This is a genomic window from Caballeronia sp. LZ003 (assembly GCF_031451465.1).
Classification (GTDB): domain Bacteria; phylum Pseudomonadota; class Gammaproteobacteria; order Burkholderiales; family Burkholderiaceae; genus Caballeronia.
Genome location: NZ_JARUXJ010000004.1, coordinates 238,225 through 353,567, shown reverse-complemented (window position 1 = coordinate 353,567; position 115,343 = coordinate 238,225). Strand labels below are relative to the sequence as shown.

Annotated in this window: 95 protein-coding genes, 1 pseudogene and 1 CRISPR repeat array (1 of these 97 running past the window's edge); of the genes and pseudogenes, 42 read left to right on the top strand and 54 right to left on the bottom strand. The window is 61.9% G+C overall.

The window, feature by feature from the left end; translation table 11 throughout:
* Positions 1-700 carry the start of an MFS transporter gene (locus QCE79_RS25725; RefSeq protein WP_244829331.1) on the bottom strand. The gene continues 752 nt to the left of window position 1, outside the view, so only the first 700 of its 1,452 coding nucleotides appear in the window; it begins with the start codon at positions 698-700; its stop codon lies off the left edge, out of view.
* Between the two features lie 110 nt (positions 701-810).
* On the bottom strand, positions 811-1,473 hold the full coding sequence (locus tag QCE79_RS25720) for a TetR/AcrR family transcriptional regulator (protein ID WP_309848636.1): 663 nt from the start codon (positions 1,471-1,473) through the stop codon (positions 811-813).
* Positions 1,474-1,646: 173 nt separating this feature from the next.
* On the opposite strand from QCE79_RS25720, the gene QCE79_RS25715 reads away from it, so the two are divergent.
* From QCE79_RS25715 to QCE79_RS25705, 3 genes are all read left to right on the top strand, one after another.
* Positions 1,647-3,155 (top strand): MDR family MFS transporter, encoded by a 1,509-nt coding sequence (locus QCE79_RS25715; protein ID WP_309848634.1) that lies wholly within the window; start codon positions 1,647-1,649, stop codon positions 3,153-3,155.
* Positions 3,156-3,406: 251 nt separating this feature from the next.
* Positions 3,407-4,198, top strand: coding sequence for an ABC transporter substrate-binding protein (locus QCE79_RS25710; RefSeq protein ID WP_250467382.1), 792 nt, complete (start codon positions 3,407-3,409; stop codon positions 4,196-4,198).
* Between the two features lie 421 nt (positions 4,199-4,619).
* Positions 4,620-5,735, top strand: a complete 1,116-nt coding sequence (locus QCE79_RS25705) for a succinylglutamate desuccinylase/aspartoacylase family protein (protein WP_250510217.1) — start codon at positions 4,620-4,622, stop codon at positions 5,733-5,735.
* A gap of 10 nt (positions 5,736-5,745) precedes the next feature.
* Here the strand turns inward: QCE79_RS25705 and QCE79_RS25700 are convergent, their stop codons facing one another.
* A complete protein-coding gene (locus QCE79_RS25700) occupies positions 5,746-6,114 on the bottom strand; it encodes a nuclear transport factor 2 family protein (RefSeq protein WP_309848630.1) in 369 nt (122 codons plus the stop codon).
* 265 nt (positions 6,115-6,379) lie between these two features.
* Between QCE79_RS25700 and QCE79_RS25695 the strand changes: the two genes are divergently transcribed.
* A complete protein-coding gene (locus QCE79_RS25695; protein ID WP_309848628.1) occupies positions 6,380-7,549 on the top strand; it encodes a porin in 1,170 nt (389 codons plus the stop codon).
* Positions 7,550-7,630: 81 nt separating this feature from the next.
* On the opposite strand, the gene QCE79_RS25690 is transcribed toward QCE79_RS25695, so the two are convergent.
* The 4 genes from QCE79_RS25690 to QCE79_RS25675 all read right to left on the bottom strand — a co-directional run bounded on the left by QCE79_RS25690 (position 7,631) and on the right by QCE79_RS25675 (position 12,887).
* Positions 7,631-9,271: a bifunctional aspartate transaminase/aspartate 4-decarboxylase gene (locus QCE79_RS25690; protein WP_244829324.1), complete on the bottom strand. Its 1,641-nt coding sequence runs from the start codon at positions 9,269-9,271 to the stop codon at positions 7,631-7,633.
* Between the two features lie 63 nt (positions 9,272-9,334).
* Positions 9,335-11,026, bottom strand: coding sequence for an aspartate-alanine antiporter (gene aspT / locus QCE79_RS25685; protein ID WP_250493598.1), 1,692 nt, complete (start codon positions 11,024-11,026; stop codon positions 9,335-9,337).
* 446 nt (positions 11,027-11,472) lie between these two features.
* Positions 11,473-12,534, bottom strand: coding sequence for an alkene reductase (locus tag QCE79_RS25680; RefSeq protein WP_244829322.1), 1,062 nt, complete (start codon positions 12,532-12,534; stop codon positions 11,473-11,475).
* 59 nt (positions 12,535-12,593) lie between these two features.
* Positions 12,594-12,887: a helix-turn-helix transcriptional regulator gene (locus QCE79_RS25675; RefSeq protein WP_244829321.1), complete on the bottom strand. Its 294-nt coding sequence runs from the start codon at positions 12,885-12,887 to the stop codon at positions 12,594-12,596.
* Positions 12,888-13,069: 182 nt separating this feature from the next.
* Between QCE79_RS25675 and QCE79_RS25670 the strand changes: the two genes are divergently transcribed.
* Positions 13,070-13,474, top strand: coding sequence for a DUF6232 family protein (locus tag QCE79_RS25670; protein WP_244829320.1), 405 nt, complete (start codon positions 13,070-13,072; stop codon positions 13,472-13,474).
* A 66-nt stretch (positions 13,475-13,540) separates the two neighbouring features.
* On the opposite strand, the gene QCE79_RS25665 is transcribed toward QCE79_RS25670, so the two are convergent.
* From QCE79_RS25665 to phnS, 5 genes are all read right to left on the bottom strand, one after another.
* A complete protein-coding gene (locus QCE79_RS25665; RefSeq protein WP_244829319.1) occupies positions 13,541-15,994 on the bottom strand; it encodes a glycogen/starch/alpha-glucan phosphorylase in 2,454 nt (817 codons plus the stop codon).
* A 599-nt stretch (positions 15,995-16,593) separates the two neighbouring features.
* Positions 16,594-17,373 carry a 2-aminoethylphosphonate ABC transport system, membrane component PhnV gene (gene phnV, locus QCE79_RS25660; RefSeq protein ID WP_309850583.1) on the bottom strand — a complete coding sequence of 260 codons (780 nt, stop codon included), beginning with the start codon at positions 17,371-17,373 and terminating at the stop codon, positions 16,594-16,596.
* 46 nt (positions 17,374-17,419) lie between these two features.
* The gene (gene phnU / locus QCE79_RS25655; protein ID WP_250526870.1) at positions 17,420-18,304 is read right to left on the bottom strand and encodes a 2-aminoethylphosphonate ABC transporter permease subunit; all 885 of its coding nucleotides are present in this window, start codon (positions 18,302-18,304) and stop codon (positions 17,420-17,422) included.
* Positions 18,282-19,346, bottom strand: a complete 1,065-nt coding sequence (gene phnT, locus QCE79_RS25650) for a 2-aminoethylphosphonate ABC transport system ATP-binding subunit PhnT (RefSeq protein WP_250510300.1) — start codon at positions 19,344-19,346, stop codon at positions 18,282-18,284. The genes phnU and phnT overlap by 23 nt, the downstream gene beginning before the upstream one ends.
* 16 nt (positions 19,347-19,362) lie before the next feature.
* Positions 19,363-20,433: a 2-aminoethylphosphonate ABC transporter substrate-binding protein gene (gene phnS / locus QCE79_RS25645; protein WP_250526871.1), complete on the bottom strand. Its 1,071-nt coding sequence runs from the start codon at positions 20,431-20,433 to the stop codon at positions 19,363-19,365.
* Between the two features lie 173 nt (positions 20,434-20,606).
* Between phnS and QCE79_RS25640 the strand changes: the two genes are divergently transcribed.
* Positions 20,607-21,482 carry a DMT family transporter gene (locus tag QCE79_RS25640; protein WP_309850580.1) on the top strand — a complete coding sequence of 292 codons (876 nt, stop codon included), beginning with the start codon at positions 20,607-20,609 and terminating at the stop codon, positions 21,480-21,482.
* A gap of 3 nt (positions 21,483-21,485) precedes the next feature.
* On the opposite strand, the gene QCE79_RS25635 is transcribed toward QCE79_RS25640, so the two are convergent.
* The 7 genes from QCE79_RS25635 to QCE79_RS25605 all read right to left on the bottom strand — a co-directional run bounded on the left by QCE79_RS25635 (position 21,486) and on the right by QCE79_RS25605 (position 33,273).
* On the bottom strand, positions 21,486-22,484 hold the full coding sequence (locus QCE79_RS25635) for a L,D-transpeptidase (protein WP_309848619.1): 999 nt from the start codon (positions 22,482-22,484) through the stop codon (positions 21,486-21,488).
* 383 nt (positions 22,485-22,867) lie between these two features.
* Positions 22,868-23,440, bottom strand: a complete 573-nt coding sequence (locus QCE79_RS25630; protein WP_309848617.1) for a hypothetical protein — start codon at positions 23,438-23,440, stop codon at positions 22,868-22,870.
* Positions 23,441-23,544: 104 nt separating this feature from the next.
* Positions 23,545-26,763, bottom strand: a complete 3,219-nt coding sequence (locus QCE79_RS25625; RefSeq protein WP_309848615.1) for an ATP-binding protein — start codon at positions 26,761-26,763, stop codon at positions 23,545-23,547.
* 196 nt (positions 26,764-26,959) lie between these two features.
* Positions 26,960-29,116 carry a catalase HPII gene (gene katE / locus QCE79_RS25620; RefSeq protein WP_309850576.1) on the bottom strand — a complete coding sequence of 719 codons (2,157 nt, stop codon included), beginning with the start codon at positions 29,114-29,116 and terminating at the stop codon, positions 26,960-26,962.
* A 111-nt stretch (positions 29,117-29,227) separates the two neighbouring features.
* Positions 29,228-30,919 (bottom strand): S10 family serine carboxypeptidase-like protein, encoded by a 1,692-nt coding sequence (locus tag QCE79_RS25615; protein ID WP_309848613.1) that lies wholly within the window; start codon positions 30,917-30,919, stop codon positions 29,228-29,230.
* 53 nt (positions 30,920-30,972) lie between these two features.
* On the bottom strand, positions 30,973-32,556 hold the full coding sequence (locus QCE79_RS25610; RefSeq protein WP_250467393.1) for a protease pro-enzyme activation domain-containing protein: 1,584 nt from the start codon (positions 32,554-32,556) through the stop codon (positions 30,973-30,975).
* Positions 32,557-32,850: 294 nt separating this feature from the next.
* A complete protein-coding gene (locus tag QCE79_RS25605; RefSeq protein ID WP_250467394.1) occupies positions 32,851-33,273 on the bottom strand; it encodes a GFA family protein in 423 nt (140 codons plus the stop codon).
* 188 nt (positions 33,274-33,461) lie between these two features.
* On the opposite strand from QCE79_RS25605, the gene QCE79_RS25600 reads away from it, so the two are divergent.
* From QCE79_RS25600 to QCE79_RS25590, 3 genes are all read left to right on the top strand, one after another.
* The gene (locus tag QCE79_RS25600; protein WP_244829303.1) at positions 33,462-34,736 is read left to right on the top strand and encodes an inositol monophosphatase; all 1,275 of its coding nucleotides are present in this window, start codon (positions 33,462-33,464) and stop codon (positions 34,734-34,736) included.
* Between the two features lie 120 nt (positions 34,737-34,856).
* Positions 34,857-35,642 carry a transporter substrate-binding domain-containing protein gene (locus QCE79_RS25595; RefSeq protein WP_309848609.1) on the top strand — a complete coding sequence of 262 codons (786 nt, stop codon included), beginning with the start codon at positions 34,857-34,859 and terminating at the stop codon, positions 35,640-35,642.
* A 208-nt stretch (positions 35,643-35,850) separates the two neighbouring features.
* Positions 35,851-36,123 carry a DUF4148 domain-containing protein gene (locus tag QCE79_RS25590; protein ID WP_250493607.1) on the top strand — a complete coding sequence of 91 codons (273 nt, stop codon included), beginning with the start codon at positions 35,851-35,853 and terminating at the stop codon, positions 36,121-36,123.
* On the opposite strand, the gene QCE79_RS25585 is transcribed toward QCE79_RS25590, so the two are convergent.
* Positions 36,108-38,156, bottom strand: a complete 2,049-nt coding sequence (locus QCE79_RS25585) for a tetratricopeptide repeat protein (RefSeq protein WP_309848607.1) — start codon at positions 38,154-38,156, stop codon at positions 36,108-36,110. The genes QCE79_RS25590 and QCE79_RS25585 overlap by 16 nt on opposite strands.
* 410 nt (positions 38,157-38,566) lie before the next feature.
* Here QCE79_RS25585 and QCE79_RS25580 point away from each other — a divergent pair, with 410 nt between their 5' ends.
* The 4 genes from QCE79_RS25580 (at position 38,567) to QCE79_RS25565 (ending at position 43,219) form a co-directional block, all read left to right on the top strand.
* A complete protein-coding gene (locus tag QCE79_RS25580; RefSeq protein ID WP_250510233.1) occupies positions 38,567-39,283 on the top strand; it encodes a 2Fe-2S iron-sulfur cluster-binding protein in 717 nt (238 codons plus the stop codon).
* A gap of 10 nt (positions 39,284-39,293) precedes the next feature.
* The gene (locus QCE79_RS25575; RefSeq protein WP_309848605.1) at positions 39,294-40,283 is read left to right on the top strand and encodes a xanthine dehydrogenase family protein subunit M; all 990 of its coding nucleotides are present in this window, start codon (positions 39,294-39,296) and stop codon (positions 40,281-40,283) included.
* Positions 40,280-42,502: a xanthine dehydrogenase family protein molybdopterin-binding subunit gene (locus QCE79_RS25570; RefSeq protein ID WP_309848601.1), complete on the top strand. Its 2,223-nt coding sequence runs from the start codon at positions 40,280-40,282 to the stop codon at positions 42,500-42,502. The genes QCE79_RS25575 and QCE79_RS25570 overlap by 4 nt, the downstream gene beginning before the upstream one ends.
* Positions 42,503-42,631: 129 nt before the next feature.
* A complete protein-coding gene (locus QCE79_RS25565) occupies positions 42,632-43,219 on the top strand; it encodes an NTP transferase domain-containing protein (protein WP_244829295.1) in 588 nt (195 codons plus the stop codon).
* Positions 43,220-43,376: 157 nt separating this feature from the next.
* Here QCE79_RS25565 and QCE79_RS25560 read toward each other — a convergent pair whose 3' ends face one another.
* Positions 43,377-44,099 carry a glycosyltransferase gene (locus tag QCE79_RS25560; protein ID WP_309848596.1) on the bottom strand — a complete coding sequence of 241 codons (723 nt, stop codon included), beginning with the start codon at positions 44,097-44,099 and terminating at the stop codon, positions 43,377-43,379.
* A 214-nt stretch (positions 44,100-44,313) separates the two neighbouring features.
* Between QCE79_RS25560 and QCE79_RS25555 the strand changes: the two genes are divergently transcribed.
* From QCE79_RS25555 to QCE79_RS25530, 6 genes are all read left to right on the top strand, one after another.
* A complete protein-coding gene (locus QCE79_RS25555) occupies positions 44,314-45,813 on the top strand; it encodes a UdgX family uracil-DNA binding protein (protein WP_250467401.1) in 1,500 nt (499 codons plus the stop codon).
* 164 nt (positions 45,814-45,977) lie between these two features.
* Positions 45,978-46,472, top strand: coding sequence for a hypothetical protein (locus tag QCE79_RS25550; protein WP_250467402.1), 495 nt, complete (start codon positions 45,978-45,980; stop codon positions 46,470-46,472).
* Positions 46,473-46,633: 161 nt separating this feature from the next.
* Entirely contained in the window at positions 46,634-48,922 is a 2,289-nt protein-coding gene (locus QCE79_RS25545) for an FdhF/YdeP family oxidoreductase (protein ID WP_309848589.1), read from the top strand.
* 94 nt (positions 48,923-49,016) lie between these two features.
* Positions 49,017-49,592: a glycosyltransferase family 9 protein gene (locus tag QCE79_RS25540; RefSeq protein ID WP_244829288.1), complete on the top strand. Its 576-nt coding sequence runs from the start codon at positions 49,017-49,019 to the stop codon at positions 49,590-49,592.
* Positions 49,593-49,610: 18 nt separating this feature from the next.
* Positions 49,611-49,772: a hypothetical protein gene (locus tag QCE79_RS25535; RefSeq protein ID WP_244829287.1), complete on the top strand. Its 162-nt coding sequence runs from the start codon at positions 49,611-49,613 to the stop codon at positions 49,770-49,772.
* A 125-nt stretch (positions 49,773-49,897) separates the two neighbouring features.
* The gene (locus QCE79_RS25530) at positions 49,898-51,439 is read left to right on the top strand and encodes a methyl-accepting chemotaxis protein (protein ID WP_250467404.1); all 1,542 of its coding nucleotides are present in this window, start codon (positions 49,898-49,900) and stop codon (positions 51,437-51,439) included.
* Positions 51,440-51,656: 217 nt separating this feature from the next.
* On the opposite strand, the gene QCE79_RS25525 is transcribed toward QCE79_RS25530, so the two are convergent.
* Entirely contained in the window at positions 51,657-52,841 is a 1,185-nt protein-coding gene (locus tag QCE79_RS25525; protein WP_250467405.1) for a M20 aminoacylase family protein, read from the bottom strand.
* Positions 52,842-53,094: 253 nt separating this feature from the next.
* Between QCE79_RS25525 and gabT the strand changes: the two genes are divergently transcribed.
* The gene (gene gabT, locus QCE79_RS25520; RefSeq protein WP_404989417.1) at positions 53,095-54,420 is read left to right on the top strand and encodes a 4-aminobutyrate--2-oxoglutarate transaminase; all 1,326 of its coding nucleotides are present in this window, start codon (positions 53,095-53,097) and stop codon (positions 54,418-54,420) included.
* Between the two features lie 61 nt (positions 54,421-54,481).
* Positions 54,482-55,942 (top strand): NAD-dependent succinate-semialdehyde dehydrogenase, encoded by a 1,461-nt coding sequence (locus tag QCE79_RS25515; protein ID WP_250510242.1) that lies wholly within the window; start codon positions 54,482-54,484, stop codon positions 55,940-55,942.
* Between the two features lie 55 nt (positions 55,943-55,997).
* On the opposite strand, the gene QCE79_RS25510 is transcribed toward QCE79_RS25515, so the two are convergent.
* Positions 55,998-56,606, bottom strand: a complete 609-nt coding sequence (locus QCE79_RS25510; protein ID WP_309848582.1) for a hypothetical protein — start codon at positions 56,604-56,606, stop codon at positions 55,998-56,000.
* Positions 56,607-56,820: 214 nt separating this feature from the next.
* On the opposite strand from QCE79_RS25510, the gene QCE79_RS25505 reads away from it, so the two are divergent.
* Entirely contained in the window at positions 56,821-57,984 is a 1,164-nt protein-coding gene (locus QCE79_RS25505; RefSeq protein ID WP_250526885.1) for a metallophosphoesterase, read from the top strand.
* A 22-nt stretch (positions 57,985-58,006) separates the two neighbouring features.
* Here the strand turns inward: QCE79_RS25505 and QCE79_RS25500 are convergent, their stop codons facing one another.
* The 4 genes from QCE79_RS25500 to QCE79_RS25485 form a co-directional block, all read right to left on the bottom strand.
* Positions 58,007-58,531 (bottom strand): hypothetical protein, encoded by a 525-nt coding sequence (locus tag QCE79_RS25500; RefSeq protein ID WP_309848579.1) that lies wholly within the window; start codon positions 58,529-58,531, stop codon positions 58,007-58,009.
* 230 nt (positions 58,532-58,761) lie between these two features.
* Positions 58,762-59,262 (bottom strand): peptide-methionine (R)-S-oxide reductase MsrB, encoded by a 501-nt coding sequence (msrB, locus tag QCE79_RS25495; RefSeq protein WP_250493619.1) that lies wholly within the window; start codon positions 59,260-59,262, stop codon positions 58,762-58,764.
* Between the two features lie 46 nt (positions 59,263-59,308).
* On the bottom strand, positions 59,309-60,070 hold the full coding sequence (locus QCE79_RS25490) for an ABC transporter permease (protein WP_244829275.1): 762 nt from the start codon (positions 60,068-60,070) through the stop codon (positions 59,309-59,311).
* Positions 60,071-60,115: 45 nt separating this feature from the next.
* Entirely contained in the window at positions 60,116-61,036 is a 921-nt protein-coding gene (locus tag QCE79_RS25485; protein WP_244829274.1) for an ABC transporter ATP-binding protein, read from the bottom strand.
* 127 nt (positions 61,037-61,163) lie between these two features.
* Here QCE79_RS25485 and QCE79_RS25480 point away from each other — a divergent pair, with 127 nt between their 5' ends.
* Together QCE79_RS25480 and QCE79_RS25475 are read left to right on the top strand one after the other, a co-directional pair.
* Positions 61,164-61,643, top strand: a complete 480-nt coding sequence (locus QCE79_RS25480) for a 2,4'-dihydroxyacetophenone dioxygenase family protein (protein WP_250510247.1) — start codon at positions 61,164-61,166, stop codon at positions 61,641-61,643.
* Between the two features lie 51 nt (positions 61,644-61,694).
* Positions 61,695-62,546: a 3-hydroxybutyryl-CoA dehydrogenase gene (locus QCE79_RS25475; protein ID WP_309848573.1), complete on the top strand. Its 852-nt coding sequence runs from the start codon at positions 61,695-61,697 to the stop codon at positions 62,544-62,546.
* 8 nt (positions 62,547-62,554) lie between these two features.
* Here QCE79_RS25475 and QCE79_RS25470 read toward each other — a convergent pair whose 3' ends face one another.
* Positions 62,555-63,544, bottom strand: a complete 990-nt coding sequence (locus QCE79_RS25470; RefSeq protein ID WP_309848571.1) for a glutathione S-transferase family protein — start codon at positions 63,542-63,544, stop codon at positions 62,555-62,557.
* 104 nt (positions 63,545-63,648) lie between these two features.
* Here QCE79_RS25470 and QCE79_RS25465 point away from each other — a divergent pair, with 104 nt between their 5' ends.
* The 3 genes from QCE79_RS25465 to QCE79_RS25455 all read left to right on the top strand — a co-directional run bounded on the left by QCE79_RS25465 (position 63,649) and on the right by QCE79_RS25455 (position 66,856).
* Positions 63,649-64,566, top strand: coding sequence for a LysR substrate-binding domain-containing protein (locus QCE79_RS25465; protein WP_309848568.1), 918 nt, complete (start codon positions 63,649-63,651; stop codon positions 64,564-64,566).
* A gap of 314 nt (positions 64,567-64,880) precedes the next feature.
* Positions 64,881-66,038 carry an AI-2E family transporter YdiK gene (gene ydiK / locus QCE79_RS25460; protein ID WP_244829269.1) on the top strand — a complete coding sequence of 386 codons (1,158 nt, stop codon included), beginning with the start codon at positions 64,881-64,883 and terminating at the stop codon, positions 66,036-66,038.
* Between the two features lie 188 nt (positions 66,039-66,226).
* The gene (locus QCE79_RS25455) at positions 66,227-66,856 is read left to right on the top strand and encodes a DUF6572 domain-containing protein (protein WP_309848564.1); all 630 of its coding nucleotides are present in this window, start codon (positions 66,227-66,229) and stop codon (positions 66,854-66,856) included.
* Between the two features lie 152 nt (positions 66,857-67,008).
* On the opposite strand, the gene QCE79_RS25450 is transcribed toward QCE79_RS25455, so the two are convergent.
* The 3 genes from QCE79_RS25450 to QCE79_RS25440 all read right to left on the bottom strand — a co-directional run bounded on the left by QCE79_RS25450 (position 67,009) and on the right by QCE79_RS25440 (position 70,722).
* Complete coding sequence (locus tag QCE79_RS25450) at positions 67,009-67,728, bottom strand: hypothetical protein (protein WP_404989416.1); 720 nt, start codon at positions 67,726-67,728, stop codon at positions 67,009-67,011.
* Between the two features lie 107 nt (positions 67,729-67,835).
* Positions 67,836-69,533: an AMP-binding protein gene (locus tag QCE79_RS25445; RefSeq protein WP_309848561.1), complete on the bottom strand. Its 1,698-nt coding sequence runs from the start codon at positions 69,531-69,533 to the stop codon at positions 67,836-67,838.
* A gap of 55 nt (positions 69,534-69,588) precedes the next feature.
* Positions 69,589-70,722: an acyl-CoA dehydrogenase family protein gene (locus tag QCE79_RS25440; RefSeq protein ID WP_309850568.1), complete on the bottom strand. Its 1,134-nt coding sequence runs from the start codon at positions 70,720-70,722 to the stop codon at positions 69,589-69,591.
* A gap of 157 nt (positions 70,723-70,879) precedes the next feature.
* On the opposite strand from QCE79_RS25440, the gene QCE79_RS25435 reads away from it, so the two are divergent.
* A complete protein-coding gene (locus tag QCE79_RS25435) occupies positions 70,880-71,953 on the top strand; it encodes an AraC family transcriptional regulator (protein ID WP_404989415.1) in 1,074 nt (357 codons plus the stop codon).
* 61 nt (positions 71,954-72,014) lie between these two features.
* Complete coding sequence (locus tag QCE79_RS25430; RefSeq protein ID WP_244829264.1) at positions 72,015-72,164, top strand: hypothetical protein; 150 nt, start codon at positions 72,015-72,017, stop codon at positions 72,162-72,164.
* 3 nt (positions 72,165-72,167) lie between these two features.
* On the opposite strand, the gene QCE79_RS25425 is transcribed toward QCE79_RS25430, so the two are convergent.
* Together QCE79_RS25425 and QCE79_RS25420 are read right to left on the bottom strand one after the other, a co-directional pair.
* The gene (locus QCE79_RS25425; protein ID WP_250467421.1) at positions 72,168-72,845 is read right to left on the bottom strand and encodes a hypothetical protein; all 678 of its coding nucleotides are present in this window, start codon (positions 72,843-72,845) and stop codon (positions 72,168-72,170) included.
* A 269-nt stretch (positions 72,846-73,114) separates the two neighbouring features.
* The gene (locus QCE79_RS25420; RefSeq protein WP_309848554.1) at positions 73,115-74,410 is read right to left on the bottom strand and encodes an MFS family transporter; all 1,296 of its coding nucleotides are present in this window, start codon (positions 74,408-74,410) and stop codon (positions 73,115-73,117) included.
* Between QCE79_RS25420 and QCE79_RS25415 the strand changes: the two genes are divergently transcribed.
* Positions 74,409-74,738, top strand: coding sequence for a hypothetical protein (locus QCE79_RS25415; RefSeq protein WP_250493626.1), 330 nt, complete (start codon positions 74,409-74,411; stop codon positions 74,736-74,738). The genes QCE79_RS25420 and QCE79_RS25415 overlap by 2 nt on opposite strands.
* A 2-nt stretch (positions 74,739-74,740) precedes the next feature.
* Complete coding sequence (locus QCE79_RS25410; protein WP_404989437.1) at positions 74,741-75,757, top strand: DUF2891 domain-containing protein; 1,017 nt, start codon at positions 74,741-74,743, stop codon at positions 75,755-75,757.
* 21 nt (positions 75,758-75,778) lie between these two features.
* Here QCE79_RS25410 and QCE79_RS25405 read toward each other — a convergent pair whose 3' ends face one another.
* Positions 75,779-76,099, bottom strand: coding sequence for a YnfA family protein (locus QCE79_RS25405; RefSeq protein WP_250510256.1), 321 nt, complete (start codon positions 76,097-76,099; stop codon positions 75,779-75,781).
* A gap of 72 nt (positions 76,100-76,171) precedes the next feature.
* On the opposite strand from QCE79_RS25405, the gene QCE79_RS25400 reads away from it, so the two are divergent.
* On the top strand, positions 76,172-77,551 hold the full coding sequence (locus tag QCE79_RS25400) for an MATE family efflux transporter (protein WP_309848549.1): 1,380 nt from the start codon (positions 76,172-76,174) through the stop codon (positions 77,549-77,551).
* Positions 77,552-77,571: 20 nt separating this feature from the next.
* Here the strand turns inward: QCE79_RS25400 and QCE79_RS25395 are convergent, their stop codons facing one another.
* Complete coding sequence (locus QCE79_RS25395; RefSeq protein WP_404989414.1) at positions 77,572-78,639, bottom strand: alpha/beta fold hydrolase; 1,068 nt, start codon at positions 78,637-78,639, stop codon at positions 77,572-77,574.
* A gap of 201 nt (positions 78,640-78,840) precedes the next feature.
* Between QCE79_RS25395 and QCE79_RS25390 the strand changes: the two genes are divergently transcribed.
* From QCE79_RS25390 to QCE79_RS25380, 3 genes are read left to right on the top strand one after another with little or no spacing between them, the layout of a single operon-like run.
* Complete coding sequence (locus QCE79_RS25390; protein ID WP_250493629.1) at positions 78,841-79,599, top strand: DNA/RNA non-specific endonuclease; 759 nt, start codon at positions 78,841-78,843, stop codon at positions 79,597-79,599.
* Positions 79,592-79,852: a hypothetical protein gene (locus QCE79_RS25385; RefSeq protein ID WP_309848546.1), complete on the top strand. Its 261-nt coding sequence runs from the start codon at positions 79,592-79,594 to the stop codon at positions 79,850-79,852. Before QCE79_RS25390 ends, QCE79_RS25385 begins: the two co-directional genes overlap by 8 nt.
* 23 nt (positions 79,853-79,875) lie before the next feature.
* Entirely contained in the window at positions 79,876-80,388 is a 513-nt protein-coding gene (locus QCE79_RS25380; protein ID WP_309848544.1) for a methylated-DNA--[protein]-cysteine S-methyltransferase, read from the top strand.
* 76 nt (positions 80,389-80,464) lie between these two features.
* On the opposite strand, the gene QCE79_RS25375 is transcribed toward QCE79_RS25380, so the two are convergent.
* Together QCE79_RS25375 and QCE79_RS25370 are read right to left on the bottom strand one after the other, a co-directional pair.
* Positions 80,465-81,196 (bottom strand): OmpA family protein, encoded by a 732-nt coding sequence (locus tag QCE79_RS25375; RefSeq protein ID WP_309848540.1) that lies wholly within the window; start codon positions 81,194-81,196, stop codon positions 80,465-80,467.
* Between the two features lie 395 nt (positions 81,197-81,591).
* Entirely contained in the window at positions 81,592-81,870 is a 279-nt protein-coding gene (locus tag QCE79_RS25370) for a hypothetical protein (protein WP_309848536.1), read from the bottom strand.
* A 382-nt stretch (positions 81,871-82,252) separates the two neighbouring features.
* Here QCE79_RS25370 and QCE79_RS25365 point away from each other — a divergent pair, with 382 nt between their 5' ends.
* From QCE79_RS25365 to QCE79_RS25355, 3 genes are all read left to right on the top strand, one after another.
* Entirely contained in the window at positions 82,253-83,764 is a 1,512-nt protein-coding gene (locus tag QCE79_RS25365) for an ATPase domain-containing protein (protein WP_309848533.1), read from the top strand.
* On the top strand, positions 83,761-84,117 hold the full coding sequence (locus QCE79_RS25360) for a response regulator (RefSeq protein ID WP_244829252.1): 357 nt from the start codon (positions 83,761-83,763) through the stop codon (positions 84,115-84,117). The genes QCE79_RS25365 and QCE79_RS25360 overlap by 4 nt, the downstream gene beginning before the upstream one ends.
* A gap of 109 nt (positions 84,118-84,226) precedes the next feature.
* Entirely contained in the window at positions 84,227-84,481 is a 255-nt protein-coding gene (locus QCE79_RS25355) for a CsbD family protein (RefSeq protein ID WP_244829251.1), read from the top strand.
* A 112-nt stretch (positions 84,482-84,593) separates the two neighbouring features.
* On the opposite strand, the pseudogene QCE79_RS25350 reads toward QCE79_RS25355, so the two are convergent.
* The 4 genes and pseudogenes from QCE79_RS25350 to QCE79_RS25335 form a co-directional block, all read right to left on the bottom strand.
* Positions 84,594-85,381: pseudogene (locus QCE79_RS25350) on the bottom strand (fumarylacetoacetate hydrolase family protein).
* 59 nt (positions 85,382-85,440) lie between these two features.
* Positions 85,441-87,639: an acetate--CoA ligase family protein gene (locus QCE79_RS25345; protein WP_309848530.1), complete on the bottom strand. Its 2,199-nt coding sequence runs from the start codon at positions 87,637-87,639 to the stop codon at positions 85,441-85,443.
* 81 nt (positions 87,640-87,720) lie between these two features.
* Complete coding sequence (gene frc, locus QCE79_RS25340; protein ID WP_244829248.1) at positions 87,721-88,977, bottom strand: formyl-CoA transferase; 1,257 nt, start codon at positions 88,975-88,977, stop codon at positions 87,721-87,723.
* Positions 88,978-89,015: 38 nt separating this feature from the next.
* Positions 89,016-90,782, bottom strand: a complete 1,767-nt coding sequence (locus tag QCE79_RS25335) for a thiamine pyrophosphate-binding protein (RefSeq protein WP_309848525.1) — start codon at positions 90,780-90,782, stop codon at positions 89,016-89,018.
* 310 nt (positions 90,783-91,092) lie between these two features.
* Here QCE79_RS25335 and sucC point away from each other — a divergent pair, with 310 nt between their 5' ends.
* Positions 91,093-92,292, top strand: a complete 1,200-nt coding sequence (gene sucC / locus QCE79_RS25330) for an ADP-forming succinate--CoA ligase subunit beta (RefSeq protein WP_309848522.1) — start codon at positions 91,093-91,095, stop codon at positions 92,290-92,292.
* Positions 92,293-92,306: 14 nt separating this feature from the next.
* Positions 92,307-93,179: a succinate--CoA ligase subunit alpha gene (sucD, locus tag QCE79_RS25325; protein ID WP_309848519.1), complete on the top strand. Its 873-nt coding sequence runs from the start codon at positions 92,307-92,309 to the stop codon at positions 93,177-93,179.
* Between the two features lie 203 nt (positions 93,180-93,382).
* On the opposite strand, the gene QCE79_RS25320 is transcribed toward sucD, so the two are convergent.
* The 5 genes from QCE79_RS25320 to oxlT form a co-directional block, all read right to left on the bottom strand.
* Positions 93,383-94,114 carry a GntR family transcriptional regulator gene (locus QCE79_RS25320; protein ID WP_244829245.1) on the bottom strand — a complete coding sequence of 244 codons (732 nt, stop codon included), beginning with the start codon at positions 94,112-94,114 and terminating at the stop codon, positions 93,383-93,385.
* On the bottom strand, positions 94,104-94,325 hold the full coding sequence (locus QCE79_RS25315; RefSeq protein WP_244829244.1) for a hypothetical protein: 222 nt from the start codon (positions 94,323-94,325) through the stop codon (positions 94,104-94,106). The genes QCE79_RS25320 and QCE79_RS25315 overlap by 11 nt, the downstream gene beginning before the upstream one ends.
* 111 nt (positions 94,326-94,436) lie before the next feature.
* Positions 94,437-95,450, bottom strand: coding sequence for a 2-dehydropantoate 2-reductase (locus QCE79_RS25310; protein ID WP_309848514.1), 1,014 nt, complete (start codon positions 95,448-95,450; stop codon positions 94,437-94,439).
* A gap of 291 nt (positions 95,451-95,741) precedes the next feature.
* On the bottom strand, positions 95,742-96,683 hold the full coding sequence (locus tag QCE79_RS25305) for a LysR substrate-binding domain-containing protein (RefSeq protein WP_309848511.1): 942 nt from the start codon (positions 96,681-96,683) through the stop codon (positions 95,742-95,744).
* Positions 96,684-96,692: 9 nt separating this feature from the next.
* A complete protein-coding gene (gene oxlT, locus QCE79_RS25300; RefSeq protein WP_244829241.1) occupies positions 96,693-98,045 on the bottom strand; it encodes an oxalate/formate MFS antiporter in 1,353 nt (450 codons plus the stop codon).
* A 437-nt stretch (positions 98,046-98,482) separates the two neighbouring features.
* Here oxlT and QCE79_RS25295 point away from each other — a divergent pair, with 437 nt between their 5' ends.
* Together QCE79_RS25295 and QCE79_RS25290 are read left to right on the top strand one after the other, a co-directional pair.
* Entirely contained in the window at positions 98,483-99,427 is a 945-nt protein-coding gene (locus QCE79_RS25295) for a LysR family transcriptional regulator (protein ID WP_309850562.1), read from the top strand.
* Positions 99,428-99,524: 97 nt separating this feature from the next.
* On the top strand, positions 99,525-99,869 hold the full coding sequence (locus tag QCE79_RS25290; protein WP_250510265.1) for a hypothetical protein: 345 nt from the start codon (positions 99,525-99,527) through the stop codon (positions 99,867-99,869).
* A 199-nt stretch (positions 99,870-100,068) separates the two neighbouring features.
* Here the strand turns inward: QCE79_RS25290 and QCE79_RS25285 are convergent, their stop codons facing one another.
* The 8 genes from QCE79_RS25285 to cas1f form a co-directional block, all read right to left on the bottom strand.
* Positions 100,069-101,520, bottom strand: a complete 1,452-nt coding sequence (locus QCE79_RS25285; protein WP_309848503.1) for an aldehyde dehydrogenase family protein — start codon at positions 101,518-101,520, stop codon at positions 100,069-100,071.
* Positions 101,521-101,754: 234 nt separating this feature from the next.
* A CRISPR array of direct repeats spans positions 101,755-105,460; the repeat unit is 28 nt; unit sequence TTTCTCAGCTGCCTACGCGGCAGCAAAC.
* Positions 105,461-105,591: 131 nt separating this feature from the next.
* Positions 105,592-106,158, bottom strand: a complete 567-nt coding sequence (gene cas6f, locus QCE79_RS25280; protein WP_244829238.1) for a type I-F CRISPR-associated endoribonuclease Cas6/Csy4 — start codon at positions 106,156-106,158, stop codon at positions 105,592-105,594.
* A 5-nt stretch (positions 106,159-106,163) separates the two neighbouring features.
* Complete coding sequence (csy3, locus tag QCE79_RS25275) at positions 106,164-107,180, bottom strand: type I-F CRISPR-associated protein Csy3 (protein ID WP_309848499.1); 1,017 nt, start codon at positions 107,178-107,180, stop codon at positions 106,164-106,166.
* A gap of 67 nt (positions 107,181-107,247) precedes the next feature.
* Positions 107,248-108,315, bottom strand: coding sequence for a type I-F CRISPR-associated protein Csy2 (csy2, locus tag QCE79_RS25270; protein WP_309848497.1), 1,068 nt, complete (start codon positions 108,313-108,315; stop codon positions 107,248-107,250).
* Complete coding sequence (csy1, locus tag QCE79_RS25265; protein WP_309848494.1) at positions 108,312-109,712, bottom strand: type I-F CRISPR-associated protein Csy1; 1,401 nt, start codon at positions 109,710-109,712, stop codon at positions 108,312-108,314. The genes csy2 and csy1 overlap by 4 nt, the downstream gene beginning before the upstream one ends.
* Before the next feature lie 146 nt (positions 109,713-109,858).
* Positions 109,859-110,056: a transposase gene (locus tag QCE79_RS25260; RefSeq protein WP_309848492.1), complete on the bottom strand. Its 198-nt coding sequence runs from the start codon at positions 110,054-110,056 to the stop codon at positions 109,859-109,861.
* A 427-nt stretch (positions 110,057-110,483) separates the two neighbouring features.
* Positions 110,484-113,990 (bottom strand): type I-F CRISPR-associated helicase Cas3f, encoded by a 3,507-nt coding sequence (gene cas3f / locus QCE79_RS25255; RefSeq protein WP_309848490.1) that lies wholly within the window; start codon positions 113,988-113,990, stop codon positions 110,484-110,486.
* Positions 113,987-114,979 carry a type I-F CRISPR-associated endonuclease Cas1f gene (cas1f, locus tag QCE79_RS25250; protein ID WP_309848487.1) on the bottom strand — a complete coding sequence of 331 codons (993 nt, stop codon included), beginning with the start codon at positions 114,977-114,979 and terminating at the stop codon, positions 113,987-113,989. Before cas1f ends, cas3f begins: the two co-directional genes overlap by 4 nt.
* Positions 114,980-115,343: the final 364 nt, after the last annotated feature.

The window sequence follows — 115,343 nt, the reverse complement described above, 5'->3', positions numbered from 1 at the left end:
TTTCGGGCAGCGTGCGGCGAATCCACCAGACGAAGAGCGCGCCATGCGCACCGATCACGACGACCCAGCGCCATCCGTCGAAGCCGAACGGCGCGCGCGGCACCAGCAGATAAGCGAGGAACGCGACCACCGGCACCGCCATGAAACCGACTGCCTGCTCGCAGGCAAAAGCGCGTCCACGGATGTGCTTCGGCGCGAGTTCGGAGATATACGTGCCGATCGTCACCAGTTCCACGCCGATTCCCACGCCGGCGATGAAGCGCCAGAAGTTGAGGCCGGTCGCGGTGTCCTGAAACGCCATGATGAGATTCGCGACGGTGTACCAGAGCAGCGAATACGTGAAGATCGCGCGGCGGCCGAAACGGTCGGCGAGAAAACCGCACGCCACCGTGCCGATGAACAGCCCCGCGAACAGCGACGCAATAAAGCTCGCCACGCCTGTGAAACCGAAGAAACTCGCTGTTGTTGGCGTGAGGATGCCGCTCTTTACCAGCCCTGGCGCGACGTAACCGGAGTACAGCAAGTCGTAGAGCTCGAAGAAGAAGCCGAGACTCAGGAGCGCGATGAAAGTCCAGATGGTGCGCGTGGCCGGCAGCCGGTCGAGACGCGCGGAAATGAGCCCGGCGGTGATTTCGGGTGGCGCGGACGCGGACGCAGCGGCCGATGCGCGCTGTGCGCCCGCCGCGGGGGAAGTTGCCATTGATATGTCTCCTGTCGACCGGACGGTTCTTTTGCGGATGTGGCGTCCCGAGCGAAGGGGTGGTCTTCGGCGCGCGGGACGAGGGCCGCATTTTAGCTGCGAGGGGCGGATCAGTCAGCCCGAATCCCATCCATCAACAACGCCACAGCATGCCGCGCAATCTGCTCCTTGCTGATCGCGCCTGCGCCCTGGCCGCGCCAGCGTGATGTCGCAAGCGGAAACACCGCGAGTCCGAACAACGATACAAACACGAGCGATGGCTCCAGCGCCGGATTTACCTTGCCCGCTTTCTGCCATCCGGCGATGCGCTCGATCGCCAAATCCTTGCGCTCGTCGCCGAAGCGTTCTGCCATGCGCTGACGCAGCACGCCACCTTCGCTGATGACTTCGCGTACCCACAGCGCCGCGAACCACGGATGCTTGTCCACCGTCGCGACCAGCGCCTCCACGAAGGCGCGCAAGGTGTCGGCGGGCTCGGCCAAGGGATCGTTGAATACGCGCCCCAGTTCCGAGCGCAACGGCGCGAAGCGTTCGTCGATCAACACATCGAGTAGCTGCTCGCGCGTCTTGAAATAGTAATGGACCATTGCGGGCGTTACGCCGGCCTCGCGGGCAATCGCCCCGAGCGTCGTTTCGCCGATGCCCTGCCGCGCAAACAACATCAGCGCCGTATCCAGCAAGTGCGCCCGCGCCTCGGCGCTGTGACCGCCGCTCGGACGGCCCGGCCGCCGCCCCGCTTTCTTCAGTTGAACTTCGCCTGATTCGCCGGGCAACTCGGCTCCGATTACATCGTTTGACATAGAGATGGTTTGACGAGCCTTCGATGATCGTTTATATTAACTTTCATGTTAATTAAATTCAATCCGTTTTCGGCGGGCAGCGCTGAGAACCGGATTGAAGCGCTTTTCACGACGCCAAAGGCGTCCCTACGCAAGTACAGGTCGATATGACATCTTTACACCGAACCGCCCCTGCAGGCGTCGACGAAGCCGCAAAACCGCCGCTCGGCCTGCTCTTCACGGCGCTTTTGCTCGTCATGCTGCTCGGCGCGCTCGATCAAACCATCGTGTCGACAGCGCTCCCGACCATCGTCGGCGAACTCGGTGGACTCGAAAACTTATCGTGGGTCGTCACGTCCTATCTGCTCAGTTCGACCATCGTCGTGCCGCTTTACGGCAAATTCGGCGATCAGTTCGGACGCAAGGTCGTGCTTCAGGCATCCATCCTGATATTCCTTGCCGGGTCTATCCTCTGCGGCGTCGCGCAGAACATGACGCAATTGATCGCGCTGCGCGCGTTGCAGGGGCTCGGCGGCGGCGGGCTGATGGTGGTCACCATGGCCGCCATCGCCGATGTCATCCCACCCGCCGAACGCGGTCGCTTCCAGGGGCTTTTCGGCGGTGTGTATGGCCTTGCCACGGTCGTCGGGCCGCTGCTTGGCGGCTTTCTGGTCGAGCATCTGTCGTGGCGCTGGATTTTCTACATCAACGTGCCGCTCGGCGTGATCGCGCTCGCCGTCATCCAGACCGTATTCAAGCCGCATACGGCGCACGTGAACCATCGCGTGGACTATATGGGCGCGGGCTTTCTAGCCGCCGCGCTCACCTGCATCATCCTGTTCACCAGCGAAGGCGGCGCGCTCTTGCCGTGGAGTTCACCGCAACTGTGGTGCACGCTCGCGCTCGGGCTGATCTGCATCGGCGGATTCGTCTACGAGGAACGGCTCGCCGCCGAGCCCATCATGCCGCTCTCGCTCTTCAAGGAACCCACCTTCGTGCTGGCCGGGCTGATCGGTTTCATTGTCGGCTGCGCGCTGTTCGGCGCGGTCACGTTCCTGCCGCTCTATTTGCAAGTGGTAAAGGGCTCCACGCCGTCGCAGGCCGGTCTGCAGATCACGCCGATGATGGCCGGCGTGCTGCTTTCTTCCATCGTGAGCGGCCGGGTCATCAGCAAGATCGGGAAGTACCGGTTTTTCCCGATCGCGGGCACGGGGCTCGTCACGCTCGCCATGGTGCTGCTGTCCACGCTGCGCCTCGACACGCCGCTGCCGGTCATGTACGGCTACATGCTGCTGCTCGGCCTCGGGCTCGGCATGGTGATGCAGGTGCTCGTGCTGGCGGTGCAGAACGTGGTCGAATTCCGGATGATCGGCGTGGCGACCTCCAGCGCGACGCTCTTTCGCTCGATCGGCGGCTCGGTCGGCGTGGCGGCGTTCGGCGCGATTTTCTCGGGAAGCCTGCGCGGCCGGCTCGAAACGCTGATTCCGGCCGGCACGGAGATGCCGCGTTCGCTCGGGCCGCTCGCGGTGGCGAATCTGCCGGCCGCGTTGCATGACGATTATCTGAGCGCGTTCGCCGGCTCCATGCACACGGTTTATTTGGTCGCGGCTTGTATTGCGTGCTTCGCTTTTGCGCTGTCGTGGTTTCTCAAGGACCATCCGCTTCGCAAGCATTGAGAAAGAAATCGGCAAGGAAGTCGGTAGAATTCAGACAAAACCACTTGCGAAATCATGTGAAGGAAAGTTCTAAATCGCCGCTATCGGTGCTTTCACTAGATGCCTGACAATTTTGGCTTGGTACCCTTCTGCCGATTCTGCCCGGACACGATCCGCGGAAGACCCAAAGGTCCGGCGTCGCCAATTACGGCGCCGGATGCCCGGATACGAGACCTGCCGGGATGAACCGACCACCATCTGGAGTAATAACAGTGAAGAAACTGATCGCGGCCCTGACGATGTCCCTCCTTGCCGCCACGTCGCTCACCGCCGTCACCGCGCACGCCAAGGACTATTCGACGATTCGCTTTGGCGTCGACGCAAGCTATCCCCCGTTCGAATCCAAGGGTTCGGATGGCAAGCTGACCGGTTTCGATATCGATCTCGGCAACGAGATCTGCGCGCGCCTGAAGGCCAAGTGCGTATGGGTGGAGAACGATTTCGACGGCATGATCCCCGCCCTCAAGGCGAAGAAGTTCGACGGCGTGCTCTCGTCGATGTCCATGACGCCGCAACGCGCCGAGCAGATCGCCTTTTCGAGCAAGCTGTTCAACACGCCGACGCGTCTCGTCGCGAAGAAGGGCAGCAACATCCTGCCGACGGCCGAAAGCCTGAAGGGCAAGACCGTGGGTGTGGAACAAGGCACGATCCAGGAAACCTACGCCAAGACCTACTGGGCGCCGAAGGGCGTGACGGTGACGCCGTACCAGAACCAGGATCAGGTCTACGCCGATCTGACTTCGGGCCGTCTGGACGCCGCCCTGCAAGACGCCGTGCAGGCGGAAATCGGCTTCCTGAAGACGCCGCGCGGTGCTGGCTATGACTTCGCGGGCAAGGATATCGTCGACAAGAAGGTGCTGGGCGAAGGCGCGGGCATCGGCATGCGCAAGGAAGACACCGACCTCAAGACGCAAGTCGACAAGGCAATTGCCGACATCATCAAGGACGGCACGTACAAGAAGATCGAGAAGAAGTACTTCGACTTCGACGTGTACGGCAGCTAAGTCATGCCTTCGGGCGAAGCGCCGGTCACACCGGCCTTCGCTCGAGTGGGCTACGAAGCGGGCTCCGCGTTTTTTTGCGGAGCCCGCTTTGTTTTTGGCGCCTGGCAGGGGTCGCTTTTGCTGAGTCTGCTTTGTCGCAGCAACGGTGCGCTCTTCAGTGCCCGCCTTGGCCTTCCGCGCAACTCCGCAAACGTCCCGACGCGCCGCCGCGCGGATTTCGGCTAAGATCGAACGTCCGAGGCAAAGCCGACGGCAGCAATCTCGCATGGAACCGGAACCGGGCGCGGCAAGCACCATCAGCGCTCATTCCGGTCGACAGGAGACGCCATCGCCATGGCACGCGGCAATCTCGCCCGTGCACGCTGGCCCGCCATAAACATCATTCGAGACAAGACCGCGCACTCGCATGCGCGCGCACATCATGCAAACCAAGACTCATCAACTCATTTCGCCGACGCTCGGCACTTCCCGCACCATCACGAGTTATCACTACGGCTCGGGCGGCGGTCAGAAAATCTACATTCAGTCCTCGCTGCACGCGGACGAATTGCCCGGCATGCTCGCCGCGTGGAAATTGCGCCGCCTGCTCGCCGCTTTCGAAGCCGACGGCAAGCTCGAAGGCGAAGTGGTGATCGTGCCGGTGCCGAATCCCATCGGGCTGAATCAGATCTTGCACGGCCAACTGCTCGGCCGTTTCGAAGCCAATAGCGGCCACAACTTCAACCGCAATTTTCACGATCTGGCCGCGTTGATCGCGCCGCGCATCGAAGCGCGCCTTTCCGGCGACAGTCAGGCGAACCTGCTCGCCGTGCGCGCCGCGATGAAGGAAGCGCTCGACGAGCAAACGGCGCACACCGAACTCGAATCGCAACGTCTAGCGCTGCAAAAGCTCTCGTACGACGCCGATGTCGTGCTCGACCTGCACTGCGATCTCGACGCCGCGCTGCATCTCTACACGAACCCGGATATCTGGGCCGATGTCGAACCGCTCGCGCGCTATCTCGATGCAAAGGCGTCCCTGCTCGCGCTGAATTCGGTCGGCAACCCGTTCGACGAAATCCACAGCTTCTGCTGGTCCGACTTGCGTACGCGTTTCGGCGAGCGTTTCCCTATTCCGAACGGCGGCATCTCGGTGACGGTCGAGTTGCGCAGCCAGCACGACGTCTCACATGAACTCGGCGATAAGGACGCGCAGGGCATCGTTAATTATCTGATTCATCGCGGCGTGATCGATGCGCCGCAAGTGCCGCTGCCGCCGCTCGCGTATCCGGCCACGCCGCTCGCGGGCGCGGAGCCGATCGTCGCGCCTGCGAGCGGCATTCTCGTGTTCCGTGCGCAAGTGGGCGCGTTCATCGAGGCGGGCTCGGCCATCGCCGATGTGATCGACCCGCTCGCCGATACCATCACCACGCTCAAGTGCACGACCTCCGGCGTTTTGTACGCGCGGCATATCACGCGCTTTGCGACCGCCGGGCTGGAAGTGGCACGCATCGCGGGAGCGAAGGCTTATCGCACGGGGTCGCTGTTGTCCGCCTGAGTCTTGAACGTCAGAACGGAATGAGCCCGCACTGCGCCGCGACGATGCGCCAACCGTTCGCGGTCTCGCCCCACATTCGCGTGTAGCGCAAGCTGCCCGCGAACGGCGCGCCGCCGAATGTCCCGGCAAGCGCGACGCGCGTGACGGTCACGGCAAACGCGCCGTACACGCGCACGCTCTGCTCCACCACCTCCAGCTTGTCGATGCGCTGCATGCCATGCCGATGCCCGTTCAGGTCATCGGCCTTGCTCCATATCTTTCCGGTGGCATCGACGAAAGTCAGGTCGTCGGCCAGAAGCGCGTCAAGCGCAGTCACGTCCGACGCCATCATCGCCTGCTTCAGGCGTTCTTCCAGTTCGCGGATTCCGTGTTCGTCCATTTGTTTCTCGCTTGTCCGTCATGGGGCGGAGTCGTGAGGATACCGCGCGTCTCGCGCAAGCGGACGCACGCATGAAACGCCGTCGCCGCGCTAGCGCTGTTGCAGCCGCGACACACCGCAAGCCATCCGAAAGCGCTGTCATATTTCTTTAGTCAGCGGCCGCTACATTTGCGCCCGTTGCACCGAGCGTCAGCAGAACGCAGCGCGACATCGACGAACACGCACGATCACACACCACACCCGCGAACTCATCCCGGAGCACGTTTTGAAGAAGAACCTTCTGGCAACCGCCGCCCTCGCCGCCTTCGCCTTCGCCACTTCCGCTCATGCGCAGAGCAGCGTCACGCTGTACGGCATCATCGACGCAGGCGTCAGCTACGTGAACCACAGCGCCGTCACTGGCGGCAGCGATCACAACTTCAAGTACGACGACGGCGTGGCCCAGGGCAGCCGATGGGGCCTGAAAGGCGCCGAAGACCTCGGCGGCGGCCTGAAGGCCATCTTCACGTTGGAAAACGGCTTCAACAGCGGCACCGGCGCGCTCGGCCAGGGCGGCGCGGAATTCGGCCGCCAGGCGTATGTCGGTCTCGCGAAGAACGACATTGGCTCGGTCACGCTCGGCCGTCAGTACACGTTCTCGACCGATTACCTCGGCTCGGCCTACTCCATCGGCGGCCAGACCGTCGCGGGCAACTATGGCTATCACATCAACGACGTCGATCAACTCACGTCGAGCCGCATCAACAACTCGGTTAAGTTCAGCAGCGCGAGCTTTTATGGCGTGACGTTCGGCGCGATGTACGGCTTCTCGAATCAGGCAGGCGCCTTTGCGGGCACACCGACGACGACCGCGGGCGGCGTGACCACCGCCGGTTCGTCGCGTGCCTACAGCTTCGGTGTGAATTACAAGGCCGGTCCAGTCGGCGTGGGCGCGGCTTATACCGACATCCACTATCCGGGCGCGGCGACGCCCGCGTTCAGCACGGCGCTCGCGAACCTCGCGACTGGCGGCACGAAGGACCTGCGCACGTTCGGCATCGGCGCGAACTATGCATTCGGCGCCGCGACCGTGTTCGGCCTCTGGACCAACACGCGCTTCGAACCGATCACCGGCGCGAGTTCGAAGCTCAATGCGTTCGACTTCGGCGGCAAGTACGCCTTCACGTCCGCGATCACGGCGGCGCTCGGCTACACCTACATGGACGTGACCGATGGCGTGGAAGGTCACTGGCATCAGATCGATGCGAGCTTCGACTACGCGTTGAGCAAGCGCACGGACGTGTACGCGCTCGGCATCTATCAGCGTGCTTCGGGTTCGAATCGCGGCGTCGAGAATCAGGCGCAGATCGGTTCGTCGACGAGCTACTTCGGTACGTCGGGCACGGGTTCGAACAACCAGCTCGCGTTCCGCCTGGGCGTGCGTCACAAGTTCTAAGCGCTGCCCGTTACGGTAAAACAAGGCGCAAAAAAGGGCCGCTCGGTCGAACGAGCGGCCCTTGTCGCATCATGCGTGCGCCTACTTGCTCTTCTTGCCCGTCTCCTTGTTGAAGCGCTCGACATACGAGTCCATCAGCTTGCGGATGGCGCGGCCAATCTGCATGTAGTCGCTCTCGTTGAGATTCGCAAGCGACACGCGTCCCGAAGGATGCTGCGTGCCGAAGCCGCGTCCTGGCAGCAACACGACGCGCGCTTCCCTCGCCAGCTGGAAGAGCAAGTCCGAAGGCTTGGTGTTCTTGAGCACCCAATCGACGAACTCGCGGCCGTGCGACTTCTCGCCCATGTATTCGAGGTCGAGGATCGCGTAGTAATCGACCTGATTTTCGTCCTCGTCTTCGAGCGCGATGCCGATTTCCCGATACAACGCGCGTTTGCGATTGCGAATCAACCGTTTGAGCGCGCTCTTGTAGGCGTCGGGCGTGTCCATCAGCGAGAAGAGCGAGAACAGCACCATCTGCACTTGCTGCGGCGTGGATAGCCCCGCCGTGTGATTCAGCGCGACCGTGCGGCTGTCGGCCACCAGCCGGTCGATGAACTTCAGCTTGTCCGGCTCCGTCGTGATGGATTCGTAGCGTTCATGCAGGATGGCTCGCTGGTCTTTCGGCAGCGCGGCGAGCTGATCGTCGAAAATATTATGCCGATGCGTCGCGATGGTCCCGAGCCGCCAACCCGTCGCGCCAAAATATTTCGAATAGGAATATACGAGGATCGTGTTTTTCGGACACAGCGCAAAGAGGGAGACGAAGTCGTCCGCAAAGGTGCCGTAGACATCGTCGGTCAGGAGAATCAGGTCTGGCCGTTCCTTAACGATCTCCGCGATATATTCGAGACTCTCGGCATCCATCTTTACCGATGGCGGATTGCTCGGGTTGACGAGGAAGAACGCCTTCACCTTCGGGTCGCGCAGCTTGTCGAGTTCCTGCTTCGAGTATTGCCAGCCGTTTTCAACCGTGGCCTCGAGATTCACGACGTTGAGCTTGTAATCGTTCAGGCGCGGGATCTCGATGTACGGCGTGAAGATCGGCGTGCCGAGCGCGATCGTGTCGCCTTCCTTGATCAGGAAGTTCTCGCGCATCGTGTTGAAGATATAGGTCATCGCCGCCGTGCCGCCTTCGACCGCGAAGATGTCGAAGTCGCCGACGAACGGGTGCTTGCCGATCATCTCGCGCCGCAGATACTGCCCGACGATGACCTCCGACAGTTTCAGCATGCGGTCGGGCACGGGATAGTTCGAAGCGAGAATGCCTTCGCACATCTCGTAGAGAAAGTCGGCTGCGTTCAGTCCGAGCTGGTCGCGCACGTAAGACACCGCGCCCACCAGAAAGCTGATGCCGGGCGTTCCCTTGTGGTCGCGCGCGAAGATCTCGAAGCGTTCTTCAAGGCCTTCGTGCTTCGGAAAGCCACCCACGCCTTCGGGCATATAGGCGAACGAGCGCTCGGATTCGCGCATGGCGAAGAGGCCCAGTTGCCAGAAACCGTGACGCGGAATCGTCGCGAGAAAGTTCGGATTGCCGCGACCCGCGTTGAGCATCGACAAATTGGCGGGACGCTCGACCGCGCCGCCGCCGGCCGCCTTGATGAGTTCGTCCTTTAGTTCGAACGGACTGAGCGCCGCCATTGCGGCCTGATCGTCGGAACCCGACTTAGAGGATTTGGACATCCGACACCCCCACTGGCAAAAGATACGTAGAGTTGAACAACGGAAGCACGAAAGGCTCGGGCATCATGTCAGCAACATCACGATCACCATGCCCCAGATCGTGAGCAGCGTATTGCCGACGGCATAAGTCACCGTATAACCAAGACCCGGCACCTGGCTCTTCGCGGCATCGCAAAGCATGCCGAGCGCCGCCGTGGTCGTGCGCGCGCCCGCGCAGATGCCGAGCAACAGCGCCGGGTGAAACTTGAACACGTACTTGGCGATATACATGCCGATGATGAGCGGCACCGACGACGCGAAGATGCCCCACAGAAAGAGGCTCACGCCGAGCTTCTGCAGACCCGCGACGAAGCCCGGTCCCGCCGAGATGCCGACCACCGCGATGAACACATTCAGCCCGACCGAATTCATGAACCAGATGGTGGGCCCCGGAATGCGGCCGAAGGTCGGATGGATCGCGCGCAGCCAGCCGAACACGATGCCCGCGATCAGCGCGCCGCCCGCCGTGGACAACGTGATGGGAATCGCGCCGAAGCGGATCACGACTGCGCCGATCAGCGCGCCCAGCGTGATCGCGAGCCCGACGAAGGCCATGTCGGCGGCATCGGTCGGACGGTCGATCACGCCGACCGCTTTCGCCACGGCCGACGTATCCTGCGTGCGGCCGACGAGCGTGATGGTGTCGCCGCGATGCAGCTTGGTGCTCGGCAACACGGGGATGGCCGTTTCGGTCGCGCCGCGCTTGATCTTGCGCAGGAACACGCCGCGCGCGCCGGGCAGCTGCGAGAGTTCCTCCAGCGTCTTGCCGTCGACGGCCTTGCTCGTTACGTAGACATCGACGCCTTCCACCGGCACGGCGAGCAGTTCGGCATCGTCCACTTCGGTCGCCACGCCGCCCAGCAGATTCACGAGATGCTCGCGTCGTCCGACGACGGCGACGACATCGCCCGCTAGCAGGACGTCGTCGACCTTGGCTTCTTGAATCGTCCCGCCACGCCGGATTCGTTCGATGAAAAGCCGCACGCCTGCAGGTTCGAGCGCCTCCGCTTCGCCGACCTTCATGCCGACCACACGCCCCTCTTCGCCAATGCGATACGCGCGAAGCGCGAACTGATGCCAGCCGCTGCCCGCGCCGCCCAATTCGCCGCTGCCGCCCATCTCTTTCTCGTACTGCTGGCAGGCTGCCACGAGGTCGATGTTGAGCAGCTTCGGCCCGAGCAGCGCAAGGATCATCGCCGAACCGATCGTGCCGTAGATGTACGTGACGGCGTAGGCGGTCGGCATCGCGTCGAGCAACACCTTGGCGTCGTTCGGCGCCAAGCCGAGCCGGTTGATGGCGTCGGTAGCGAGGCCCATCGAAGCGGAGATGGTCTGCGATCCCGCGAAAAGTCCCGCCGCCGAACCGACGTCGTATCCGGCCAGTTTCGCCGCAAGATACGGAAAGGCGAGGCACAGCACGGACTGAATGACGGAGAAGATGGCCTGCGGCAAGCCGTCCTTGGCGATGCCGCGCACGAACTGCGGACCCACGCCGTAACCGACCGCGAACAGGAACATCAGGAAGAAGACGGATTTGACGTTCGGCGAAATGGTGATGCCGAGCTGCCCGATCGCGATGGCGGCCAGCAAGGTAGACGTTACCGCGCCGAGGCTGAAGCCCTTGAAGCTCTTGCCGCCGAACCAATAACCGATACCCAGCGAAAGAAAGATGGCTATCTCGGGATAGCTGTGCAGCGTTGCTGTGAACCAGGACATGTGCACTCCTCTCGGGGATCAGCCCCGCGACCGTTACATGCTTCTTGGGCAAGGAAGGAATGAAGGAAAACGAATGACCTGCAACGATGCGCTCCCCGTTGCCGCAATACGGGCGAGTGCTTGCGAGAGAAAATCGAGTTGCATCGAACGGTTCATGGGCACGAATCGCGATCTGCAAACGGATGACGCACAGAGAATTGGCGCATGCGTCACGGCGAAAAAAGAGGCTTCAACACGGCTGTCTGATGCCTAGCAATGCACTATTTTCGCCACGCAGTTGAACTAAAAAACGATAGTTTCGGAGGCCCCTCCTGCTCGTTGCGGCCGTTGCACGAGTCGATTCGAACCGTCCCCGGCCGATCGTGCGGACGAAAAAAAACAGCGGCCGAAGCCGCTGTTTTCATGGAACCGAAATGCTTGCTGCGTTCTGTCCGACGCGTTGCAACTTACTCGGTGGTTTCGAGCAACGGATAATCCGTATAGCCCGTCGCGCCTGCCGAATAGAACGTCGAGGTGTCCGGCGCGTTGAGCGGCGCGTCGAGTTCGAAGCGTCGCACGAGATCCGCATTCGCGATGAACGGCTTGCCCCACGCGACCGCATCGGCGTCGCCGCGCTCGATTGCCGCTTCCGCGCTTTGCTTGGTGAAGCCTTCGTTGGCGATATACACGCCGCCGAACGCCTTCTTCAGTTGCGGCCCGAGACTGTCGGCGCCTTCCGACTCGCGCGCGGCGATGAACGCCACGTTGCGCTTGCCGAGTTCGCGCGCGACGTAACCGAAAGTCGCGGCGCGGTCGCTGTCGCCCATGCTGTGCGAATCGGCGCGCGGCGCCAGATGCACGCCCACGCGATCCGCGCCCCATACGTCGATACATTGATCGACCACTTCGAGCATGAGACGCGCGCGGTTTTCGATTGCGCCGCCGTATTCGTCGGTACGCTTGTTGGTGCTGTCCTGCAGGAACTGGTCGAGCAGGTAGCCGTTCGCGCCATGCACTTCCACGCCGTCGAAGCCCGCGCGCTTCGCGTTTTCCGCGCCCTTGCGATAAGCCGCGACCACGCCTTCGATTTCATCGAGTTCCAGTGCGCGCGGCGTCACGAACGGACGCTGCGGGCGCACGAGGCTCACGTGTCCGCTTGCTGCAATCGCGCTCGGCGCAACCGGCAGTTCGCCGTTCAGGAAGATAGGGTCCGAAATACGGCCGACGTGCCACAGTTGCAGGAAGATCTTGCCGCCCGCTTCGTGCACGGCGTGCGTCACGAGCTTCCAGCCTTCGACTTGTTCGTCCGACCAGATGCCGGGGGTATCCGCGTAGCCCAAGCCTTGCGGCGTGACCGAGGTGGCTTCGCTCAAGATGAGACCAGCCGATGCGCGGTCGGCGTAATACTGCGCCATCAACGCGTTAGGCACGCGTTCCACGCCTGCACGTTGCCGCGTGAGCGGCGCCATGATGATGCGGTTCTTGAGCGTCAACGCGCCTACTTTGAGCGGATCGAAAAGAGTCGGCATAGATGTAAGGTATCCTGAATAAATGTAAAGAAGGTTCGCCGTGGAAAGGGCTGCCGCGCTCAGAGATTCCCGATGGAATCGCGAAACGCCTGTATGACCGTTTCGTCGCGCTTGAAGAACACCCATTGCCCCACGCGCTTCGTGGTGACGAGCCCGGCTTTTTGCAAGGTCGAGAGATGCGCCGAAACGGTGGACTGCGACATGCCGCAGCGCCCATCGATTTGCCCCGCGCACACGCCATGCAGGTGCGGCAATTCCTGTTCGGGAAAGTGCAGCTCCGGCGTCTTCAGCCACTCGAGAATCTCGCGGCGAAGCGGGTTGGCAAGGGCCTTGTGAATTGCGTCGATGTCCATTTCGTTGCTCGTTCGTCCGACGGCGGAAGCTTCGCCGCATCGTCTTAAAACGAATCATATATCGGAAATGTCCGATACGCAAGCGTCCACATGCGTTTCGTCAATGCGATGCGTGTCATCGCGGCGCGCGGTCTGGTAATCTGCCCGGTTTAGCTGCCGTCAATTTTCGATCTCAATTGCATATGGATACACCGTTCAACGAACGCGGCGTCACGCTCTCGCGCGTCGGCCTGTCGGCCTCGGGCCAGTTGATTCCGCTGCGCGATCTGCGCGCCGCGCGGGTCGTGAAGATATCGCGCAAGAAGCCGCTGCCGATCATCCTTGCGCTGATCGGGCTCGCGGGAATCGGCGTGGGCATCGCAACGGGTTCGGGGCCGGCGCTCGTACTCGGCATCATGGTGGCCGTGGTCGGCTATCTGTCGTGGATCACGCAGGACGTGATCTATCAATTGATGGTCGCAACGCCCGAAGGCGAGCGCGAAGTCATCATCACGAAAGACGAGGAATTTGCGGATCGCGTGGCCGCGCTGGTCGGCGACGCGGTCGCGAAACATGCGCAGACAGCGGCCGCAAAGCCGCAAGCCTGACGCCGCTACTAAAGAACACGCGCGGGACGTACCCGCGCGCGGCACTTACTTCAGTTCAAGCCATCGTCAAGTCAGATTCAGCGGCTCGACGTGCCAGATATCGCGGGCATATTCCGCGATGGTCCGGTCTGATGAAAATATCCCCATTCCGGCGACGTTCTCGATCGCGCTCTTCGTCCACGCTTCCTTGTCTCGGTACTTGAGATCGACCTCGGTTTGCGTCTTGTCGAAGCTGTCGAAGTCCGCGAGCACCATGTAGTGATCGCCCCAATCCACGAGCGTATGAAAGATGTCGTAGAAACGGTGCGGCTCTTCCGGCGAGAAGTGTCCGAGGCGAATCTGGTCCAGCGCCACCTTGAGCTCCGGATTGTCCTCGTAGATTTGCCGTGGCCTGTAGCCCGCCGCCCGCAGCGTTTCGATCTCGTCGGTCGTGTTGCCGAAGATGAAGATGTTTTCGCGGCCCACCGCGTCGCAAATTTCGATGTTCGCACCATCCAGCGTGCCGATGGTCAGCGCGCCGTTCAACGCAAGCTTCATGTTGCCGGTGCCCGATGCCTCGGTGCCAGCCATCGAAATCTGCTGCGATAAGTTCGCGGCGGGAATGATGAGCTCCGCCACGCTCACGCCGTAGTTCGGGACGAAGCCTACCTTGAGCCTGTCGCCGACGAGCGGGTCCGCGTTGATCTTCTTCGCGACATCGTTGATGAGCTTGATGATGCTCTTCGCCATCTTGTAGGCCGAAGCCGCCTTGCCCGCGAACATGACCACACGCGGCGTCCAGTCCTGCTCGGGATTCTCGCGAATACGGTTGTAGCGCACGATCGTATACAAGATGTTGAGCAACTGCCGCTTGTATTCGTGGATGCGCTTCACCTGCAAGTCGAACAGCGCTTCGGGATTGATGATCGCGTTGGCTTCGCGTTTGGCGCGCTCGACGAGGCGCAGCTTGTTGGCGAACTTCGCGTCCTGAAACGCCTTCTGGAACTCGGGGTCGTCGCGCCATTCGCGCAGCCGGCCGAGTTCGAACAAGTCGCTGCGCCAGCGCGGTCCAAGCCGCTTGTCGATGAGCGATGACAGCGACGGACTCGCTTGCGCGAGCCAGCGACGCGGCGTAATGCCGTTCGTCACATTGGTGAAGCGCTCCGGGTACATGCGCGCGAAGTCGGCGAAAATGTTCTGCGTCATCAGTTGCGAGTGCAGCTTCGAGACGCCATTCACCTTGTGACTCGCGACGATCGCCAGATGCGCCATCCGCACGCGCCGCTGGCCGTATTCATCGACGAGCGAAATGCGGCGGATCAGTTCCACGTCGCGGCCGAACTTCTCGGTCACTTGCTTCAGAAACTGCGCGTTGATCTCGAAGATGATCTCCAGATGCCGCGGCAACAGACGCGACAACATTTCGACATCCCACGTTTCGAGCGCTTCGGGCATCAACGTGTGATTCGTGTAGGAGAACATCTGCTGAATCAGCTTCCACGCCTTGTCCCACGGCACGCCGTGACGGTCCACGAGCAGGCGCATGAGTTCGGGGATGGCGAGCACGGGGTGCGTGTCGTTCAGATGCACCGCGACCTTTTCCGCGAGACGCCCGAAATGCGTATGCGTGCGCTGATAGCGGCGGATCAGATCCTGCATCGTCGCGGAGACGAAGAAATATTCCTGACGCAGACGCAATTCGCGGCCGGCTTGCGTCGAGTCATCCGGATACAGCAAGCGCGAGACGTGCTCCGACGTGTTCTTCGCTTCGACCGCGCGCCGATAGTCGCCCTGATTGAACGCGGAGAGATCGAACTCGTCGGTGGCGCGCGCCGACCACAGGCGCAGCGTATTCGTCGCGGTGGTGGCGTAGCCGGGAATGACCGTGTCGTAGGCCATCGCGTTGACGTGCTCGGTATCGATCCAGTCGGTACGATCGTCGTGCTGCACCGTGCGCCCGCCGAAGTGCACCGTGTACGTCACCTCGGGGCGCGGAAACTCCCACGGGTTGCCCGCGCGCAGCCAGTAATCGGGCATTTCGACCTGATTGCCATCGACGATGGTCTGCCGGAACATCCCGTACTCGTAGCGAATGCCGTAGCCGAAACCGGGCACGCCGACCGTCGCCATCGAATCGAGGAAACAGGCTGCGAGCCGGCCAAGGCCGCCGTTGCCAAGCGCGGCATCCGGTTCGAGGTCTTCGAGCGAGGCGAGATCGATGCCGAGGCCCGATAACGCTTCGCGGACTTCGTCATGAATGCCGAGGGCAAGCAGCGCGTTGGTGAAGGTTCTGCCGATGAGAAATTCCATCGACAAGTAATAGACGCGCTTCACGTCCTGTTCGTATTGTTGCCGTGTGGTGCGCATCCAGCGTGCGACGAGGCGGTCGCGCACGGCGAGCTCCACGGCATTGAGCCAGTCGCGCGGCTGCGCGGTAACCGCGTCCTTGCCGACGCCGTACATCAGGCGATTCGAGATGGAGCGCCGTAGCGCATCGACACTGCTGTTGAGCTGGTCGAATTCCAGATCGACGGATGTCATCGAAACCTCCGGTATTTGCAACATATGCAACGACAGCGAAAGCGTGGTGGGAGTTCAGTGCTTTTTGGCCTGCGGCTTGCCTGGCTCCCTGTTCGCGCGGGTTGCGGTCGTGGCCTGAAGGTGCAGGTTACGCCAGTTTTATTTTTTTTGGTATGACATGCGGTGGGTCGCTGACGCCTGATTTTCCGTGGGCGGTTGATCTTGCCGGTTCGGGGAATTTTGCTTTCTTGGCTTGCGGTTTCCATCAGTCGCCGCCGTCCCTGCGACGGGGAATTTGCTATCTCCTCTTGCAGTCTGGTTCAGTAGCCGCCTCCCCGGCGGGGGTGTAGCTTCCTCTATTGCTGCAATGAAAGTCACCGAGGAAAGCAGCCTTCATCCTGCCCGCTGATCGGGCGCGTGGTCAGGACTGAGTTCTACGCCGGCACGCGCCTAAGTGTCGGCCTTGCTCAATCGCCGTTCCTGGCGCTCATGGGACTCGCTGGTCTCGCAGATTGTCTGACTGGTGTAACGCTTGGTGCTTCCGGCTTAGTGCGACGCGCGGCCGTTGGATGCGCTCGGCAAGTTCTTCATTGGGCTTTGCTTCGGCTTCCGTAGCGTTTTCATTTATCAATTCGTCTTGGTGCGCGGACCGCTATCAACAACAGCGCCGCCAGCGACGCCGCCAGCAATATCAGCGATAGCGCCGATGCCGGCAAGTAATACCCTCGATTCACTTGCCCCACCACGACTATCGGCACGGTCGCGAAGCCCGGCGGATACACCGTCAATGTCGCGCCCAATTCGCCGAGCGATAGCGCGAATCCCAACGCCAGGCTCGCTCTTATCGCCGGGACGAGTTGCGGTAACACCACGCGCCACAACACCATGCGCGGCGGCGCGCCAAGGCTCGCGGCGGCCTCGCGCAAGGTCGTCAATTCCGGTCGCAATGCAGCCGCCGCGCAGCGGTAACAAAATGGCAAGACCAGCGCGAGTTGCACCATGACGACGATCGCCGCCGAGCCGGACAGGTCCAGCGGACGCTTGTGATACGCAATCAGTACCGCAAGGCCCAATACCACGCTCGGTACGCCGTTCGGCATCATTGCAATGGCATCGACGAATGCGCCCAGGCCGCGCCGGTCACGGCCCTCCAGCGCCAACGCAAGCCACAATCCCAGCGCGGTGCCGAGGATCGCGACGCCGAAGCCGACACAAAGGCTTGTCGTCAGCGCGTCGAAATCGCTGGAGCCGAGGCGCCCGAACCAGCGCGTGCTGAAGCCATCGGGGAAGATCGTGCCCGACCAGTGCGACGCGACGCTCGACAACGCCACCACGACCACCGGCAACACGAAGAGCCAGAAGCACACGAGCGCCGCCAGGAACGCAACGAGCGCGCGCATCAGCGAGACTGGCTTTCCAGGTTTGAACGAGGTCGAAAGTTGCATGTCAGCGTCTTTGCAAGCGTCGATAAAGCGCATAGAGCGAGAGCGACATCAGCAACATCACGACCGATCCCGCCGCTGCGGTCGGCAAGTCGAGATCGACGGTCGCCGCGCTGTAAATGGCAATTGGCAAGGTGATGAGATGTGCGCTGCCCAAAACGAGCAGAATGCCGAACTCGTTGAGCGTCAGGAGGAAGCACAAGATAGTGCCCGCCGCGATTCCCGGCCACGCAAGCGGCAACACGACCTTGGTCGCGACCATCCAGCCGCCCGCGCCGAGACTTTTCGCGGCCTCGACGAGACGCATGTCGAGCATGGCGTATGAAGCGAGCGTCGGGCGCACCACGAACGGCGCATAGAACACGACCTCCGCGAGAATTACGCCGCCGATGCCGAAGAGGAAATCGAGCGGCGGGGTATCGAGCGAAAAAAGCCGTTGCAAGCCGATGCTCACCGACCCCTGCGAGCCATAAAGAAAAATCAGCGTGAATGCCACGAGGAACGAAGGGAACGCCACGAACAACTCGAGGAAACGCGTGACGAGCTTCGCGCCGGGAAACGGCCGGAAGAACAGCATCGACGCGAGCGCGACGCCAAGCAATGACGCGAGACTTGCGCTTGCGAAGAGGATGCCGAGCGTCGTGCCGATCACGCCGCGCGTCTCCGGATTGCCGAAGAACGCGGTGTAGGCGTGTAGCGTGAAGCCGTGCGGCCCGGTCACGCTCAACATGGCAAGGCGCGAGAGCGGATAGACGACGAGCGGCCCCAGCACGAACACGAGGATGAACCACAACTGCCATTGCCCCTTCTTGCCGCGCCGCGCGGCGATTGTCGCCTGGCCGTCCTGCGCTCGCCCGGCGGCCTCTTCAGGGATGGACAAGGACGACATCGTCAGCCTCGAAGGTCAGGGAAACGCGCGCGCCCTTTTCCGGCATGCGCGTGTGGCCGCGCTGCGTCGAAACCAGTACGGGCTCGTTGGGCCACGCATCGAGCGCGACGGAAATCGAGAGCGACGCGCCATACCATTCGACCGATGCAATCGTGCCGTGCAACGGCCCATCGCCGAGCGGCACGATGGAGAAGCGCTCCGGCCGAATGCACGCAAGCCGCTCGCGTTCGTCGTGGCGCGCGTCGCCGACGGGATACACCACGCGCGGCGGCAGCAGATTCGCGGCACCGAGATAGCGCGCGACGAAGCCGTCGTTCGGCGCGTCGTACAACTCGCGCGGCGAACCGAGTTGCGCGATACGGCCATCGCGCATAAGAAGCGTGCGGTCGGACAGCACGAGCGCATCGTCCTGATCGTGCGTCACACAAACGATAGTCAGATTCGGCAAGCGCTCGTGCAACGCCTTCAGCTCGCTGCGCACGGACGCGCGGAGGTTGGCATCGAGCGCCGAAAGCGGTTCGTCGAGCAAGAGCACATCCGGCTCGATGACGAGCGCGCGGGCAAGCGCCACACGCTGCTGCATACCGCCCGAGAGTTGCGCGGGCATGACGTGGCCGGCATCGGCGAGTTGCACGAGTTTGAGCGCATCGGCGACGCGGCGCGCGATTTCGCCCGTCTTCAGCTTGCGCGCGCGCAGGCCGAAGGCGACGTTATCGAATACGGAAAGATGCGGAAAGAGCGCATAGCTCTGGAATAGCAAGCCGAGATTACGTTGATGCGGCGGCACGTGCGTGAGTTCGCGGCCCGCGATAAAAAGCGCGCCCGCGAAGGCATCGGGCTGAATGAATCCGGCGATGAAGCGCAACAGCGTGGTCTTGCCGCAGCCGCTTCTGCCGAGTACCGTCAGGAACTCGCCACGTTCGATGTGCAGCGATAGTTGATCGAGCACGGTGCGCGCGCCGAAGCGCACCGTGAGTCCTTCGATATGCACGCCGGATCGCGCTTCGTGTTCATGAGCGAGCGCATTTCCGGACGAGCTCAGAGCAAACGTATTCACGTCAGGACTTCGGCTTCACGACCTCGGTCTCCTTGCCCGACTGGCCGATCACTTCATTCTTCCAGCGCTCGGTCCAGCCAGCCTTCTTCTGCATGACTTCGTTCCAGTCCACCGGAATCAGCTTCACGCCGGCAATTGCCTGCTTCACCGCTTCGCCGTTCTTGCCGCCGAGCGCGACATCGGTGCGCGCCGGAATGCCGTAGATGTCCGGCACTTTCGACTGCACTTCCGCGGACATCAGATAGTCGATCAGCTTCTTGCCCGCTGCCTGATTCGGCCCGCTCTTGATGAGACCGATTGCGTAGGGCAACTGGAACGTGGTGGGCGCGTCGCCGTTCTGATGCGACAGGAAAAGCGGCTTGATGGACAGACCGCCGTTCGCGGCATCGTCGAGATCCATTTGCAGGTCGCCATTGGCGAAGGCGATCTCGTTACGCGAGAGCAGCACATCGAGATAACCCGTGCCCTTGGTATGGAACTTCGCGCTTCGTTCGAGCGACTTCAGATAATCGAACGCTTTGTCTTCGCCCATCAGGGCCGACGTCAGGATGATGACCGCCATGCCGTCGCCCGCCGTCGCCGGATTCGAATATGCGATCCTGCCCGAGTAGTTCGGATGCAAGAGATCGGCGAAGGTCTTCGGCGCGCTCTTCGTGACTTCCGGATTGATGGCGAAAGAAAAGTAGTTGTTGACGAAGGTGGCCCACGCGCCGTCGTTCGCCTTGGCGATAGCCGGCACGTTCTTGTAGTTCACACTCTGGTACGGCTGCAGCAGGCCGCTCTGCGATGCTTGCTGGATGAACGGCGGCAAGGTCACGAGCACGTCCGCCTTGGGCGAATCTTTCTCGACGCTCGCGCGGTTCACCACTTCGCCACTGCCCGCCGTGACGATATTGACCTTGACGCCTTCCTTCTTCTCGAAAGCCGGGAGCACGTCCTTGTAGAGATTTTCGAGGCCGTCCGCCGTGTAGAGGACGACGGCATCGGCTGCGTGTGCCGGCGAGGTTGCAAACGCCATCAAGGCGGCGATGGCCGGCAGCATCGTGCGTGCGAGGCGAAGGTCGCGAGTCATTTCGTGATTGATCCGGTGAGATAAGGTGACGCGGCTCGGGTGCTGCGCTGGTGTCGAAGCATTGCAGAGCCGTGTGACAGACACGTGAATGCCGTAAGCGGTGCAGGATTGGACAAGACGCGGTGCATGCACATCCGCATACTTCGGCCTTTCCGCCAAACGCCTGATTGACGATGCTCTCCTTGCTGGCCGCACCGGTCTTCGTCCTACTCTGGTCGACAGGCTTTATCGTCGCGCGCGCGATTACCCCTTACGTCGATCCGAACGTGTACCTGTTCGCGCGCTTCTGCGGCACGGCGTTGCTGTTTGTCGTCGTGGCGCTCGCAAGCCGGGCAAGCTGGCCGAAAGGCGCCGATGTTCTACGGCATCTGCTTGCAGGCGCGCTGCTGCAAGGCGTTTATCTGGGCGCGGGTTATTGGGCCGTCGCACAGGGGCTGACTGCGGGCATCATGGCGCTGCTCGGCGCGTTGCAACCGCTTCTGACCGCTGCGTTTGCCGCGCGCTTCTTCGGCGAACGTCTGTCGCCGCGTGCATGGAGCGGGCTCGTGCTGGGGCTCACTGGCGTGGCGCTCGTGCTTGCGCCGAAGGTGATGACGGGTCATGCGTCATCGACACACGGAGCCGCGCCTTCATGGCTCGTCGTCATGGCGGCGCTGCTCGCCGTCCTGGCGATTACCGCGGGCACGCTGTATCAGAAGAGCTCGCTGGCACGCGCCGATATCCGCAGCGCGAGCGCGCTGCAGAATGCGGGCGCCGCGCTCGTCGCGTTACTGCTGATTTTCGCGCTCGGGGAACATCGCTTCATTGCTTCGGCGACGACTTGGGTTTCGCTTGGATGGGGCATCGTGATGCTCTCGGGTGCCGCGACCACGCTTTTCGTGTGGATGGTCCGCCGTGGCGATGCCTCGCGTGCCACCGCGCTGCTGTTTCTCGCACCGCCGCTTGCCGCGATCGAAGGCTATCTGGCGTTTGGCGAAACGCTCGGGCCGGCGCAGATCGCGGGGTTCGGGGCGGCGCTCGTGGGCGTGTTGCTGGCGCGGGCGAAATAGCCGTCAATCGGCCGTATCGGCGCCCGCCGGGATATTCGCACGCACCGCCTTCCCCGGACCCGGCGACCATGCCGGACGCGCCTTTCTCGCCGTATCGACGACGACCAGAAAGTGACCCGCCCAGGACGTCGCGTTACGCGTGGACTTGAGTATCCACATCGACTGACCTTCGGCGGCACGGGCTTCATATTGCGCGTCGAGGATGCCGCGATGATCGAAGAAAGTATTGAGCGTCGACGGTATGCGCACGCAGCCTTTCGAATGGCGCATGCCGAGAAGCGGTTCGAGTTTCTGCGGATCGGTGGCGTGCATCTGGAAGCGCATCGGCGAGATGCCGCCCTTGCCCCAGCCGCGCTCGCCATCGGCCCAGCCGAAGTCGTAGATGCGCATGTCGCGCGCGCCGTATCCTCGAATCTTGAACTCGTTGAGCGTGCCTTCCGCGCGAAAATCCATGTTGCCCGGCACGTGCTGAAACACGCCGAGCGGCGTGACGAAGTGATCGTAAGTGCCCGGCCGTCCCGTCGATACCGGCGATGCGCCGATCAGCGACCAGGCATCGGCCGGCTTCGCGCGGAAGAAAAGCATGAGCGCCTGCACGTTCGCGCTGCGATCGACCAGCACGACGAACTCATTGGCGAGATCGCCATGTCCGCTTTCATCGAGCGCATGCTGCAACACGCGACCGTAGGCCTGCTGATCCGCTTGGGAAACGCTGAGACGCCGGTCCACCTCTTTCGCGAAAGTCTGTCGCATGGCGAAGGCTCCGGCGGGCGGCAGGCCATGGCGTTGCGCCAAGTTGGGCTCGGGCGGTTCGGCCGGCAGCGGGACTTCGGGCGCCTCGGCCTCCGATGCGGCACTCGCGGCCGATGCCGGTTCCACGGTCGATGCAGCCGATGCAGCAGAGGCCGTCGACGCCTCCGAAGCTCCCGAAGCAACTTGCGGCTTCATCGGCACCGGCATGCCGGGCAATGCGCGTTCGGGCGCGCTTGTACTCAATGGCACGCTTGCGCCTGGAATCAACGGCGGCGATGCGGGCGTCGACGTAACGTGCCCCTGGAGCACGTTCGCAGGCGATGTGCTTCGCTGCAAACCCGACGGCGCACTTCCATTCGAAGAAGATGCCGAAGCGGACTCTGGCGCAAGGCGCGCCTGCTGCGCACCGACCGCCCCCGCATACGCCACAAGCGCGGCAGCCACTCCAACGACGATTGCTCTCGCGCCAAATGCTGTTTCTCTTTTCCCTGCCAGATGCATTGATTAATCCGCCTTGCCTGACCAGACTCAAGCCTGGCGATCCATATCGATCGCCCAGCCCCGAACATTCAAGAACCGATGCACGCAAAGACGCGCACCGGCTTCGTTCGTTGCATCTGGCGCAGCAAAGTTCATTCCGTCGATGGGCCCGAGAACGCGCCGCACGTCATGCTGGACAAATTCGGATAGCGGTTCGGCCAGTCGCCGGACATGGTCGACTGCGCATCCTTCAGCGTCATGTCGCCGGTGCAGACACAGCGTTTGAGATAGACCGCGAGCCGCTCCTTGCGGCGCTGTCCGGCACGGCCTTCCCAGCGGCGCAGATCGAGATTCGCGGGCGCATTGGGCAAGCCGCCGAGCAATACGGGCATGCGATGATCCAGCGCATATTCGGATGCGAACGAAGCATCGATGCCACGTTGCTTGAGCAGTTTTTCTTTCTGGCGCATCTGCGTCTCGAACGACGGCAGCACGCGATCGACATAACCCGGCACGCAGATCGTCTCGACGATGGTCGACTGCGTGACATGCGGATCGAGCCAATCGGGACGCTGCGCCCGCGAGCCTGCAGGCCACACCATGAGCGCGCCATTGAGCGTGATCAGGAGCGCGCCAAACGCCGCGCGCGCGGGACGAGCGGCAGCGGTCGCATAAGCGTGACGCGCGAAGCGTCGCTTGAAGATGGGTATATCCCTTCGATCCATGCCTCGGAAGTGCAATTCATCATGCGGCCAATGCGACGCCGCTTATTTTTGAGATATTGAACAATCGCATTAGAACACACCAGAGGCGTGCATCGCGCTGTGGCTCAAAAGTCCGCGCGCCGATCCGTGGATGCGTGCGGCAAGGTCTGCGCCGCACTCGCCGCACTCGAAGACGCAAGCGCGGCGTCGAGCGCGCGGCCGAGCGCAAGCGCCTCGGCATGAAAGGAGCCGTAAGCGACCGCGATGCTGGCGTCGTCCTCGCCGTTGCGGTCTTCGTCGATGGCGCGATCGCATACGTGCTGCAAGGCGACGCATGCATCGGTGAAGCGCACGGCGCCGACCAGCGACGCCGCCCCTTTCATGCGATGCGCGATGTCGCGCAAGAACGCGTGGTCGCAAGCATCGAACGCGGTTTCTGCGTCGATGAGGTCTTGCGCATGCGCGGATTTGAGGGTGCCGGCGAGCGTCGCGGCCTGATCGCCGTAACTCGCGACAAGCGCGCTGTCGAAGACTTCTGCCGCTTTCTCCCGCACCGGCCCGCTTCGCCGCGCTACACCTTCGGTCGCCGCGACGAGCGCATCGCGCAGGCCGTCGAGCGAGATGGGCTTCACGAGGCACATCGTCATGCCTGCCGCGACCGCGCGTTGCGCCGCCTCCGGTTGCGCGTTCGCCGTGAGGCCGACGACAGGCAACGGCCGCGCCTTTTGCACGCGCGCGCCTTCGTCCCCGCGGATTGCCTGCGCGAGTTCCTCGCCGCTCATTTCGGGCATCGAGCAATCGGTGAGGATCACATCGAACGCGGATGGATCGCCGCGATAGCGGACGAGCGCGCTGCGGCCATCGACGGCCAATTGCGGCGCGCCGCCGAGCAGCCTGATCTGCCCTTCGAGCACGATCCGGTTCGCCGGATGATCGTCGACGACGAGTACCCGCAAGCCCGCGAGCGTCGCACCGGTCGGAGCCACCGATGCGTGCTCCGGCGCGCGTCCCGCTTCGGACGCCGACGCCTCCGGCAAGCTCACGCAGACCGTAAAGCGTGTGCCGCGTCCCGGCTCGCTTTCGAGCGTGATCTCGCCGCCCATCATCGTGACGAGCCGCTTGCAGATGGTGAGGCCAAGGCCCGTGCCCGAATAGCGGCGCGCGCCGCCATCGTGTGCCTGCACGAACGGCGTGAAAAGCGCGCCTTGCCGCTCGGGCGCGATGCCCACGCCCGTGTCCGCGACCGCGAATGTCAGCGCCCGCGTGCCGGCCTGTGGCGCGTCTACACGGTAGTCGAGCGTCACCGCCCCGATATCCGTGAACTTGATCGCGTTCGATAGCAGATTGCCGACGACTTGCCGCAAACGCTGCCCGTCGGCAAGCAACCAGACTTCGCCCGAATCCGCGCGGCGCACGATCAACGCGATGCCCTTGGCGCGCGCGGCGGGCTCGTATATCGCGGCCACGCTCGTCATCCACGTTTCGAGTTCGAGCGGCGCGGGCGTGAGGACCAGCCGCTCGGCTTCGATTTTCGCGACGTCGAGCAGATCGTCGATCATGCCGAGCAAATCCGCCGCCGCGCGATGCGCCGTGCCGAGCGCGCGTTCGGTCGCGGCGCGCTCGCCGGGCGCGCGCAGTTCCAGTTCGATGAGGCCGAGTACCGCGTTCATCGGCGTGCGGATTTCGTGGCTCATGGTGGCGAGGAACGTCGACTTGGCGCGGTTCGCCGTTTCGGCTTCCTCCTTCGCCGCGCGCATTGCCTGTTCGGCGGCAATCCGGCGCACGATCTGTGTGCGCAGTGACACCGCCCAGCCGATCAGCGCGAAAACAAGCGCACCGCCAAGCAGCGCGCCTACCTCGACTTGCGGACGGCGGCGCTCCCATAACGTCTCAGGATGATCGCCAAGCCGCCAGCGCCCGCGCAGCGCTTCGAGTTGATAAGCGCGAAGATGGCCAATCGCGTCGTTGATGATGCCGAGCAAGATCGGCTCATTGCGCAAGACGAAAAAGCCTTGCTCGAGCGGTTTGCCGGAAAGCACGCCGCTCACCACGAGCTTGCCGCGGTAAGGATTGGCGACCGCGTAATTGGCGAGCGTCAGATCGACCAAAGCCGCGTCGGCATCGCCGTTCACGACCGCGCTGAACTGCGCGTCGAATGACGGCATCTCGACGATGCGCAGATGCCGCACGAATTCACGCTTCAACGCCAGGGCCGAAATCCCGGCCGGGAGCGCCACCCGCTTGTTCGCGAGCGCGGTCTCATCGCGCAGGGGCGCCTGACCCGCACGCGTGACGATGCCGACCAGGCTCTCGCCGAACGGCACGGACGCCGTGAGCGGCACCGGTTGCCATGCGGGGGAAACGCCGTAGGGCGTGAACATGGACTTGCCGCTCGTCAGGTCCGCGGCAATCTGAGACAAAGAACCGCGCATACGCGCCTCGAAGCGCAAGCCCGTTCCCCGCGAGATTACATCGAGCAGGTCGGCGGCGAGACCCGCAGGTTCGCCGTGCGAATTGCGGAACATGAGCGGCGGAATTTGCGAAAGCATCGAGTAATGCACGACTGGATGCGCCTTGATCCACGCGCGCTGCTCGGGTGTCAAGTCGAGCGGACGATCCAGCGTCACCGCGGTCATCGAAACGTACCAGCGCGCGTTCATCGTCAGCAGGAAATTCGGCGGCAACTGCGCCAGCGCGGCATCGACACGCTCACGCAATGCGCGCGCGGCCGGCCGGTTGGCTGCGAAAGCAAAGCGATAGCCGTCTGCATCGAACGGAGTGAAACCGCGCGCGCCGATGTTCGGCAAGTCCAGATGACTGATGACATACACGGCGGTCGTCACGTCGCCGACGAAGCCGTCGGCACGGCCGAGCGAGACGGCCAGCGCGGCGGCGAGCACATCCGGATACGCCTCCGGCTGCAAGGACGGATACGCCGCATGCAACCGCGCGGGGTCCATCTGCGTGTCGACATAAGCGAGCCGATGCGTCGGCGTATGTGCCGCGAGCGGCGCGAAATACACCGGCTTCACGGGAAAATACGAATGGCTCAGTTCGAGCGGCGCACCGGCATCGAAGCCCGCCGAACTCGTCGCCATGTCGATCTCGCCGCGTTCGAGCGCGGCCAGCATCGCGGGACGATCCGGATACAGGCGCCATTGCGGCGTCATCCCGAGCGGCTCGGAAATGGCGTTCAGAACATCGACCGAAATGCCGCGCAACGCCGACGAATCGGATGGCGCGCCAGACACGGCCAGTTCGAGCGGCGGAACCATGCCCGGCACCGCGCCGACGATCAGTGGCGGCGCCGCGAAGGCATTGCCGAGCCAACAGCCGAGCAGCACACAAAGCGTCCACAGCAAACGGCGCGAACGCTGTCGCCGTGTTCCGTCAGCTCGACGAATCGCAGAATGAAACAAGCCGCACCCCCGAAATCGAGCGGTGCGGCCAGTGTCTCAAAAACGCGCCGGCGCGCCTATCGCCGGCGCGCCCACGCACGCGCCCTGCGTTGCACGGCGCGAAACGCGTGCTGCCGGGCGATTATGCGGGCACCGACTCCGCCTTCTGCGCGCGCGACCACACGCGATGCTTGCCCAGTGCTTCGATGAAGGTCTTGAGGACGGTCTTCGCGTCGCTGCCGACGACCACGCCTTCATCGCCGCCAGGCAGATGCGATGCGGCAAGCACATCCTCGCCGTCGCCAATCGCGCCGATCGCCTTCAGATGCTTGAACGATTCGAGCACGAAGTGACGCGCGTCGCCGGATTCGGACAGCGTCTTCGCGCTTGCCTTGCCGTCCGCGATGATCATTCCGTCGAACATGATGGACGGCATGCCGAGGATGGTGGCGTCCGCTTCGATACCTTCGGCAGGGAACCCGAGCGTCGGCGAGATCACGAGCGCTTGCGCGCCGCCCGCCGCAAGCGCTTCCTTGACGGCCTTGATGCTCGCGGCATCCGCGCCCTTCGCGGCAAGAATCGCGACCTTGCGCGTCTTGATCGACGGCACGGCCTTGGCGATGATCGACAGCGCCGGCGATTCCGTCACCGACGACTTGCCGAGTTGCTCCGGGCTCGCGTTTTTCTTGGGCGCGGGCATGCCGAGATTTTCCGCGACGCGCGCGGCCAATACCTCGTCGATGTTCGCAAGCAGAGCAAGTTCGCGTTCGCGAATGAACTTGCGCTCTACCTTGCTCAACTCGAATGAATACGCGCCGACGATGTGATCCTTCTCTGGCTGCGTCTGGCTGTTCCAGAAGAGCGTTGCTTGCGAGAAATGGTCGGCAAACGACGGGCTGCGCACGCGAATCTTCTCGCCGTCCACGCGTTCCGTGTAGGTTTCGAAGCCGCCGCCCGATGCTGCCGGCGCCGTTTCCTTCGGCCAGCCGCCATCGATGGAATTCGGCTCGTAGGAAGCCTGACCCTTGTCGATGGTCTGGCGATGCATCGCGTCGCGTTGACCGTTATGCAGCGGCGCGATCGGGCGGTTGATCGGCAACTCGTGGAAGTTCGGGCCGCCCAGACGGCTGATCTGCGTATCGGTGTAGGAGAAAAGACGTCCTTGCAGGAGCGGGTCGTTCGTGAAGTCGATGCCCGGCACGATATGTCCCGGACAGAACGCGACCTGCTCGGTTTCCGCGAAGAAGTTGTCGGGATTGCGGTTGAGCGTCATCTTGCCGATCATCTTGAGCGGCACGAGTTCCTCGGGAATGATCTTGGTCGGATCGAGCAGATCGAAGTCGAACTTGTGCTCGTCCTCTTCCTCGACAATCTGCACGCCCAGTTCCCACTCGGGATAGTTGCCCTTGTCGATGGCTTCCCACAAATCGCGGCGATGGTAATCGGCATCCTTACCCGCGATCTTCTGCGCCTCGTCCCACAGGAGCGAAGCCGAACCGATGGTCGGCCGCCAGTGGAACTTGACGAAGCGCCCCTTGCCTTCCGCGTTCACGAAACGGAACGTGTGAATGCCGAAGCCTTCCATGGTGCGCAGACTCTTGGGAATGGCGCGGTCGGACATCGCCCACATCACCATATGCGCCGACTCGGGCACGAGCGAGACGAAATCCCAGAAGGTGTCATGCGCCGACGCGCCTTGCGGAATCTCGTTATGCGGCTCCGGTTTGACGGCGTGCACGAAGTCGGGAAACTTGATCGCGTCCTGGATGAAGAACACGGGCATGTTGTTGCCGACCATATCGAAGTTGCCTTCGTCGGTGTAGAACTTGACCGCGAAGCCGCGCACGTCGCGCACGGTATCGGCGGAACCGCGCGAGCCTTGCACGGTGGAGAAGCGCACGTAGACCGGCGTCTCTTTCGACGGGTTTTGCAGGAAACCGGCCTTGGTCAATTCGGCTTGCGACTCGTAGACCTTGAACACGCCATGCGCCGCCGAACCGCGCGCATGAACAATGCGCTCCGGAATACGCTCGTGGTCGAAGTGCGTGATTTTTTCACGCATGATGAAGTCTTCGAGCAGCGACGGACCGCGCGCTCCAACGCGCAGCGTGTTCTGGTTATCGGAGACTTTTACACCCTGGTTCGTGGTCAGGGCTTGATTCGTTGCATCGCTGCGGAAGGCTTCGAGCGATTCGATCTTCTTGTTGGTCGCGGCGTTCGGGCTCTGCGAAGGCGGACGCGCGGTGCTATTCGTGGGTTGCTTCTTTGTTGCCATTTGAGGGGACTCCTTGGGGAAGATTGCTTTTAGCCTTTCGGGCCATTCGCAAGCCTTGTTCCCGAAGGAGATAGGGTTTCCGCTTGCATCGGGACGCCCGGCGGGCGAAGCCGCAGCCTCGCCCGCTCGTGACCATCAGACACCGGTATTCGCTGGCGACAATGCCTTCTCCGCCGTTACCTTCTGCAAGGAGATGATGCGCGTCATGGCCGCATGGTTCGACGTGGCCTCGTTGTACATCTTCGCGAGATCCGCCTTCAGTTGTGTGCGCGATGCTCCGTCGAGATAAACCATATGTCCCGATGGATAAAACGCCGCGGAAAGATTCTGCCTGACGACGCTGTTGATCAACGGCATCTGCTGAAGGTCGATGATGGTCTGATAAAACGGCGTCACGAAGTCATATAGGCCGTTCGCGGACAAGACCTTGAGATCCACGTTGAGCGCCATCACGGCGGCCAGATCGCCCGCTGTATAGAGCACGACGTTGCCTTTCGAATCCAGTCCCTTCTGTTCGCCGGTCGGGTCCGTATGCTTGAAGTCCCAGTTTAGGAAAGCCTGGTCGTTAAGGTCCGTGAATGACGAAGTGGACGTGAATTTCAACTGCTCGTTGAGATAGCTGTTCCACATGGTCGTGTAGACGCCGCTCACCGCTGTCATGGTCGGATCGTTGCCGCCCGAGTTCGGATCGATCTTGCCCGCGATGCCCGTCGAAATAGCCGTCACGCGCCCGTCGTACGAGCCGAGCGATTCGCCCTTCGACTTCAGGAGCGTCGTCAGAAAGAGCGAATTGCCACGGCTGTCGTAAGCCGCGATATCCAGACTCCACGCAAGCAGCGTCACCTTGTCGATGCCCGTGTATTCGGAGAGCTTCTCGACCACTTCATCGTCGGTCTGCGGAAACTTGCGCAACGCGTTGAGATAGTCCGAGCGCGAAAACTCCGCGACTTCCTCGGCAAAGTTCAAGAGGTTGGTCGGCGTGGGATGCACGCCGAGCTTCTTGTGATACCACGCATCCGCCGCGGCGGTAGGCAGCGCGCCGACGGGGTTGCCCGCCTGGCGATAATCGAGAATCGACGATTGCAGGGTGATGCCGTTCAGATCGACGCCATCTTCATGCAGCCGGTACGCCAGGACGCAGCTGCGCGCCGTGCCATACGATTCGCCAAACAAGAACTTGGGCGAGTTCCAGCGGTTGTTCTTCGTCAGATAGCGCTTGATGAACTGCTTGATCGAATCCGCATCCTGATCCACGCCCCAGAAGTCGCGGTTCTTGTTCGGCGAGATGGCGGCGGAATAGCCCGTTCCCACGGGATTGATGAAAATCAGATCGCTCTTGTCGATAAGACTGTCCGCGTTGTCCTCCATCTCGTAGGGCGCGGGCGGCGTGAAGCTCGGCATGGCGGTCTTGATGCGGCGCGGCGCGAACGAACCGAGCAGCACGAACACCGAAGACGAGCCCGGCCCGCCGTTATAAAAGAACGTGAGCGGCCGTTGTTCTTCCTTTGCGCCGTCCTTCGTGAAGGCGACATAGAACATCTTCGCATCCGGCTTGCTGCTGCTCGGGTCCACTGTCACGAGGTGGCCGACCGTAGCCGTGTAAGCGATCTTCTCGCCGCCCACGGTCACGCTATGGTGCGTGATCGCGGCGTTTTCGTCGGCTTCGGTCGCCTCGACGGAATCGTCGGGACCGTTGCCGTAGGCGACGGGATCGAAGTACGGCTGATCCTTGCTCTTCGGCGTTTTCTTCGCCGCTGCGTGCGCGTTGCCGTGCGCCGGTTCTTCGGGTTTGTCTGCGCCTGCTGCTGCCAGTGGATCGGAGTTCATCTTGAACGCTCCAGAATCGTCATCGTGGTTGTTGTTCACTGTCACTGCCCGTCTCAACTCGTGCTCTTCGCGGGTTTGAGCGCCGCCGCGATCTTCGCGCCGTCCGGGCTGCCAAGCCCCGTGCAGGCATCCCATCCCGCCGCTGCCGCGAAACTGCCGTTATCGCCTTGCGTGATGTCGTGGAACGCGCCCTTCGCCTTGTACAGCTTCGGATTGATGAAGCCCGCGGGGGAACCGTTGATCGCGTTGATGCGAGCGATCAGCGCGGCCCACAAAGGCGCGACCGCGCTCGTGCCGCCGACGACCGTCTGCTCGCCGTCGATCAGCACTTCGTAGCCGCTTTGCGGCGAGGCGTCGCCCGATACATCCGGCACGCCGCGCTTGGCGAGCGCCGTCGTCTTGCCGCCGGCATGCGCGACGCTCAGCCCTTTCTGCCACGAAGGCAGCGCGAACACGCCGCTCACACCGCCGCCACCCGATCCGCCCTGATCGCCGTCGTTCCACACGACTTCCTTCGTGATCTTCTGCGCGGATGCCGCGACGCTCGTGCCGCCGCAGCCGAGCACGTAGGGACTGGACGCCGGGAAATCGACGTGATCCGCGCCGTCGCCGACGCCGTCGGTCGAACCGCTGTCGCCCGATGCCACGCATACCGTGACGCCGAGCGCCGCCGCGCTTTGCAGCACGTCGTTGAACGCGCCGATGGATTGCGCCGACCAGTTGGATTCCGGTCCGCCCCAACTGATGGACACCACGGACGGCTGGTTGGTGTCGTCGTGAATGGCGCGATTGACGGCATCGACGAAGCCTGCGTCGCTATTCGGCGCGAAATACACCGCGATGCGCGCGCCCGGCGCGACCGCTCCGGCGATTTCGATGTCGAGCGTCACTTCGCCGTCCGGACCATTCGGATTGCCCGTGGGCGCGTTCTTCGCGTCGTCCACGCCGACGGACACCACTTTCGGCGGTTTCACGCCGAGCTTCGAGAAGTACGCCGTCAGGTCGCTGGTCTTGTAACCGCCGCCGAGCTCGATGATCGCGATGCATTGCCCCGCGCCGTCGCCTTCCGGGAAGTCATAGAGTTGCGCGAGATCGAGCGGCGAAAACGACGATGCCGTAAGGCCGCGCGCCGGTTTGAACGGCGGCCGGAAACGGAAATGCGGACGCGCTTGCGGCTTGCTGTCGAGGCCGAGCACGGCGGTGACGGCGTCGTGCACTTCGTCGGGAACATGAACGGGTCCCGCCTGGCCGCGATACTCGCCCATGTTGTGATGCTGGAAACGTTCGAGCTTCACGTCGAACGCCTTCTGAAACTGCTCGATGGTGCCCTTGAGCACGACGCTGCGCGTTTCCGCTTCGGCGCGCACCACCGTGAGGCCGTATTGCTCGGCGAACTTCTTGACCTTGTCGACGTCTTCCTGCGACGCGCCGAAGCGCTTTCCGAAGTCCGCGCGGGTCACGGACTGCGCCGGGGCGTCGCCGGCTTCGATGTGCTTCATCATCTGATCAAACGCTGCTTCGTCCTTGCGGCGCAGCATGACGATGACTTCTATCTGCTCGCCAGGATCGCACGCGCCGACGCACTTTGCGTCTTCGGGGTTGCTCTTGCCGCTGCCGCTTACCGGTTGCTTTGCCATGGTGTCGATGCTCCTCGTTGGCAATTCGTTTTAGGCCCGATCCTGCTGCTTGGCGCATCCGGCGCATGTCGTTTCTTTCGATGCTTTCGCTCTGAAAAACGTGCGCGCCGCATATCGTCTTATTTTCCGCAATCGATTGCAATTGCTCGGACCGTTGATTGAAGGATGCAGTTCCGGCAGGACAAAGCGTGTCTCGATATCGAAGTTAGTTATTTGCCTTCGGGCTGTTTTTTGTCTCGGTCGGCAACGATGATGCCGCGCGCGCCGACCCGCAAGAATGGGTCGCGGCAACGGCTAACCCGTTCGCTCTTGCGCGTACTCCTTGCGCACGCCTTGAGGCAGCCAGGGCTCGCGATGCTCGCACCAGAGTTCGTAGGCCGGCTCGAAAACGCCGGTCAGATCGAACGCGCCGAGCGGCACATCGACTTCGTCACGCGTCACGTACTCCATGTACGCCACGGAGCCGCATTCGGGACAGAAATGACGCCTGCCTTCGTCGGAGCTGCGCCACGTCGATGTGCGGCCGGAAAACTCCACGTTGCCGCGGTGATAGATGACGTAGGAGCCGAACGCCGAGCCGTGCACGCGCCGGCACGTCATGCAATGGCACATGCCGACGCGCAACGGCCGGCCCATCGCGCGGAACCGGAATGCGCCGCACGCGCAGCCGCCTTCGTGCGTCACGGTTTCATCGATTGCTTCAGTTTGCTGATTCATCGAGCGACTCCTTGAATGTTCCGTTTTGCCGCACTGCACCGCCGGCACCGATCCGCCCCCGTGTTTGTTACGATAGCCCTTCGCGACTGCGACCTGCGACCTGCGGCAATCGACAGCGACCGACAGCAACCCACAGCAACCATCAGGCACGGGCGGCACCCATGAGCACATCGAGCACGACTCCCACCTTGTCACTCCTTAAGCTACTGCCCGGCGTGGCATCCGAATCCGGCCCAGCCGCGTCCGATCTCGTCGCGCATGTGCTCTCGCACGATCGCTTCAACTCGGCAGCCAACGCGCCCGCCCTGCGCGAAACCTTTCGCGACGTGACGGTCGAGGAAGCGATGTCCGACGAGTACGTCTTCCCGCTCGGCCAGACCGGTCAGTCGATCGTGCTGACAGGCTATCGTATCGCGGCGGGTCATATCGCCGAACGCGCCGCCGACGAATGGCTCGAACTGGCGCATCGGGACCGCATCGCGCGCGGCTTGCCGGCCATGCCGCAGGCGCACGAACCGGCCCTCGCGCCCGATCCCGCCGAGGCCGATCAACTCCTCGACCGCGCGGTGGAATGCGCGCAACGCATTCTCGACCCGGTGGCGAGCGAACAGATTCTCTCTCTCTTCGAGACGCACTATCGCGGCAGCCGCGAATTTTTGCGGCTCAACTGGGAAGGCTTGCCAGAAGATCTCGTGCCGGAATCGCGCCGACCGCTCGCCGTGCTCGCCTCGGCGGAACGGCGTGAAAAGCGCGATTACGATCCCTACGGCCTCGAAGGCGCCGCCGATTACGACGTCGACCGGCCGCTCGCGTATCGCGAGAAGATCGGGCCGTTTCTCTTCACGATGACGTATCGCCACGAGTATCCGCAAGTCGACGACGAACGGCTTGGCACCGCCTTTGCCGTGTTCCACGAGGCGGGCAGCGATATCGTCGCGGCCGCGGTCAAGCTTCAACTCGTCAAGGTGCCGCCGCTTCACAGCAGCGCCGATCTCGTCTATACGCTCGACACCTATTCCGGCGAAATGCTGTCGCTCGCGCTCGCGGCCACCGAGGCGCTCGGTCCCGAACGGCTGTGCGAAGTGTTCAATGCGCATCGCGTGATCTATATCAGCCTGTGGGAAGTGCGCAAGCCGTGGCGCGGCGAGGGTCTCGGCGTCGCGCTGTTGCACGAGGCGCTGGAACGCCTGCCCGCCGATGTCGATGGCCGCCCGAACGCGTTATGCGTCGCGCCCGAGCCGTATCAGACCGACATGCGTCACTTCGACAAGCTGCCCGCCGTGCTGCGCGAGGAACTGAAGACGCCGGCGCGCAGGCTCGCGACTCATCTGAGCAACTGGCTGTCGCGCTCGAAGCTGCCTATCGCCACGCATTTCTTCGTGCCAATGGCGCGGCACGCGGGCATCGGTTCGGCGGGAGAGAACGCGCGGCTGATCGACCGGATCATGGAAAGCGAAGCCTGAGGAAGTTGCTCTACAAGCCAGCCATGCGCACGCGACATGGCTGGCATGCGCAGATTTCGATTGTGAGGGGATTTTGGCGTGCCTAGAGTGCGTCGATCCCCTCACCTTTCGATCCCCACCATGACGCTTCGCCTCTCGCGGTTTCTGCGCGGCCTGCTCGCCGCTTCGTTCGCCCTCGCCGTCTCGTTCGCCCATGCGGACACGCTCGACACCATCCAGAAAAACGGCGTGGTGCGCATCGGCGTATTCATGGACTATCCGCCGTTCGGCTCTATCGGCCCGGACATGAAGCCGCAAGGCTACGACATCGAGATGGGCGAATACCTGGCGCGCGCGCTCAAGGCGAAAGTCGAGTTCGTGCCGATCACCGGCGAAAACCGCATGGCTTATCTCGCCACGCACAAGGCCGACTTGCTGCTCTCGGTCGGTCAGACGCCCGAGCGCGAAAAGGTGATCGATTTCTCGCGGCCTTATGCACCGTACTATCTGGCGGTGTTCGGACCGAAGTCGCTGGCGGTGAAGACGACCGCCGATCTCGCGGGCAAGTCGGTAGCGGTGGCGCGCGGCACGCTCGAAGACTTGAGCGTGAGCAAGGTCGCACCTCCCACGGCCAATATCAAGCGTTTCGAAGACCCGAACGGCGCGATCTCCGCGTTTCTGGCCGGACAAGCGCAATTGCTGGTAGTCGGCAACGATGTTGGCGCAACGATCATCGCGCGTAATCCGCCCGTGCAGCCCGAGCAGAAGTTTCAGTTGTTCAGTTCGCCGGATCATGTCGGATTGAACAAGGACGAGCCCCGACTTTTGAAGGAAGTCGATGCGGCGATCGTTCAAGCGAAAAAAGACGGCACGCTCAACACGCTTTCGACGAAGTGGCTGAAGGCGCCGTATCCGGCGGATCTTTGAGCATTTGCCAACGGCATGGCTTGCAAGGGAAGCCGGCGCTGCCGGCTTTTTCTTTTGCGCCCTTGCAACGAAAAGCCCGTCTTGCAGGCGCTAGCACGAAAGACGGTTAGTTGCCGTCGCGCTTATTCATCCATATTCATCCGTTTGTCGCCGAAGCGCGTATAGATAGGCATTCGCTCACCGCTTCGCACCGCTCAGGAGAACGACGATGAAACCAGCGATCCGCTTGGCCGCCCTTGCAGCATTCGCCATGAGCGCTGCGGCATCGGCGCAAACAATGGATTCGGCCGCCGCACCGCAAGCCATGCCGATGCCTACGCCCATGACGATGGCCGCCAACACGCCGCTTTCGCGCGCCGAAGTCCGCGCGGACCTTGCACGCGCTCGCGCCGATGGCACCATCCCGCGCTACGGCAATCCCGATCCATACGGGCCGGCGCGTTCGGCGCGCGGCGCACCGGGCAGTTATCCGCGTAGCTGAGTGTCGCGTTGCCAGACGGTCAGCGCATCGGCGACACGCTCGATCACATCGTCCCAATCTCCGGGCGCTTGCTGTCTGAAAAGCCGCGCGGTCGGATACCACGGGGAGTCGTCGCGTCCGGCGAGCCAGCGCCAGCAAGCGTTCGAGCACAGCGGCATCCACAGCGGCTTGCCAAGCGCGCCCGCGAGATGCGCCACGGATGTATCCACGCTGATGACGAGATCCAGCGATTCGATGAGCGCGGCGGTATCGGCGAAATCGGCGACTTCGTTCATCGGGTCGGACAAACGCCAGGCGTCGGGCAGCGCGGCACATTCCGCGCGCGCCGTCGCGCCCTTCTGAAGACTGACGAAGTGCACGCCGGGCAAGGTCAGCAAGCGCTCGCATTGACGCGCGGCGAGCCAGCGCCGGCTAAAAGCGGCAAAGGCGTCGCGCAGTCCCGGACGCGGCTCGCCTGTCCAGGCAATGCCTGCTTTCAACGTGCCCGCGGGCAACCGAGCCCGCCAGAACTCGACCTTTTCGCGCGGTGCTCGCAGATAAGGAACGGTCGATGGAATAGTCGCGAGGGTCGTCCCCATGAGGAAAGGCAGGCTCATCAGGAAGCAACTGTAGTCGTGGGCCGGTAGCGCGTGCAGATCGGCCGGCGCGATGCATGCGTCCACGCAATCCATCGCGCCGATCAACGCGACCAAGGCCGGCGGGCAGACCACCGTCAGACGATCTAGCCCACGCACCTTGAGTTCAGGAAGGTAACGGCTGAACTGAATGGTGTCGCCGAAGCCTTGCTCGGCCATCACGATGAGTGTCTTGCCCGTCAACGCTTCGCCCTGCCAGCGCGGACCCGGCAACGCTGGCGGAAGCGCGCCGCGCTGCGCGAAGCGCTCGTCGCAGCGAGCCTCGAAGAGCGGCCATCCTTGTTCATAACGGCCCGTGCCGAGCAGCAAGGTGGCCAGATTCATCTGCGCATCGACGCACTCCGGATCGATCGACAGCACGTGCCGGAAGGTTGCTTCCGCTTCGGCGAGACGTGTTTCGTCCTCACGATACACGTTGCCCAGATGCAAATGCGCCGCGATGAAATCCGGCCGTATGGCCAAGGCTTTTTCATACGCGGCTTGCGCTTCGTGCAGGCGGTCGAAACGGCCGTGAGCGCTTATGTCGTAGATCGCATCGGCGAGATTGAAATGCGCATCGGCGTCTCGCGGCGCAAGGTGGACGACATGGCGATACGCGACTTCCGCCTCGGCGAGCCGCCCTTGTTCCCCAAGCACGATGCCCAAATTGGTGTACGCCGCCGCGTAGTCCGGCCGCAAGCCGACAGCCCGCCGATACGCATGCTCGGCATCGACAACGAACCCGGCATCTTTCAAGACGTTGCCGAAGTTCAGATGCGCGTCCGCCCAGTCGGGCCGTGCGGCAAGCACGTGCTCGAACTGCGCGCGCGCCTCGCCGAGCTTACCCAAGGTCCGAAGCACGTTGCCAAGGTTATTTCGTGCTTCGGCAAAGGCAGGCTGTGCATCGATCGCGTGGCGATACTCAGCCTCGGCCTCCGGCAACCGGTTCGTGCGCGCGAGCAACGCGGCAAGATTCGCATGAGCCTCGGCGAAATCGGGTTTGAGCGCGAGCGCGCGACGATAACCCTCCTCGGCTTCATCCGCGCGCCCTTGCCGATCAAGCACGTTCGCGAGGTTGTAATGCGCGACCGGATAGTCCGGAAGAAGTGCGAGCGCGTTCCGATAAAGCGTTTCCGCTTCACGATAACGCTGCAACTCGTTGAACAGATTCGCCAGGTTGTTGCGCATCCCGGCGTCGTCGGGACGCGCATCGATTGCGCGCAGCCAGTAGCGCTCCGCTTCGTCGTGACGTTCGAGTCGATAGGCGCAGACAGCGGCGAGATTGAGCGCGTCGGCGTCGAGGACCAAGGGCGCGAGCGTCTCCAGCGCTTCGGCGTAGCGTCCGTTCGAATAGAACGCAGCCGCTTCGTGATAGCGATTCGTATCGGATGGCATGGGTTGGATAGGTGTTTCAAACATGTCGAGCCACGGCGAATGGCGGCTGACGTCGAGCGAATATTTTGAGGCGCACTCGATGATCGAAGCGTCACAAAGTGCGCCATATGGCGCTCGCCGGGCGAAACGGCCATGTTCGCGTCATCTTTGCCGACACGTTTTCGCAGCTTATTTACGCAGCCATGCAGTATTTACTTGCATGGTCCGTGTTCAGACGAGCGAGTAGTCGGGCGCACCAGCGTCTGCCGGCGATGGCATTGGACTTGCTGTCACTCTTGGCTTGCGCGAATGGTCGAACGTTCGGTCGTCTTACAGCGATCGAACGAAGGCGGCTCGCGTATCACGCGCCATCCTCAAGACCTCAGGGACGTGGTTCATCGAGACCTGCACGGCGTGGCGCGCCCAACCGAACGAGCGAGGAGCATTCAATCGCCATGTCCCCAGTCAAAACGCCTTCACCCCTTTCACCCGATACACGCGATACCGACGACGCGGCCCAGAAGCCGTCGCGTCGGCGCTTCCTGCAATCGGCGGCAGCGAGCGCGGCCGTAGCCGCCGCGCCGCTTGCGTCGACCGCGCGCGCGCAACAGCAAGCTGCAACGCCCGCCGTCGCGCCACCCGTCACCTCCGCGCCGACGATGCCGGTCAAGCTGACCATCAACGGTCATCCGTACGAGCTTCAGGTCGAAGCGCGCACGACCTTGCTCGACGCCCTGCGCGAATACGCCGACCTCACCGGCACGAAAAAAGGCTGCGACCGTGGCCAGTGCGGCGCGTGCACGGTAATCGCGGGCGGGCGACGCATCAACTCGTGTTTGACGCTTGCCGTGATGCACGAAGGCGAGAGCATCACGACCGTCGAAGGCTTGGCTCCCGGCGGCGATGCGCTCAGTCCATTGCAACGCGCGTTCATAGAAAAGGATGCGTTTCAGTGCGGCTACTGTACGCCCGGGCAGTTATGCTCGGCGACCGCGCTCATCGACGAATACCGTGCAGGCGATGCCAGCGCCGCCACCGCCGACGTGCGCTTCCGACCCGCGCAACTCTCCGACGATGAAATCCGCGAGCGTATGAGCGGCAACATCTGTCGCTGCGGCGCGTATCCGAATATCGTGGCGGCGGTGAAGTTCGTCGCTTCGTCGCAAGGTTAAGGGAGAGCACATGGACGCGATCTCTTATCAGCGCGCCGCCGATATCGGTGCGGCGCTGCAGGCGGCCAGCCAGCCCGGCACGATGTTCATCGGCGGCGGCACGAATCTGCTCGATCTCATGAAAGGCGGCGTGGCGCGGCCCACTCGTCTCGTCGATATCACCCACATCGACGCCCTGAACGGCGTCACGACCTTGCCCGATGGCGGGCTGCGCATCGGCGCGCTGGTGCGTAATAGCGACGCCGCGAATCACGCGTGGGTGCGCGAGCGCTATCCGCTCTTGTCGCAGGCATTGCTTGCGGGCGCATCGGCGCAATTGCGCAACATGGCGACCGTCGGCGGCAACCTGATGCAGCGCACGCGCTGCTATTACTTCTACGACACGGGCTTTCCTCAATGCAACAAGCGCGCGCCCGGCAGCGGTTGCGCCGCGCTCGAAGGCAACAACCGCATTCACGCGATACTCGGCGCGAGCAGTCAATGTGTCGCGACCAATCCCTCCGATATGAGCGTCGCGCTCGCCGCACTCGACGCCGTCGTGCGCGTGACCGGCCCGCAAGGCGAGCGGACCATTCCGTTCGCGGAGTTCCATCGGCTGCCGGGTGACCGGCCCGATCTCGATACCACGCTCAAGCCCGGCGAACTCATCACGGCGGTCGATCTGCCGCCGCCGCTTTTCGCGGGACATTCGAAGTATCTGAAAGTGCGCGACCGCGCGAGCTATGCGTTCGCGCTCGTCTCCGTTGCCGCCGCCTTGCAGATGGACGGCAACACCGTGAAGGCCGCGCGCATCGCGTTGGGCGGCGTCGCGCACAAACCGTGGCGCGCGAATGCGACGGAAAGCGCGCTCATCGGCAAACCGCTCGATCGCGCGTCGCTGCAAAACGCGGCCGCGCTCGCCGTGCGCGATGCCAAGCCGCTGCGCGAGAACGGCTTCAAGGTGGCGCTCGCCCAGCGGGCGATCGTTCGGGCAGTGGAACAAGCGGGAGGCACGGCATGAGCATCATCGGCAAACCATTCGATCGCACCGACGGCGTGCTCAAGGTCACGGGCCAGGCGCGCTATTCGGCCGACAACACCGACGCCAAGCTCGCGCATGCGGTGCTGATCACGAGCACGATCGCCAAGGGCCGCATCGCCTCTATCGATACCAGCGGCGCCGACACGATGCCCGGCGTGCTGCTCGTCCTGACGCACAAGAACGCAATGCGTCTGCCCAACGGCGGCGTGCCCGACGCGCAACCGCCCGCCGTGCGCAAGCTCACGCTCCTGCAAACCGACGAAGTGCGCTACAGCAACGAGCCGGTGGCGGTGGTCGTCGCGGACACGCTGGAACATGCGCAAGGCGCGGCGCGCCATGTGATCGTCCGCTACGAGGGCGCCATGCCAAACGCGGAATACGTGCGTGCGCGCGGCACGGCGTATCAACCCGAAAAGATGATGGGCCGCCCGATCACCACGAGCCGCGGCGACGTCGATGCCGGTCTGCGCCAAGGTCAGACGCGCCTCGACGCCGTCTATACGACGCCCTACGAGCATCACAATCCGATGGAGCCGCACGCGACGCTCGCGCGCTGGGACGGCCCCAATCTCACGCTCTACGATGCGACGCAAGGTGTTTCCGGCGCGCGCGGCGCGGTGTCGAAATTTTTCGGCATTCCGGAAACGAATGTGCGTGTGATCTGCCCGTTTGTCGGCGGCGGCTTCGGGTGCAAGGGCTCGGTGTGGTCGCATGTCGTGCTGGCGGCAATGGCGTCGAAACAGACCGGACGTCCCGTGAAGCTCGTGCTCGAACGTCCGCAGATGTTCGGCATGGTCGGCAACCGGCCGTTCACCGAACAACGCATTCAGGTGAGCGCGCACGGCGACGGCACGATGACCGGCATGAAGCACGACGTCATCTCGACCACCTCGACCTTCGAGGACTGGACCGAGAGTTCGGCCATTCTCACGCGCATGTTGTACGCGGTGCCGAATCAATCGACCTCGCACAAGCTCGTGAAGCTCGACATCGGCACGCCGACATTCATGCGTGCGCCCGGCGAGACGAGCGGTTCGTTCGCGCTCGAAACCGCGATGGACGAACTCGCGTATCAGTTGCACATGGACCCACTCGCGCTGCGCATGAAAAACCACGCGAACATGGAGCCGCAAGAGAAAAAGCCGTGGTCCAGCAAGTCGCTGATGGAGTGCTATCAGCGCGGCGCGGAAAAGTTCGGCTGGGCGCGCCGCAACCCGGCGCCGCGTTCGATGCGCGACGGCAACACGCTGATCGGCTGGGGCATGGCGACGGCGACGTATCCGGCGAACCGCAGCGAGGCATCGGCGATCGCGCGCATTCTGCCCGACGGCACGGCGATGGTCGCTTCCGGCACGCAGGATCTCGGCACCGGCACCTACACCGTGATGACGCAGGTCGCCGCCGACGCGCTCGGTTTTCCGCCCGACTTCGTGCGCTTCGCGCTTGGCGATTCATCCTTGCCGAAGGCGCCGGTATCGGGCGGCTCGCAGTCGGCGGCGAGCGTGTCGCCAGCGGTGCGTGCGGCGGCTGCGCAGGCGCGCGATCAGTTGATCGCGATGGCGCTCGCGGATCGCGGATCGCCCGTCGCCGGTTTGTCGCGCGAGGACGTCACGGTGAGCAATGGCTGGGTCGTGAGCGTTTCGACGCCGGACAAGCGCGATCCCGCGGCGGCGATCATCGCGCGAAACGGCGGCAAGGCTATCGAAGCGACGGCCACGGTGCGCCCCGGCGACGAGAAAAAGCAGTACTCGTTTCACTCGTTCGGCGCGGTATTCGTGGAAGTGCATGTCGATGCGGACCTGGGCATCGTCCGCGTGCCGCGTGTCGTCGGGGTCTATGACGTCGGCACCTTGCTCAACGAGAAGACGGCGCACAGTCAGTTGATGGGCGGCATCGTTTGGGGCGTGGGCTCGGCGCTTTTCGAGAAGGGCGAACTCGACGGCCGCTACGGCCGCTACACCAACGCCAATCTCGCGGAGTATCACGTGCCGGTGAACGCGGATATCGGCTTGCTGGATATTTCCTTTGTCGGTCAGCCCGATCCGCATATCAATCCGGACGGCGCGCGCGGCATCGGGGAAATCGGCATTACGGGCGTGGCGGGCGCGCTCGGCAGCGCGGTGTATCACGCGACCGGCGTGCGCGTGCGCGACTTGCCGATCACGCTCGATAAAGTCATGCCGAAGACGATGGTGTAGTGCGGAAGGAACGGTACGCGCGGCGCTCAATGGCACGAATGCACATTGCGCCGCGCGGATTTTTTTGACGCTTGCGGCGACTATCGACGCGCTGCACAATCGATCCTCTTCCCCACGCGAGCCGCACCGATGACCTACTCGTCAAGCGCGACCGGCATCCTGCTGGCCGCAGGGCTCGGCACCCGCTTCGATCCTTCCGGCCTTCACAACAAGCTGCTGGCGCCTTTGCCGAACGGCACGCCGGTCGTGTTTCAGTCGGCGCGCAGGCTGCTTTCGGTTGCTTCGAGCGTGATCGCGGTGGTTCGGCCGGGCGCGGAAAAGTTGGCGGAAGTGCTGAACGAAGCCGGCTGCAAGGTCATTTTCAGCATCGATGCCGAGCGCGGCATGGGCGCGACGCTCGCCGTGGCCGTACGCGCCACCGCCGACGCGGAAGGCTGGCTTGTCGCGCTCGGCGATATGCCGTGGATCGAGCCCGCGACCATCGAAGCCGTCGCGCGTCCGCTCGACGCAGGCGCGCGGCTCGTCGCGCCGTTTTATCGCGGCACGCGGGGACATCCGGTGGGGTTTGGCATCGAGTACGGTGCGGCGCTCGCCACGCTCGATGGCGACGCAGGCGCGCGCGGCATCTTTGCCATGGAAAAGCCGACGGTCATCGAAGTGAATGACCGGAACGTGCTGCGTGACGTGGACTTGCCTGGCGATTTATCGGACGGTTGACGCAGTCGCTTTGTTACGTGGAGTCATGCACAACGAGCGCGGGCATGGACATGCCTCGGCCGTCGTCGATATTTCTGCGGCAATCGCCGTTATGCTCTCCAATGCACCGCATCCGAACGACGGCGCTTGCCCCGCGCCGTCGACCTCGCAATAACGCCTACGCGGCGATCGCCGTCACATCCGCCGGGCCTGCCACGTCCGCGTTGGCATTGACGTTCGCGCTCAGATAACGCCGGCTCACTTCCACCAGCGTCGCGCCGAAGCCCTTCTTCGCCTTGAAATCGGTACGCGCGCTCGTCACCACGCGCGGCGCCGCGCTCCACTCGATGTGCGCGCCCGTTTCGATCAACGCTTCGACGAGCGCGACATCCTCGCTGGATTCGAGCGGCGGAAAACCGCCTGCCTGCAAATAAGCCCGTGCCGAGACGCCGAGATTCGCGCCGTGGATATGGCGATGCCCGTCCGCATCCGTATAAGTGCGGCCGAAATGCTCCTGCACCGCGCCGAGATGCGGCGACCAGTCATGCACGCCGATCACGCCGCACACCGCATCCGCGCAGCAGTCGAGCTGGCGCGAGAGCCAGTCGTCGGCGACGGTCGTGTCGGCGTCGGTGAAGGCGAGCCAGCGCGCGCCGAGCGCAAGCGCCCGCTCCGCGCCATGCGCCCGCGCGATGCCGACGTTGCGCGCATCGATACTCGTGACGTGCGCGCCGAGTGCGGAGGCGATGTCGCCCGTCTCGTCGCTGCAACTGTCGAGCACGACGATCACGCGCACTTCTTCTCCCAGCAATTGATGATGGTCCGCCGCGCGCCGGGCGGCAGTCACGCACGCGCCGATATGCGCGGCTTCGTTATGAGCAGGGATGACTATGGCAAGCATGTCGACTCCGTTTTGATTTTGTGGTTCATCGGCAGTCAAAGCCGCGATTGTTTCGAGGTACAGCAATGGGTGTACCCATGCGCACGCGGCAAGGGTCGCAACCGCTCTTAAGGGCACGACCATCCCAAAAAAGTTGCCCCAAAAGCCGAAGCGCCGATAGAATTCACTGTATGGATATACAGTACTTTTCGTTCCTTCCGGCTTCCTCTCTGCGATGAAAAGCGTCGTCTTCGATCCGTCCTTCGCCGCCTGGCGCTCCGCCGCGCGCACGCTCCTCATGGAAGGCGCGCGGCCGGAAGACGTCGTATGGCTGGAATCGGATTCCTCGGCAACCGTGTTCGGCAGCATCGACGGACCGCCGCCCGGCCCCGAGAACCCCGACGCGCCCAAGCCCGTGAAGATCGCCCGCGAATTCCTCGCGATGCTGGCAACGGCCGCCTGCTATCGCACGCCGGCCCGCTGGATGTTTCTCTACAAGGTGTTGTGGCGCTGGACCCAGGGCGATCGCGCGGTCGTATCGCCGGACGATCCCGACGGGCAGCGCCTGCAACACATGATCGAAGCCGTGGAGGCCGAGGAAAACGAGATGCGTCGCGTGCTGCGCTTCAGGCATCGCGATTCGTCGCTCGGACCGCCCGAGTTCATCAGCTGGTGCGAGCCCGTGCACGACCTGTTGGAGCACGCCGCCATGCACTTCGCCACACGCATGGGCAGCGCCACGTGGATGATCGCGACGCCGCACGGCGCGGCCTTCTGGGACGGCGCGCTGCTGCGGGTGGACCGCACGAGCGACCCGGAAGAAAAGCCAATGGATTTCGGCGATACCGCGATGAGCGGCGAGGCCGTGAGCGGAGACGCCATCGAAGCGCTGTGGCTCGCTTATTACGAAAGCACCTTTACGTCGGCGGTGGAAAATGCCGCCGAAGTGGCATCGCACATGCCGGTGCGCTACTGGAAGAGTCCGGAAAACCAGCGCGCCGATCCCACGCTGATCTCGCGCGCCGATCCTTATTCGCGGCGCGACCGGCATCCGCGCAACGTTCCCGCGGACATGGAAGTGGCCCTCAACACGGATCTGGAGCCGCTTCAGGGCACGTCGCTGAAGGAGCCGCCCTCGCTCGACGCCTGCAAACGCTGTTCGCTCTGGCGCAACGCGACGCAGGCCGTGCCCGGAATCGGTCCGGCGAACGCGCGCGTCATGCTGGTCGGCGAGCAGCCTGGCGATAACGAAGACCGCGAAGGCAAGCCGTTCGTCGGTCCGGCGGGCAAGCTGCTGGACGAGGCCATCGGCGAGGCGCAACTCGCGCGCGAAACGCTTTATCTGACCAACGCGGTGAAGCACTTCAAATTCGACCCGCATGGCGATGAGCGGCAGCACGTTGCGCCCGGACAGCGCGAACGCGAGGCCTGCCGGTTCTGGCTGGAGGAGGAACTGACGCGGATCGCGCCGAAAGTGGTCGTGGCGCTTGGCGCCACCGCGCTCAAGGCGCTGACGGGGCATCGCACGGCGCTGTCCGAGTATCTCGGCAAGACCATCGAGCACAAGGGGCGCATCGTGGTGCCGACCTATCATCCGTCGTATTTGCTGCGGCTGACCGACGAAAAGATTCGCGGCGAAGTGTTCGGCACCATCGTCGAGGCGCTCGTGTTCGCGCGGCAGATCGCCGAAGGCACCGCGACCATCCGCACGCCGGTGAAGGATCGGACGCGCTAGCATCGGTGCAAGCCGCGTATCACAAACCCCAATTGCAACGAGAAGAAACAGGACGCAACAAGACGAAAGCGCCGTCAACCTTCCTGTAAGCCATGCGTTATACCCGTGTCGCGCCGCTCTTTGCCTGTTGGCGCTCACTCACGAATCGTTCCGACGACACATCCATGGCCGCTCTTCCCCTCGAAGCACTCCGCCAACAACAATCCATCACCGCGCTCGTGCCGAAATCGGCCGGGCAGTTGCAAACCGAGCGCGAGCGCGTCATTGCCCGCGCCGGCATGTTCCTGAACGCGACCATCGTGCTGGCGCTGCTGGGCTTGTTGGTCGTCGCGTGGCTGCCGTTTTCGTCGGTGCAGCAGGAATTCCGCTTTGGCGTGCAGGAAGTGATCGCGGTCGGCGTTTTTGCCTCGTGCCTCTTTCTGCTGCACGAGCGCGCCGAACTCATGCTCGGGCTTTACAGCTTCGAGCCGGTCGAACAAACCACGCAGGGCGAATTGCGCGCGCTTTTGCATCGCGTGCCGGAAGGCGCGCAGTATCAGCAAGCGCTCGCCGCCGACAACCGCACTTTCGTGACCGGCGAGGTGGACGACATTCGCCGCCGCGCCGAAGCCTTCATTCCGAAGACGCTACCGGCAGAAGACGGTAATCCGGAAACCTGACCGGAAGATAAGTCCGGCACCCGTGCCAGGACAAAAAGTGAACCGAAAAGCCGCCGCCTTGCCCATGCAGGGCGGCGGCTTTCTTTTCATTGAAAGCGCGCCGCTGTGCCTGTTTCTTGCTGAATGTGAAGCGAACGGACCATTCACGGGAGAGGCCAAGCATGAGCAAACTGCCGCATATCGAAAAGTACGATCACCCGGCGGGCGGCTGGGGATCGGTCAAGGCAGTTACCTCGGCACTCGTCAACGAACACGTCGCGCTCAACGGCGCGCGCATTCTTCTGCATCAGAACAAGCCGGACGGCTTTGCGTGCGTGAGCTGTTCGTGGGCGAAGCCGGCCGATCCGCATCTCTTTGAATTTTGCGAGAACGGCGCGCGGGCAACCGCGTGGGAATTGACGAAGAAGCGGATCGATCAGGATTTTTTTGCGCATCACACGCTCGCGGGATTGACGGCGTGGACCGATTTCGAACTCGAATCGCAAGGCCGCCTGACCGAGCCAATGCGTTACGACGCCGCCACCGACCGTTACGTGCCAGTTCCGTGGCAACAGGCTTTCGACGAAATCGGCGCGATGCTGCGCGACGCCAGGCCGAAGCGCAGCGTCTTCTACACGTCGGGGCGCGCATCGCTCGAAACGTCGTACATGTTCCAGTTGTTCGCGCGGCTTTACGGCACGAACAATCTGCCGGACAGCTCGAACATGTGCCACGAGAGCACGTCGGTGGCGCTGCCGGAGACCATCGGCGCGCCGGTCGGCACCGTGACGCTCGACGACTTCGAGCACACCGACTGCTTTTTCTTCTTCGGGCACAACACCGGCACGAATGCGCCGCGCATGCTGCATCCCTTGCAGGAAGCGAGAAAGCGCGGCGCGCGCATCATCACCTTCAACCCGATCAAGGAACGCGGGCTCGTGAGCTTCGCGAATCCGCAGTCGCCGGTGGAAATGCTGTCGCCGATCCAGACCGCCATCAGCACGCAATATCTGCAACTGAAGATCGGCGGCGACATTGCCGCGGTCACGGGCTTGTGCAAGGCGCTGATCGAAGCGGACGACCTGGCGCAAGAAAACCAGACGCCGCGCGTGCTGGACGCCGCCTTTATCGCCGAACACACGCACGGCTTCGATACCTTCGCCGACGCGATGCGCGCTGCCGACTGGAGCGACATCGAAACGCAATCGGGCCTGAAGCGCGCCGCGCTCGAAGCAGCCGCCACCGAATATGCGCGGGCCAAAGCCGTGATGATTCTCTACGGCATGGGCATCACGCAGCATCGCGAAGGCGTGCTCGCCGTGCAGATGCTGACGAATCTGATGCTGCTAGGCGGAAACATCGGCAAGCCGGGCGCGGGTATCTGCCCGATTCGCGGCCATTCCAACGTGCAGGGTCAGCGCACGGTCGGGATCACGGAGAAGCCGGCGCTCGTGCCGCTCGACAAGCTCGCGGAAATGTACGCGTTCGAGCCGCCGCGCGACGAAGGCATGTCCACCGTCGATGCCTGCGCGGCGCTGCGCGACGGCAAACTCGATGCGTTCATCAGCCTCGGCGGCAATTTCGCGCGCGCGACGCCCGATCATCACGTACTGGAACCGGCGTGGCAAAACGTGCCGCTGACGGTGCAAATTGCCACGCACCTGAACCGCAGCCATCTGCTGCACGGGCGTGCGGCATATCTGCTGCCTTGCATCGGGCGTATCGAGGTGGATCAGCAGGCGAGCGGCCCGCAGATCGTCACGGTCGAGGACAGCACCGCGTGCGTCCATGCGTCGAAGGGCTTCGCGGAACCCGCGAGCAAGACGTTGCTGTCGGAGCCCGCGATCGTCGCGGGACTGGCCAAGGCCACGCTGCAAGGACGTCGCGGCAAGGTCGACTGGGACGCCTGGACGGCCGATTATTCGCTGGTGCGCGAGGCGATCGAGAAGACTTACCCCGATCAGTTCAAGGAATTCAACGCGCGCATGTCGCAGCCGGGCGGGTTTCATCGGCCGATTCCGGCGGCCAAACGCGAGTGGAAGACGAAGAACGGCAAGGCGAATTTCATCACGCCGGAGGGCATGGGCGAAGATCCGGACATGTCTTTCGAAGGCGAGCGCACCTTGCGGCTCATGACCACGCGCGGCGACAGCCAGTTCAATACGACCGTGTACGGGCTTGACGATCGCTTTCGCGGCGTCTTCAATACCCGAGACGTGCTGTTGATGAACCGTGACGACATGGCGCGGCTGAACATCGCGGAAGATCAGACGATCACCGTGACGACGGTATCCAGCGATGACGTGACGCGCAGTATCGACGGATTGCGGGCCCATGCATTCGATATCCCGGCCGGCTGCGCGATGGGCTATTACCCGGAATGCAATCCGCTGATTCCGCTTGCGCACCACGCAAAACGCAGCAAGGTGCCTGCGGCGAAGGCAGTTCCGGTGCGCGTGCGCGCGACGTAAATCCCGGCGTGAGGCGCGGCCGGGCATGTCCCGTGCTCGCGCTTGGCCGACTTCACGATTTTTCCATCGAGGCCACGGCCTTGCAGGAGCGCAGATGCGAGCCAACCCGTTTTCTCCCCTGATCGACGACCTGGCGCCTTCGCTGATTGCGGACTCGCCTGCCGCTTCGCCGTTGTCCGACGCCCAATATGACGAACTCGTGGCGTTTCACGGCATCGAGCGCGAGCGTCTGGTGCTGATTCATCCAGGCAGCCACAAGGCGACGCCCGCGTGGTCCGCGCAACAATACGCCGACGTTGCCGATCAGTTGACCGCCGACGGCTGGCAGATCGCGATCATCGGCGACGCGCCCGATCCGGAGCGCACGGCCGGCGTCCTGGGCGCGATGCAAACCGCCGCGCTTTTTCTGGCCGGCGCCGTGGCGCCGCGCACGTTGCCGCGCCTGATCGCCGACGCCCGCCTGCTCCTTTCCGACGATGCCATCGCGCCTTCGCCCGCCGCCGCCGCACGTGCGCTCGGCACGCCGCATATCGTGCTCGACGAGCATCCGCGCGGCACGGACAGCGAGGCCATCATCGAACGGGCACGCGCCGAACTGTCGGATACGCGGCGCGCGCACCCCGGCACGCCCTTCACACTGCACATGCCGGTCGAACACGACGCGGCCTGACGCCATTCGGGAATTCCCATGAAATTCGATCTGCAAACCAGTCCCGTTCCCGATCCGATCGCCGATCCGAACCGCGATCCGGAAGCCGATCCGCTCACGCCGCCGTCGCCGGGGCATCGCCCGGACGAGCCGCAGCATCCCGATGCCCCGCCGGACAAGGACCCGATCCGGCGTTTCTGACACCGGGGAAACCCCCACCCTACATTTGCCGCGCCGTATGCCGTAAGAGGGGCATGCGGCGGCGCGCGCGTCGCCGCACCGTCTAGGACAACGTAAAAAGACTGCGGGGCGCACAAATGAATGGAATGACGTTGAACAAAAAGCTCGGCTCGATGATCGCCGTGCTGTGGATAGGTTTGATTGCGATCGGCATTATCGGAGCGTGGCAGAACCGCACGTCGATGATCGAGGATCGCAAGGAACAGTTGAAGACGCTGGTCGGCGAGGCACATGCCGTCGTCACGCACTTCGCGGCGCTCGCCGCCAACAAGACCCTTACCGAAGAAGAAGCCAAGAAGCGCGCGCTGGATGTCATCGGCGCGATCCGCTACGGCAAGGATGGCTATCTTTCCATCAACGATTCGAAGCCGAAAATGGTCATGCACCCGATCAAGCCCGCCATGAACGGGCAGGATCTTTCGGGGTACACCGACCCGGCGGGCAATCACTTGTTCGTCGATATCGTCAAGGCGGGCGATCAGCCGGACGGCGGTTTCATCAGCTATCTGTGGTCGAAGCCAGGCAGCGACAAGCCCGTGGCGAAGCTCTCGTATGCGCAGCGTTTCGGCCAGTGGGACTGGTATGTCGTCACCGGCATGTATATGGACGACGTGCAGAGCGCATTCTATGCAAGCGCACTGCGCTGGCTCGCCATCACGATGCTGCTCGGCGCCATCGCGACGGCCGCGATGCTCGTCGTTCTGCGCAGCATCAAGCGCAATCTGGGCGGCGAACTGGAACTCGCGGTGGATGCGGCGCATCGCATTGCGCGTGGCGATCTGACGGCCGCCGTGCCGGTGCGTGCCGGCGATACATCGAGCCTCCTGCACGCGCTTTCGGTGATGCAGCTCGGCCTTGTCGAGACGGTGTCGCGTGTGCGTAACGGCACGGAAAACATCAACGTGGGCGCGTCGGAAATCGCGGCGGGCAACACCGATCTGTCGCAGCGCACCGAGGAGCAAGCGGCCGCGCTGGTCGAGACCGCATCGAGCATGGACCAGATGACGGCCAACGTGAAGAACAACGCCGAGAGCGCCGCGCAGGCCGCGCGCCTTGCGGGTCAAGCCGCCGATGTCGCGACGCGCGGCAGCGGCGTGGTGGACGAAGTCATCAACACGATGACGCGTATCACGGCAAGCTCGCAACAGATTGGCGACATTATCGGCGTGATCGATGGCATTGCGTTCCAGACCAACATCCTGGCGTTGAACGCGGCGGTCGAAGCGGCGCGCGCGGGCGAACAAGGACGCGGCTTTGCGGTCGTGGCGGCGGAAGTGCGCAGCCTCGCGCAACGTTCGGCGACGGCGGCCAAGGAGATCAAGGCGCTGATCGAGACGTCGACGCATACGGTGCAGGAAGGCGCGTCGCTCGTGACGAACGCCGGTTCGACGATGGGCGAGATCGTGTCGTCGGTGCGTCGTGTGAACGAGATTCTCGATGAGATCAGCAATGCATCGCGCGAGCAAAGCGCGGGCATCGAGCAGGTGAATCGCGCAGTCGTCGAGATGGATCAGGTCACGCAGCAGAACGCGGCGCTAGTGGAAGAAGCAGCGGCTGCGGCGCATTCGTTGAAGGATCAGGTGGATGGGTTGCGGGAGGCAATCGGCAGTTTTCATTTGCCGGCTTGAGGAGTGGATCGGCGCAGATTGTCGAGGTATGGGTTGCGCTGCTTCTTGAATGGCTGAAGCAATCGCCGTCGCTTGCATAGTGACGGCGATCGCTCCAAGGCTGAATTATCGGCCGCTTACTCTTCTAAAACTGCTCCACGAACCGCGCCCGATAAGCCGTTCCGACCAGCAGATTCTCGTCACCGAAATCGTGGTGCGGTTCTGGATCGTCGGCTGCTCATTGCTCCAAAAACCGCTCCACCAATCGCGCCCAATAAGCCGCCCCGACCGGCAGATTCCTGTCGTTGAAATCGTAGTGCGGGTTGTGAACCATGCAACCGTCCTCGCCCGCGCCGTTGCCGATGCGCAAAAACGTCCCCGGCCGCGCCTGCAGCATGAACGCGAAGTCCTCGCTGCCCATCAGCAAATCCGTGTGGTCGACCACGTGCTCGGCACCCACCAACTCGCGCGCCACCTGCGCCGCGAATTCCGTTTCGGCATCCGAATTGACGACCACCGGATAGCCTTCCAGATATTTGATCGTCGCCTTTGCGCCGTAGCTCGCCGCCTGCGCATCCACGAGTTCGCAGATACGGCGCTTGAGCAACTCACGCACCGGCTTGCTGAACGAGCGCACCGACAGTTCGAGCGTCGCGCGATTCGGAATCACGTTGTTGACCGTGCCCGCGTGCATCGAGCCGACCGTGACGACGGCCGGTTGCGCGGGATCGACATTGCGCGCGACGATTGTCTGCAAAGCCATCACGATGCTCGCCGTCACCACCACCGGATCGACGCTCAAATGCGGACGCGCCGCATGCCCGCCCACGCCTTCGATCTCGATCGACACCTGATCGCACGCCGCCATGAACGGCCCCTTGCGAAACAGGAACGTGCCGGGCGCGACGCCCGGATGGTTGTGCACACCGAATACGGCATCGCAAGGAAAGCGCTCAAAGAGCCCCTCCGCGATCATGCGTTGCGCGCCGCTCGGCAAACCGTGCTCTTCCGCCGGCTGAAAATACAGATGCACCGTGCCATTGAAACGCCGCGTGCGCGCTAGATGCCGTGCCGCACCGAGCAGCATGGTCGTATGGCCGTCGTGGCCGCACGCGTGCATCTTGCCCGGCGACTCGCTCGCGTACGGCTTGCCGGTCTGCTCGTGAATCGGCAGCGCGTCCATGTCGGCGCGCAGGCCGATGCGCTTCGTGCCATCGCCCGCCGTCAGCGTGCCGACGACACCCGTTCCGGCGATGCCCCGGCTCACTTCCCAGCCCCACTCTTCGAGCTTCTGCGCGACGAGCGCCGAGGTGCGCGTCTCCTCGAACGAGAGTTCGGGATGGCGGTGGATGTCGTGACGGATCTCGCGCAACGCGGGCGCATCGTCGGAAAGATCGGCGAGTTCGGTGAAGAGTCGGGTCATTTGCAGGAACCTTGGCTGAATCGAAACGGAAAACGGAAACACGAACGGCGCACATGATCCTCCAGTCGCGCGTCGCGTGCCACTTCCGCGCGATTTTTTGCCAATTTCGATCGCTAGGATCGCGGCGAACCAAGTGGAATTGGCTCCATTGGATGCATCGGAATGGCTCTGACCAGGAGAGCCAAATTTAACTATAGTCGGCTCTGAATCCGACCGATGCAACCGCGCGCCGCGCCCCAAGGAGAACTTCGCCGTGTCCAAACTTCCTCAAACTTCGCCCGCCATCGTCACTCGGGCCACCAACGCCGACCTTCAGGCCCGCAAGAATGCCGCCACGCCGCGCGGCGTCGGCGTGATGTGCGACTTCTACGCGGCGCACGCCGAGAACGCGGAACTCTGGGACGTCGAAGGCCGCCGCTTCATCGACTTCGCGGCGGGCATCGCGGTGTGCAACACGGGGCATCGGCATCCTAAGATCGTCGAGGCCATGCGCGCGCAACTCGACTGCTTCACACATACGGCCTATCAGATCGTGCCTTATGAATCTTACGTTTCGCTCGCGGAAAAAATTAGCGCCCGTGCGCCCGGTCAAGCGCCGAAGAAGACCGCGTTCTTCACGACCGGCGCGGAGGCCGTCGAAAACGCCGTGAAAATCGCGCGCGCGGCAACCGGGCGGCCCGGCGTGATCGCCTTCACGGGCGGCTTTCACGGCCGCACGATGATGGGTATGGCGCTCACCGGCAAGGTCGCGCCGTACAAAATCGGTTTCGGGCCGTTCCCCGCCGACGTCTACCACGCGCCGTTTCCCAACGCGCTGCACGGCGTATCGGTGGCGGACTCGCTGCGCGCCATCGAGCATCTGTTCAAGGCGGATATCGAAGCCAAGCGCGTCGCGGCAATCATCTTCGAACCCGTGCAAGGCGAAGGCGGCTTCAATCCGGCGCCCGCGGACTTCGTGCGCGGCCTGCGCCGGATCTGCGACGAGCACGGCATTCTGCTGATCGCCGACGAAGTGCAGACGGGATTCGCGCGCACCGGCAAACTCTTCGCGATGGAGCATTACGACGTGGTTCCCGATCTCATGACGATCGCTAAGAGTCTTGCGGGCGGCATGCCGCTATCGGGCGTCGTGGGCCGCGCGGACATCATGGACAGCGCGGCGCCAGGCGGTCTCGGCGGCACTTACGCGGGCAATCCGCTCGCGGTGGCGGCGGCGCACGCGGTGCTCGATATCATCGACGAAGAGCAACTCTGCGAACGCGCCAACATGCTCGGCGACAAGCTGAAAGCCAAGCTCGAAGCGATTCGTCGGGACGTGCCGCAGATCGCCGATGTGCGCGGTCCGGGCGCCATGATCGCCGCCGAGTTCTGCAAGCCCGGCACGCACGAACCCGATGCCGATTTCGCCAGGCGCGTGCAGGCGCGCGCGCTGGAACGCGGTTTGTTACTGCTCGTGTGCGGCGTGTATGGCAACGTCGTGCGCTTCCTGTTTCCCCTCACTATCCAGGAGCCTGTATTCGACGAAGCCCTCGGCATTCTCGACGAAGTGTTGAGCGAAACCATCGCCGCCGCGGCTTGAGCACGGTTCGCCCCTTCGTCGTATGCTGAATGCAGAAATCTCAAGAAGGAATCGCAAGCAAATGAGCCTCAAAGACCAACTCAAGGACCCGGCACTGCTTCGTCACGCGTCGTATATCGCTGGTGAATGGCAGCAAGCCGATGACGGCGCCACCTTCGACGTACTCGATCCGTCAAACGGCGAATCGCTCGGCGCCGTTCCGCAAATGGGCGCGAGCGAAACACGCCGCGCCATCGCGGCCGCCAACGCCGCGTGGCCCGAATGGCGCAAGAAAACCGCGAAGGAACGCGCGGTCATCATGCGCCGCTGGTACGACCTGATGATCGCCAACGCCGACGACCTTGCGCTCATCCTCACGACCGAACAAGGCAAACCGCTCGCCGAAGCGAAGGGCGAGATCGTCTACGCGGCTTCGTTCATCGAATGGTTCGCCGAAGAAGGCAAGCGCGTGGCGGGCGACACGCTCGCCACGCCCGCCGCGGACAAGCGCATTGTCGTGACGAAGGAACCAATCGGCGTGTGCGCGGCGATCACGCCGTGGAACTTCCCGGCAGCGATGATCACGCGCAAGGTCGGTCCGGCGCTGGCGGCGGGCTGTCCTATCGTCGTGAAGCCGGCCGAAGCCACGCCCTTCTCCGCGTTCGCGCTGGCCGTGCTAGCGGAGCGCGCGGGCGTGCCGAAGGGCGTGTTGAGCGTGCTGACCGGCGACCCGAAAGCCATCGGCGGCGAAATGACGGGCAACCCGACCGTGCGCAAGCTCTCGTTCACAGGCTCGACGGCGGTAGGCCGTCTCCTGATGGCGCAAAGCGCGCCCACGGTCAAGAAAGTCACGCTGGAACTCGGTGGCAATGCGCCCTTCCTCGTGTTCGAAGACGCCGATATCGACGCGGCAGTGCAAGGCGCGATTGCATCGAAGTATCGCAATAGCGGTCAGACGTGCGTGTGCACGAATCGCTTCTATGTGCACGAGCGCGTCTACGACGAGTTCGCCGCGAAACTGGCGACGGCTGTAGGCGACCTGAAGGTTGGACGCGGCACGGATGACGGCGTGTTGCTTGGCCCGCTCATCAACGAAGCGGCGGTGAAGAAGGTGGAAGCGCATATCGAGGATGCGCTGGCCAAAGGCGCGACGCTGACGGCCGGCGGCAAGCGGCATGCACTCGGCCACGGTTTTTTCCAGCCGACCGTGCTTACCGGCGTCACGCCGGCCATGCAAGTGGCGAAAGAAGAGACGTTCGGCCCGCTCGCGCCGATTTTCAAATTCTCTTCCGACGACGAAGCCATTCGCCTGGCCAACGACACCGAATTCGGACTCGCCGCATACTTCTATAGCCGCGACATTGCACGCGTGTGGCGCGTGGCGGAAGCGCTCGAATACGGCATGGTCGGAATCAACACCGGCTTGATCTCGAACGAAGTCGCGCCGTTCGGCGGCGTCAAGCAATCGGGACTGGGCCGTGAAGGCTCGCACTATGGCATCGACGATTACGTCGTCATCAAGTATCTGTGCCTGCAGGTCTGATTTAGCCGATGCACCGAGCGAAGGCCCCGCGCGTGTTTAACGCCGGGGCCTTCGCTCATTTCGATGCCGCGACGGGCGTCACTTTCACCGCGGCCGCGGAAACGAACACCGCATGCACGGTGTCGCCCTTCTTGAGGTTGTCGGCTGCGACATCGGGCGGAAGGTCCATGGTCTCGGTGCGCCACGGTCCGCGCAGCGTGACGGTGTGATGCTTCTTGTCGACCCTCACGACCGTGGCGAGAATCTCGACCTGACGCGATGAATCGAAGCCGCTTGCGCCATTCGCGCCCGAAGCGGGCGAATAGGTTTGCGTGTCCACGCGCTTGCGCAGGCCCTGATCCTTGCCCGTTACCTTTTCCACGTTCGAAAGCAAAGCGTTCTTGTACTGGACATCGACCTTGTCGCCAACATGAAGCTGATCGAAACCCGTCACTTCCTTGTTGACGAGCACTGTCGAATCGCCACGCGGACCATGCACGATGAGCGTGCGCGTCGACGGGTCTATGCCCGTGATGACGGCTTGAACGTGGATAGGCTGCGCCGCGCCGATGACCTGCCGCGCCTGGTTCGTCAATGCGTCGTTGGTCTGAGCGAAAGCGGTGCCGGACGCCATGACGATTGCCGTCATTGGAAAGAGAGAAAGCGCGCGAAAGCCTGATTTCATTTGATCACTCCTCGTTGCACATCGGTAGTCCAAACAAATTCGCTCGACGATATCATGCAGACGACTACGCCCAGACGCACGCCCACGGCGGATATGGCCCCGAACCGGTAGAATCGATCGACAGGACCGGCTAAGGGCAACGACGCGTATATTCGACGCGCCGACGCGTCACGCGTATTCTTGCCCGCCGCATTTTTGACCTTTTAGGGGCGTTATGCGACGTTCGGCATTTTTTATCCGCTTCATTGGCATTGGTGTTCTCTTTCATATCTACGTTGGCGTGCGGCTCATTCCCGATGCGCCCGTCGGCCCGGCGCTCAAGGCGCTTGCCAGCGCACTGCTCGTCGCCTCGCTGATTTTGATTCCGCTCGGCATGTCCGCGCGATCGATCGAAAAGCAACCGCTTGCGGATCGGCTCGCCTGGTTCGGACTGACCGCGCTCGGCTTCTTCTCGTCGCTCCTGCTGCTGACCTTCGCGCGCGATCTCGTGCTGCTGTCCGTGCATGTGTTCGACTGGCTGCGCGGCACGCCCATAGGCTCGCCCCGCTTCGTTGCCGAGAGTGCGCTGGCCGTGCCGTTGCTCGCGTTGCTCTCGTCCGTCGCCGGCTTTTACAACGCGCGAAAGCGCGCGCCGGTAAAGAGCGTGGACGTGCCCATCGACAATTTGCCGGCGGCGCTCGAAGGCTTCACTATCGTGCAGATTAGCGATATCCACGTCGGCCCGACTATCAAGCGGCACTATGTCGAGCGAATCGTCGCGGCCGTCAATGCGTTGCAGCCGGATCTGATCGCGGTGACGGGCGACGTGGTCGATGGCAGTGTGCCGCACCTCGCTGCTCATACACGACCGCTCGCGGAATTGAGCGCGCGGCACGGCGCGTTCCTCGTCACGGGTAATCACGAGTATTACTCGGGCGCGGACAAGTGGATCGTCGAATTCCGGCGGCTCGGCATGAATGTGCTGCTCAATCAGCATGTGGTGCTGAACCACGACGGCGCGCAAGCCGTGATCGCCGGTGTCACCGATTACGGCGCGGGCAGCTTCGATCCCGCGCACCGGAGCGACCCGGCTAAAGCGATGGAAGGCGCTCCCGCCGATGCCACCGTGCGCGTGCTCCTTGCCCATCAGCCACGCAGCGCGACCGCCGCCGCCGATGCGGGTTTTACGCTGCAACTGTCGGGGCATACACATGGCGGACAGTTCTTTCCGTGGAACTTCTTCGTCAAGCTGCAGCAGCCGTTCGTGTCGGGTCTCGTGAAATTCAACGGACTGTGGGTGTACACGAGTCGAGGAACGGGCTATTGGGGACCGCCCAAGCGCCTCGGCGCGCCTTCCGAAATCACGCGCGTGAGGCTGGTCGCGGCGCCTGCAGCTTGAACCGAGCTTGGCCTGCATGGAGTCAACGCTTCGGAACGCTTTTCCAGACCACTTTCACGGTCGCGCCGGATGCGAGCGCGGCGGCGTCGCCGGGATGGGTTGTACGTATCTCGATTGGCAAGCTGTTGGCGTCCTTCAGCATGACGACGCCGGTTGCACTGTCGGCGCCCGTAACCTGCCCGACGAACTGCGTTTGCCCCGGCAGCATTTCCTGCAAAGGCTGCGCTTTGACGGGCGTGAGCGTAACCGCGCGAAGGGCCGTGCTATTCACTCGTGTGCCAATAGGCAACTTGTTCAGATCCTGCATCTCCTGCCCGACGTTCAACTGCGTCTCCTGCCCTTGCGCATTGACCACGGTGACGCGATGCGCGTCCGGATCGACAGCTTTTACCTCGCCGATGATCTGCACGAGCATCTTGCCTTCGATGGACAGCGCAGCAACCTTTGTGCTTGGTTGACGTTGAGCAAACGCATTGCCGCCATTCAATAGGCCAGTCAGCGAGCCGATCAGCAACGCTGTGCAGAAGTCAATTATTTTGATTTTCATGGCTCAGTCTCTCAATGTCAGCGAGGCCAGCCAGGCTTTCTCTCGCATACATCCTGACGAGGATGTTGTTTCGATTCTGCCCTGTCAACCCTCCGAGATGATTGAGACGGAGTGCGAAATTTTGTCACCGATCGTTTTGATACGCGAAAGGCTCGCCTTGCTTCAAGGCGAATTCAAAGCGTCTGGCGCGTGCGCCGGCGACCGTATCCGTTCTACGCGCTTTGGCCAGGTCAGCTTTCGGTCTGGCGAAAAAGCAGCGCAGCGCCGTTCAGGCAGTAACGCAGACCAGTGGGATTCGGGCCGTCGTCGAAGACATGCCCGAGATGGCCGCCGCAACGCCGGCAAAGCACTTCGTGACGAAGGGAGCCGGGCGTTGCATCGGCGCGGGTGGCGACGGCGCCGTCGATTGGCATGGAGAAACTCGGCCATCCGGTGCCGCTATCGAACTTCGCCGACGAGGCAAAGAGCGGCGATCCGCATCCCGCGCAAAAAAACGAGCCGTTGCGACGCTCGTTGATCAGCGGGCTGGCGTTCGGCGGCTCGGTCGCGCCGCGCCTGAGCACGCGATATTGTTCAGTGGAAAGGCGGCGGCGCCATCCGGCATCGCTCAGGTTCATCTCGTACGGGTCGGCAAGCGCCGTGTCCGCGCCGCGCAAGGCAATGGAGCCGCCCGTGAAAGTGGCCGTGACCGCGCCGAAGAAAGTGCGTTTAGTGCGTTTCATGATTTTCATTCGATGAACGCCTCTTAATGGTGACGACGCCCGCCGGCGCCAACCGCTACGATTTGATGCGATAGCCGGTCTTGAAGATCCACGCCGTGATAGCGATGAACACGCCCAGAAATACTAACGTCATCGCAAGGCTTACGCCTACGGAAACATCCGCGAGACCGTAAAAACTCCAGCGAAAGCCGCTGATGAGATACACGACCGGATTAAAAAGCGCGACCGTTTTCCAAAACGGCGGCAGGATGTTGATCGAATAAAAGCTGCCGCCGAGGAACGTGAGCGGCGTGACAATCAAAAGCGGAATGATCTGAAGTTTCTCGAAACCGTCTGCCCAAATGCCAATAATGAATCCGAGCAGGCTGAATGTCAGCGATGTCAGCAGCAAAAACACGATCATCCAAAATGGATGGTCGATCCGCAGCGGCACGAAGAGCCGCGCAGTCGCGAGAATGATCAACCCGAGAATGATCGACTTGGTCGCCGCCGCGCCGACGTAACTCAGAACGAGCTCGAAATACGACACGGGCGCGGACAAGAGCTCGTAGATGGTGCCCGTGAACTTCGGAAAGTAAATGCCGAACGAAGCGTTCGCGATGCTCTGCGTGAGCAGCGACAGCATGACGAGTCCCGGCACAATGAACGCGCCGTAGCTGATGCCGTCCACTTGCGGAATGCGCGAGCCGATGGCCGCGCCGAACACCACGAAATAGAGCGAAGTGGAAATGACGGGCGACACGATGCTCTGCATGAGCGTGCGTCCGGCGCGCGCCATTTCGAAGCGATAGATCGCGCGTACTGCGTGAAGATTCATGTGGTCTCCCTGTCGACCGGAATCGATGCTCCCGGTCCGATACGACTAGTTGCGCACGAGGCTCACGAAGATGTCTTCGAGCGAGCTCTGCGTCGTTTGCAGATCCTTGAAGCGCACGCCGGCTTCATCGACATGGCGCAATAGCGCGATGATTCGACCCGGCTCGTCATGGGCGTCGTAGGTGTAAGTCAGTTCGTTGCCGTCGGCGGACAATTGCAGGCCGTAGGGCGCGAGCGACGCGGGCACGGCAGCCAGCGCGTGATCCAATTGCAGCGCGAGCTTCTTCTGCCCGAGCTTGCGCATGAGTTCGGCCTTCTCTTCGACCAGCACGATCTCGCCGCGATTGATCACGCCTACGCGATCCGCCATCTCTTCCGCTTCCTCGATGTAATGCGTCGTGAGGATGATGGTCACGCCGTTCGCTTGCAGTTCGCGCACGAGGTTCCACATGTCGCGGCGCAGTTCGACATCGACGCCGGCCGTCGGCTCGTCCAGAAAGAGAATCTGCGGCTCGTGCGCGAGCGCCTTGGCGATCAGGACGCGCCGCTTCATGCCGCCCGAAAGCGTCATGATCTTGTTGTCCTTTTTGCTCCAGAGCGACAGCGACTTCAGCACCTTCTCGACATGCGCCGGGTTTTTCGGCCGGCCGAACAAGCCCCGGCTGAACGATACGGTCGCCCACACGGTTTCGAAGGCGTCGGTGGTGAGTTCCTGCGGCACGAGCCCGATCATCGCGCGCGCGGCGCGATAGTCCGTGACGATGTCGTGTCCGTTCACGGTGACCGTGCCCGAGCTGGGATTCACGATGCCGCAAACCGTGCTGATGAGCGTGGTCTTGCCCGCCCCGTTCGGACCGAGCAACGCGAAAATCTCGCCGCGCCGGATTTCCAGATTCACGTCCCGGAGCGCGCTGAACCCCGACTCGTAGGTCTTGGAGAGGTTTGAAATGGTAATGATGGTTGGCATGGCACGGACGATAGCAGATAAGGCGCGATCCGGCTGGATCGAACGGGGCTTTCAGGGGTCGTCCGTTTGGCCGATGCACGGCGCGTGCCGCGCTGCATACAATGGGCGTCTGATCAAGGGAGCCGACATGCTGTTCGAACAGATTCAAACCGCTTGCATCAACGACGCGGACGTGCCGTGGGTGCCCTTCACGCCATACAGCGAGCACGTGCTCGTCAAATACTTCAAGCTCGATCCGGTTCGCGGCGAAACCATCGCCCTTTTGAAGGCGCCGGCGCGCGGACAAATGCCGCGGCATCGGCATACGGGCACGGTAATCGTCTACACGGTCGAAGGGCGCTGGAAGTATCGCGAACATGCGTGGATCGCGGACAAAGGCAGCATCGTGTACGAGACCGCAGGTTCCAGTCACACGCCGGAAGCCGTTCCAGTGGTGGACGGCAGCGATCAGATCGTCACGCTCAACATCATTCAGGGCGAGCTGCTCTTCGTAAACGAAAACGGGCAAATACTTGCCGCCGAAGACTGGCGCAGCGGCTGGGAGCGCTACGCTGCCTATTGCCGCGCGCATGGATTAAAAACACGCGACTTGACGGCGTTCGGCTGAAGGCGTGGTTAGAATCGTGCATCGCACAAACATCCATTGGAGGAAGCGCGCATGAGCATACAGACGGTGGGTATCGTCGGAGCGGGAACCATGGGCAACGGCATCGCGCAGGTCGCGGCCGTGGCGGGATTCGACATCGTGCTGATCGACGTGACGGACGCCGCGCTCGCCAAGGGCGTGGCCACGCTGACGAACAGCCTGGAACGGCTGGTGTCGAAAGACAAGCTGCAAGCGTCGGTGCGCGATGCCGCGATTGCGCGCATCCAGACATCCACGGATTACGGGCGGCTCAAGGACGCGGATATCGTCATCGAGGCGGCCACGGAGAACGTCGAGCTCAAACACCGCATTCTGAAGCAGATCGAAGCAGCGGCGCGGCCCGAGGCGATCATCGCGTCGAACACATCGTCTATTTCGATCACCGCGCTTGGCGCAATGCTTGCGCGGCCCGAGCGGTTCATCGGCATGCACTTCTTCAATCCGGTGCCGCTGCTGCAACTCGTCGAAGTGATTCGCGGCGTGCAGACGAGCGACGACACCGCGAACGCCGTGCGCGCGCTCACCGAGAAGCTGGACAAGTCGCCCATCGGCGTGAAGAACTCGCCTGGCTTCGTGGTCAACCGCATTCTCGTGCCCATGATCAACGAAGCCTTCTTCGTGCTCTATGAAGGCGTGGCGAGCGCCGAGGAAATCGACGCGGGCATGAAGCTCGGCGCAAACCATCCTATCGGTCCGCTCGCGCTTGCGGATCTCATCGGCCTCGATGTCTGTCTCTCGGTCATGGACGTGTTCCTGAAGGATTTCGGCGATTCGAAATATCGAGCGTGCCCGCTGTTGCGCGAACTCGTGTCCGCGGGTTATCTCGGCCGCAAGACGAAGCGCGGCGTTTATCGGTACGACTGAGCTCAGGCTTACGCGCTTTTCGGCAGACGCTCTCGGTCGTGCGGCGCGGCGAAGTCAAGCACGGGACCGGCCGGCACGATCCCGGTCGGGTTGATCGAGCGATGACTCTCGTAGTAATGCCGCTTGATGTGCTCGAAGTTCACCGTGTCCGCGACTCCCGGCATCCGGTAAATCTCGCGCGTGTAGTTGGAGAGATTCGGATAATCCGCTATGCGCCGCAGATTGCATTTGAAGTGGCCGGCGTACACGGCGTCGAAGCGCACGAGCGTCGTGAACAGTCGGATGTCGGCTTCGGTGAAGCGCTCGCCCGCGAGATAACGGTGCGAGGCAAGGCGCGCATCGAGGAAGTCGAGGGTATCGAAGAGCGGCTGCACGGCTTCCTCGTACGCGGCCTGGGTGGTCGCGAAGCCCGCTTTGTAGACGCCGTTGTTCACGCTGTCGTAGATGCGCGCGTTGAGCGTGTCGATCTCCGCGCGCAACTCGGGCGGATAGTAATTGCCCGCTTTGGCGCCCAGGCCGTCGAACGCGGCATTCAGCATGCGAATAATTTCGGACGACTCGTTGCTGACTATCGTGCCGCGCGCCTTGTCCCAGAGAATCGGCACGGTCACGCGGCCGGTGTAGCTCGCGTCCGCCGCCGTGTAGACCTGATGCAGAAAGCGCGCGCCGTTGATGGCGTCGGGCACGACGCCCGGACCATCCGCGAAGGTCCAGCCGTTTTCGAGCATGAGCCAGTGAACGACCGAGATGCCGATCATTTCTTGCAGCCCCTTGAGCGCGCGCACGATAAGCGTGCGATGTGCCCACGGACACGCCAGGCTCACGTACAAGTGATAACGGCCCGCTTCCGCCTTGAAGCCGCCCTCGCCACTCGGACCGGGCGCGCCATCGGCCGTGACCCAGTTGCGAAACGCCGCGTCCTTGCGCACGAAGCGCCCGCCAGTCGATTTCGTGTCGTACCACTTGTCCTGCCATTGCCCGTCGACGAGAAGTCCCATCTGCATGCTCCCTGATCGTTGTTTGCGTCATCACAAGCACGTGGTGGACCGCGCCGCCGCTCTTGCCGTACCATCGCGCCGATGAACGTTCGATGGAGTCGAACATGTTATCCGAGGAAGAACTCGCCCTGCTCGATGCAATCCGCTCGACCGGCAGCCTTTCCCGCGCGGCGGCGCGACTAGGCCGCGCGCCCTCGACGATCTCGCATGCCGCGCGGCAACTGGAAACGCGCTTCGACGCGCTGCTGTTCGACCGCCGTCGCTACCGCCTGCAACTGACGCCAGCGGGCCATCTTCTCGCCGATGAAGCCGCGCGTCTGATGATCGACGTGTCGCGTCTGACGCAGCGCGTGAAGCAGATCGCGAGCGGCTGGGAAGACCGGTTGTGGATCGTCTGCGACGAGATACTCGAGTTCGAGACCTTACTGCCGGTCGTGCAGGCGTTCGACGCGCTCGCGTCCGGCGTGACCCTGCGCATGACGCATGAAGTGCTGGGCGGCACGTGGGAAGCACTGCGCGATGGCCGCGCCGACCTCATCGTCGGGGCGACGAACGAACCGCCCGCGATTCCCGGCCTGCGCTGGTTCGAACTCGGCGTGATGGAATGGGTGTTCGCCGTGGCGCCGCGCCATCCGCTGGCGAAGGCAGCAGAACCGCTCGGGCGCGAGCAGATCGCGGCGCATCGCGCGGTGGCGGTCGCGGATTCATCGCATGGATCGGCGGGACGCGCTTACGGCGTGCTCGGCGGACAAGCGGCGCTCGCCGTGCCGGGCATGCGCGCGAAGATTCTTGCTCAACGGCAAGGACTTGGCTGCGGTTGGGTGCCGAAGCATCGAGTGGCTTCATTGCTGGCGCGTGGCGAACTGATCGCAAAGCAAACCGGCGATCCGCGCGAGCCCAACGTTCTATACGTGGCATGGCGCGGCGATCGCGAAGGCCGCGCGTTGCAATGGTGGATTGAGCAGTTCCGTCAGGCGCGTCTGGCCAGGCGTCTGGTCGATGGCGTCGACGCGTTCGCCTGAAATTACGGCAGCTTGACTACCGAAGGCAACGAAAAGACCAGACAGCATAAAAGCCACAGTGAATATACGAAGAGGCCTCGCAGCCGCCTGCGCCGCCGGCCGTCGTCTTCACGTGCTTGCATGAGCATGATTGCCATCTCGTCGAGTGATCGTTTCGTCAAGCGTATGCGAAGCCACCGCACATTGCCAGCGCGCCCGAATACCGTGCGCCATCGGCAATTTTTAGTAGTATGGATTGGATGCCGCCGAACTTACCGCTATGATGCCGGCGCTAAAACGCCCCGTCTCACTGATCTCTTTTCATTCAAGGCACCATGTCCACCACTCCGAACGGGCCGCCGAATTTGAACCCGCGACAGCCAGTCGATATCGCGCGCATTCTGCTCGTCATTGCCATTCTGACTGCGCTGACTGTTGGCAGCCTTTATATCCTGCGGCCGTTTCTGCCGGGGCTGATCTGGGCCACGACGATCGTCGTCGCCACCTGGCCGTTGATGGTCGCGGTGCAACGCCGCTGCGGCAATCGCCGCTGGGCCGCGACGACTGTCATGCTGCTCGTGCTGCTGATCGTCATCGTGCTGCCGTTGTATCAGGCTATCTCCACGCTCGCATTGCACGGCGCCGAGATCATGTCGGCCATCAAGAGCCTGCCCACGTATGCACTTCCCCCGCCGCCGAGTTGGGTACACGACGTGCCGCTCGCCGGTCAGCGCGTCTCGGCCGAATGGCAGACGCTTTCCGACGCCGGCCCCGGCGGCCTGCTCGCCCGCATCGAACCGTATGTGACGATCGCAGCGCGCTGGATGCTGTCGCACGCAGCCGTCGTCGGGGTGTTCGTGATGCACATGGTGATCACGATCATCATCTCCGGCATCCTTTACATGCAGGGCGAGGCAGCGGGCCGCTTCATCGTGCGGTTCGCAACGCGGGTTGCCGCGCAGCGTGGCGCCGAAGCCATCAAACTCGCCGGCCTCGCCATTCGCGCGGTGGCGCTCGGCATTGTCGTGACGGCCGTGACGCAATCGGCGCTCGGAGGAATCGGCTTGTGGATCGCGGGCGTGCCGGCCGCGGGCATCATCACCGCCGTCATGCTGATGTTGTGCCTCGCGCAAATCGGGCCGCTCTTGCCACTGCTTGGGGGCGTCGCCTGGCTTTTCTGGCACGGGTCGCACGTCGCCGCGATTCTGTTGCTGATCTGGTCGATCATGATTGCCATGCTCGACAATTTTTTACGTCCCATACTCATCCGCCGCGGTATCAATTTGTCGATGCTGCTGATTCTTTCCGGCGTGCTTGGCGGCATGTTCGCATTCGGAATTGTCGGATTGTTTATTGGCCCGGTCATTCTCGCGGTCACCTCGGCAATATTGAACGCGTGGATCAACGAACAGCCTTCATTGCCGCAAGTAGACGCCATGAGTAAGGAAGAGCTGACCGGATCGACGGCCGCGCGAGGCATAAGCGACGTATGAGCGGACGGCGCAAAACATTACGCCTATATCTGCTGAACCGGCACTGGGCGCAAAATTAGGAAAACACCTAAAGCGTATCTAACGCGATACAAATCCAGCTTTATATTTTGAATCATCCCAAAATAAGAAATCGCTTAAGCAATGGCTTAGGACTCTGATTAATTTGAGAATACGCAAGCAAACACACAATGTTTCGCTGTGAATTAAAGAGACATATTCCGCTACAATGCACTTCTTTGATACTTGCCCTCTCAGGGCGTAGGGGAATGACCATGTCTCTGCGCGACGTGGACGTCATCGACTACATCGGAGTGAATTCCTTGCTCAAGCGCGTGTATGTCGGGATATTCGATGAATGCGACTGGCACGATGAAAAAATGCATGAGGATTTGCTGACGCGGAAAATAGACGGCTATAACCGTTATATTCGCTCGGGTCAGTTACTTATGAATTATCCGCACGTTCGCGGTTATCAGATCGTATTTGAATACGTGTCGATGCACAAAATGACGCCCAGCGCGCTGCAGTATTGGAAAACGCGTGAGCGCGTCATCCACGCGGCGGGTTTCGATGTACGTGTGCGCGCCGTGGATGTTCGGCGCTCGCTCGGCATCAAGGTCGACGACGTCGCCAAGGTCGAAGCCGAGCTGGTCGAACCCGCAGCTATCGAAGTGCTCGATGCGGACCCGCGCAGTCGCCTCGCCGACGTGACCGACATCTCTTATCTGCCGCCGTTGATGCCTTCCAGGGCGCAACAGGCGCAGACTCTCCCGGCGGTTCTTACCCGCCTGTCGTTGCGGCGCGCGGCAATGAACTGAATTTCGTTGTACTCGGAGCCGTTCGGTGCGCGACGAGCGCGCTTCGGAAACACGGGTGAGCTCTCACGGGATACACCGGTGAGCCAATTCGGGAAGCAAATAAAGCGGCGAGGCCTGAAAGCCTCGCCGCTTTTTCGTGGGCACTTCCGAAGTTACTGCACCAGACTCAACGCCGACGTCGCGATGGACGGCACGGCAATATTATTGGTCTTCGCGTACTGCACAGCCTGCGTAAGCGTCTGCATCAGCGATTGCAACTGCCCCGGCGCCGATTGCGCGATATACGTTGCCGCCTGCGCCGTGCCAGGATTCGAGCCGGCCTGCATGAGCGAGGACACGTTCATCGAATTCTTGACCGAACTCAGATTCGATTGCAGCCCCGCGTATTGCTTGACGCCCTGACCCAGCGAAGCTAGCCCATCCGTGAAAGTTTGCTTGCTCGCGGCCGTCGGCGGCGTGGTCGATCCACTGGAAAAAGCCTGAATCAGCGATTGCGACACGCTTTGCTGCGTACCGCCAAGCTGCGACAGCGCACTGCCGCTCGGCACGCCGCCGCTCCCCGACGCGCTCGACAGCAATCCCGCCGCCGACTGCGCCTGACTCGCGACGCCGGACATTCCCATGGCCGAAGCAAGATTCGATTGTCCGCTCAACACCTGTTGATTCGCGCCGAGATAGCTTTGCACTAGCGAACCCAATCCCGACGACTGCGTGCCCGCGCTGTCCGACACATCCGACTTGCCGCTGCCGAATCCGAACTGTTGCAGGTTGATTTGCGCGTTGGATGCGACCGGCGCGACAAGCGCTCCTGTCAGACCAGCCGCCAGTAGCGCAAACCTCAACGAGCGCTTCACCATGTTGCGTTCCTCCATTTGACTCGTCCGATGATCGAACAGGCTCGGTTCGACCTTCAGACAAATTGACGGTTCGCGCTGTTTACATTTGCTTGCGATTACGTCAGGAGAAATGTTCGGCGAAATCATTTTGTCTGGCGAAGCTCCGGAAAATCCTCTTCCCAAAATTCGAACTCGCCGCGCACCGCAGTGTTGGTGCGAGCGGCTTCCTGTCGACGAAGATCGACGCGCCGAATCTTGCCCGAGATGGTTTTCGGCAACTCGGCGAATTCGATTCTTCGAATGCGTTTATATGGCGAGAGCCGCTCGCGCGAAAACGCGAACACGCTTCGCGCCAGTTCCGGTCCGACTGCGAAGCCGTGTCGCAGGGTAACGAACGCCTTCGGCACGGAGAGCCGTAACGGGTCCGGACTCGGCACGACAGCAGCTTCCGCGATCGCCTCGTGTTCGATCAACACGCTCTCCAGCTCGAACGGACTCAGCCGATAGTCCGAAGATTTGAACACGTCGTCCGCGCGGCCGACGTAGACGAAGTAGCCATCCGCGCCGCGCGAGGCGACGTCCGAGGTGCGATAGAAGCCGCCGCGCATCGCGTTTTCGGTGGCGGTCGGGTTATCGGCGTAACCGGTCATCAGGCCGAGCGGCGGCGGATTCAGCACCAGCGCGATCTCGCCTTCGTCGGCGAGCGCGCCATCTGGATCGAGCAGCGCCACGCGGTAACCGGGCAGCGGACGTCCCATCGACCCCGGCGCAACCCGCTGACCCGGCGTATTGGCGATCTGCGCGGTGGTTTCAGTCTGGCCGTAGCCATCGCGGATAGGCACGCCCCACGCCGTGTGCACGCGCTCGACGACCTCGGGATTGAGCGGCTCGCCCGCCCCGACGATCTCCCGCAGCTTCACCGCGTAGGACGCCAGCGGCTCTTGCACCAGCATGCGCCACACGGTCGGCGGCGCGCATAACGTGGTGATGTCGTATTGCACGAGCGCATCGAGCGTGCGCGCCGCATCGAAGCGGCTGAAGTTGTAGATGAAGACGCAAGCCTGTGCATTCCACGGCGCGAAAAAGCAGCTCCACGCGTGCTTCGCCCAGCCCGGCGAGCTGATGTTCCAGTGCACGTCGCCGGGTTGCAGGCCGATCCAGTACATCGTCGAAAGATGCCCGACCGGATAGCTCTCGTGCGTATGCGCGACGAGCTTGGGCTTCGACGTCGTGCCCGAAGTGAAGTAGAGCAAATAGGGATCGCTGGCGTTCGTTTCGCCATCTGCGGCAAAGTCCGGCGACGCTTCGTAGGCCGCGTCGTAGGCAAGCCAGCCATCGCGCGGCTCGCCCACGGCGATACGCAGTCCCGTCACGTCGATGCCTTCGAACTTGTGCGTCTCGCCCGCATCGACGATCACGTGTTGCACGCGTCCAAGCGCGATGCGGTCGCGCAAGTCGGCAGGCGCGAGTTGCGTGGTCGCGGGCAGCACGATAGCGCCGAGCTTCATCGCGCCGAGCATGGTCTCCCACAACTCGACTCGGTTCGGCAGCATCAACAAGATACGCTCGCCGCGCGTGACGTTCAGCGCGCGCAAATGGTTGGCGACGCGCGCCGAACGCTCGCTCATCTGCGCGAATGAAAGACGCGTGTCGCCGCCACCTTCGTTGACGATATGCAACGCGGCCGCATGGTTGCCGCGCGCCATCGGATCGAAATAATCGAGCGCCCAGTTGAAACGACTAAGCGCCGGCCACTGAAACTCGCGATACGCGGTGTCGTAATCGGTGCGATGTCGCAGCAAAAAGTCGCGTGCTTCGATGAAAGGCTCTGCCGGGTTCATTTCGTCTCCGTGATTGTTTTGATTGCCCCGTGCGGCGCGCGCTTGAAAGCCGGTTTCAGAGCTGACGCGCGATCACCATGCGCTGCACTTCGCTGGTTCCTTCGTAAATCTGCGTGATGCGTGCATCGCGATAATGCCGTTCCACCGGATAGTCCTGCAGATAGCCATAGCCGCCGTGAATCTGGATGGCATGCGAACAGACGCGCTCCGCCATCTCGGACGCGTACAGCTTCGCCTGCGAAGCCTCCGACAAACACGCAATGCCCTCGGTGCGCATGCGCGCCGCGTGCAGCACCAGCAGGCGCGCGGCGTTTAGTTGCGTGTGCATGTCGGCGAGCATGTTCGCGACCGACTGATGCTCGAGAATCGGCTTGCCGAACTGGCTGCGATCGTGGGCGTAGGCGCGCGCCGCGTCGAAGGCCGCGCGCGCGATGCCGAGCGCTTGCGCCGCAATGCCAATGCGCCCGCCTTCCAGATTCGACAACGCGATCTTGAGTCCTTCGCCGCGCTTGCCGAGCAGGTTCGCAGCGGGAATCGCGCAATCGTCGAAGGTGATGGCGCAGGTATCCGATGCGCGAATGCCGAGCTTGTGCTCTGGCGGCCCGACATTGAAGCCAGGCGTGCCGGTCGGTACGATGAACGCCGATATGCCGCGCTTGCCGAGTTCGGGATCGGTCACGGCGAAGACGATAGCCACGCCCGCGCGCTTGCCATTGGTCACGAACTGCTTGTTGCCCGAAAGCACCCATTTGCCGTCGCGCTCGGTTGCGCGCACGCGCAGATTGTTCGCTTCCGAGCCCGCCTGCGGTTCGGTGAGGCAGAACGCGCCGATCACTTCGCCGCTCGCGAGCTTCGGCAGCCATTCGGTCTTCTGCGCGTCGGTGCCGAAAGCGAGGATCGGGCCGCAGCCGACCGAGTTGTGCACACTCATCAACGTGGCGCAGGACGCGCAGCCCGCCGCGATTTCTTCCATCGCGAGCGCATAGGCGGTGTAGTCGCTGAACGTGCCGCCGAGTTCCGCAGGCACGATCATGCCGAGCAAACCCAGTTCGCCGAGTTGCCGCACGACGGCGTCGGGCAACGCGCCGTCCCGGTCCCACTGACCCGCGTTCGGCGCAAGCACTTCGGTCGCGAACTGACGCGCGGCGTCGCGAATCATGCGCTGCTCTTCGGTAAGAAAACTGTCGATCATGGTTGGAGCCCGTAGAAGGTGCCTGAAGCGATCGGATAAACTTGCTCGCCGCGTCTTTCGGAAACGGCGCTGCGGCGCGTTGCAAGTCATGCCTCGACCATGCGCGGCGCGCGTGGCGTGTGCACGAGTCTAGGCAATCGCCGGACATTAGCCGATGCCTGAAACGATCACGCTAACTGAGCGCTTTGGCCACCTAGTGACAACCCCAACATCCACGAAGGACATCGAACGGGATTCGATCGCCGCGAGTCTCGTCGACGCAGCCTTGCGCTGCGCACAAGCACGCGGCGTCGATCGCGCGATGCTGCTCGACGCCGCGCAGATCGCGCCCGCGCTGCTCGACACGCCGCATGCGCGCGTCACGCCCGCGCAGTACGGCCGCCTGTGGCACGCCGTCGCCGACGCGCTCGACGACGAGTTCCTCGGCCAGGACGCACACCCGATGCGGCGCGGCAGCTTCGTGCTGATGTCGCACGCCGCGTTGAGCGCGCGCGACGGCGCACAGGCGCTCGGGCGCATCGCCGGATTCATGCGGCTCGTGCTGGACGACTTATCGTTTGAGCCGGATATCGGCGCGACGCGCGTGCGCCTCTGGCTGAACGACGGCCACGGCGAACGCGAGCCCAAGAGCATGTTCGCCTGCGCGACCGGCTTCATCCTCGTCTATGGATTGTTGTGCTGGCTCGTCGGGCGACGCATTCCGGTGCTTGCGGCCGATTTTCGTTGCGAGGAACCAGCGGATAGCGACGAATACCGGCTGATGTTCTGCGACACCCTTCGTTTCGACGCGCCGCGTTCATTCGTCGATTTATCGCCCGAATGCGCCGCGCTGCCCGTCGTGCAGACAACCGCCACGATCAGGCGCTTTCTGCGCGACGCGCCCGCGAACTTCATCGTCAAGTATCGGAATTCGGAATCGCTCGCGGCGCGCATTCGGCGGCGCTTGCGGCAGACCGCGTCGGCCGACTGGCCCGAGGCGGACCGCATGGCGGCGGAATTGAACATTGCGCAGGCCACCTTGCGTCGGCGTCTCGCACAGGAAGGGCTGACGTATCGAACCATCAGGGACGCGCTACGCCGCGATCTGGCGCTCTCGCGTCTTGCGGATACCGACGAGACCATCGCTCAGATTGCGAGCGCGCTCGGCTTTGCGGAACCGAGCGCTTTCAGGCGCGCTTTCAGAAAATGGACGGGCGTGCGGCCGGCGGATTATCGCCGCGCACGCTGAGAGCGCGCGGATATCGACGCTGCTATATTGAGACGTCGAAGAATTGCCCACGGAGCGCATCATGACGAAAGCACGGCCCGACGAACCCGCGACGCACACCCACGAAGAGGAGTTGCTCGACGAAGCGCTGGATGAGACCTTCCCGGCGAGCGATCCGATTGCCGTGGACGCCGAGCCGGAAGACAACGAGGAACGCAAGCGGGCTAAGTAAGATTCAGAGGGGATCGTTCGGACCCGGTTCATCCGGAGTCGAAAGGAGCGTCACCAGTTTGTCGACGTGCTGATGCAGCAACTTCACATGCTTGTCGATCTGTTCGAGACGGCCGGAAAGGTCCGCCTTCGCCGCTTCGCTCATGCGGTCGGAGGCGATGAGTTCATCGGCCTTGGGCAGCATTGGCTCGACTTGCAGCAAACCTAGCTGGCGTTCCAGCCGACGCAAATCCTGCGACAGCAGTTCGCGATTTTTGCGAAACAAAAGATCGCGACGATTGGCTTCCGCCTGCTGCTGCGCGAGATCGGCCACGCGGCGCGTTGCTTCCGTTTGCGACAACAGCGGATCGGGACCGCGCAACACGGAACGCTTGGGCGCGGGATGCGCCGTGCCGCGGAACACCGCGACGGGCGCTTCTTCGTCGAGCGCGCGTTGCACGCCGGAAGGCACTTCGGCGGGGTTGCGGCGCTCGTCCATCCAGTGCGGCGGCAAGCCCGTCACGAGCTCGATACCGCGCACGAATTCCTCGTTGAAGTCGCGCTGACCCGCGACGATGAGCTTCATCAGCGAAGGCGAGAAGCTCATCATCCGCGCGAGTCGCGCAGCGCCGCCCGGCGAACCCACCAGAACATTCAGGTTGGCTCGCCAGACGACGAATAGCGTTTCATCGAAATCTTCCATGAAAGGGCTCCCGGCTGACCGATGCACCCAAAGGCGCATGTCGACAATGCGCGCGTTCGAGTCGCGCGCCAGCGCTTCCGGCTTGCGCTTCTTGCGTCCGTGCGCCGTGGGGCGCGCTTCACCTGCAGATTCATACCGCATCAAACACCATACTACCTTGATCGGCAAGCCCGGCGGACATAAGGGTCCGCGCTAATGGCGCCGGTGATTACGACTGGAACACGACAGGCCACGCAAAGAGCGCTTGCCAACCCGTCGCGGCCACTATATTAAGGCTCGTTGCGCAAATAGCCCACCTTGCTCGGATCGAGCATGCGCCAAGTTACGACAAGCGAGACGGCGCACATGGCGGTGACATACCAATAGAACGCCGATTCGCTGCCCGCCGACTTCAGCCACAACGCCACATATTCCGCCGATCCGCCGAACACCGCATTAGCGACGGCGTACGACAGCCCGACGCCCAGCGCGCGCACTTCGGGCGGAAACATCTCCGCCTTGATGAGACCGCTGATCGACGTATAAAAGCTGACGATGGCAAGCGCGGCCACCACCAGAACGAACGCCATGAACGGGCTCGTCACGTCGCGCAACGCGTGCAGCAGCGGCACCGTGCAGAGCGTGGCGAGCGCGCCGAACCAAAGCATCGACTGACGACGCCCGATGCGGTCCGACAGCGCGCCGAAAAGCGGCTGCATGATCATGTAGACGAACAATGCGCCCGTCATCACGTTACTGGCCGTCTTGGCGTGCATGCCCGCCGTATTGACCAGATATTTCTGCATGTACGTGGTGAACGTATAAAAGATCAGCGATCCGCCCGCCGTGAAGCCGACCACGGTCATGAACGCGCCCTTGTGCTGCATCAGGCCGCGCAAAGTGCCCGCTTCCTTGCGTTGCCGCGATTCGGCGGTCGTGGTTTCTTCGAGCGAACGACGCAGAAAAAGCGAGATCAGCGCCGCGCAAGCGCCGACGAAAAACGGCACGCGCCAGCCCCACGCCTTGAGCTCTTCGGTCGAGAGAAACATCTGAAGGATGACCAGCACGAGCAGCGCGGCCAGCTGCCCGCCGATCAGCGTCACATATTGAAACGATGCGAAGAAACCGCGACGGCCGCGCAGCGCCACCTCGCTCATATAGGTTGCGCTCGTGCCGTACTCGCCGCCGACTGACAAGCCCTGGAAGAGCCGCGCGATCAGCAGAAAGAACGGCGCCCACGCGCCGATGCTCGAATACGTCGGCAGAAAGGTGATGACGAGCGAGCCGCCGCACATCATTAGCACGGAAATCATCATTGCGTTGCGGCGGCCGTGTTTGTCGGCGATACGGCCGAAGAGCCACCCGCCGATCGGGCGCATGAGAAAGCCCGCCGCGAACACGCCCGCGGTATTCAACAATTGCGTGGTCGGATTGCCGCTCGGGAAGAAGGCCGCCGAGAAATACAGCGCAAGGAACGAATAGATATAGAAGTCGAACCATTCGACGAGATTGCCCGACGATGCCCCGACGATCGCGAATACGCGGCGACGGGTATCTTCAGCGGTGTAGGCGGGAATGTCGTTCATGGGTAGTCTGTTCCTGGTCTCGGCGTTTGATCGGCCGGCTCGACACTGCCGGGGCGAATCGCTCTGCGGCGTTCGGGCGCAAGTTTATACGACGATTCGCGGAAAAGCGCGCAAAGATGATTGTGATTTCCCCAATGCGGCGCGCGACAAAGGCGGCATCCATCTTTATGCTTTCAGCCGACGCGGCTTGTCGCCAAAGCCTTCGCGCGGCTTACGCCATTTGCATGTTTCCCGGCGTGGCCACGGGTTAGGGAATTTCCCTTATCGAACACGGCGCCGCGGATTTATCGATAAAGTCTCGCTCGTCCATCATTGGAGTTTCGTATGAACATGCCGCGCCTTATCGTGCTGAACGACGCGTTGGCGTCGAAATTCGCGCAAGTCGCGCTGGGTCATCTCACGCGCGAGTATCCCAACAAGCTCGATCACGTCATGGCGAGCGCAGCGGACGTGCAAAGCCCGCGCGCGCTGCATCCCGTCTTCTATGGCAGCTTCGACTGGCATTCGTGCGTGCATGGCTATTGGCTGCTTGCGCGTCTCGTCGACCGCTTTCCCGCGCTACCCGAAGCCGCGCGCATTCGCTCGGTCATCGACGAACATTTCACCGATGCCAACGTCGCCGCCGAAGTCGCCTACCTCGAACGCCCGGCGGCGCGCGGTTTCGAACGGCCCTACGGCTGGGCGTGGCTGCTCGCGCTCGCGGGCCAATTGCGCTCGATGCACACCGAGGAAGGCGCGCGCTGGGCCCGTACGCTGCAACCGCTTGCGGATGCCTTCGTCGCGCGCTTCGTCGAATTCCTGCCGAAGTCGACGTATCCGCTGCGAGTCGGCACGCATTTCAACATGGCGTTCGCGCTGACGCTGGCGCTTGGTTATGCACGTGTGGTTCGTGATGGCGATTTCGAGCGCCTTCTCGTCGATACGGCCACGCGCTGGTTCGCCAATGACGAAGCCTGTCAGGCGTGGGAACCGGCCGGCGACGAATTCCTCTCGCCGTCGCTGATGGAAGCCGTGCTGATGCGCCACGTGTTGCCCGATGCATCGTTCAACGGCTGGCTCGAACGCTTCTTGCCGCGTCTTGCCGTGCGCGAACCCGCGACGCTCTTCGTGCCGGCCACCGTCACCGATCGCAGCGACGGCAAGCTCGCGCATCTCGACGGCCTGAACCTGAGCCGCGCGTGGTGTCAGCGGACCATCGCGCGGGCGCTGCCTGCGGGCGATGCGCGCATCGGCGTGCTCGACGCGAGCGCCGACGAGCATCTGGCGGCGGGCATCGCGCACGTGGCGGGCGACTACATGGGCGAACATTGGCTCGCCACGTTTGCGTTGCTGGCGCTGGAAGCGTGACGCGCCGAGCGCCACGCTGAATCAGACGCGCGGCTGGAACGCGATGACCGCCATTCCCGCGAGCGCAATGACCGCGCCCGTCACGTCCCACGTTGTCGGCCGGATGCGATCCACGGCCCACAGCCATGCGATCGCCACACCGATATACACGCCGCCATACGCCGCATAGACACGCCCTGCAGCCGCATCGTGCAGCGTGAGGAGCCACGCGAACAACGCAAGCGAAAGCGCGCCGGGCACGATTAGCCAGGGCGAGCCATCGAGCTTCAGCCATCGATACGGAAAGTAGCAACCGGCGATCTCCGCGATGGCCGTCACGACATAAAGCAGAAGAGTTTTCATGAACAGTCGGGCAGCGGGTTCGACGCGCATTATCGGCTGCTTCGGCAGCAAGCGTCGCCCTGACACGGCACAATGACGCCTCTTGCTCACCTCGCCCTGCAATTGAACGCTCCCAACAATATCGAGCATCCGGCCGCCGTGCCGGTGCACTGGCACAAGCGCGTGCTGACGCTCGCGTTTCCCATCGTCCTCGCAAATCTTACGCAACCGATTCTAGGCGCGGTCGATACCGCCGTCGCCGGTCATCTCGACGGACCGCAATATATTGGCGGCGTCGCGCTCGGCGGGCTCGTGTTCAGCTTCGTGTTCTGGAGCTTCGGCTTTTTGCGCATGGGCACGACGGGCCTCGTCGCGCAGGCGTTCGGTGCAGACGATGCGCTTGCCCTGCGCGCAAGCGTATTGCGGGCGATGCTGCTCGCGCTCTTCATCGGCATGGCGGTACTGGCGTTACAGGTGCCGATCATCCGTTATGCGCTCGCCGCGCTCGGCGGTAGCGCGGCTGTCCAGAGCACGGCCAGCGCCTACTGCCATGCGCGCATCTGGGCCGCGCCCTTCGCGCTTGGCAACTACGTCGTGCTCGGGATGTTGCTCGGCTGCCAGCGCGTGCGGCTCGCGCTCGTCACACAAGTGTTCATCAACGTGGTCAATGTCGTGGCGGTCCTGCTATTCGTGTATCGCTTCGGCTGGGGTATTTCGGGCATCGGTGCGGCCACGGCAGCTGCGGATTTTTTCGGCTTCGCGCTCGGTCTTGCGATTCTCTGGCGTTTGCGTCCACATGGACTTCCGGCGCTCGCGCTGCGCGCGCTGCTGGACGCGCGCGCGATGAAGCGCCTCGTCGCGCTCAATCGCGACATCTTCATTCGCACGCTGTGCCTGCTCGGATCGTATGGATGGTTCGCCCACATGGGCGCGCGTCAAGGCGATGCGATCCTCGCGGCCAACGCCGTCCTGCTCAACTTCCAGACCTTCATGGCCTTCGGACTCGATGGCTTCGCGCACGCCGCCGAAGCGCTGGTCGGCGCGGCCACGGGCGCGCGCGACCGCCACGCGTTTCGCCAGGCCGTGAAGGTGACGATGCTGTGGTCGGCGATCGGCGCGGCGGGCTTTTCGCTCGTTTATTGGCTCGCGGGCGAGTGGATCATCGGCCAGCTCACGGATCAGCGGGACGTGCGTGCCGCCGCGCTGCGCTTCTTGCCTTGGGCCGTGGTGATGCCGCTTGCATCGGTCATCAGCTTTCAGCTCGATGGCGTGTTTATCGGCGCGACGCGCACGCGGGAGTTGATGGTGTCGACGGCTGTATCGCTTGGCATCTTTCTATTTGCCGCGTGGTTGCTGAACGGCTGGTTCGGCAACCACGGATTGTGGCTCGCGCTCGCCATCTTGATGATCGCGCGCGCCATTACGTTGCTGGTGCAGTTGCCAGCAATCGAGCGGAGATCGTGCGTGGATTGACGTGGAGTGGATGGCCTGACTCAATCCGCCTTCGCCTTCAACGCCGCCATGCCCTCCAACAACGCCTTGTGAAACGCCACCGGGTCCTGCATCTGCGGCGCATGACCGAGCTCGGCAAACTCGACGAGCTTCGCGCCCTCGATCCGCTGCTGTGCAAGCTTCGCCAGCTCAGGATATCGGCCCAGCGTCGGGCGAATCTCCGGCGGCGCCAGATCCTTGCCGATGGCCGTCGTGTCCTTATCGCCGATCATCAGCAGCGTCGGGGTTCGTAACTGATCGAACTCATAGACGACAGGCTGCGTATAGATCATGTCGTACAGCAACGCCGAGTTCCACGCGACCGCATCTTTCCCCGGTCCGCGATACATTCCCGCAAGCATCTGCACCCACGGTTCGTAGTCCGCGCTCCAATGCCCCGCGTAATACGTGCTGGTCTCGTAGCTGCGGATGCCGTCGGCCGTGGTCTTGAGCTCGCGCGCATACCAGTCGTCGATGGAAATGGACGGCACGCCCTTCGCCTTCCAGTCTTCCAGACCAATGGGATTCACGAGCACGAGTTGCTCGGTCTCGCGCGGGTACATCAGCGCATAACGCACCGCGATCATGCCGCCCGTCGAATGCGCGATCAACGTGGGATGCGTAACGCCAAGCGCCGCAAGCAGCGCATGCGTATTGCGCGCGAGCTGCTGGAAGCTGTACTGATAACGCGTTGGTTTGGTGGACTTGCAAAAGCCGATCTGGTCCGGCGCGACCACGCGATACCCGGCTTCGCTCAAGGTATCGATGGTCTTTTTCCACGTCGCCGCGCAGAAGTTCTTGCCATGCAGAAGCACGGCCGTGCGGCCATTGGGATGCGCGGGATGCACATCCATATAGGCCATCTGGACGACCTGCCGTTGCGACGAAATGGAGAACCGCGCGACCGGATAAGGATAGTCGAAGCCTTGCAGTTCAGGTCCGTATGCTGGGCCATCGTTGGCGGGCGCGTCTTGCGCGTGAGCTTGGCTCGCGGTGAACATCGTGCAACACGAGACGAGCGACAGCAGCAGGTTTCGCGCGATATCGAGCTTGCGGCGCTTGGCGTTCATTGGCTTCCTTCCATTCGTTTCGATGCGGCCTTCGCCTACGGCGCGGCCCGAGCCGACGCATTCTAGCGTGGATGAATTTCTTCCGTTCCATGTGCACTGCACTGCCTTATACTCTGCGGCCTCGATTCGCCCGGCTTAAGCCGAACGGCTGACCATCAGGCGGCGAGTTCTCACGCATCAGCACGGATCTTCATACTCAGCATGCAAGTACGCATCAAGGCATTCGTCGTCGCGCTTCTAGGCGCCGCGTCGGTCGCGGCGGTCGCGAGCGACTGTCCGCAGTTCAGTCCGGGCGGCCGCGCGCCCGTCGTCGTCAATCAGAAGATGCGCGCGTCCACGCAGGAAATCTGCTATACCGATTTCGCACTGCTGCATTCCGGCGTCACGCACGGGCCGCTCTGGTCGGCGGAGCATTTGACCGCGCAGAGCGTCGATGACGCGAAAAACAACACGCGCACCAATCGCTTTTTCGTCGACAAGCGGCTGCCGGCCGGCGACAGCGCGCAACTCGACGACTACAAAAGGAGCGGCTACGATCGCGGCCACATGAGCCCGGCGGGCGATCGAGCCAGCAAGCAAGGCATGGCCGAATCGTTCTCGCTTGCGAACATCGTGCCGCAGGATCCGTCGAACAACCGGCGCATCTGGTCGCGCATCGAGCAAGCGGTACGCAGGCTGACCGAAGAATCCGGCGATGCCTATGTCGTGACCGGCCCGCTCTTTTCAGGGCGGCAGTTGCAGACCATCGGCGAGTCGCGCGTGTTCGTGCCGACGCAGTTGTACAAGGTGGTCTATTTGCCGAAGCGGCAAATCGCGTTCGTGGTCGTCGTCGATAATGTGCCGACCAATACCTATACGATGAAAACCGTGCGCGAACTGGAAGCCATGAGCGGTCTCGCGTTTCCCGGCATCCCCGACGCACTGAAAGACAAACGAATTGGAGGACTGAGCGGTGTTTAAACCATTTGCCAACGATACCGACGTGATGAACATCGCGGGCGACGCGATCAACATCCAGAACGGCACCATGCGTGTGTCGGTGAGCGGCGACCTCACCATCGCACGCGATCAGGCGGGGCTCGCCGCCGCGCAGGCGTTGTACAAGGCGCTCGGGGCTATCGTCGATGTTCTTCAAAAAGACAAGGCGCTGCCCGCGAAGCTTGCCGACGAGCCGACCGCGCCCGGCGGCACGGCGGATAATCCGTTCGTCTGAAACGGGACGCGAGAAGACGCGACGTGATCGAAAGCCACGTTAGCCCGAGCCCGCTCGGGCCCATTTTGTTTCGCGCGGAAGGCGATTGCCTGACCGGGCTTTTCTTTGTCGGGCAGAAGTATTGCCCGGACGGTTTATCGCACGAGCCACGCGCATCGGCGCGCGTGCCGCGCGTGATCGCCGAGGCGCGCGAGCAAGTCGACGAGTATTTCCGGGGCGCGCGCGAGGTGTTTTCGGTGGCGCTGCGGCTCGACGGCACCGCGTTCCAAAAACAAGTCTGGGACACGCTGCGTCAGATTCCTTTCGGCGAAGCCTGGACTTACGGCGATCTCGCACGCCGTCTTGGCTTGCCCGCAGGCGCATCGCGCGCGGTCGGCGGCGCGAATGGGCGCAATCCGGTGTCGATCATCGTGCCGTGTCATCGGGTGATCGGCGGCGATGGCGAACTCACAGGTTACGCGGGCGGCGTTGCGCGCAAGCGTCACCTGCTGACGCTGGAAGGCGGACGCGGGCGCGAGCAACTGCTGTTGTTCTGATCCTTTCGGCGCGTATCGACGAAAAAAAGCTCGCGGTCCTTTCGGCTCGCGAGCTTTTTCTTCGACAGCGTCTAGCTTACGGATTGAGCGTCACTTCCACACGGCGATTCTCGGCGCGACCCTGACTCGTCGCGTTCGATGCCACTGGAACAGACTTGCCGAAGCCCTTCATGGAGAACTCGTTCGCCTTCAGACCGTGGCTCTTGAGGTATTCGAGCACCGACTCCGCGCGACGCTGGGACAACGCCAGGTTATACGGCGCGGAGCCAACAGAGTCCGTATGTCCTTCGATGCTGACAGACGAGAACGTCGTGCCGCGTCCTTCCGAGATGATCTGATCGAGCGAGGCTTTGGCCTTCGGCGTCAAATGGGCGCTGTTGAAGTCGAAGTTCGTCTTTTCGTCGAGGGAAATCTTGCGTGCGGCCGGCGCGACCGGCGCGACGGTCGCCGTATCCACCACCGCTGGCGGCGCGGGTTCCGCAGCCGCCGGCTGCACGAGCTGTGCCGGTGCACCGCAGACAAAAATCAGCTCGGAGGCATTGTCCGGTGTCTTCGTTCCCGCGACGTTCTGGAGCGGGTTCACCGGCTGGTTGCCGCATGCCTTCTGCGCGGCGGCCATGCATTGGCTGCCGCCTTCGAACAAGCCGTAGCATTCGGCGCGGAAAGCCTTTTGGCCGTTCGACGTCTGAATTTCGCTGAGATTGAACGTGGGACTGGACGCAAGACTGGTCGCAGGACTGGACGTGGACGAGCAAGCGGCAAGAACGGCGACGCTCGCGAGAATAGTGGCAATGGTCTTGTTGAACATATTGAATGAGTAAGCAGAGCGCCTGTTGGCAATTGACGGGATTTCCGCTTATTTCAGCGCCTGAATTGCGAAAGCGCGAATAAGCCCGTTTTGAGAAATAGATGAAGTTCGGTATCGCGATCTTGAAACGACCGAAAGCCGCCGCGATTCTAGCAACGGCTTAAGAACTTACCGCAGGGACAATTCCCAAAAATCGACATCCCGCTTCGCATCTCATTAATCACCGAAGCGTGCGCCATCTGAACGACTGTTGCGACCATCGACGTCATGCAATTCGGCGACATTTCGCCGGCAAGTTGCTCAATTCGGATTACGCATCCAGCTTAATGCGTATCTGATTATGGTCAGAGAATCCGATTAATTCCAGAACAACCTGCGCGCTCTACTCTTCCAAATCAAATCATTTGCGCGTGATCGAATCGCGTTTGTGCCACTCGCGAATCGCCGTTGTAGCGTTCGGGCTTATTGGGCGAAAAGATGCGCGAATCCACGGGTTTTGCCGGTAGGCGCGAGAAGATTTCCTTGTCCGCGTGAAAATTGAACGGCGCCGCCGAAAGAATGCGCGAATCGGGCAGCCGTTCGCCGGCATTCGCGCATGAAACTGAAATCGGAAACGAAGAAACGAGACAAAGCGCGAGCGTGACGATGCTTGAAAGCGAGTTCGGACGGGACATGGCTGACCTGAAATGAAACGGCGCGTAACGCCTGGAACGGAAAAGGCCTCGATCCATCTTCGGCCCTCGTTAATGCATGGATGCCATTTCAACAGGGCCAAGCGTCATAGCCCATGAGAAGGTTCTCAATTTCGTCCTATTTTTGGGATGCACTCCCGAGAAGACGAGCGGGCGTGAAAAATGCGGACGAGTAGAGTTCAAACCTTTAGCGCCACCCTTTTTGCAGGAACGGGAATCCAACGCGCGCCTCTGCCCATCGATGGGTTGCCATCCAGCGCCAAGGCAGACGGGCTTTCACGACCGACGGAAGATCCCATTGTTGCTCGGAGTCAGCCATAATTCGCGTTCGCTCAAACGGATCGCCAAGTAAAACGCACACTCCATGACCCAAGACGACAAGCTCCCCACCGTTTCGCCCCGACAGACCATACCCAACGACGGCAACGTCACGACTGGCGTGGCAGGTCTGGACGAGATTCTGGGCGGCGGTCTCGCCGAAGGTGGTCTGTACATGATCGAAGGCATGGCGGGCGCGGGAAAGACGATCCTTTCATCGCAGATCGGTTTTCATCGCGTGGGCCAGGGCGACATGGTGCTATACATCACGCTGATCGCCGAATCGCACACGAAGCTGCTGTCGCACCTCCGGGCAATGTCGTTCTACGACGCCGACGCCATCTCCGAACGCATGCTGTTCGTGAGCGGTTACCACGAACTGATACGCGACGGCCTGTCCGGCTTTCTCTCGCTCATCGCGGCGACCATCCGCACGAGCCGCCCGCGTTTCATGGTCATCGACGGCTTTCGCAGCGCCCGCGAATTCAGTTCGACCGAACTCGAACTCTCGCAATTCATCCACGAGTTGTCGGCCTTCGTGAGCGCCGCGCGTTGCACGACGCTCATCCTCGCGCCGCTGTCCGGCAACGAGCCGCATCCCGAGCACACATTGGTCGATGGCTTGATCGAGCTGAACCGCTACAACACCGGAATGCGCCGCGCACGGGAGATCGAAGTGCATAAGCTGCGCGCGCGCGATCATCTGCTCGGTAAGCATTTCTTCAAGATCACGGCGGACGGACTCGTGACCTTCCCGCGACTCGAAGCATCGTCGGCGAATGCGCATGACGTGCCGGACTTCGAAAGCCGTCTTACCTTCGGTTTCCCCGATTTCGATCAGATGCTCGGCGGCGGCGTGGTGCGGGGTTCGACCACCACGTTTATCGGGCCCTCCGGCGTCGGCAAGACGCTGCTCGCGCTCAAGTTTTTGCAGGCGGGCGTGGCGCGCGGCGAGCAGTGCGTCTACTTCGGGCTTTACGAGTCGCCGGAGCGGCTGATCGCGAAGGCGGCGTCGGTCGGCATCGACCTGAAAGACGCTGTCGATAGCGGCCATTTGCTACTGGAATGGCATCCCGCCGTGGAACTCGCCATCGACGAACTTGCCTCGGAACTGATTGCGTCGATCCAGCGCTCGAAGGCGTCGCGGCTCGTGGTGGATGGCGTCGACGGCTTCTTTCAGTCGGCCAACCGCACCGAGCGCCTCGGGCTATTCTTGAACGCGCTCACGCACCGTCTGCGCGAAGCTGGCGTCACCACGCTCGTGACGGAAGAGTTGCCGCTCTACGGGGATTCGACGACGCCCACCACCTTGCGGGCGTCCGCGATGACCGAAAACATCGTGCTCCTGCGCTATGTCGAGGCAAACTCGTCGCTGTATCGCATGGTGTCGGTGGTCAAACAGCGCGAAGGTTCGCACGATACGGCGATCCGCCGTCTCACGATCGATTCGCGCGGATTGCATATCAGCGAAGGGTTCATCGGCTCGACGGGTCTGCTGTCCGGACATCCGTCGTTGGCGCCTGCGCTTTCTGTGTCGGACCCCGGCCAGCGAGCATGAAAAAAATCCTCGTCGTCGACGACGAATTCGACATCCTCACAACCTGGCGCCTCATTCTCGAAATGGAAGGCTACGAAGTGACGACCGCGTCGAACGGGCGCGTGGCGCTCGAATCCGCGCGCGCGAATCCGCCCGACCTCGTCATCACCGACTGGATGATGCCGCACATGGACGGCGTTGCCTTCATCCGCGAACTGGCGGCGAACGACTCGCTTGCACAGGTTCCCGTGATTCTCATGAGCGCGGCGGCGCATGCGCCCACGCTGGAACACGCCAACGCGCAGTTTCGCCGCAAACCGCTTTCCATCGACGATTTGCTCGATCTGGTTAAACATAAACTCGGCGAAGCCTGACCTTGGGCACGAAGCGTGCTCCTTGTTTCACTCGGACGTTGCCGGGATGCCGCAAGATCAGCCCGCTGCAACATTGACCATAACCGCTACAGACGAGAAGGGAGGCACCATGGTGCAGGATCAAGTGGAAGGCGCGGCGCAACAGGTCGTGGGCAAGGTGCAGGATGCGGTTGGCGCGCTTACGGGCGACTCGGAAACGCAAGTGGCCGGCAAGACGCGGCAGGCGCTCGGCTCGCTGCAGCAGAGCTACGGCGAGACCGTGGATCAATTGCGCGTGGCGGTGGCGAGTCAGCCGATCAACGGTTTGCTGATCGCGGCGACCGTGGGCTTCGTGCTCGGCGCGCTGTGGAATCGCGATCGTTGAGACATCGACGCGCGGCGCCATCTCGCATGGCGCCAGGCGTGAAAAAACGGCAAAGTCCGCAAGTCGGCTTTGCCGTTTTTTACTGCACGATGCTCACACCGCTCACACCGCTTCAAGCCGCGAGCGTGTTCGCCAGAGTACCGATTCCGCGAATCGTCACTTCCACGCGCGCGCCGTCCTTGATCGATCCCACGCCGATCGACGTACCGCACGCGATGACATCGCCGGGAACGAGCGTCATGTCGTGCGACAGCAGGCTGACCTGCTCGGCGGGCGAAAAGATCATGTCGTCGAGCGGATAATTTTGACGCTCGACGCCGTCCAGCGTCGTGACCACGTGGGCCGCGCGCCAGTCGAAGCCGTTGCCTGGCGTAACGATGGCGGGCCCGAGACACGTGAAGGTATCGAAGCCCTTCGAGCGGCACCATTGCGCGAAGTTGGGATCTTCCTGCAAGAGTTCAATGGCGGTGACATCGTTCACGCACGTATAGCCGAAAATGGCGGCCTCGGCCTCTTCCACCGACGCGCCCGAAACCGTCTTGCCGATCACGATTCCCAGTTCACCCTCGTACGCAATCTTGCCGTGATAACTTTCGGCCGCTTGATCAACTCGTTCGGCCCGATCACGGACATTGGCGGCTTGATCAGAAAGAGCGGATGCGCAGGAGGCGCCTTATCGAGCTTCTGCGACAACGCGTAGTAGTTGTTCCACAACGCGATGACCTTGCTCGGTTCGCAAGGCGCGAGCAGGGTGAGGTCGTCGGCGGCGAAGGAAATGTCGGTCGGACGTGCTTGCCCGAACAATGCGCCGTCGTGCTGCACGACGCGGCCGGAGTGCGGATCGAGCGTGCCGAAGCCAATACGGCCGTCGGCATCGCGAAAACGAATCCAGGTGGTCACTATGAAGGTCCGTGTGATTAGGAAGGGGCGCCGCAGGGCGCCTAAGCGCCCCGCTTTGCTCAGATCAATCCCGCGCCGCGCGCCCACTTATATTTCGCCCCAAGCACCGCCACTGGCAATTCGGTCGAATACGCATAGGCCGGCACGCCATGCGCGTATAGATACTCCGCCGCCTCCTCCACTTGCACGTCGCCCGCGAGCGACGCCACGATCGGCTTTTCGATACCGCGCGCCTTCATCTCCTCCTTCACTTCGATCACGAGCTTCGCGAAGACCATCGGCGGCGTGATGATGGTATGCCAGTAGCCGAGGATGATCGAATGGACGCGTTCGTCTTCTAGGCCCAGCTTGATCGTGTTCTTATAGGTCGTCGGCGGCTCGCCGCCCGTGATGTCGACCGGATTGCCCGCCGCGCCGAACGGCGGAATGAACTTGCGGAATGCGGCGTCGAGATCGTCGGGCATGGTCATAAGCGACAGGCCGTTGTCCACGCACGCGTCCGAGAGCAACACGCCCGAGCCGCCCGCGCCCGTGATGATGACCGTGTTCTCGCCCTTGGGCGTCGGCAATTTGGGAATGCCGCGCGCGAACTCCAGCAAATCGCGCAGCGACCGCGCACGGATCACGCCGCATTGCTGAAACACGTCTTCGTAGATCTTGTCGTTGCCCGCGAGCGCGCCGGTGTGCGAACTGGCCGCACGCGCGCCGAGACTCGTGCGTCCGGCCTTCAGCACCACGACCGGCTTTTTCTTCGATACGCGCTTCGCGGCTTCGGCAAACGCGCGGCCATCTTTCAAATCCTCGCAGTGTTGCGCGATGATCTCGGTGTTGTCGTCCTGCTCGAAGAACGTAAGCAGGTCGTCTTCATCGATGTCCGACTTGTTGCCGAGCCCGACGATTGCCGAGACGCCCATCTTCGCCGAACGCGAAAAGCCGATGATCGCCATGCCAATGCCGCCGGATTGCGACGACAGCGCCGCCTTGCCCTTCACGTCATACGGCGTGCAGAAGGTCGCGCAGAGATTCTTGGGCGTGTAGTAGAAACCGTAGATGTTCGGGCCCATCATGCGAATGTCGTATTGACGCGCAATCCGCACGAGTTCTTCCTGGCCTTCGTGATTGCCCGTCTCCGCGAAGCCCGAAGGAATCAGCACCGCGCCGGGAATCTGCTTCTCGCCGACTTCGACGAGCGCCTGCGCGACGAACTTCGCGGGAATGGCGAACACCGCGACATCGATCACGCCGGGCACGTCCTTCACGCTCTTGTACGCCTTGTGGCCCATGATCTCGTCGGCTTTCGGATGGATCGGATAGATCGCGCCCTGGTAGCCGCCGTTGATGAGGTTCTTCATCACCGAATTGCCGATCTTGCCGTCCTCGTTCGACGCGCCAATCACGGCGAGTGCGTCTGGCTTCATGATGCGGTTCATCTGCGCGACGATCTGCTCCTGCGTCGGCCGGTAACGCGGCGCGGCAGGCTCGAAGTCCATCACGATGCGCACGTCCGCCGCCACGGCGCCGCTCGGGCTCGCGAAAACCGGGTTCAGGTCCATCTCCGAGATTTGCGGGAAGTCGTCGATGAGGCGCGACACGCGCTCGATCAGCGTGACGAGACTCTCGCGATGCACCGGCTCCGCTCCCCGCACGCCGCGCAGCACTTCAGCCGCCTGAATGCCGTCGAGCATTGAGGCGGCTTCGTCTCGCGTGACGGGCGCGAGCCGGAAGGTCACGTCCTTCAGCACTTCGACGAGCACGCCGCCTAGCCCGAACGCGATCAGCTTGCCGAACGAAGGATCGGTCACCGCGCCGATGATCACCTCCTGTCCCGCGCCGACCATTTGCTGAACTTGCACGCCGAGGACCGTGGCGTTCGCGTCGTAGTTCTTCGCGTTCTCGATGATCGTCGCGAAGCCGGCTTTGACATCGGCTTCGTTCTTCACGCCGACGAGCACGCCGCCCGCTTCCGTTTTGTGCAGAATCTCCGGCGAGACGATTTTCAGCACCACCGGAAAGCCGATGAACGACGCGAGTTTCGCCGCATCGTCCGCGCTCGTCGCGACGCCTTCCCGCGGCACGGCGATGCCGTATGCATCGCAGACGAGCTTGCCTTCCGGCGCCGTGAGCGACGTGCGCCCTTCCGCCTTCACGCGATCGAACACTTCCGCCACGCGGCGTTTCGCATCGGCTGCATGCAGCGGAATAGCGTTCGCGACTTGCGTCGAAGAGTCATTGCGTTCCTGCACAACGGTGCTGTTCATCTGACTTGTCTCCGTTCGTATGGACGTGCCACTCCACGCCGCCTCACGAGGAGGCGGCGCGACAGGCATCGAATGAGGCGTTTAGATTGCGCCGAGGCTTCTCAGCGTCGCGATCTGATCGGGCGAGTAGCCGAGTTCGGCCATGACTTCGTCGGTGTGTTCGCCAAGCAGCGGCGAGCGCACGACTTCAGTCGGACTATCCGACAGTTTGATCGGATTGCCGACCGTCAGATACTTGCCGCGCACCGGATGATCCACTTCGACGACGGTGCCGGTTTTTCTGAGCGACGGCTCTTCGGCGATTTCCTTCATCGAGAGAATCGGGCCGCACGGAATGTCGTGTTTGTTGAGAATTTCCATGGCCTGGAACTTGGTCTTCGACATGGTCCAGCGCTCGATCTCCGCGAAGATGTCCTTCAGATGCGGCAGGCGCGCGTTGGCCGTCTTGTAATCAGGATGGTCGATCCACTCTTCCTTGCCGATCACCTTGCAGATTTCGCCCCAGACCGGCGCCTGCGTGATGAAGTAGATATACGCGTTCGGGTCCGTCTCCCAACCCTTGCACTTGAGAATCCAGCCCGGCTGACCGCCGCCCGAGGCGTTGCCCGCGCGCGGCACCGCCTCACCGAATGTGCCGTTCGGATACTGCGGATATTCCTTCATCGTGCCGGTACGTTCGAGCCGTTGTTGATCGCGCAGTTTCACGCGGCACAGGTTCAGCACGCCGTCCTGCATCGCCGCGAGCACGCGCTGGCCGCGCCCGGTTGCATTGCGCTGATACAGCGCCGTGACGATCCCGAGCGCGAGGTGCAAGCCCGTGCCCGAGTCGCCAATCTGCGCGCCGGTGACGACCGGCGGGCCATCGTCGAAACCCGTCGTCGATGCCGCGCCGCCCGCGCATTGCGCCACATTCTCGTACACCTTGCAGTCTTCGTACGGTCCGGGACCGAAGCCCTTGACCGACGCCACGATCATCTTCGGGTTCAGCTCCTGAATGCGCTCCCACGTAAAGCCCATGCGATCGAGCGCGCCCGGCGCGAAGTTCTCGACCAGCACGTCGCACTTCTTGACGAGCGTTTCGAGCACCTTCTTGCCTTCGGGATTCTTCGTATCGATGGTGATCGAACGCTTGTTGTGGTTGAGCATCGTGAAGTAGAGGCTGTCGGCGTCGGGGATATCGCGCAACTGCTCGCGCGTGATGTCTCCGGCGCCCGCGCGCTCCACCTTGATGACGTCCGCGCCGAACCACGCGAGCAACTGCGTGCAGGTCGGCCCCGACTGAACGTGCGTGAAATCTAGGATGCGCACGCCATCCAGTGCCTTGCCCGAATTATTCATGGCTGTCTCCCAATGTCTTCAGTGGCTTGTCAGTGGCTTTATTTGTACATCGTTTGAGCCATCGTGCCGGGGGCGTACACGGTCGGATCGACCCAGATGTTGACGACCGCGCTCTTGCCCGTCTTGGCGATCGATTCCCGCGCACGCTGCAACGCGCCCGCGATCTTCGAGGCCTCGTACACTTCCTCGCCATAGCCGCCGAGCATTTCGGCGAAGCGGCCATACGGCACGTCCGAGAGCAGATTGCCGACGTTGCCGCGCTCCTGACCGTACTTGGCGAGCTGGCCGTAGCGGATCTGGTTCATCGCCGAGTTATTGCCGATGACGGCGAGATACGGCACGCCGAAGCGATTCGCGGTTTCCATGTCGAACGAAGTCATGGAGAAAGCGCCGTCGCCGTAATAGCAGAGTACTTCCTTTTCGGGGTTCGCAAGACCCGCCGCGATGGCGAAGCCCGTGCCGACGCCGAGCGAACCGAGCGCGCCGGGGTCCATCCACTGACCCGGACGGCGCGGACGCACGGCCTGCGCGGAAATGGTCACGACGTCGCCGCCATCGCCGATATAGATCGTGTCGTCCGATAGAAACTGGTTGATCTCGTGCGCGACGCGGTACGGATGAATCGGGCTCGCGTCCGACGTGAAGAGCGGCATCAGCTTGGCCGTCGCGGTTTCTTCCGCCGCCGCGAGTTCGCGCATCCACGCCTGACGGCTCTGGCGCTTGTCGTTCTTGATGCGTCCGCTCGCCGCTTGCAGCACCGCACCGAGGATCGCGCCCGGGTCGCCTACGAGCCCGAGATCGATATCGCGGTTCTTGCCGACCGTGCGGTAATCCATGTCGATCTGCACGAGCTTCAGATCGCGGCTGATGCGCTTGCCGTAACCCATGCGGAAGTCGAAGGGCGTGCCGACGATCACGATCACATCGGCCTTCGCGAAGGCTTGCGAACGCGTGCGGTCGAAGTGATGCGGGTCGCCCGGCGGCAAGAGGCCGCGGCTCGCCCCGTTAAAGTAGCCGGGAACGTCGAGGCCGCGCAACAGCGCGATGGCTTCTTCGTGACCGCGCGCGGTCCACACTTGCTGGCCGTAGAGAATCGCGGGACGCTCGGCGTCGACCAGCAGATCGGCCAGCCTCTCGATATCGAGCGGATCGCCCACCGATTTCGTCGATGCGCGACACCGTCCCGGCTGCGGAATCACGGCCTTGGAGACATCGATTTCGCGGTCGAGCACATCGCGCGGAATCTCCAGGTACGCCGGGCCGGGCGCGCCGTTGAAGGCTTCACGCGCGGCCATCGAGATCATGTCGGCGACGCGTTCGGTGCTCGGCACGGTGGCGGCGAACTTGGTGATCGGCGCCATCATGTCGACGTGCGGCAGGTCTTGCAGCGAGCCCATCTTGTGCTGCGTCAACGCGCCCTGCCCGCCGATATGGATGATCGGGCTTTCCGAGCGAAACGCCGTGGCGACACCTGTCACCGCGTTGGTACAGCCGGGGCCGGCCGTGGTGACGACGCAACCGAGCTTGCCGGTCTGACGCGCGTAGCCATCGGCGGCGTGGGCGGCGACCTGTTCGTGACGGACATCGATGATGCGAATGCCTTCATCGACGCAGCCATCGTAGATATCGATGATATGACCGCCGCACAGCGTGAAGATGGTATCGACGCCTTCGTTCTTGAGCGCTCGGGCGACCAAATGGCCGCCCGAGACGACACCCGCGCCGCGTGTTTTTTGTTTGAGCGTGTCATCCGCGGTGGTGGTGGCGGGAGCGACTTCCGGACGGCTGCTGACGACTTCGGACATTGTTTGTCTCCTCCTCGAAGGGGGTTGTGTTCAAGGCTTCCGTGACGTCGCGCTGCCGTCCGGTTGCTGTGATATACAATATTCCACACACAGTATTAGTCAAGTGTCGAGCGATGGCGAAAACCCTGTGATGCAATGCGTCATCCCTTCTTAGTGCTTCCGTAGCTTCTTAAGCGCGCATTTCGTGCTGCAGAGCATCAACAAAACAGTGTGAAATCCTGTCGTGATATGTGATATATCATATTTCAGCGCACCGTCGCAGTCGCTGAAGCCCGGTTGCGCTCAGAGAACCGACGACTAGGGAGACACGATGAATATCCACGAATATCAGGCGAAGGCGCTGCTGCGGAAGTACGGCGTCGCCGTACCGCAAGGCCAGGTTGCCTTTTCCGCGATCGACGCCGCCAACGCGGCGCGCGCCCTCGGCGGCTCGGTCTGGGTCGTGAAATCGCAGATTCATGCGGGCGGACGCGGCGCGGGCCGCTTCGCCAACGATCCCGACGGCAAAGGCGGCGTGCGCGTCGTCAAATCTGTCGACGAGGTGCAAGAAAACGCGCAGCAGATGCTCGCGTCGGTGCTCGTAACCAAGCAAACCGGCGCTGCGGGTAAGGAAGTGAAACGGCTTTATATCGAGGAAGGCTGCGACATCGCACGCGAGCTCTACCTCGGCATGCTGGTGGATCGCGCCACGTCGCGCATCACGATCATGGCGTCGACCGAAGGCGGAATGGAGATCGAGGAAGTGGCGCATCGCACGCCGGAGAAAATTCTCAAGGTGTCGATCGATCCGGCGACGGGTCTCCAGCCGTTTCACACACGCGAAGTCGCGTTCGGGCTAGGCTTGAGCGGCAAGCAAGTGGCGGCGGCATCGAAGTTCATCGCGGCGCTTTATCAGGCGTTCGTCGATCTGGATGCCTCCATCGCGGAAGTGAATCCGCTCGTCGTCACCGGTTCCGGCGATGTCATCGCGCTCGATGCCAAGCTCAATTTCGACGACAACGCTTTGTATCGGCATCCCGATATCGAAGCATTGCGCGACGAAGACGAGGAAGATGCCGCCGAAATCGAAGCCGCGAAACACGGCCTCAATTACGTGAAGCTCGACGGCAACATCGGCTGCATGGTGAACGGCGCGGGCCTCGCCATGGCGACCATGGACATCATCAAGCTCTACGGCGGCGAGCCCGCCAACTTCCTCGACGTGGGCGGCGGCGCGACCCAGGAACGTGTCGCGACCGCGTTCAAGCTGATTCTGCGCGACCCCAAAGTGCAAGGCATTCTCGTCAACATCTTCGGCGGCATCATGCGCTGCGACGTGATCGCGGAAGGCGTGGTCGCGGCCGCGCGCGAGATCGACCTGCGCGTGCCGCTCGTCGTGCGCCTTGCCGGCACGAACGTCGACGCGGGCCGCGAGATTCTGCGCAACTCCGGCCTCACCATCATCCCCGCTGAAAATCTCGCCGATGCCGCCGACAAGATCGTCGGCGCCGTCGCCGCTGCCCATCACTGACGAGGAAGCCGACAATGAGCGTTCTGATCGATAGCAATACCAAGGTCATTTGCCAAGGCTTCACCGGCGCGCAGGGCACGTTCCATTCCGAGCAGGCGATTGCGTACGGCACGCGCATGGTTGGCGGCGTGACGCCGGGCAAGGGCGGCACGACGCATCTCGACCTGCCCGTGTTCGATACCGTCGCCGACGCGGTCGCGAAAACCGGCGCGGATGCATCCGTCATCTACGTACCGCCGCCCTTCGCCGCCGATGCCATCCTCGAAGCCATCGACGCGGAGATGCCGTTAATCGTCTGTATCACCGAAGGCATTCCGGTACTCGACATGCTGCGCGTGAAGCGCGCGCTCACCGGCTCGCGCAGCCGGCTCGTCGGGCCGAATTGTCCGGGCGTCATCACGCCGGGGCAATGCAAGATCGGCATCATGCCGGGGCATATCCATCGGCCGGGGAAAATAGGCGTGGTGTCGCGCTCGGGCACGCTTACTTATGAAGCCGTCGCGCAGACCACCGCTGCGGGGCTCGGGCAGACGACCTGCATCGGCATTGGCGGCGATCCGGTGAATGGAACGAATTTCATCGATTGCCTCGCGCTCTTTCTCGAAGACGACGCGACTGAAGGCATCATCATGATCGGCGAGATCGGTGGATCGGCGGAGGAAGAAGCCGCGCAGTTTCTGAAGGACGCGAACACGAAGAAGCCGGTGGTCGGGTTTATCGCCGGCACGAGCGCGCCGCCGGGACGCCGCATGGGGCACGCGGGCGCGATTATTTCGGGCGGTTCGGGCACGGCAAGCGCGAAGATCGACGCAATGAAGTCAGCGGGCATTCATGTCGCCGATTCCCCCGCCGCGCTCGGCGAAACGATGCTTCACGCGATGCGGTGAGCAAGGGCGCCATGAGGAATTGAGTGGCTCCCCCGGCGCGGCGAGATAGTCGGACAGCCGTCGTCAATCCTGTCAGCGTGCAGACGCGCGCGAGCCACCGGCAGCGGGTAACGCAGTCTCGGCTGTGCAGGATAAAAAAAGGCCGCGTGACGTTAATCGTCACGCGGCCTTTGTCAACCTGCCTGCCAGCTTTCAGTTCGGACTCAATCGAGAAAGTCGCAATTCGCCTCGACGAACGCGGCGAGATCCAGCGAATGCTGCTTCACCAGCCGCTCGACCAGTTCCGTGTCGCGCTTCTCGAGCGCCTCGATAATTCGCATGTGATCGACGATCGAGCGCGACGCGCGGTCGCTCTGCGAGATCGTCATCTTACGAATGGCGCGCACGTGCACGAAGATGTTCTTGATCGTGTCGAAGATGATCTGCGACTTCGACAGCCGCACGATAGCCTGATGAAACGCGATATTCGCTTCCGAATATTCGTCGATGTGCTCCGCCGGCGTGGCGTCGCGGAAGTTGTCGAACATGTGGCGCAACTGCGCGATTTCCTCGTCCGACGCGCGCTGCGTGGCAAGGCGCGCCGCCATGCTTTCCAGCGCCGCCCACATGTGGATCATCTCGACGATCTCGCGCTTGGTCTTGCGCAAGATATACACGCCGCGACGCGGCACGGTTCGCAGAAAACCTTCCTGCTCCAGCAGCGTCATCGCTTCGCGAATGGGCGTGCGGCTTACGCCCAGTGCTTCAGTCAGTTCTTTTTCGTCGAGACGGATCTCTTCCCGCGAACGGTAGATGTCCGCTTCCGCTATTGCCTGCCGCAGCTTCGCGTACGCCTGATCGCGCAGCGAAACCGTGGCATTGATCGGCTCGAGCGACAGCGTAAGGCCGCTTGGGCGAACGTCCGGCCGGTCTACGGATTGAGTATCAGATGGCATTGATGACTTGAGTTCCCATGTGCGGGCGGGAAGCATCGACACGCTTGCCCGAACCGCCGTTCTGGTCGTCCGCCGCGAGACCGGCAAACCGACCGTGATCCTGTGCGCGCTGCAGCATGTCCTGCGGCACCGCCGACGCAATCATAAAGGTAACGCCCACACCCACGGCAACCAGCGCGAATCCGATGACAACCAACAAGGCGATGCTCATTTCAGGCTCCGGTTAATCTTCAAGAGCCCTCAGTATATGTTGCGTTGCAATACATTTCAACATATTTTGCATCTTGTATATCAGAAACAACGCCGGCTTCCTGGATGCAGTTTAGGCGGCTTTCTGCGTTTGCGGGGGCGGTAAAGCCTTGGCCGTGCCTTGGTTTACGCCTTCGCGCAGCTTGATCAATGCGAGAACGGCATCGATCATCGGTGTCTCGACTTTCACGAGGCGCCCGATTTCCTGCACGACGGTGATGAGCGGATCGATCTCCATCGGGCGGCCGGCTTCACAGTCCATGAGCATCGATGTCTTGTGCGCGCCCACCGCGCCCGCGCCATTGATGCGCCGCTCCACATCGACGCGGAAGTTAACGCCGATCCTGTCGCCGATTGCTTTTGCTTCCAGCATCATCGCTTTGGAAAGCGCGCGCGTGCCGGGGTCGCTCGTCAGCACGTCGAGCGTCGCATGCGTGAGCGCGCTGATCGGGTTGAAACACAGGTTGCCCCAGAGCTTGAGCCAGATTTCATCGCGGATGTTGTCGCGCATCGGCGCTTCCATGTCGGCGGCGGCCATGATGTCGTGTAGCGCCTGCAGGCGCGGGGTGATCTCGCCGCTCGGTTCGCCGATGGGAAACTTCTTGCCGTACACATGCTTGATTACGCCCGGCTCCGCGATCTCCGCCGCCGGCAGCAGCACGCAGCCGATTGCGCGCTCAGGTCCGAACACGCTCCACTGCCGCCCGCCTGGGTCGATGCTTTGCAGCGTCGTTCCGGCGAGTTCGCCGCCATGCTCGTAGAAGTACCAGTAAGGCAGGCCATTGACGGCGGTGATGATCGCCGTATCGGGTCCAAGGAGCGGCGGAATGAGATCGACGACGCCCGGCACCGAATGCGCCTTCAGCGCGATGATCACGAAATCTTGCGGGCCGAGTTCGGCGGGATTGTTCGTGCTGCGGACTTTGACGACGTGTTCCTCGCCATCGATCTGAAGCTTCACGCCGTTCGCTTGCATCGCCGCGAGATGCGGCCCGCGCGCCACGAAGCTGACGTCCGCTCCAGCCCGCGCGAGTTGCGCGCCCATATATGCACCGATCGCACCGGCGCCATACACGCAGATTTTCATGATTTCGTCTCCTGAGGTTGTATGCGGATCACCTTCTGATATACAAGATACTACATTCCATGATGGGGAGCGACAAGGCGAATCGCGCGGTTTCGGGCGAGCGGAAACCCGCACAAGGAGCGCGTTTGTGTCGTGTCGTTTAGGGAGAGCCTGCTAAGGGAATTAAGCGCGCGCGCCGCGTGACCGTCAAACAGAAACAGTTCGATAGCGACGACTAAGGTTCTGCGCACCGCCGGGTGACGATGCATAGCACTCGACGTATGACTACGCCTGCGCGGCGTCCGCGCGGATTCACGCAGCCTGAAACGCCATCGAACTCCGCGACGAAGACGCCGCAACATGCGACCACACATGCGCTGCATTCGCCCGCAACGCATGCCCGCGCCGCCGCACGAGCATCACCGTTCGCACGGCCCGCGGCGCAAGCGGCACGAACCGCACGCCGATAGTCTCGCAAGCCATCCGCGCATGCATCGGCAAGACGCCGATGCCAAGTCCCGCCTGCGCCATTCGCGCGACGGCAACCGGCTGCGCGAGACGCTGACGCAAGGCGCCCGTCACCGCGTGACGCGCAAGCGCGTCTTCTATGGCATCGAGGCTGCCGGTGTCGTCATCAAGGAGGAGAAGTGGCGAAGCGCGCAGTTGCGTCCAGTCGATATAGTCCGCATCGCCAAGCGGGCTCGACACGTTGACGACGGCAACGAGGTCGTCGTCGAATAGCGGTTCCGCAACGAGTTCGTCGAGACTCCCGGGCGCGATCACGAGCCCCATGTCCGCTTCGCCCGAACGCACCAGTTGCAGCACGGCGTTCTGCGGCCGGTCCATCACCATGACCGCAATTCCCGGATGCCGCTCATGACACGAGCCGAGCAACGCAGGCAACACGCTCGCGGTCAGACTGCAACTGCTGGCAAGATTGACGACGCCCGGTTCGGCTTCGTTCGCGGTGCGCGGCCGCAGCGTCGCTTCGAGTTCCTCGACGAGCGGCGCGATGCGCCCGAGCAGCGTACGCCCGGTATCGGTGAGCGCGACCTGACGCGTCGTGCGGTCGAAAAGCCGCAGCGCGAGTTCATCCTCGAGTTCGCGGATGCTGCGGCTGACCGCCGACTGCGTGATACCGAATTCATCGCCCGCGCGGGTGAAACTGCGATGCCGCGCGAGCGTGACGAACAACCGCAACTGATGCAGCGATACGCAAAGCGGCGGCGCGATTTCACCTCGACGATCGCGCATGCCGCTCGCTCACTGCACCGACGGTTTGCGCGGCGCGTCGCTCCAGCCCGCCTGAAACGACGCGTTGATCGACGAATCCGCGGCCGTTTCGGCGACCGTGTTTTCGATCCAGCGTTTGCGCATCGGCGCGAGCACGAACTTAGCGCACAGGCCCGCTGCAATCGACGTAATCGCCGCCGTGATGAAGACCGCGTTCCACGAACCGATCGACGCGAGCACCGAGGCAAGCGGCACCAGCATCGACGCCGTGCCTTTTGCCGTGTAAAGCGTGCCCGCGTTGGCCGCCGCGTACTTGCTGCCGAAAGTATCCGCGCAAGTGGCAGGGAAAATCGAGAATATCTCGCCCCAGCACAGGAACGTAAGCGCGGCGAACAGCATGAACATGTACGGGTTGTGGCCGAACTGCATCAACCCGAGCAGCGCTACGCCTTCGCCCAGAAAGATGATGAACATGGTGTTCTCGCGGCCGATCTTGTCCGAAATGAAGCCGCACAAAGGCCGTGTGAAACCGTTGCACAGGTTGTCGATGGACAGCGTCATCGCAAGCAGCGGCAAGGTCACGCCGAGGATATTCACGGGCATCTTCGCGAAGCCGTATTCCTTGGCGATGGGGCCGAACTGCGCCGTGGCGATCACGCCGCCCGCCGCGACGAACACGAACATCAGGTACAGCACCCAGAAGAGCGGCGCACGCACCATCTGCCCGGTGGTGTAGTCGATTTTCGTGGACACCACGCGCTTGGCCGGAACCACGTTCAAGGGCGGCTTCGGACGAATCAGCATGAGCGCGAGCAGGAAGATGCACACGCCCTGGAAGATGCCGAAGAACATGAACGCGTGCTCGTAGCCCGCACTCTGAATCATGTTGGAGATGGGGATGACCGTGACCGCCGCGCCCGCGCCGAAACCAGCGGCCGTCAAACCCGCCGCAAGGCCGCGCTTGTCCGGGAACCACTTGAGCGCCGTGCCCACGCACGTGCCGTACACGCAGCCCGCGCCCACGCCCGCCACCACGGCCGCGATGTAGAGATGCATGAGGCTGGTCGCATGCGCATCGATGCACCAGCCGATGGCCGCGCAGATCGAGCCGCCTATGACGACGGGCCGGGGCCCGAACTTATCGACGAGCCAGCCTTCGACGGGCACGAGCCAGGTTTCGGTGACGATGAAGATGGTGAAGGCGGTCTGGATCGCCGCTTGGCCCCAATGGTGCTTGGCATCCATCGGTACGACGAACAGCGTCCATGCATATTGAAGGTTGGCGACGAGTCCCATGCACAGGATACCGATCGTCAACTGAACCCATCTGTTGTGATGACGCCCGTGCGGTTGCCCGGACACAACCGTGTCTGCGCTTGCCATGTCTGTCTCCGTTATTCATTCGCGCTCGTGCGGCGCTTGATTTACAGCGAGATGCCGGCGCGAGTGCATCGATATGCGCGTCGGCGGCGTGGCGGTCGGTCAGGGAAAGTGCTCGGGTAATGCGACGCGGGCGTGGGCGTGGCAACGCGTATCGAACAAGGCGATGGATGAGAACATCCGGCAAGCATCCGCGTCAGGCGATCGAAGAATCATTTCGAGCGATTCCCAATAGAGCTGGATGGTTGATGCGGCCTTTGCAGGCTTCGTTTTTTGGCTGGGTACTAAAGATGCCGCGCCGTGGGGCCGTGCGCTTCGCCCTTGAAAGTCTTACAGACTGGCAGGACGTGAAAGCATCGTGGGGGATATAAACGATTAAGGAAAGTTAGAAAAAATTATTGTATAAATTCAGTATCGTGAATGGATGAGGGCCCGCCGTGCTGCGTAATGCTACCCTGCGTCAACTCAAAATCTTCGAAACGGTTGCACGCCGGTTGAGCTTTTCCCGCGCGGCCGAAGAGCTTTATCTCACTCAGCCGGCTGTTTCCACTCAGGTCAAACAGCTCGAAGAACATGCGGGCATGCCGCTTTTCGAGCAACTCGGCAAAAGGATTTATCTGACGACCGCGGGCAACGAGATGCTTCATCACAGCCGCGCGATCCTCGAACAATTCCGCGAAGCCGATGACGCCATGGCGCGGCTCAAAGGGGTTTCGGGCGGTACGCTCAACGTGGCGGTCATTAGCGCGGGCGACTACTTCTTTCCGCGCTTGCTTGCGGCATTCACCAAACGTAATACGGATGTCCGCCTCAATCTTGCGGTTCATAATCGCGAGGAACTGCTGCATCAACTGACTGATAATCTCACCGACTTGGCCGTCATGGTTCGGCCGCCGCGCGATATGGACACGGTGAATATCTCTTTCGCGCCGCACCCGTATGTGATCGTTGCGCCGCCGGATCATCCACTGGTCGGGCTCAAGGACGTGCCGCTAGAAGCGCTTGCGGATGAACCGTTTATCGTTCGTGAGCGCGGTTCCGACACGTGGAATTCGATGGAAGAAGGCTTTGCCGGCCGTCTCGCCAATCTGAATGTGGCAATGGAGATAACCAGCACGGAAACCATCAAGCAGGCTGTCATTGCGGGCATGGGCGTGAGCTTTTTGTCTGCTCACACCATCAGCATGGAATTGCAAGTTGGCAAACTCGCGGTGTTGGATATCAAGGGTTTTCCCGTCATGCTCAACTGGTTCGTCGTTCATCGCAACAACAAGCGTTTGCCTCCGGTTGCCTTGGCATTCAAGCAATTTCTCGTCGATGAAGGCGCGGCTCAAATCGAAGCGATTACGCATATTGTCGCGAGTACCGGTAAACCCGATGTATAAGTCATCCAAAATATAAACGCGAAGAAAGTTTAATTTTCGTAAATGGATCGAGTTCCCTATCCTGCATGGAAGCCCCACGGCCATACAGGAGACGAAAATGAGTCATGCGACCTTAAGCGACGACCGCGAAGTTCAGGCGCAAGTGTGCGCTTTCAATACTGCATTCGAAGAGCTCGACCTGATGTTCCGTTGGGATGCCGATACCTACCGCGCGCTCGCTTCGACCGAAAGCGATTACGGAAAGATCGCCCAATATATCGCGACGCATTCGCCGCATCTTTTGAAGGCTTATAGCGCGGAGTTTCTTTGCGGCGCAATTGTCGAGCGGAAGAATTCGACACTCGAAGCGTGCCGCCAAAACACCGTGCAGTATGAAGACAGCACGCAGCGCGCGCGGCTTTGGCGTGCGCGGGATGACGAAGGAAAAGAGGTGCGAGCTTGATTCTCGGCTTCGGTATTCGTATGGAACGTTGAACGCGCTTTCATGATTTTCGAAAGGCGGACCGGCATTAGTGCGGGCCGCCTTCCGGCATTGGGTTGTGCAGGTGCCGCAATCCGAACGCCGACGAACGCGCTTTCTACAGAAACAAGCAGCAGCCTTTATTCAAAGTTCAAAGCTGCCGCTGTTTGCAAAGCCCCTATCAAGGCGTCAAAGAAACCCAAACCGCCTTGGGCTCCGTAAAGTTTTCGATGGCGACATCGCCGTGTTCACGGCCGAAGCCGGAATCGCCGGAGCCGCCCCAGGGCAAGCGCACATCCGTATAGCCGTAAGTGTTGATCCAAACCGTGCCCGCCTTGAGCCCCGCCGCCATGCGATGCACGCGTCCGATATCCGCGCTCCACACGCCCGCCGCGAGGCTATACAGCGTGCCGTTCGCGATGCGTAGCGCGTCGGCTTCGTCATCGAACGGAATCACGCTTGCGACCGGTCCGAAGATTTCTTCCTGCGAGATGCGCATCTCGTGTTCGACGTTCGCGAATACGGTCGGCTCGACGAAGTAACCACGCTCGCCGACGCGCCGTCCGCCCGTCACGAGCGACGCGCCCTCCTCCTTGCCAATGTCCACGTAATTCAGCACGCTCTGCATTTGTTTGGCGGAGATGACGGGGCCCATGTTGGTTTCCCGCTTCGACGGATCGCCGAGCTTGATGGTGCGCGCGCGCTCGGCGAGGCGCTCGACCACTTCGTCGTAGACCGTGCGTTGCGCCAGGATGCGCGAGCCCGCCGAACACACCTGCCCTGCGTTGAAGAAGATGCCCGAGGCGGCCGCGCGCACGGCGCCGTCGATGTTGGCATCCCCGAAAATCACGTTGGCGGATTTGCCGCCCAGCTCTAGCGTGACGCGTTTGAAGTTGCCTGCCGCGCCTTGCAGGATGCCGCGTCCGACCGATGGTGATCCCGTGAACGTCACTTTGTCGATGCCTGGATGCGCGACGAGCGCATCGCCGACGACCGAACCCTTGCCCGTCACGATATTGAGCACGCCGGGCGGCACGCCGGCTTCGAGCGCGAGCCGCCCGATCATCAGCGCGGAGAGCGGCGTGATTTCGGCGGGCTTGACGATCAGCGTGCAGCCGCAGGCGAGCGCGGGCGCGATCTTCCACATGCCGATCATCAGCGGAAAATTCCATGGCACGATGGCCGCGACGACGCCGACCGGCTCGCGCACGGTGTAGGTGAGCGCGTCGGGTCGCGCGGGGACGACCTGGCCGTTGATTTTGTCGCACCAGCCGGCGTAGTAGGTCAGCGTGTCGATGGCGGCGGGCACGTCTTGCCGATGCACGGCCGCGATCGGTTTGCCGCCGTCTAGACTTTCGAGCGCGGCGAGTTCGTCCTGATTTTGGCGCAGGAGGTCGGCGAGCTTCATCAGAATGCGCCCGCGATCCGCCGCGCGAATGGCGTTCCATGGCTTGAGCGCTGCGCGGGCGGCGATCACGGCGCGATCGACATCGGCGGCGGTGCCTTGCGCGACGTAGGCGATCGGCGCTTCAGTGGCGGGATCGAGATTCGTCGAGTATTCCGCGCCGCCGGGCCGGACGAACTCGCCGCCGATCAGCAGTTCGTAGCGCTTCAAATCCGTGGTGCTTGCCATGATCGTCTCCGCTTTTATCGAATCGTGTCATGGTGGGGCACTTACGGCGTTGTCGATAGAAAAACATTCTTATCGTTTGTATAGGGTGGGGTGTATGGGTGGGTGGTTTCGGGTTTCTTTGGCGGCTTGGGCGAGCGGGCGGAGGGGTTTGGGTGATGGCTTTTCAGTCGTGGTTTTGGCGGTTGGTTACGCGGCGGCAGACTGTCCCAAGGGGCAGCGCCTGAATCAGTAACATTTCTCAGTTGCCTAGGCGACAGCAAACTTGAATGGTGATTCAGCGGACGTGCACGTTGATTTCTCAGCTGCCTGCACGGCAGCAAACCCGCTCTTCGCTCAAGAGATCGAGACTACGCCTTTCTCAGCTGCCTACGCGGCAGCAAACCTGTCAGACGCGCGAAAATCTCCCGGCCATGTTTTCTCAGCTGCCTACGCGGCAGCAAACAATATCTGTGATTGTCGGCGTATTTTATTGGTTTTCTCAGCTGCCTACGCGGCAGCAAACACCCTGTCGCACCAGTCGCGGGCTATCTGCGCTTTCTCAGCTGCCTACGCGGCAGCAAACGTCTTTACCCATCGTGCGATTCCAAGTTCGCATTTCTCAGCTGCCTACGCGGCAGCAAACAGGGACGATTTAGCCGGTTTTCCGATCTTCCGTTTCTCAGCTGCCTACGCGGCGGCAAACAGTACGTCTACACAGCTGCGAACGTCGTCGAGTTTCTCAGCTGCCTACGCGGCAGCAAACCCGCTCTTGCGTGCGACATCGATCCACTCGTCTTTCTCAGCTGCCTACGCGGCAGCAAACCCGCCGTCGCTACCGACGCTGAGACGATTTCCTTTCTCAGCTGCCTACGCGGCAACAAACGGGATGGACGCGGGCTTGTCCACGCTCGAAATTTTCTCAGCTGCCTACGCGGCAGCAAACTACCGCTATCGCTATTTCAACGCTCGCCGGTTTTTCTCAGCTGCCTACGCGGCAGCAAACATGGGAAAAGCTCAAGCGCTTGGGATCGGACTTTTCTCAGCTGCCTACGCGGCAGCAAACACCGGGACGTCTGGGTCGGCGAACCCATCATCTTTCTCAGCTGCCTACGCGGCAGCAAATCCCATTATCGAAAATCTGCGCAGCGTCGCGCATTTCTCAGCTGCCTACGCGGCAGCAAACAGATCAACCGGGCTGGCCCCGTTCGATCGACTTTTCTCAGCTTCCTACGCGGCAGCAAACCTGGAAGACGTTGCAAGACGGCAGTTCGATCTTTTCTCAGCTGCCTACGCGGCAGCAAACGCCTTGATCACGCCGACGGAATTCAACGTGAACTTTCTCAGCTGCCTACGCGGCAGCAAACAAATCATTCAGGAAGAGTTCAAGTTTTGCGTCTTTTCTCAGCTGCCTACGCGGCAGCAAACATCTTGATCTGACACGCCGCGCGGAATGCGGTTTTCTCAGCTGCCTACGCGGCAGCAAACTTGACGGCGGCGCTTATGCACAGGTGTTGAGTTTTCTCAGCTGCCTACGCGGCAGCAAACAATGCCACTTGCGCGCTGATCACCTTTAGGTCTTTCTCAGCTGCCTACGCGGCAGCAAACATGGGCGCTGGTCGTGGCAACAAATGCTGTATTTTCTCAGCTGCCTACACGGCAGCAAACGCGAGAGCCGCGTACTGCTGCGTCGTCACGACTTTCTCAGCTGCCTACACGGCAGCAAACTGTGACCGCGCGCTGCAATCGCGCATCCTCGCGTTTCTCAGCTGCCTACACGGCAGCAAACTCGGTTTGATGGCTGAGCCACCTTTGCAAAGTTTTCTCAGCTGCCTACACGGCAGCAAACGTCAAGTCGTTCTATGCGCAGCGCGGTGCGGATTTTCTCAGCTGCCTACACGGCAGCAAACGAGGTCACCGGCCTCGTAATGCGCAGCGTGACTTTCTCAGCTGCCTACACGGCAGCAAACGAGGCGCGCGCCCTGGACGAAAGTCTTGTGCCTTTCTCAGCTGCCTACACGGCAGCAAACATCGATGTGATCATTTGATCGCCGCGCGCGATTTTTCTCAGCTGCCTACACGGCAGCAAACCGTGAGCTCAAGTCGCTCGGCTACATCATCGACTTTCTCAGCTGCCTACACGGCAGCAAACTCCGATGACGTCCAACATCGCCGCTGCGACTGCTTTCTCAGCTGCCTACACGGCAGCAAACCGACTCGCCAATGCTGCCGTCTGCGCGGTGCTTTTCTCTGCTGCCTACACGGCAGCAAACTATCACACCGCTGGCGAAGCGCGCGCCGCGACCTTTCTCAGCTGCCTACACGGCAGCAAACTTCCAGTTCGCCGGATACCGACTGCGGTTCTCATTTCTCAGCTGCCTACACGGCAGCAAACATTCGCACCGGGAAAAACGGAGTGCACATTTGGTTTCTCAGCTGCCTACACGGCAGCAAACAGCCGGATAGCATCGAAAGACAGATCGCCGTGTTTCTCAGCTGCCTACACGGCAGCAAACTAGTTCGGCGAGCACCTGATCGACGAGCATCATTTCTCAGCTGCCTACACGGCAGCAAACTTGTTCTCCTCGAAATAGGTGTTTCGGCAATATTTCTCAGCTGCCTACACGGCAGCAAACATAACTGCGGCGTAACCACTGTCGCGCTTACGTTTCTCAGCTGCCTACACGGCAGCAAACTGGTACTACATGCGCTACAGCGAGAGCGGCTTCGTTTCTCAGCTGCCTACACGGCAGCAAACACCCTAGCGGCAGCGGCATAGCTACCGGTGGTTTTCTCAGCTGCCTACACGGCAGCAAACGTCTCTGTGCCGGCATCGATCGGCACGGCTTCTTTCTCAGCTGCCTACGCGGCAGCAAACATCGCGGGCCGTCAGCCGCGGGTTTGCCGCGCATTTCTCAGCTGCCTACGCGGCAGCAAACGTGATACGCCGCAAGCATTCGGGGCTTCGCTAATTTCTCAGCTGCCTACGCGGCAGCAAACGCATGGCTAAAGCTTTCGAAGTCGCCAATCCGTTTCTCAGCTGCCTACGCGGCAGCAAACGGGCAACTGTTCCGAAGTGGATCTATCCGGCTTTTCTCAGCTGCCTACGCGGCAGCAAACATACGTATCGACTTGTCGCTGATGATGCGTCCTTTCTCAGCTGCCTACGCGGCAGCAAACTTTCTGCGCGGCAAACAGGTCGTGATCTGCCTTTTCTCAGCTGCCTACGCGGCAGCAAACATTGCAACATGCCTTTGCTTAGATCGCGCCGCTTTTCTCAGCTGCCTACGCGGCAGCAAACAGATCGAGCGCCTCGCACGCGTGCGAAGGTATTTTCTCAGCTGCCTACGCGGCAGCAAACCGAGCGACGCATTAATGGGAATTGCGAAATCTGTTTCTCAGCTGCCTACGCGGCAGCAAACCAACAGCAGGAGGTATTTCCAAAGCGACGTACTTTCTCAGCTGCCTACGCGGCAGCAAACGAAATACTGACCCTCTGTGCAGTAATACTGATTTTCTCAGCTGCCTACGCGGCAGCAAACCTCGACGCGGGCGATGGCGGCGTGCGAGATACTTTCTCAGCTGCCTACGCGGCAGCAAACTCGCCTGCTCCAGCTTCGCACCGTCGCGACCGTTTCTCAGCTGCCTACGCGGCAGCAAACACAAAGAGCGACAAGCAAGAGGCGGTGTATCAGTTTCTCAGCTGCCTACGCGGCAGCAAACAGCGAACTCGGTCGGATCCATGCCAATAACGACTTTCTCAGCTGCCTACGCGGCAGCAAACGCATGGAGTCAGTACTTGATGATGAAGTTCACTTTCTCAGCTGCCTACGCGGCAGCAAACAATGGGGGGTGCCCGAGTCATCCCTTGGGTGCTTTCTCAGCTGCCTACGCGGCAGCAAACCTGACCCCGGACACTCTCACGGGGCGGGCAACTTTCTCAGCTGCCTACGCGGCAGCAAACTAGCCGACTCAAACGCCATCCCCTTGATTACTCAACAAAAGACGCCGTTCTCGCCAAATCAACCCAAATTCTCCCTCCGTCGCTAACTCATTGATTTCCCAATCAACAAACCAGCGCTCCAAAAAAAGGGTTTAGAACCACGGCACAGTTGCTCCGCAACTCAACCCATAACTATTAAACGTCCCCGGCACGCTCGCAGCCACCTCGCCCTTTTGATCGACAAACAAACAAAACGGCTGCCCTGTACTCGCGCTACGTAAATGCACGTAAGGCAAATCAGGCCGACGCTCGACCGTATCCGGAATCGCCGCAGCGGCCTGCGCTTCGGTCTCGCCCTTACGTCGCATTCGACGCCGACGCATCCGCTCGACATTGGTTTTAAATTGACGCCGCTGTATGACGCGATGCATCGCCCCCGACGGAACGCGCATAACGTCAGTAAGCTTCACATGATCCCGCATACCCTGCATCCAACCGCGTGCCATCAGCTCCTGCAATCGCGATTCGTCGCCATGCAGGCGCAACACATCGCCCAGAAAACGCGGGCTCAAACTGTATTGCGGAAAGCTAATCCCGATGTCGTCCGCACGAAACTCCACCAACGCGCGGTGCAGTTTCGCCACCAAAGCGCCAAGCAGATGCACACGGCTAAACTCCGGATCGGGCCGTAACGTGATGTCGATATAGTGAGTCGTCATGGCCGTCAGTTCGCATCGCCAAAAACACCGCCGCGAATCAGAACGGCCATGACGAAGTGCTGCTGCTCGACCGCCGGCATCTTGTCCTTGAGCAACCAGTCATCGAGGAGGTTGTAGAAGTCTTGCGTCGGCTTCAGCTTCGGATGGCGATACGCCGTGCCCTGAGTCGTGACCGACCCATAAGGCTCGACCGCAATCGGGCCAGATTCCAGCGCGTTCTCATGCCAAGTATCGATCGTTCGCAAGGCATTGCCGATTTTTTGCGAGTGAATAGCCGCGACGTTCTCCACGTGATAAAGCGTCTTGCTCTTTTCCGTCTTCTCCAGAATCAGCTCTTGAGACGGAAATACTTCCTGACCAAAGCCAAGACGCACATACGCGGTCACGCGCAGAAGCACATAGGTTCTACCCGCAAGCCCGTCGGCAATAAGTCCGCCTAGCGCCGTCACATTCGAATCGAATTGATCCATCGTGCGCAAGCCAAGCGACAACGCATCGAACGTGAGTTTCTGTACGCACTCGCCGTTCTTTTGACGCGATACTTCGACCGCCACGCTTTCCGCACCTATGCGGTTACGCCAAAGGAAGCGTCCGTTTGCCAGATTCGCGGCGTAGCGATTAGCCAGCTCAGTAAAGTCATGCTTGGCGACATAATCATTCACCACGTTTTGAAGCCGCACTCTATACGCTGCGTTATTACAAGCCGAAGGCATGCCCGTGCCCGACAGAACGCGCAACGAGAAAGTGACTCGGAGCGTGTCGGCATCGGCCGGCAGCGTGGCAACGTCCACGGTCTGCAGATTTGCATGATTGACGGCTGCATCCAATTTGGCTGCATCACCGCCCTTTGCCTTGAGCCGATTCGAAATCGTCCCACGAACCGATTTCACGCGGATACGAACCGGCGCCCATTTCGATCCGTTGTCGCGTTCATCCCAACGGCCAGAGTGGAAGACCGCATCGGACGGATCCAGCTTACGTTCAAAAGCGAGGACAGAAGCAGTAGCAATTTTCTCAGACATCTTTTTATATATTCCTAATCAAGATAAAAACAAAAGACACCACGACGAACGCGAAAGGTCGCTGCGGTCAATCAAACTCGTATTCCTCGTCATCGTCCAACTCGGTATCGGAGCGATCGTGTACGTAACCGCTACGACAGCGATACAAGCCGATCTCCGTATTGGCTTCCGCTCGCCATAGCAAATCATCCAGACTATTCAGCCGATGCGGGCTGATCCACTGACCGATTGAATACACCGTCTCTACGAATACGCAGGGAATGGACGGATCGCGCACGTTTTCGACGCTGCCCGCCGGATACGGTTTAGTGAGCGCGGCGTAGCCCACGGGTATTGGCACGGTCCAGCCTTCGCCCTTTTGTCTGTCGGGATCGGCCCAACGCACGCGCTTGGGTGCGGTGGACGATGCAGCGTCATCGGCCGCTTCTTTTTCCGGCATGGGCTGATAATTGAATCGAGCAGCGTGCAGCCAGGCATCGATCAAGCTGGCGTCAGGGTCCTTTTCGCGCAACGCGTCGTGGCGGTTCTTCAGAATATCGTCGCGGCCGATAAGCGCGTAGCCCGGAAGCCACTGACGGCGCCATCGGGCGAAATCGCGCGACCGTTTGTCGTGGCTATCCGCGAGCTCGGCCATCCAGGGTTTGGTACGCGGTCCGGGCATGAGACCGACCGGCAGCAAGGTTCCGCCAGCGACCCGCATGCGCGACACGATCTCTCCAACTTTATCGGCCCATTCGGCATATTGCTTTTCATGGTCCAGTATCGATGAAGCGATAGCGTCGTCGATTGAAACCTGAAACACCAATGTGATGTCCAGGTGCATTCGTCCTTCCTCGACGATCCCACGCGGCTGGCCATTACTGCCTACGGGATTCCGCGTTAGACGGAACTTCTTGATGTAGTCATCCGTCACCTGCTCGTCGTATCGATGACAGATCACGCCAACTTGTTGCAGTCGTAGTGGAATGCCGTCGGCGGTTAGCTTGCGTTGCAAAGCCCACATCAGCCCGGTGAATGCAGTGATGGACGGAAAGCCGTGCGTGAATGCGCCAGAAATGGCGTTGGCATTTTGTACCTGCAGATGAGGTAACACGAGCAACGCCCTGGCGGCGTCAGACATAGTAATGTGCTTCATGCTCGATCATGCCCCTGTCTCAGTTCGCCATGCGCTTTTCGAAGGAATGTCTTGTTCAGCACATTGAGCCGATCGCGCAATTCGGGCACGTGTTCTTCCCATATCGTTGCCTCGTCTTGCAATCTTCCGCGCCACTCGCGAGCCTCGTCAGACCCAACGTCGAGCAACTTTTCCTGCAACTCGCTATTGATCCAGTTTGCGAAGCGACTGCCAATCTTTTCCGACCAGTTCGTGTTCAGCCAGCGGTCACGAAAGTCTGCCTCCTCCGGAATCTCCGCGCGTAGCGGATCTAGCCAAAGCTGTTCCTCTTCGACGAGCTTTTCGAACGCTGTGTCCCTCGTCCAGCCTGCTGGCTGGAGCAAAAGTTCTCCAGCGTAGACGACGAGTTCATCGACGATTCTGTCCCACAGCCGATCTGTACGATCCCGGAACCGCATGTTGCCAGGACGGCCGCTCGACAAGTGCTCTTGAAATCGGCGAACGGCGGCACGCACCGAGCGACGCGCGGCGAGGGTTCGTTCAAAGACCGATGTTGTGTGCGCAGGGAGGTAGTTTCCTTTGCCTTTCCAAATTGGCGGTAATGAAGACAACAGATAGTTTTTGCCTCCGCGTTCGCTAGTGCATATCGAGATGTTTTGCGGCTTGGTGCCGCCTAATTCCTGCACGGCCAGATCGTGATATTCACGATCGACACCATCGTGCGGTAAGCCCTCGCGACGCGCCCGACGCGCCAACTTGTTGGCTTCGCCGAAACGAGCGTCTTGCACATCCTCGTACACGCGTTGAGCCAGCGAGGTTGGATACAGCGGCGCGATCAGATGATATTGAGCATCGTCGTTGGCGTCGTCGCCTATAAGCCAATACAAATGCTTGGCGCAAACGTGAGAACTCGCTCCGCCTTCGCGCTCGGCTGTGAGACCTATAAAAGCGTCGCGCAAAATGCTGGCTTTGACCAGATCGTCATTGAGAGCGTCCAAGGCTTGCCTATCGTTGGCGATAAGCGCCTCAAGCAGACTTATCCCGCCGACCTCCAGCTTCAGAAGCTTGTACACATCAAGCGCGGCCGCGTTGCCCGTCACGTCCATGTCGAAGCGATTGCCCAGTGCGTGGCTGCCGAATACATCGAGCGTAGACAAACTGGACGGCTTCACAAAAAAGCTAGTGCCTCGCGCTTCAGAGTGGATGGGCTTCAGTGAGTGAGTGACGGCCTGTATTTGCACGACGCGCTTCGCCGCGCTCTCGATCCAAGGACCGCGTTGATGCTCGGCGATCAGTTCTGCTCGCTTCGCATCGTCGAGGGGAAGCTTGTCGAGTTTGGCTTGGAGACGGTCATGCAAGAAGGCGTCGATTGCTGCGCGGTAGCAGCTAAATACTTCCGGCGTGCTAGTTTCCGACATACGCATTCCTATTTTAAATCTCCTTTCGAGTGAGAAGAATACGGAGAAATATGAGATGGATAATTTTGGACCGCACATCGGCGGCCACTAAAATTATCTGTTAAGTATCATTCTAGGTCCGCTTACTTTCGTAACTTTTCTTTTCATTACAATGGGGTAGGTATGTTGCGATTTGACTTTTCGGCGCGCTCTGCATCGTATTCAACGATCCAACGCCGCAAGGTCGGCTTATCCAAGCCCGTCATGCGACACACCTCACCGGCGGAGAAACCCTTCTCATAAATCATTTTGACCATCTGTACCTTGTAGCTGGTGTCAAATTGTCTACGCTTTCTTGTTGCCATACATTTGCTCCTTCAGGATGGGGGTTACGTAAAAGGGCTTGTCCGAGACGTGCAAGTATTTCGACTCGTTACCTTGACCTTTAACAATCAAATTGCTTTATTCAAGCGTCCAAGCAGATATCAGTCTTTAAATATGCATGCCTTAACAATATGATTGCCTTGAGTCAGTGGATACGCTTACCTTTTACGCTTACCGGATAGGCGCTCGATATGTCGACCGCCTCTTTACAGAGTATTTGATCGAGAGCGAACCAGTCAATCCTCAGACAAGAAATCCTTCCCCCTTATCCGCAAGATTCAGTTATTTCTGAGTACCGGACGGACCACCTTTCTAGCGTGTTAATATTCGCCATCCTATCTACCGAGTAGGTAGCTGAGAAAAGTCAGTCCTCCGTATTGTATTTCCTGCCGAACAGGCAGCAAAGCCTCACTCCTCCCTAAACCCCAGCACCGAGTGAAACCACCACCCATTCTGCGATTCATGCAAGCTAACCGTAGCAACCCTCTCCGCGCTAGCCAACGCGCTCTGTCCATGCGCGTCCGCCCATTGCCGTAATAGGTCCATCAATTCGACATGACACCACGAACCAATCCCCGGGCCGACTAACTCGGAATCACCTATCTGCTTGAACTTGTGGTGAATATCGACATACGGCGCATTGCCTCGCTCCCGCCGACCGATAACCCGATGCAACCGCAACTCATCCTCGTCCTCCGAAGGCAGCAACGCGATATCTTCGCGTCGCAGTGGATCGTGACGAAAGCGCTGCATCTGCGGCAGCACACCCGTCAACCAGATTCGAACGCGCTCGTCGTCCGTGGCGTGCCAATGCCGCGTGGCATCGTGCGATATGCGCGTACGTGACATGCTGCTCGCATCGCGCGGCCGCATCGTGTCACGCATTCGGCCATGCTCCAGGTCGATCAGGCTCTTGGAAGGCTTCAACTTGTCGGCGCGACAAATGCGCGGCCGAGCATCGATCGGCCACGAATGACTGCCTTTAGGCAGCGGCAACAACTCGCTCAAGAAGTGCGTTTGCAAATGGAAGAAATAGGCCGATTCGCCCGACTCCCGAGATACGCCGCCTGACATCTCGAACCCCGGCTTGCTGAACACCGCGTCCAGCTTCGGATTACGTCGCTCGAAGTACCGAAGATTCGTATCGAGCACAGCGATATTCGCCCGCGCCACCGCCCCCGCCCGATGCCGCCGCACGCGCCCCGCAAGCTGGATCAGCGAACGGATCGACGACGGTTCGGCAATTGCCCAGTCAGCGTCCCAATCGCGCCCAACCTCGCACACCGGCGACGCCAGCACGATAAACAGATGATCTTCCTCAGGATGCGCATCGAGCAGCGCGCGCACCGATGGATGCCGCAACGCAGGATTCCCGCCGCCTCCCTGCGCCCGACGATCGAACACCGAATCCAGTTGCTGTTCGATGTGCGATCGCGCCAGCAACGCAAACTGCGAGTGATACACGCACAAGTGAACACGCACACCGGATGCTGGCGTGCCTTGCCGATACATCGCCCGGGCAACATCGAACAACGGCTTGATATTGGCCATTCGGATAAGGCCAAAACTCACGCGCTTGCCGGTCGTTGCATCGACATCGTGATTTTGCTCATCCTGATGCAAGCTCCACGCAGACTGCAAAACGAGTGCCGCAAACGCATCGCGACGATCCCGCTCCTGCATGGTTCGCCATGTTTGCAGCGGAAGCGCGATCAACTGCGCGCGTCGTCGCACTTCGGCTTTGGCGAGTTGCGCCGAGCGTTTGCGCACGAAGGCATCGTGCGCTTGAGCGAACGTCTCGCCATCGGCACAATCGGCATGAGATTGCGCGAACTCATCGACCCAAAGACACGCCACGCGCGGCAACTCGGCCGGCCTCTCTCCGCGATTGCGCTGGTGATGACTTCGACCGTCCAAATAAGCCAGAAATAATCCATGAACGAGATCGGGCGGCAACGTCGCCGAAGACAGCAAGACCCGAGCGCCAAGCATTCCGGCCCAATGCACGAGCCGGGTCAGCGCCGGAAGATCGGCCATGTCGAAATCGTCGGGTTCGTCGAGCACCAGATCGCTCGTCATCAGGCGCAGCATCGGTGCAATCTGGCGTCCGCCTCGCAAGCTTTCGGTCGCGGGCGTCAGATGATCGACGGTGCAAACGAGCATTGGCGCGGCGATCAGGGAACGCACCTTCGGGTCGTCGGTAAGTCGCTGCAGCAGCGGATGATGATCGTTGCCCTCGAAAAGCACCTGCCCGTCTTCATTGAGCAGTGCCTGGGACGATGCAGATCCAGTGGCCTCTGCCCGAGCTTCCCAGTAATCGAACAAGGCTCGACTGGCGATGCCACCCACCTTAATCGCCAGGTGCTCGTCGTTCAAACCGAGGTCGCGCTGATAACTTCGGCCCGTCTGAAGCGTAAGCGTTCGCAGACCAATTGCAAACGCACAGCGCATGCCGAGTTTCGGGTCCGCCAGCGCATTCATGATCCGCGCGTTGCCCAAGGTCTTGCCGCAGCCCGTCGATGCCATATCGACCACGAACGCACCATGCGCGGCCGCGCGCGTCCGAATACCGGCCGCAAGATCCGCCGCTTTGTCCTGCCATTGAAACCGCGCGTCCGTATTACGCTTCTTGAGGCCGCGATGATTTTGCAGCGCGGGAAGACTGCGCGCGAGCGTCGGCAAGGAACGCGTCACCAGCGATGCATGGGCCTGTACGCCCAGCAAATGTTCGTCGAGCGTCTGATTGAAGCGCGCCTCTTGCGACGGTCCATCGCCCGGCTGTCGACGCGTGTTCGCATACAGCGGATAACCTGGATTGCGATAGCGCTTGCGACGATCATCGTCCTCTATGCTGGAATAGTGATGATCGGCGAGCATCAGACACAGCCGCGAGACATGCATGACGAATGGATCGTCGAGCGTGGCCGCAGCGAGCGTCAGACGGTGCAACTCCAAAAGTTTGCCCGCGTACCGCGCGGCCTGTTTGCGCCAGTGCGAAGTTGCCACCGGCAAGCCGTGTTTGAAACGCCAATGCGCATCGAGCGTGGCGCGGCCGACCACCTCGCGAGGCTGGTTCCAGTCGGCATCGACTTGACGGAGCAAGTCGACTAGACGAGACCGGTTGATATCGTCCGGGTATGCGCCAAAGTGCCGCCACTTGCGACACTGGTCATCGACATCGTCGGCGACGCTGCCATGTGTCATCTCCACAGGCCAGCATGGCAATCTGTGATGCGTCAGTATCAGCCAGGCAACGGTTTGCGCCAGCGGCGGCAGCGTCGCAAAAGGCTTGCAATCCTGGGCACTCAGTCCATCCAGTTCGTCGCGCAGCAAGCCGTCGAGCCATTGCGCTTGAAATGTCTTCGGATCGATGTCTTCGTCGGCGCAGCATGAGAGGCGGCTTAGCCAGTCGGCATCGTTGCGCGTATCGCCGACAAAGGCCTGAAACAAGCGTACCGATACCCATTCGTGACGATAATGGGTAGTCTCGTGCACGCCGGGCTTACGCAACTTGTCTTGGAATGCTTGTGTGGCCTTGCCGAGATCATGCAGCAGCGCGGCCAACGCGCTCAGCGCCGAGATCAGGGGAAGCCGGTGCCACGTTGTTTCATCGTCGGCGCAGAGGATGTCGCTTGTGGTCGTGTTGGTCGGCACGGCGCCTTCCGTATTGAACTGCCGCGCGTCGCCGACTATCCACATCAGTTCACTGTGATCGCGCCCGCGTATCCAGTGACACGCGATGGCCGTGTTTTTTCTGGCGCTTTGCCGCAGCAGCTTGCGTACCGTATCGAGACCCGCCTGGGTGATGGGCGTCTGCCAGGTGCGGTCGCCGCGGCGTTCGGCGAATTGATCGAGAATGCGCCGGGTTTCGGTAAGCGCGCGCTTCGAGCATTGCGAGACGAACAGGACGTTCATGAGCGTGCATCCGATGTCTGCATGCCATGTGGTGTTTCGAGCGCAATGGCCTTGAGCGTGTCGATGATGAAGTCCAGCGACTCGTCGCGCGTCAGCGCCTCGATGCAGTTGCGGCGAAACGCTTGCTCGTCATCGCCGCGCATGGCAGACAGGAACGCTTGCGGGAGGATGACGGCGTCTTTCACGAGATCGGCTGCATCGAACACCAGACCGCCGCGCCGTGTCTTGCCATGGAGGATGGCCAGACCGTGAGGCAGGCCCAGCACCCAGGTGGCTGTCGCGCCGAGACCATAGGCCAGATAGTTACCGTGATCGAGGAACCGGTTAGCGGGATCGGTGCCGCTGCCGCGTTCACCGCGCGTGAACTGGCCGTAGCCGACTGCATCGACCGCGAGCTTGAACAGGGCTTTCGTGAGACGTGCTTCGATGAGCAGTAACGCGGCGGAATCGGCGGCATCGGCAATCTGTTTGCCGAACTGCTGCACCAGCGCTTCAAAACGCTCGATGTCGACTGCGAATCCGGCCTCGCGTAACGCGCGCGCGGTCCACGCGTGCCGAAGTCGCGCGAGACGGCTCGTTTGCAAGTGTCGGGCGGCGTGAGAGCGGGCGGCGTCGTCGAACCAGAAGCGCACCCATGCTTGCAGATATTCCGTCGGCCGATATTCGCTTTGCGGCGACATCCAGGCGATTTCGATATCGATCTCGCTGGCGCTGAAGAGCGGTGTGCCACCACCGCCGCAGAAGCCCACGAGCACGCCTGCTTTGGCGAGTTCGCGCATCGCGGCTTGCGTGATGGACGTGCCGGTGCCGAGCAGGATGCTGGTCGTGTTCGCGATAGGGATGTTCCAGTAGAGGTTTCTTTTGCCGGCATCGGTGACGTACTCGACGCGGCCGCCGTTTACCAGGACGCGGCAGTGTTCGAGGTAGTAGAGGTTGGCGCGTTTGGAATGGAGGATGGTTTTTAAATCGGTGGGTTTTATGTGATCCATTTCTTTGATTTTTTTATTCGCTTCTTTGCTTCTGGGGAGGCTTGAGGTCGAATGCTTTTTGTGAACGTGGTGTCGGTGTGTTTATTTTAAGGTTTGCGTCATCTCGGAAACCTGGCGATCAACGCTGGCAGAGTGCTTTGCGCTGGGAGGGGGTGGGTGTTGGGGATCGGAGTTGTCGAGCGACGGGAGCTGTTGTTTCTTGGCTGTCTATGCGGCAGCAAATAGCAGGGCTCAATGTACGTGACCGGCCGTAAGTTTTCTCAGCTGAGCGCCGCCCGATTTCGTGATCAGATTGCCGCGCTCGTCGTAGTCGTAGCTCGTCGAGTCCAATTCCCTCAGTACGTTGCCGATGCACTTGGGCAGC

Excerpts from the sequence above, each read along its gene's own strand:
- QCE79_RS25355 (WP_244829251.1), top strand. The coding sequence starts at position 84,227 with ATGGTGCAGGATCAAGTGGAAGGCGCGGCGCAACAGGTCGTGGGCAAG.
- QCE79_RS25290 (WP_250510265.1), top strand. The coding sequence starts at position 99,525 with ATGAGTCATGCGACCTTAAGCGACGACCGCGAAGTTCAGGCGCAAGTG.
- QCE79_RS25445 (WP_309848561.1), bottom strand. The coding sequence starts at position 69,533 with ATGAACCCGGCAGAGCCTTTCATCGAAGCACGCGACTTTTTGCTGCGA.
- QCE79_RS25565 (WP_244829295.1), top strand. The coding sequence starts at position 42,632 with ATGACCTACTCGTCAAGCGCGACCGGCATCCTGCTGGCCGCAGGGCTC.
- QCE79_RS25610 (WP_250467393.1), bottom strand. The coding sequence starts at position 32,556 with ATGGCAAAGCAACCGGTAAGCGGCAGCGGCAAGAGCAACCCCGAAGAC.
- phnS (WP_250526871.1), bottom strand. The coding sequence starts at position 20,433 with ATGACTCGCGACCTTCGCCTCGCACGCACGATGCTGCCGGCCATCGCC.
- QCE79_RS25320 (WP_244829245.1), bottom strand. The coding sequence starts at position 94,114 with ATGCCATCTGATACTCAATCCGTAGACCGGCCGGACGTTCGCCCAAGC.
- phnV (WP_309850583.1), bottom strand. The coding sequence starts at position 17,373 with ATGCGCGCGCTCGTTGCGTTCCTGGCGGCGCTCGTGTGCTTCTGGCTC.
- QCE79_RS25260 (WP_309848492.1), bottom strand. The coding sequence starts at position 110,056 with ATGGCAACAAGAAAGCGTAGACAATTTGACACCAGCTACAAGGTACAG.
- QCE79_RS25555 (WP_250467401.1), top strand. The coding sequence starts at position 44,314 with ATGAAAAGCGTCGTCTTCGATCCGTCCTTCGCCGCCTGGCGCTCCGCC.
- QCE79_RS25310 (WP_309848514.1), bottom strand. The coding sequence starts at position 95,450 with ATGAAAATCTGCGTGTATGGCGCCGGTGCGATCGGTGCATATATGGGC.
- QCE79_RS25510 (WP_309848582.1), bottom strand. The coding sequence starts at position 56,606 with ATGAAATCAGGCTTTCGCGCGCTTTCTCTCTTTCCAATGACGGCAATC.
- cas1f (WP_309848487.1), bottom strand. The coding sequence starts at position 114,979 with ATGGATCACATAAAACCCACCGATTTAAAAACCATCCTCCATTCCAAA.
- QCE79_RS25550 (WP_250467402.1), top strand. The coding sequence starts at position 45,978 with ATGGCCGCTCTTCCCCTCGAAGCACTCCGCCAACAACAATCCATCACC.
- QCE79_RS25590 (WP_250493607.1), top strand. The coding sequence starts at position 35,851 with ATGAAACCAGCGATCCGCTTGGCCGCCCTTGCAGCATTCGCCATGAGC.
- msrB (WP_250493619.1), bottom strand. The coding sequence starts at position 59,262 with ATGAAAATCATGAAACGCACTAAACGCACTTTCTTCGGCGCGGTCACG.
- aspT (WP_250493598.1), bottom strand. The coding sequence starts at position 11,026 with ATGTCCTGGTTCACAGCAACGCTGCACAGCTATCCCGAGATAGCCATC.
- QCE79_RS25465 (WP_309848568.1), top strand. The coding sequence starts at position 63,649 with ATGTTATCCGAGGAAGAACTCGCCCTGCTCGATGCAATCCGCTCGACC.
- QCE79_RS25450 (WP_404989416.1), bottom strand. The coding sequence starts at position 67,728 with ATGGAGGAACGCAACATGGTGAAGCGCTCGTTGAGGTTTGCGCTACTG.
- QCE79_RS25470 (WP_309848571.1), bottom strand. The coding sequence starts at position 63,544 with ATGGGACTTCTCGTCGACGGGCAATGGCAGGACAAGTGGTACGACACG.
- QCE79_RS25485 (WP_244829274.1), bottom strand. The coding sequence starts at position 61,036 with ATGCCAACCATCATTACCATTTCAAACCTCTCCAAGACCTACGAGTCG.
- QCE79_RS25455 (WP_309848564.1), top strand. The coding sequence starts at position 66,227 with ATGTTTCGCTGTGAATTAAAGAGACATATTCCGCTACAATGCACTTCT.
- QCE79_RS25400 (WP_309848549.1), top strand. The coding sequence starts at position 76,172 with ATGACGCCTCTTGCTCACCTCGCCCTGCAATTGAACGCTCCCAACAAT.
- QCE79_RS25700 (WP_309848630.1), bottom strand. The coding sequence starts at position 6,114 with ATGGACGAACACGGAATCCGCGAACTGGAAGAACGCCTGAAGCAGGCG.
- QCE79_RS25605 (WP_250467394.1), bottom strand. The coding sequence starts at position 33,273 with ATGAATCAGCAAACTGAAGCAATCGATGAAACCGTGACGCACGAAGGC.
- QCE79_RS25305 (WP_309848511.1), bottom strand. The coding sequence starts at position 96,683 with ATGCGCGATCGTCGAGGTGAAATCGCGCCGCCGCTTTGCGTATCGCTG.
- QCE79_RS25585 (WP_309848607.1), bottom strand. The coding sequence starts at position 38,156 with ATGTTTGAAACACCTATCCAACCCATGCCATCCGATACGAATCGCTAT.
- QCE79_RS25475 (WP_309848573.1), top strand. The coding sequence starts at position 61,695 with ATGAGCATACAGACGGTGGGTATCGTCGGAGCGGGAACCATGGGCAAC.
- QCE79_RS25395 (WP_404989414.1), bottom strand. The coding sequence starts at position 78,639 with ATGAACGCCAAGCGCCGCAAGCTCGATATCGCGCGAAACCTGCTGCTG.
- QCE79_RS25415 (WP_250493626.1), top strand. The coding sequence starts at position 74,409 with ATGGGTAGTCTGTTCCTGGTCTCGGCGTTTGATCGGCCGGCTCGACAC.
- QCE79_RS25435 (WP_404989415.1), top strand. The coding sequence starts at position 70,880 with ATGCCTGAAACGATCACGCTAACTGAGCGCTTTGGCCACCTAGTGACA.
- QCE79_RS25630 (WP_309848617.1), bottom strand. The coding sequence starts at position 23,440 with ATGGATCGAAGGGATATACCCATCTTCAAGCGACGCTTCGCGCGTCAC.
- QCE79_RS25390 (WP_250493629.1), top strand. The coding sequence starts at position 78,841 with ATGCAAGTACGCATCAAGGCATTCGTCGTCGCGCTTCTAGGCGCCGCG.
- QCE79_RS25425 (WP_250467421.1), bottom strand. The coding sequence starts at position 72,845 with ATGGAAGATTTCGATGAAACGCTATTCGTCGTCTGGCGAGCCAACCTG.
- QCE79_RS25365 (WP_309848533.1), top strand. The coding sequence starts at position 82,253 with ATGACCCAAGACGACAAGCTCCCCACCGTTTCGCCCCGACAGACCATA.
- QCE79_RS25410 (WP_404989437.1), top strand. The coding sequence starts at position 74,741 with ATGCCGCGCCTTATCGTGCTGAACGACGCGTTGGCGTCGAAATTCGCG.
- csy2 (WP_309848497.1), bottom strand. The coding sequence starts at position 108,315 with ATGAAGCACATTACTATGTCTGACGCCGCCAGGGCGTTGCTCGTGTTA.
- QCE79_RS25580 (WP_250510233.1), top strand. The coding sequence starts at position 38,567 with ATGTCCCCAGTCAAAACGCCTTCACCCCTTTCACCCGATACACGCGAT.
- QCE79_RS25430 (WP_244829264.1), top strand. The coding sequence starts at position 72,015 with ATGACGAAAGCACGGCCCGACGAACCCGCGACGCACACCCACGAAGAG.
- csy1 (WP_309848494.1), bottom strand. The coding sequence starts at position 109,712 with ATGTCGGAAACTAGCACGCCGGAAGTATTTAGCTGCTACCGCGCAGCA.
- QCE79_RS25640 (WP_309850580.1), top strand. The coding sequence starts at position 20,607 with ATGCTCTCCTTGCTGGCCGCACCGGTCTTCGTCCTACTCTGGTCGACA.
- QCE79_RS25680 (WP_244829322.1), bottom strand. The coding sequence starts at position 12,534 with ATGCCGACTCTTTTCGATCCGCTCAAAGTAGGCGCGTTGACGCTCAAG.
- QCE79_RS25670 (WP_244829320.1), top strand. The coding sequence starts at position 13,070 with ATGGATACACCGTTCAACGAACGCGGCGTCACGCTCTCGCGCGTCGGC.
- QCE79_RS25570 (WP_309848601.1), top strand. The coding sequence starts at position 40,280 with ATGAGCATCATCGGCAAACCATTCGATCGCACCGACGGCGTGCTCAAG.
- QCE79_RS25540 (WP_244829288.1), top strand. The coding sequence starts at position 49,017 with ATGCGAGCCAACCCGTTTTCTCCCCTGATCGACGACCTGGCGCCTTCG.
- frc (WP_244829248.1), bottom strand. The coding sequence starts at position 88,977 with ATGAATAATTCGGGCAAGGCACTGGATGGCGTGCGCATCCTAGATTTC.
- QCE79_RS25530 (WP_250467404.1), top strand. The coding sequence starts at position 49,898 with ATGACGTTGAACAAAAAGCTCGGCTCGATGATCGCCGTGCTGTGGATA.
- QCE79_RS25480 (WP_250510247.1), top strand. The coding sequence starts at position 61,164 with ATGCTGTTCGAACAGATTCAAACCGCTTGCATCAACGACGCGGACGTG.
- QCE79_RS25315 (WP_244829244.1), bottom strand. The coding sequence starts at position 94,325 with ATGAGCATCGCCTTGTTGGTTGTCATCGGATTCGCGCTGGTTGCCGTG.
- QCE79_RS25500 (WP_309848579.1), bottom strand. The coding sequence starts at position 58,531 with ATGAAAATCAAAATAATTGACTTCTGCACAGCGTTGCTGATCGGCTCG.
- QCE79_RS25345 (WP_309848530.1), bottom strand. The coding sequence starts at position 87,639 with ATGAACAGCACCGTTGTGCAGGAACGCAATGACTCTTCGACGCAAGTC.
- oxlT (WP_244829241.1), bottom strand. The coding sequence starts at position 98,045 with ATGGCAAGCGCAGACACGGTTGTGTCCGGGCAACCGCACGGGCGTCAT.
- QCE79_RS25690 (WP_244829324.1), bottom strand. The coding sequence starts at position 9,271 with ATGTCCAAATCCTCTAAGTCGGGTTCCGACGATCAGGCCGCAATGGCG.
- cas3f (WP_309848490.1), bottom strand. The coding sequence starts at position 113,990 with ATGAACGTCCTGTTCGTCTCGCAATGCTCGAAGCGCGCGCTTACCGAA.
- sucC (WP_309848522.1), top strand. The coding sequence starts at position 91,093 with ATGAATATCCACGAATATCAGGCGAAGGCGCTGCTGCGGAAGTACGGC.
- QCE79_RS25675 (WP_244829321.1), bottom strand. The coding sequence starts at position 12,887 with ATGGACATCGACGCAATTCACAAGGCCCTTGCCAACCCGCTTCGCCGC.
- QCE79_RS25615 (WP_309848613.1), bottom strand. The coding sequence starts at position 30,919 with ATGAACTCCGATCCACTGGCAGCAGCAGGCGCAGACAAACCCGAAGAA.
- phnU (WP_250526870.1), bottom strand. The coding sequence starts at position 18,304 with ATGTCGTCCTTGTCCATCCCTGAAGAGGCCGCCGGGCGAGCGCAGGAC.
- cas6f (WP_244829238.1), bottom strand. The coding sequence starts at position 106,158 with ATGACGACTCACTATATCGACATCACGTTACGGCCCGATCCGGAGTTT.
- QCE79_RS25370 (WP_309848536.1), bottom strand. The coding sequence starts at position 81,870 with ATGTCCCGTCCGAACTCGCTTTCAAGCATCGTCACGCTCGCGCTTTGT.
- QCE79_RS25535 (WP_244829287.1), top strand. The coding sequence starts at position 49,611 with ATGAAATTCGATCTGCAAACCAGTCCCGTTCCCGATCCGATCGCCGAT.
- QCE79_RS25525 (WP_250467405.1), bottom strand. The coding sequence starts at position 52,841 with ATGACCCGACTCTTCACCGAACTCGCCGATCTTTCCGACGATGCGCCC.
- ydiK (WP_244829269.1), top strand. The coding sequence starts at position 64,881 with ATGTCCACCACTCCGAACGGGCCGCCGAATTTGAACCCGCGACAGCCA.
- QCE79_RS25595 (WP_309848609.1), top strand. The coding sequence starts at position 34,857 with ATGACGCTTCGCCTCTCGCGGTTTCTGCGCGGCCTGCTCGCCGCTTCG.
- QCE79_RS25705 (WP_250510217.1), top strand. The coding sequence starts at position 4,620 with ATGCAAACCAAGACTCATCAACTCATTTCGCCGACGCTCGGCACTTCC.
- QCE79_RS25405 (WP_250510256.1), bottom strand. The coding sequence starts at position 76,099 with ATGAAAACTCTTCTGCTTTATGTCGTGACGGCCATCGCGGAGATCGCC.
- QCE79_RS25665 (WP_244829319.1), bottom strand. The coding sequence starts at position 15,994 with ATGACATCCGTCGATCTGGAATTCGACCAGCTCAACAGCAGTGTCGAT.
- QCE79_RS25505 (WP_250526885.1), top strand. The coding sequence starts at position 56,821 with ATGCGACGTTCGGCATTTTTTATCCGCTTCATTGGCATTGGTGTTCTC.
- QCE79_RS25545 (WP_309848589.1), top strand. The coding sequence starts at position 46,634 with ATGAGCAAACTGCCGCATATCGAAAAGTACGATCACCCGGCGGGCGGC.
- QCE79_RS25420 (WP_309848554.1), bottom strand. The coding sequence starts at position 74,410 with ATGAACGACATTCCCGCCTACACCGCTGAAGATACCCGTCGCCGCGTA.
- sucD (WP_309848519.1), top strand. The coding sequence starts at position 92,307 with ATGAGCGTTCTGATCGATAGCAATACCAAGGTCATTTGCCAAGGCTTC.
- QCE79_RS25285 (WP_309848503.1), bottom strand. The coding sequence starts at position 101,520 with ATGGCAAGCACCACGGATTTGAAGCGCTACGAACTGCTGATCGGCGGC.
- QCE79_RS25360 (WP_244829252.1), top strand. The coding sequence starts at position 83,761 with ATGAAAAAAATCCTCGTCGTCGACGACGAATTCGACATCCTCACAACC.
- QCE79_RS25335 (WP_309848525.1), bottom strand. The coding sequence starts at position 90,782 with ATGTCCGAAGTCGTCAGCAGCCGTCCGGAAGTCGCTCCCGCCACCACC.
- QCE79_RS25375 (WP_309848540.1), bottom strand. The coding sequence starts at position 81,196 with ATGTTCAACAAGACCATTGCCACTATTCTCGCGAGCGTCGCCGTTCTT.
- QCE79_RS25515 (WP_250510242.1), top strand. The coding sequence starts at position 54,482 with ATGAGCCTCAAAGACCAACTCAAGGACCCGGCACTGCTTCGTCACGCG.
- QCE79_RS25560 (WP_309848596.1), bottom strand. The coding sequence starts at position 44,099 with ATGCTTGCCATAGTCATCCCTGCTCATAACGAAGCCGCGCATATCGGC.
- csy3 (WP_309848499.1), bottom strand. The coding sequence starts at position 107,180 with ATGTCTGAGAAAATTGCTACTGCTTCTGTCCTCGCTTTTGAACGTAAG.
- QCE79_RS25575 (WP_309848605.1), top strand. The coding sequence starts at position 39,294 with ATGGACGCGATCTCTTATCAGCGCGCCGCCGATATCGGTGCGGCGCTG.
- QCE79_RS25715 (WP_309848634.1), top strand. The coding sequence starts at position 1,647 with ATGACATCTTTACACCGAACCGCCCCTGCAGGCGTCGACGAAGCCGCA.
- QCE79_RS25490 (WP_244829275.1), bottom strand. The coding sequence starts at position 60,070 with ATGAATCTTCACGCAGTACGCGCGATCTATCGCTTCGAAATGGCGCGC.